This window comes from Bacillus sp. FSL M8-0071, from assembly GCF_037975455.1.
Lineage (GTDB): Bacteria > Bacillota > Bacilli > Bacillales > Bacillaceae > Bacillus > Bacillus subtilis.
The window spans coordinates 1,977,469-2,092,811 of sequence record NZ_CP150256.1 but is presented as its reverse complement, the minus strand read 5'-3'; the positions used below and the strand labels follow the sequence as shown (position 1 = coordinate 2,092,811).

General features: G+C 40.7%; 101 protein-coding genes, 1 tRNA gene, 1 other RNA gene, 11 pseudogenes and 1 riboswitch (2 of these 115 only partly in view). Of the genes and pseudogenes, 74 read left to right on the top strand and 40 right to left on the bottom strand.

The annotated features are described in order from the left end of the window. Window positions 1-27 carry the 3' end of a PH domain-containing protein gene (locus tag MKX71_RS10430; protein ID WP_003220141.1) on the top strand. The gene continues 318 nt to the left of window position 1, outside the view, so the window shows 27 of its 345 coding nt (coding positions 319-345); its start codon lies off the left edge, out of view; its stop codon occupies window positions 25-27. 83 nt (window positions 28-110) lie between these two features. Here the strand turns inward: MKX71_RS10430 and MKX71_RS10425 are convergent, their stop codons facing one another. Together MKX71_RS10425 and MKX71_RS10420 are read right to left on the bottom strand one after the other, a co-directional pair. Beyond that, window positions 111-344: a hypothetical protein gene (locus tag MKX71_RS10425; RefSeq protein WP_003231251.1), complete on the bottom strand. Its 234-nt coding sequence runs from the start codon at window positions 342-344 to the stop codon at window positions 111-113. A gap of 4 nt (window positions 345-348) precedes the next feature. Beyond that, window positions 349-612, bottom strand: coding sequence for a hypothetical protein (locus MKX71_RS10420; RefSeq protein ID WP_004399338.1), 264 nt, complete (start codon window positions 610-612; stop codon window positions 349-351). A 66-nt stretch (window positions 613-678) separates the two neighbouring features. On the opposite strand from MKX71_RS10420, the gene yocM reads away from it, so the two are divergent. Next, window positions 679-1,155 (top strand): salt stress-responsive protein YocM, encoded by a 477-nt coding sequence (gene yocM, locus MKX71_RS10415; RefSeq protein ID WP_003231255.1) that lies wholly within the window; start codon window positions 679-681, stop codon window positions 1,153-1,155. Here the strand turns inward: yocM and MKX71_RS10410 are convergent. Next, window positions 1,142-1,369: a hypothetical protein gene (locus MKX71_RS10410; RefSeq protein ID WP_015383862.1), complete on the bottom strand. Its 228-nt coding sequence runs from the start codon at window positions 1,367-1,369 to the stop codon at window positions 1,142-1,144. The genes yocM and MKX71_RS10410 overlap by 14 nt on opposite strands. Before the next feature lie 77 nt (window positions 1,370-1,446). On the opposite strand from MKX71_RS10410, the gene MKX71_RS10405 reads away from it, so the two are divergent. The 6 genes from MKX71_RS10405 (at window position 1,447) to MKX71_RS10380 (ending at window position 6,573) form a co-directional block, all read left to right on the top strand. Next, window positions 1,447-1,779: a hypothetical protein gene (locus MKX71_RS10405; protein WP_003231257.1), complete on the top strand. Its 333-nt coding sequence runs from the start codon at window positions 1,447-1,449 to the stop codon at window positions 1,777-1,779. Window positions 1,780-1,853: 74 nt separating this feature from the next. Continuing rightward, window positions 1,854-2,345: a TraR/DksA family transcriptional regulator gene (locus tag MKX71_RS10400; protein WP_003231259.1), complete on the top strand. Its 492-nt coding sequence runs from the start codon at window positions 1,854-1,856 to the stop codon at window positions 2,343-2,345. Between the two features lie 150 nt (window positions 2,346-2,495). After that, window positions 2,496-3,122, top strand: a complete 627-nt coding sequence (gene azoJ, locus MKX71_RS10395; RefSeq protein WP_003231260.1) for an FMN-dependent NADH-azoreductase AzoJ — start codon at window positions 2,496-2,498, stop codon at window positions 3,120-3,122. Between the two features lie 236 nt (window positions 3,123-3,358). Next, window positions 3,359-3,545: non-coding RNA, 6S RNA (gene ssrS / locus MKX71_RS10390), on the top strand. Window positions 3,546-3,686: 141 nt separating this feature from the next. Next, window positions 3,687-5,462: a DNA helicase RecQ gene (recQ, locus tag MKX71_RS10385; protein WP_041351145.1), complete on the top strand. Its 1,776-nt coding sequence runs from the start codon at window positions 3,687-3,689 to the stop codon at window positions 5,460-5,462. Between the two features lie 247 nt (window positions 5,463-5,709). Further along, window positions 5,710-6,573: a 3D domain-containing protein gene (locus tag MKX71_RS10380; protein ID WP_003231267.1), complete on the top strand. Its 864-nt coding sequence runs from the start codon at window positions 5,710-5,712 to the stop codon at window positions 6,571-6,573. 609 nt (window positions 6,574-7,182) lie between these two features. On the opposite strand, the gene desR is transcribed toward MKX71_RS10380, so the two are convergent. The 5 genes from desR to MKX71_RS10355 all read right to left on the bottom strand — a co-directional run bounded on the left by desR (window position 7,183) and on the right by MKX71_RS10355 (window position 11,790). Then, on the bottom strand, window positions 7,183-7,782 hold the full coding sequence (gene desR, locus MKX71_RS10375; protein ID WP_004399356.1) for a two-component system response regulator DesR: 600 nt from the start codon (window positions 7,780-7,782) through the stop codon (window positions 7,183-7,185). Between the two features lie 18 nt (window positions 7,783-7,800). Beyond that, entirely contained in the window at window positions 7,801-8,913 is a 1,113-nt protein-coding gene (gene desK / locus MKX71_RS10370) for a two-component sensor histidine kinase DesK (RefSeq protein WP_015251908.1), read from the bottom strand. Between the two features lie 118 nt (window positions 8,914-9,031). Beyond that, entirely contained in the window at window positions 9,032-10,090 is a 1,059-nt protein-coding gene (gene desE, locus MKX71_RS10365) for a fatty acid desaturase DesE (protein ID WP_015251909.1), read from the bottom strand. Between the two features lie 161 nt (window positions 10,091-10,251). Then, window positions 10,252-11,229 carry an LD-carboxypeptidase gene (locus MKX71_RS10360; protein WP_038429120.1) on the bottom strand — a complete coding sequence of 326 codons (978 nt, stop codon included), beginning with the start codon at window positions 11,227-11,229 and terminating at the stop codon, window positions 10,252-10,254. A 63-nt stretch (window positions 11,230-11,292) separates the two neighbouring features. After that, entirely contained in the window at window positions 11,293-11,790 is a 498-nt protein-coding gene (locus MKX71_RS10355) for an N-acetyltransferase (protein ID WP_015251911.1), read from the bottom strand. A gap of 170 nt (window positions 11,791-11,960) precedes the next feature. Here MKX71_RS10355 and MKX71_RS10350 point away from each other — a divergent pair, with 170 nt between their 5' ends. After that, complete coding sequence (locus tag MKX71_RS10350) at window positions 11,961-12,743, top strand: VLRF1 family aeRF1-type release factor (RefSeq protein WP_015251912.1); 783 nt, start codon at window positions 11,961-11,963, stop codon at window positions 12,741-12,743. A 136-nt stretch (window positions 12,744-12,879) separates the two neighbouring features. Further along, window positions 12,880-13,416, top strand: coding sequence for a DUF420 domain-containing protein (locus MKX71_RS10345; RefSeq protein ID WP_003231280.1), 537 nt, complete (start codon window positions 12,880-12,882; stop codon window positions 13,414-13,416). Between the two features lie 88 nt (window positions 13,417-13,504). Here MKX71_RS10345 and MKX71_RS10340 read toward each other — a convergent pair whose 3' ends face one another. Next, entirely contained in the window at window positions 13,505-14,182 is a 678-nt protein-coding gene (locus tag MKX71_RS10340; protein ID WP_032730399.1) for a lysozyme family protein, read from the bottom strand. A gap of 193 nt (window positions 14,183-14,375) precedes the next feature. On the opposite strand from MKX71_RS10340, the gene czrA reads away from it, so the two are divergent. Further along, window positions 14,376-14,699 carry a Zn(II)-responsive metalloregulatory transcriptional repressor CzrA gene (gene czrA / locus MKX71_RS10335; RefSeq protein WP_003231284.1) on the top strand — a complete coding sequence of 108 codons (324 nt, stop codon included), beginning with the start codon at window positions 14,376-14,378 and terminating at the stop codon, window positions 14,697-14,699. Window positions 14,700-14,725: 26 nt separating this feature from the next. Here czrA and csk22 read toward each other — a convergent pair whose 3' ends face one another. Further along, entirely contained in the window at window positions 14,726-15,271 is a 546-nt protein-coding gene (gene csk22, locus MKX71_RS10330; RefSeq protein ID WP_113712922.1) for a mother cell-specific sporulation protein Csk22, read from the bottom strand. A gap of 205 nt (window positions 15,272-15,476) precedes the next feature. Here csk22 and MKX71_RS10325 point away from each other — a divergent pair, with 205 nt between their 5' ends. From MKX71_RS10325 to csaA, 7 genes are all read left to right on the top strand, one after another. Further along, window positions 15,477-16,418 (top strand): YafY family protein, encoded by a 942-nt coding sequence (locus tag MKX71_RS10325; RefSeq protein WP_113712923.1) that lies wholly within the window; start codon window positions 15,477-15,479, stop codon window positions 16,416-16,418. 53 nt (window positions 16,419-16,471) lie between these two features. Next, complete coding sequence (locus MKX71_RS10320) at window positions 16,472-16,954, top strand: GyrI-like domain-containing protein (RefSeq protein WP_339230991.1); 483 nt, start codon at window positions 16,472-16,474, stop codon at window positions 16,952-16,954. 76 nt (window positions 16,955-17,030) lie between these two features. After that, window positions 17,031-17,732 carry an MBL fold metallo-hydrolase gene (locus MKX71_RS10315; protein ID WP_017697554.1) on the top strand — a complete coding sequence of 234 codons (702 nt, stop codon included), beginning with the start codon at window positions 17,031-17,033 and terminating at the stop codon, window positions 17,730-17,732. A gap of 5 nt (window positions 17,733-17,737) precedes the next feature. After that, the gene (locus MKX71_RS10310; RefSeq protein WP_015251917.1) at window positions 17,738-18,313 is read left to right on the top strand and encodes a TetR/AcrR family transcriptional regulator; all 576 of its coding nucleotides are present in this window, start codon (window positions 17,738-17,740) and stop codon (window positions 18,311-18,313) included. 77 nt (window positions 18,314-18,390) lie between these two features. Next, window positions 18,391-19,134: a GNAT family N-acetyltransferase gene (locus MKX71_RS10305; RefSeq protein ID WP_015251918.1), complete on the top strand. Its 744-nt coding sequence runs from the start codon at window positions 18,391-18,393 to the stop codon at window positions 19,132-19,134. A 14-nt stretch (window positions 19,135-19,148) separates the two neighbouring features. Next, window positions 19,149-19,874: a helix-turn-helix domain-containing protein gene (locus tag MKX71_RS10300; protein ID WP_015251919.1), complete on the top strand. Its 726-nt coding sequence runs from the start codon at window positions 19,149-19,151 to the stop codon at window positions 19,872-19,874. Window positions 19,875-19,938: 64 nt separating this feature from the next. Further along, on the top strand, window positions 19,939-20,271 hold the full coding sequence (gene csaA, locus MKX71_RS10295; RefSeq protein ID WP_217018426.1) for a chaperone CsaA: 333 nt from the start codon (window positions 19,939-19,941) through the stop codon (window positions 20,269-20,271). A 248-nt stretch (window positions 20,272-20,519) separates the two neighbouring features. Here csaA and MKX71_RS10290 read toward each other — a convergent pair whose 3' ends face one another. Further along, window positions 20,520-21,956: a flavin monoamine oxidase family protein gene (locus MKX71_RS10290; RefSeq protein WP_129010207.1), complete on the bottom strand. Its 1,437-nt coding sequence runs from the start codon at window positions 21,954-21,956 to the stop codon at window positions 20,520-20,522. 127 nt (window positions 21,957-22,083) lie between these two features. Here MKX71_RS10290 and MKX71_RS10285 point away from each other — a divergent pair, with 127 nt between their 5' ends. The 3 genes and pseudogenes from MKX71_RS10285 to yobK all read left to right on the top strand — a co-directional run bounded on the left by MKX71_RS10285 (window position 22,084) and on the right by yobK (window position 25,003). After that, window positions 22,084-22,641 (top strand): SMI1/KNR4 family protein, encoded by a 558-nt coding sequence (locus tag MKX71_RS10285; protein WP_339230987.1) that lies wholly within the window; start codon window positions 22,084-22,086, stop codon window positions 22,639-22,641. Window positions 22,642-22,741: 100 nt separating this feature from the next. Further along, a pseudogene (yobL, locus tag MKX71_RS10280) lies at window positions 22,742-24,544 on the top strand (LXG family T7SS effector ribonuclease toxin YobL). Window positions 24,545-24,553: 9 nt separating this feature from the next. After that, entirely contained in the window at window positions 24,554-25,003 is a 450-nt protein-coding gene (gene yobK / locus MKX71_RS10275; RefSeq protein WP_339230985.1) for a type VII secretion system immunity protein YobK, read from the top strand. 290 nt (window positions 25,004-25,293) lie between these two features. Here the strand turns inward: yobK and MKX71_RS10270 are convergent, their stop codons facing one another. The 3 genes from MKX71_RS10270 to MKX71_RS10260 form a co-directional block, all read right to left on the bottom strand. Further along, window positions 25,294-25,368 (bottom strand): putative holin-like toxin, encoded by a 75-nt coding sequence (locus tag MKX71_RS10270; protein ID WP_256683490.1) that lies wholly within the window; start codon window positions 25,366-25,368, stop codon window positions 25,294-25,296. 569 nt (window positions 25,369-25,937) lie between these two features. Next, a complete protein-coding gene (locus MKX71_RS10265) occupies window positions 25,938-26,906 on the bottom strand; it encodes an ROK family protein (RefSeq protein ID WP_101172405.1) in 969 nt (322 codons plus the stop codon). A 14-nt stretch (window positions 26,907-26,920) separates the two neighbouring features. After that, complete coding sequence (locus MKX71_RS10260; protein ID WP_339230982.1) at window positions 26,921-29,161, bottom strand: alpha-galactosidase; 2,241 nt, start codon at window positions 29,159-29,161, stop codon at window positions 26,921-26,923. A 536-nt stretch (window positions 29,162-29,697) separates the two neighbouring features. Between MKX71_RS10260 and MKX71_RS10255 the strand changes: the two genes are divergently transcribed. From MKX71_RS10255 to MKX71_RS10230, 6 genes are all read left to right on the top strand, one after another. After that, on the top strand, window positions 29,698-30,582 hold the full coding sequence (locus MKX71_RS10255) for a sugar ABC transporter permease (protein WP_339230980.1): 885 nt from the start codon (window positions 29,698-29,700) through the stop codon (window positions 30,580-30,582). Between the two features lie 19 nt (window positions 30,583-30,601). Beyond that, window positions 30,602-31,483, top strand: a complete 882-nt coding sequence (locus MKX71_RS10250) for a carbohydrate ABC transporter permease (RefSeq protein WP_236833390.1) — start codon at window positions 30,602-30,604, stop codon at window positions 31,481-31,483. 104 nt (window positions 31,484-31,587) lie between these two features. Continuing rightward, complete coding sequence (locus MKX71_RS10245; protein WP_038429103.1) at window positions 31,588-32,856, top strand: sugar ABC transporter substrate-binding protein; 1,269 nt, start codon at window positions 31,588-31,590, stop codon at window positions 32,854-32,856. A gap of 53 nt (window positions 32,857-32,909) precedes the next feature. Beyond that, window positions 32,910-33,527 carry a hypothetical protein gene (locus MKX71_RS10240; RefSeq protein ID WP_339232028.1) on the top strand — a complete coding sequence of 206 codons (618 nt, stop codon included), beginning with the start codon at window positions 32,910-32,912 and terminating at the stop codon, window positions 33,525-33,527. Between the two features lie 300 nt (window positions 33,528-33,827). Continuing rightward, window positions 33,828-35,192 (top strand): glycoside hydrolase family 1 protein, encoded by a 1,365-nt coding sequence (locus tag MKX71_RS10235; protein ID WP_015251931.1) that lies wholly within the window; start codon window positions 33,828-33,830, stop codon window positions 35,190-35,192. A gap of 262 nt (window positions 35,193-35,454) precedes the next feature. Continuing rightward, window positions 35,455-36,474 carry a substrate-binding domain-containing protein gene (locus MKX71_RS10230; protein WP_015251932.1) on the top strand — a complete coding sequence of 340 codons (1,020 nt, stop codon included), beginning with the start codon at window positions 35,455-35,457 and terminating at the stop codon, window positions 36,472-36,474. 294 nt (window positions 36,475-36,768) lie between these two features. On the opposite strand, the gene MKX71_RS10225 is transcribed toward MKX71_RS10230, so the two are convergent. Further along, window positions 36,769-38,832, bottom strand: a complete 2,064-nt coding sequence (locus tag MKX71_RS10225) for a glycosyl hydrolase (RefSeq protein ID WP_339232026.1) — start codon at window positions 38,830-38,832, stop codon at window positions 36,769-36,771. 355 nt (window positions 38,833-39,187) lie between these two features. Here MKX71_RS10225 and MKX71_RS10220 point away from each other — a divergent pair. Together MKX71_RS10220 and MKX71_RS10215 are read left to right on the top strand one after the other, a co-directional pair. After that, window positions 39,188-39,547: pseudogene (locus MKX71_RS10220) on the top strand (UV damage repair protein UvrX); the annotation flags it as partial. Continuing rightward, window positions 39,543-39,791: pseudogene (locus MKX71_RS10215) on the top strand (YolD-like family protein); the annotation flags it as partial. The pseudogenes MKX71_RS10220 and MKX71_RS10215, both read left to right, overlap by 5 nt. Here MKX71_RS10215 and MKX71_RS10210 read toward each other — a convergent pair. The 3 genes and pseudogenes from MKX71_RS10210 to MKX71_RS10200 all read right to left on the bottom strand — a co-directional run. Continuing rightward, a pseudogene (locus MKX71_RS10210) lies at window positions 39,719-39,990 on the bottom strand (SOS response-associated peptidase family protein); the annotation flags it as partial. The pseudogenes MKX71_RS10215 and MKX71_RS10210 overlap by 73 nt on opposite strands. A 221-nt stretch (window positions 39,991-40,211) precedes the next feature. Continuing rightward, on the bottom strand, window positions 40,212-40,577 hold the full coding sequence (locus tag MKX71_RS10205) for a hypothetical protein (protein WP_038429099.1): 366 nt from the start codon (window positions 40,575-40,577) through the stop codon (window positions 40,212-40,214). 29 nt (window positions 40,578-40,606) lie between these two features. Then, a pseudogene (locus MKX71_RS10200) lies at window positions 40,607-40,738 on the bottom strand (SAR2788 family putative toxin); the annotation flags it as partial. 46 nt (window positions 40,739-40,784) lie between these two features. On the opposite strand from MKX71_RS10200, the pseudogene MKX71_RS10195 reads away from it, so the two are divergent. Beyond that, window positions 40,785-41,130, top strand: a pseudogene (locus tag MKX71_RS10195) (hypothetical protein). Between the two features lie 34 nt (window positions 41,131-41,164). Here MKX71_RS10195 and MKX71_RS10190 read toward each other — a convergent pair. After that, window positions 41,165-41,494 (bottom strand): annotated as a pseudogene (locus MKX71_RS10190) (helix-turn-helix transcriptional regulator). A 170-nt stretch (window positions 41,495-41,664) separates the two neighbouring features. Between MKX71_RS10190 and MKX71_RS10185 the strand changes: the two are divergent. The 3 genes and pseudogenes from MKX71_RS10185 (at window position 41,665) to ppsA (MKX71_RS10175) (ending at window position 46,436) form a co-directional block, all read left to right on the top strand. Next, complete coding sequence (locus tag MKX71_RS10185) at window positions 41,665-41,904, top strand: TM2 domain-containing protein (RefSeq protein WP_014477028.1); 240 nt, start codon at window positions 41,665-41,667, stop codon at window positions 41,902-41,904. Window positions 41,905-42,526: 622 nt separating this feature from the next. After that, window positions 42,527-43,168: an endo-1,4-beta-xylanase XynA gene (gene xynA, locus MKX71_RS10180; RefSeq protein ID WP_015251938.1), complete on the top strand. Its 642-nt coding sequence runs from the start codon at window positions 42,527-42,529 to the stop codon at window positions 43,166-43,168. A 669-nt stretch (window positions 43,169-43,837) separates the two neighbouring features. After that, a pseudogene (gene ppsA / locus MKX71_RS10175) lies at window positions 43,838-46,436 on the top strand (phosphoenolpyruvate synthase). Between the two features lie 299 nt (window positions 46,437-46,735). Here ppsA (MKX71_RS10175) and MKX71_RS10170 read toward each other — a convergent pair. Continuing rightward, entirely contained in the window at window positions 46,736-46,999 is a 264-nt protein-coding gene (locus MKX71_RS10170) for a hypothetical protein (protein ID WP_015251940.1), read from the bottom strand. 113 nt (window positions 47,000-47,112) lie between these two features. Between MKX71_RS10170 and MKX71_RS10165 the strand changes: the two are divergent. The 3 genes and pseudogenes from MKX71_RS10165 to MKX71_RS10155 form a co-directional block, all read left to right on the top strand. Continuing rightward, window positions 47,113-47,265 (top strand): annotated as a pseudogene (locus tag MKX71_RS10165) (hypothetical protein); the annotation flags it as partial. A 418-nt stretch (window positions 47,266-47,683) separates the two neighbouring features. Then, a complete protein-coding gene (locus MKX71_RS10160) occupies window positions 47,684-48,037 on the top strand; it encodes a DUF3221 domain-containing protein (protein WP_230488193.1) in 354 nt (117 codons plus the stop codon). 107 nt (window positions 48,038-48,144) lie between these two features. Beyond that, window positions 48,145-48,234: pseudogene (locus MKX71_RS10155) on the top strand (SMI1/KNR4 family protein); the annotation flags it as partial. Between the two features lie 262 nt (window positions 48,235-48,496). Here the strand turns inward: MKX71_RS10155 and bla are convergent. Continuing rightward, window positions 48,497-49,417, bottom strand: coding sequence for a class A beta-lactamase (gene bla / locus MKX71_RS10150; RefSeq protein WP_033883975.1), 921 nt, complete (start codon window positions 49,415-49,417; stop codon window positions 48,497-48,499). 255 nt (window positions 49,418-49,672) lie between these two features. Here bla and MKX71_RS10145 point away from each other — a divergent pair, with 255 nt between their 5' ends. Both MKX71_RS10145 and MKX71_RS10140 read left to right on the top strand, forming a co-directional pair. Continuing rightward, window positions 49,673-50,305: a type 1 glutamine amidotransferase family protein gene (locus tag MKX71_RS10145; RefSeq protein ID WP_101172412.1), complete on the top strand. Its 633-nt coding sequence runs from the start codon at window positions 49,673-49,675 to the stop codon at window positions 50,303-50,305. A gap of 263 nt (window positions 50,306-50,568) precedes the next feature. Further along, complete coding sequence (locus tag MKX71_RS10140; protein ID WP_038429093.1) at window positions 50,569-51,000, top strand: hypothetical protein; 432 nt, start codon at window positions 50,569-50,571, stop codon at window positions 50,998-51,000. Between the two features lie 172 nt (window positions 51,001-51,172). On the opposite strand, the gene MKX71_RS10135 is transcribed toward MKX71_RS10140, so the two are convergent. Beyond that, on the bottom strand, window positions 51,173-52,051 hold the full coding sequence (locus MKX71_RS10135; protein WP_339232025.1) for a DMT family transporter: 879 nt from the start codon (window positions 52,049-52,051) through the stop codon (window positions 51,173-51,175). Between the two features lie 100 nt (window positions 52,052-52,151). Here MKX71_RS10135 and MKX71_RS10130 point away from each other — a divergent pair, with 100 nt between their 5' ends. Beyond that, a complete protein-coding gene (locus tag MKX71_RS10130) occupies window positions 52,152-53,024 on the top strand; it encodes a LysR family transcriptional regulator (RefSeq protein ID WP_021481419.1) in 873 nt (290 codons plus the stop codon). Between the two features lie 116 nt (window positions 53,025-53,140). Here MKX71_RS10130 and MKX71_RS10125 read toward each other — a convergent pair whose 3' ends face one another. From MKX71_RS10125 to MKX71_RS10115, 3 genes are all read right to left on the bottom strand, one after another. Beyond that, complete coding sequence (locus MKX71_RS10125) at window positions 53,141-53,935, bottom strand: DUF817 domain-containing protein (RefSeq protein WP_339232024.1); 795 nt, start codon at window positions 53,933-53,935, stop codon at window positions 53,141-53,143. Between the two features lie 105 nt (window positions 53,936-54,040). Then, the gene (locus MKX71_RS10120) at window positions 54,041-54,295 is read right to left on the bottom strand and encodes a helix-turn-helix transcriptional regulator (RefSeq protein WP_033883967.1); all 255 of its coding nucleotides are present in this window, start codon (window positions 54,293-54,295) and stop codon (window positions 54,041-54,043) included. Window positions 54,296-54,304: 9 nt separating this feature from the next. Continuing rightward, entirely contained in the window at window positions 54,305-54,787 is a 483-nt protein-coding gene (locus MKX71_RS10115; protein WP_015251949.1) for a DUF2975 domain-containing protein, read from the bottom strand. Window positions 54,788-55,132: 345 nt separating this feature from the next. Here MKX71_RS10115 and MKX71_RS10110 point away from each other — a divergent pair, with 345 nt between their 5' ends. The 3 genes from MKX71_RS10110 (at window position 55,133) to MKX71_RS10100 (ending at window position 56,983) form a co-directional block, all read left to right on the top strand. Beyond that, complete coding sequence (locus MKX71_RS10110) at window positions 55,133-56,044, top strand: VanW family protein (RefSeq protein ID WP_015714063.1); 912 nt, start codon at window positions 55,133-55,135, stop codon at window positions 56,042-56,044. Window positions 56,045-56,144: 100 nt separating this feature from the next. Continuing rightward, window positions 56,145-56,642, top strand: a complete 498-nt coding sequence (locus MKX71_RS10105; protein ID WP_101172414.1) for a hypothetical protein — start codon at window positions 56,145-56,147, stop codon at window positions 56,640-56,642. 104 nt (window positions 56,643-56,746) lie between these two features. Next, window positions 56,747-56,983, top strand: a complete 237-nt coding sequence (locus tag MKX71_RS10100; RefSeq protein ID WP_080265383.1) for a hypothetical protein — start codon at window positions 56,747-56,749, stop codon at window positions 56,981-56,983. Here MKX71_RS10100 and MKX71_RS10095 read toward each other — a convergent pair. Continuing rightward, window positions 56,942-57,298 (bottom strand): hypothetical protein, encoded by a 357-nt coding sequence (locus tag MKX71_RS10095; RefSeq protein WP_080265378.1) that lies wholly within the window; start codon window positions 57,296-57,298, stop codon window positions 56,942-56,944. The two genes, MKX71_RS10100 and MKX71_RS10095, sit on opposite strands and share 42 nt — an antisense overlap. Before the next feature lie 313 nt (window positions 57,299-57,611). Between MKX71_RS10095 and MKX71_RS10090 the strand changes: the two genes are divergently transcribed. From MKX71_RS10090 to MKX71_RS10070, 5 genes are all read left to right on the top strand, one after another. Then, entirely contained in the window at window positions 57,612-58,367 is a 756-nt protein-coding gene (locus MKX71_RS10090; RefSeq protein ID WP_029318075.1) for an N-acetyltransferase, read from the top strand. Window positions 58,368-58,406: 39 nt separating this feature from the next. After that, window positions 58,407-58,562, top strand: a complete 156-nt coding sequence (locus tag MKX71_RS10085; RefSeq protein ID WP_128484048.1) for a hypothetical protein — start codon at window positions 58,407-58,409, stop codon at window positions 58,560-58,562. Between the two features lie 24 nt (window positions 58,563-58,586). Further along, window positions 58,587-59,069 (top strand): DUF4944 domain-containing protein, encoded by a 483-nt coding sequence (locus tag MKX71_RS10080; RefSeq protein ID WP_029318076.1) that lies wholly within the window; start codon window positions 58,587-58,589, stop codon window positions 59,067-59,069. Window positions 59,070-59,191: 122 nt separating this feature from the next. Further along, window positions 59,192-60,370: an oxalate decarboxylase gene (gene oxdD, locus MKX71_RS10075; RefSeq protein ID WP_080529392.1), complete on the top strand. Its 1,179-nt coding sequence runs from the start codon at window positions 59,192-59,194 to the stop codon at window positions 60,368-60,370. A 222-nt stretch (window positions 60,371-60,592) separates the two neighbouring features. Continuing rightward, on the top strand, window positions 60,593-60,898 hold the full coding sequence (locus MKX71_RS10070; protein WP_004399414.1) for a membrane protein: 306 nt from the start codon (window positions 60,593-60,595) through the stop codon (window positions 60,896-60,898). A gap of 337 nt (window positions 60,899-61,235) precedes the next feature. Here the strand turns inward: MKX71_RS10070 and MKX71_RS10065 are convergent, their stop codons facing one another. Further along, window positions 61,236-61,919 carry an SOS response-associated peptidase gene (locus MKX71_RS10065; RefSeq protein ID WP_339232023.1) on the bottom strand — a complete coding sequence of 228 codons (684 nt, stop codon included), beginning with the start codon at window positions 61,917-61,919 and terminating at the stop codon, window positions 61,236-61,238. A 256-nt stretch (window positions 61,920-62,175) separates the two neighbouring features. Next, the gene (locus tag MKX71_RS10060; RefSeq protein ID WP_339232021.1) at window positions 62,176-63,213 is read right to left on the bottom strand and encodes a polysaccharide lyase family 1 protein; all 1,038 of its coding nucleotides are present in this window, start codon (window positions 63,211-63,213) and stop codon (window positions 62,176-62,178) included. Between the two features lie 172 nt (window positions 63,214-63,385). On the opposite strand from MKX71_RS10060, the gene MKX71_RS10055 reads away from it, so the two are divergent. Both MKX71_RS10055 and exlX read left to right on the top strand, forming a co-directional pair. Further along, complete coding sequence (locus MKX71_RS10055) at window positions 63,386-64,063, top strand: YoaK family protein (RefSeq protein ID WP_038429085.1); 678 nt, start codon at window positions 63,386-63,388, stop codon at window positions 64,061-64,063. Window positions 64,064-64,332: 269 nt separating this feature from the next. Continuing rightward, a complete protein-coding gene (gene exlX, locus MKX71_RS10050) occupies window positions 64,333-65,031 on the top strand; it encodes an expansin ExlX (RefSeq protein ID WP_003231419.1) in 699 nt (232 codons plus the stop codon). A 36-nt stretch (window positions 65,032-65,067) separates the two neighbouring features. Here exlX and hpaB read toward each other — a convergent pair whose 3' ends face one another. Next, window positions 65,068-66,519 carry a 4-hydroxyphenylacetate 3-monooxygenase, oxygenase component gene (gene hpaB / locus MKX71_RS10045; protein WP_070549124.1) on the bottom strand — a complete coding sequence of 484 codons (1,452 nt, stop codon included), beginning with the start codon at window positions 66,517-66,519 and terminating at the stop codon, window positions 65,068-65,070. Between the two features lie 333 nt (window positions 66,520-66,852). Here hpaB and MKX71_RS10040 point away from each other — a divergent pair, with 333 nt between their 5' ends. Then, window positions 66,853-68,538 (top strand): methyl-accepting chemotaxis protein, encoded by a 1,686-nt coding sequence (locus tag MKX71_RS10040; RefSeq protein WP_339232020.1) that lies wholly within the window; start codon window positions 66,853-66,855, stop codon window positions 68,536-68,538. A 114-nt stretch (window positions 68,539-68,652) separates the two neighbouring features. On the opposite strand, the gene MKX71_RS10035 is transcribed toward MKX71_RS10040, so the two are convergent. Continuing rightward, the gene (locus MKX71_RS10035; protein WP_003231427.1) at window positions 68,653-68,946 is read right to left on the bottom strand and encodes a YozQ family protein; all 294 of its coding nucleotides are present in this window, start codon (window positions 68,944-68,946) and stop codon (window positions 68,653-68,655) included. Window positions 68,947-68,989: 43 nt separating this feature from the next. Then, a complete protein-coding gene (locus MKX71_RS10030) occupies window positions 68,990-69,112 on the bottom strand; it encodes a hypothetical protein (protein ID WP_014477000.1) in 123 nt (40 codons plus the stop codon). A gap of 68 nt (window positions 69,113-69,180) precedes the next feature. Between MKX71_RS10030 and MKX71_RS10025 the strand changes: the two are divergent. Beyond that, window positions 69,181-69,244, top strand: a pseudogene (locus MKX71_RS10025) (hypothetical protein); the annotation flags it as partial. A gap of 108 nt (window positions 69,245-69,352) precedes the next feature. After that, window positions 69,353-69,757 (top strand): UPF0715 family protein, encoded by a 405-nt coding sequence (locus tag MKX71_RS10020; RefSeq protein ID WP_004399396.1) that lies wholly within the window; start codon window positions 69,353-69,355, stop codon window positions 69,755-69,757. Between the two features lie 374 nt (window positions 69,758-70,131). Here the strand turns inward: MKX71_RS10020 and MKX71_RS10015 are convergent, their stop codons facing one another. Together MKX71_RS10015 and MKX71_RS10010 are read right to left on the bottom strand one after the other, a co-directional pair. Beyond that, window positions 70,132-70,425, bottom strand: a complete 294-nt coding sequence (locus MKX71_RS10015) for a hypothetical protein (protein WP_003231432.1) — start codon at window positions 70,423-70,425, stop codon at window positions 70,132-70,134. Window positions 70,426-70,491: 66 nt separating this feature from the next. Then, window positions 70,492-72,534 carry a molybdopterin oxidoreductase family protein gene (locus tag MKX71_RS10010; RefSeq protein ID WP_339232019.1) on the bottom strand — a complete coding sequence of 681 codons (2,043 nt, stop codon included), beginning with the start codon at window positions 72,532-72,534 and terminating at the stop codon, window positions 70,492-70,494. Window positions 72,535-72,681: 147 nt separating this feature from the next. Then, a riboswitch (SAM riboswitch) is annotated at window positions 72,682-72,773 on the top strand. A gap of 83 nt (window positions 72,774-72,856) precedes the next feature. Between MKX71_RS10010 and MKX71_RS10005 the strand changes: the two genes are divergently transcribed. The 7 genes from MKX71_RS10005 (at window position 72,857) to MKX71_RS09975 (ending at window position 80,363) form a co-directional block, all read left to right on the top strand. After that, window positions 72,857-73,891: a 2-hydroxyacid dehydrogenase gene (locus MKX71_RS10005; protein WP_339232018.1), complete on the top strand. Its 1,035-nt coding sequence runs from the start codon at window positions 72,857-72,859 to the stop codon at window positions 73,889-73,891. A 17-nt stretch (window positions 73,892-73,908) separates the two neighbouring features. Then, window positions 73,909-75,372, top strand: a complete 1,464-nt coding sequence (locus MKX71_RS10000) for an FGGY-family carbohydrate kinase (RefSeq protein ID WP_339232017.1) — start codon at window positions 73,909-73,911, stop codon at window positions 75,370-75,372. Window positions 75,373-75,465: 93 nt separating this feature from the next. After that, entirely contained in the window at window positions 75,466-76,710 is a 1,245-nt protein-coding gene (locus MKX71_RS09995) for an MFS transporter (protein ID WP_339232015.1), read from the top strand. Window positions 76,711-77,115: 405 nt separating this feature from the next. Then, window positions 77,116-77,667 (top strand): MarR family transcriptional regulator, encoded by a 552-nt coding sequence (locus MKX71_RS09990; protein WP_015251964.1) that lies wholly within the window; start codon window positions 77,116-77,118, stop codon window positions 77,665-77,667. Between the two features lie 15 nt (window positions 77,668-77,682). Next, window positions 77,683-78,621 (top strand): ABC transporter ATP-binding protein, encoded by a 939-nt coding sequence (locus MKX71_RS09985; RefSeq protein WP_014479987.1) that lies wholly within the window; start codon window positions 77,683-77,685, stop codon window positions 78,619-78,621. Between the two features lie 9 nt (window positions 78,622-78,630). Then, entirely contained in the window at window positions 78,631-79,377 is a 747-nt protein-coding gene (locus tag MKX71_RS09980) for an ABC transporter permease (protein WP_015251965.1), read from the top strand. Next, entirely contained in the window at window positions 79,371-80,363 is a 993-nt protein-coding gene (locus MKX71_RS09975; protein ID WP_015251966.1) for an ABC transporter permease, read from the top strand. Before MKX71_RS09980 ends, MKX71_RS09975 begins: the two co-directional genes overlap by 7 nt. A gap of 140 nt (window positions 80,364-80,503) precedes the next feature. Here the strand turns inward: MKX71_RS09975 and MKX71_RS09970 are convergent, their stop codons facing one another. The 3 genes from MKX71_RS09970 to MKX71_RS09960 form a co-directional block, all read right to left on the bottom strand. Continuing rightward, the gene (locus MKX71_RS09970) at window positions 80,504-81,037 is read right to left on the bottom strand and encodes a GNAT family protein (RefSeq protein WP_015251967.1); all 534 of its coding nucleotides are present in this window, start codon (window positions 81,035-81,037) and stop codon (window positions 80,504-80,506) included. Between the two features lie 43 nt (window positions 81,038-81,080). Beyond that, window positions 81,081-81,851: a hypothetical protein gene (locus tag MKX71_RS09965; protein ID WP_339232014.1), complete on the bottom strand. Its 771-nt coding sequence runs from the start codon at window positions 81,849-81,851 to the stop codon at window positions 81,081-81,083. A gap of 69 nt (window positions 81,852-81,920) precedes the next feature. Beyond that, window positions 81,921-82,226 carry a DUF948 domain-containing protein gene (locus tag MKX71_RS09960; RefSeq protein ID WP_167408211.1) on the bottom strand — a complete coding sequence of 102 codons (306 nt, stop codon included), beginning with the start codon at window positions 82,224-82,226 and terminating at the stop codon, window positions 81,921-81,923. Window positions 82,227-82,376: 150 nt separating this feature from the next. Between MKX71_RS09960 and MKX71_RS09955 the strand changes: the two genes are divergently transcribed. The 4 genes from MKX71_RS09955 (at window position 82,377) to proB (ending at window position 85,914) form a co-directional block, all read left to right on the top strand. After that, window positions 82,377-83,093 (top strand): 3-ketoacyl-ACP reductase, encoded by a 717-nt coding sequence (locus MKX71_RS09955; RefSeq protein ID WP_038429073.1) that lies wholly within the window; start codon window positions 82,377-82,379, stop codon window positions 83,091-83,093. 299 nt (window positions 83,094-83,392) lie between these two features. Then, window positions 83,393-83,761 carry a replication termination protein gene (gene rtp / locus MKX71_RS09950; protein WP_003220337.1) on the top strand — a complete coding sequence of 123 codons (369 nt, stop codon included), beginning with the start codon at window positions 83,393-83,395 and terminating at the stop codon, window positions 83,759-83,761. A 147-nt stretch (window positions 83,762-83,908) separates the two neighbouring features. Beyond that, window positions 83,909-84,802, top strand: coding sequence for a pyrroline-5-carboxylate reductase (gene proC / locus MKX71_RS09945; RefSeq protein ID WP_101172420.1), 894 nt, complete (start codon window positions 83,909-83,911; stop codon window positions 84,800-84,802). Further along, complete coding sequence (gene proB / locus MKX71_RS09940; RefSeq protein ID WP_003231456.1) at window positions 84,799-85,914, top strand: glutamate 5-kinase; 1,116 nt, start codon at window positions 84,799-84,801, stop codon at window positions 85,912-85,914. The genes proC and proB overlap by 4 nt, the downstream gene beginning before the upstream one ends. 51 nt (window positions 85,915-85,965) lie before the next feature. On the opposite strand, the gene gltC is transcribed toward proB, so the two are convergent. After that, the gene (gltC, locus tag MKX71_RS09935) at window positions 85,966-86,868 is read right to left on the bottom strand and encodes a glutamate biosynthesis transcriptional regulator GltC (protein WP_004399246.1); all 903 of its coding nucleotides are present in this window, start codon (window positions 86,866-86,868) and stop codon (window positions 85,966-85,968) included. Between the two features lie 146 nt (window positions 86,869-87,014). On the opposite strand from gltC, the gene gltB reads away from it, so the two are divergent. After that, window positions 87,015-91,577 carry a glutamate synthase large subunit gene (gene gltB / locus MKX71_RS09930; protein WP_076457966.1) on the top strand — a complete coding sequence of 1,521 codons (4,563 nt, stop codon included), beginning with the start codon at window positions 87,015-87,017 and terminating at the stop codon, window positions 91,575-91,577. Between the two features lie 16 nt (window positions 91,578-91,593). Then, window positions 91,594-93,075: a glutamate synthase small subunit gene (gene gltD / locus MKX71_RS09925; protein WP_014479972.1), complete on the top strand. Its 1,482-nt coding sequence runs from the start codon at window positions 91,594-91,596 to the stop codon at window positions 93,073-93,075. Between the two features lie 56 nt (window positions 93,076-93,131). Here gltD and MKX71_RS09920 read toward each other — a convergent pair whose 3' ends face one another. Further along, window positions 93,132-94,121: a zinc-binding dehydrogenase gene (locus tag MKX71_RS09920; protein ID WP_014479971.1), complete on the bottom strand. Its 990-nt coding sequence runs from the start codon at window positions 94,119-94,121 to the stop codon at window positions 93,132-93,134. Window positions 94,122-94,248: 127 nt separating this feature from the next. On the opposite strand from MKX71_RS09920, the gene yofA reads away from it, so the two are divergent. After that, on the top strand, window positions 94,249-95,106 hold the full coding sequence (yofA, locus tag MKX71_RS09915; RefSeq protein ID WP_003231468.1) for a LysR family transcriptional regulator YofA: 858 nt from the start codon (window positions 94,249-94,251) through the stop codon (window positions 95,104-95,106). A gap of 100 nt (window positions 95,107-95,206) precedes the next feature. Here yofA and ggt read toward each other — a convergent pair whose 3' ends face one another. Further along, window positions 95,207-96,970: a gamma-glutamyltransferase gene (ggt, locus tag MKX71_RS09910; RefSeq protein ID WP_003231470.1), complete on the bottom strand. Its 1,764-nt coding sequence runs from the start codon at window positions 96,968-96,970 to the stop codon at window positions 95,207-95,209. A gap of 184 nt (window positions 96,971-97,154) precedes the next feature. Here ggt and MKX71_RS09905 point away from each other — a divergent pair, with 184 nt between their 5' ends. The 3 genes from MKX71_RS09905 to MKX71_RS09895 all read left to right on the top strand — a co-directional run bounded on the left by MKX71_RS09905 (window position 97,155) and on the right by MKX71_RS09895 (window position 98,371). Beyond that, window positions 97,155-97,385: an excisionase family DNA-binding protein gene (locus MKX71_RS09905; RefSeq protein WP_003231472.1), complete on the top strand. Its 231-nt coding sequence runs from the start codon at window positions 97,155-97,157 to the stop codon at window positions 97,383-97,385. Between the two features lie 315 nt (window positions 97,386-97,700). After that, on the top strand, window positions 97,701-98,246 hold the full coding sequence (locus tag MKX71_RS09900) for a site-specific integrase (RefSeq protein WP_003231473.1): 546 nt from the start codon (window positions 97,701-97,703) through the stop codon (window positions 98,244-98,246). A 52-nt stretch (window positions 98,247-98,298) separates the two neighbouring features. Beyond that, a tRNA-Arg gene (locus tag MKX71_RS09895) sits at window positions 98,299-98,371 on the top strand. 93 nt (window positions 98,372-98,464) lie between these two features. Here MKX71_RS09895 and iseA read toward each other — a convergent pair. Next, entirely contained in the window at window positions 98,465-99,010 is a 546-nt protein-coding gene (gene iseA, locus MKX71_RS09890; protein WP_339232012.1) for a DL-endopeptidase inhibitor IseA, read from the bottom strand. Window positions 99,011-99,294: 284 nt separating this feature from the next. Between iseA and MKX71_RS09885 the strand changes: the two genes are divergently transcribed. The 5 genes from MKX71_RS09885 to ppsB form a co-directional block, all read left to right on the top strand. Continuing rightward, entirely contained in the window at window positions 99,295-100,686 is a 1,392-nt protein-coding gene (locus MKX71_RS09885; protein ID WP_004399508.1) for an MATE family efflux transporter, read from the top strand. 133 nt (window positions 100,687-100,819) lie between these two features. Then, on the top strand, window positions 100,820-101,797 hold the full coding sequence (gene galM / locus MKX71_RS09880) for an aldose 1-epimerase (protein WP_339232011.1): 978 nt from the start codon (window positions 100,820-100,822) through the stop codon (window positions 101,795-101,797). A 33-nt stretch (window positions 101,798-101,830) separates the two neighbouring features. Next, complete coding sequence (dacB, locus tag MKX71_RS09875; protein ID WP_339232010.1) at window positions 101,831-103,306, top strand: D-alanyl-D-alanine carboxypeptidase/D-alanyl-D-alanine-endopeptidase; 1,476 nt, start codon at window positions 101,831-101,833, stop codon at window positions 103,304-103,306. Between the two features lie 382 nt (window positions 103,307-103,688). Continuing rightward, complete coding sequence (ppsA, locus tag MKX71_RS09870) at window positions 103,689-111,374, top strand: plipastatin non-ribosomal peptide synthetase PpsA (RefSeq protein WP_339232008.1); 7,686 nt, start codon at window positions 103,689-103,691, stop codon at window positions 111,372-111,374. Window positions 111,375-111,398: 24 nt separating this feature from the next. Then, window positions 111,399-115,343: the 5' portion of a plipastatin non-ribosomal peptide synthetase PpsB gene (gene ppsB / locus MKX71_RS09865; RefSeq protein WP_339232007.1), read on the top strand. It continues 3,738 nt past the right edge of the window; only the first 3,945 of its 7,683 coding nucleotides appear in the window; its start codon is at window positions 111,399-111,401; the stop codon falls past the right edge of the window.

The window sequence follows — 115,343 nt, the reverse complement described above, 5'->3', positions numbered from 1 at the left end:
GTGCTGACAAAGCATTTGTGCAGCTGAATATTTGATGAGCCAGCCGTTCAAAAAATGGTTAGGCTTTTTTTATATAAAAACAAGAACAGGGCATGTGCGCCCTGTTCTTATTACACCACACTGTTTTTCGCTGAGTTCGAATCAACAAGATCTGCATCTAATACATTTGAAATCGGTACGACAAGAGGAGTAAAGTCGCCATTTTCTTCTCCAAACCCTTGATTAATTTTAGCTGATAAAAAGTAATCGACCTGCTGATACGGACCGAGTGTTAAAGAGGAACCACGGTCCATCGTATTGATTTTAAATCCGCCGACATTCACGACGGAGGGAGAAAAGAACATCTCATCACTTCCTTTTGATTGAGGAGTTAACCGCTTCACTTTCAAAAGAGGCCGGAGAATCAATTTGGTCTCTGTCATCCACATGGCTTCTCGTGCCCATAAATCCGCTCGCATCTCCAAAATTCTGTCCGTAGCCTTGATTTTTTTTATCTGAATTTTGCCATTCTGCCAATAAATTTTGTCCTACGTTAACCGCTGAAGCATTTTCAAAGGAATTAATTTTCAGCATGAAAATATTAATATTGATATACGGAGTTGGTTGAACCACAGGCAAACCTCCTTTCTATAGTTGTATGCTGGCGGTTATAAAGTATGTTAAGACAGGGGGCTTCAAATGGATTTCGAAAAGATGAAGCAGTGGATGGAATTCGCACAGCAGATGTACGGCGGTGACTTTTGGAAACAGGTATTTGATGAAGACCAAAAAACCCCTTTTATGACAAATGGCCAATCTCCGTTTCCGTTTGCGCAGCAAGATCAGCGAGGGAAAGGAGATGCTTCATTTCCGAGCATGGATATTGTAGATACCGTTGCGGAAGTGCAGTTTTTAATTTATCTTCCAGGCTACCGTAAACAAGACGTTCACATATTATCGTACGGAGATTATTTAGTGGTGAAGGGGCAGCGCTTTTCCTATTTTAATGAACAGGACTTTCGCCAAAAAGAAGGGAAATACGGAAGTTTTGAAAAGAAAATTCCGCTTTCCGATCATCTTCATGGAAAGATGAATGCCATTTTTAAAGACGGAATCCTATACATCACCATTCAAAAAGACGAAGGTCAAGCGAAAACCATTGTTATTGATGATTGATTTTCATACTGAGTGCATCTGCCCCATCACGGTCATCAATTGATTCAATCGGAATGACCATAACAATAACATCTGCATTTTGTTCCCCAAAACCGTTATTTCTTTTGATAGCAGAGCACCTGTTCCTTAACTCCGCAGAACCAAAGGTAAGGGATGAGCCGGTGCCTATCGAGTTAGTCTTGAGATGAGAAATATTGATGTTAGTTGGAAGCATGAAAACCTCTCCTTTCTATGGGATATACCTCATTATATATGTAGACGAAAGAGGAGTATGCAAAGGGTCGTGATGTCATGAAAAAAATGTTCCGGTCGCTGATCAGGCATTGCTTGAAACCAGAACTTGACAAACTGCGTGAATGTGAAGAAAGACTCTCAGTGATTGAGAAACAAAAACAAAGCAGCAAACAAGAGTCTGAAGAAACCTATATACATATTGAAACGCTGAATGTCGAAAAGGTTGACTATCATCTTGAATTCGGCGAGCTGACCATTGATGAACTGAGCGGCAGATTAAATATAGGCGCAACCTATTATATACCGCCAGAAGAGAAGGACAAAAAGTGCCAACGAAAACCCGAAGCACCATCGACGCCAGCGGTCACGATCCGTTCAAAAAGGCAGTAGCTCATCTTTCCATCGATGTTTCCATGTTTGACAGAAGGCAAAACGGGAAACAGGATAGAAAGGAGAGGATATACATGGCACTGACAAAAGAACAAACACAGCATCTCTATCATAAATTGCTCGATATGCAAAAAGAATTGTCTGGCGAGAAAAAGGAAACAGAATCAATGACGGAAGAAGTGGGGGAGCTTTCCAACGGGGTTGACAACCATATGGCAGACCACGGGACGCTCGTCACAGACCGGATGACAGACCAAACAGTGAAAGAGATTGACCGGGAGCTGTTAGAGGAGGTCAACCGTGCATTACAAAAGATGAAAGACGGAACTTACGGCGTGTGTGAAAAAACCGGCCAAGAGATTCCTTACGAAAGACTTGAAGCTGTTCCTTATGCAAGAATGACAGTTGAGGCCCAAGCTGATGTGGAGGATGATCTGGAGACAGATGCTCCTTCTTATGAAAGAGAGTTTCATGAACAGGTAAAAGACTTATCCAACAAAGAAACAATTGATCAAAAAAGCTCGCAGACGTATGAAATCTTGGATCGTGAACAAGATTCGAAGTAAAAATGGCAAGCAAGTACACCGATATTAGATGTACTTGCTTTTTTTTGAAAAAAAATCTCATATTCAAAATAAAGTGATTGACTTTGCGTAAAAAAGAAAGTAACATACTATTTGTAAGTAAATATAAAAAGTTTACCGGGAGGAATACAAATGTCTACAGTTTTATTTGTAAAATCAAGCGACCGTACAGCTGAAGAAGGCGTTTCAACTAAACTTTACGAAGCTTTCTTAGCTGCTTATAAAGAAAACAACCCTAATGATGAAGTGGTTGAATTAGATCTTCATAAGGAAAACCTTCCTTACCTTGGCAGAGATATGATTAACGGAACATTTAAAGCAGGTCAAGGAATGGAAATGACAGAAGATGAGAAAAAACAAGCAGCAATTGCTGACAAATATCTGAACCAGTTTGTAAAAGCTGACAAAGTTGTTTTCGCATTCCCGCTTTGGAACTTCACAGTGCCAGCAGTGCTTCATACTTATGTTGATTATCTGTCTCGCGCAGGCGTTACATTCAAATACACACAAGAAGGACCAGTCGGTTTAATGGGCGGCAAAAAAGTTGCGCTTCTTAACGCTCGCGGCGGTGTCTACTCAGAAGGACCAATGGCTGCACTTGAAATGTCATTAAACTTCATGAAAACAGTTCTTGGTTTCTGGGGTGTTCAAGACTTGCACACAGTTGTCATCGAAGGACATAACGCAGCACCTGATCAAGCGCAAGAAATCGTTGAAAAAGGTTTACAAGAAGCAAAAGATCTTGCTGCAAAATTCTAATAAAGCCAAGACTCCTATCGTTACAAATAGGAGTCTTTTTGTATATACACATTAATATAGAAGAAAATAATCATTCGCTTTTAGCAATAAAGGCTATTTTTTTTATTGTAATATATTTTTTGTTTGTCGAATTGTCAGGTATTTTGGAGAAAAAACAGTTTTATTCACTGGAAAAAGTTTTTCTAAACAATTGTTCTGACCTCTTGATTAAAAGCGCCTGATGGTGTACTATATTAAAGAAGCTACTTTGTGCGTATTGTTAATTAAGTTTTAACCTTTAAGCTGTAATAGGGAGTTTTATATCGAAGCCGGAATGTCATGCCTCCATTGCAGAGGACGACAGGAACGTTTCTGCAAACACCCACTTTGAGGAGTGGTGGTTTAAAACTTTCTTACTTGCATACGGCAAGACGTAGCGAAAGCCATTTCCTTTTCGGAAATGGCTTTTTATTTTATCTAAAAAGGTTTGGTATAGTGAATATTCCATTTTTGTGTGAAAGAAATGAAGGCCGCTTTTTTATGATATGATGGGAGAAATTCAAGGAAAAGCGAGGTTTACACGTTATGTTACATAGAGCCCAATCCCTTCTGGCTCATTATTTTGGTTATGAGAAGTTTCGGAGCGGCCAAGATGAAGCGATCCGCTTGGTGACGGAAGCGAGGCAAAATACGGCCTGCATTATGCCGACGGGAGGCGGCAAATCGATTTGCTATCAAATTCCGGCATTAATGTTTGAAGGGACGACGATCGTCATATCACCGTTGATTTCCTTGATGAAGGATCAAGTTGATGCGTTAGAAGAAGCGGGGATTAACGCCGCCTACATTAACAGCACACAATCCAATCAGGAAATATATGAGAGGCTGAACGGACTCAAAGAAGGGGCTTATAAGCTTTTTTACATTACACCAGAGCGACTAACGTCCACAGAGTTTATCCGGATTTTGCAGGGCATAGATGTTCCTTTGGTCGCAATAGACGAGGCGCACTGTATTTCTCAATGGGGCCATGATTTCAGGCCAAGCTACAGGAATATTGAAATCTTGTTCCGTGAATTACACGACAAGCCTGTCATCATGGCGTTAACAGCAACAGCCACACCCGAGGTTCATGATGATATTTGCAAACAGCTGCATATTCAAAAAGAAAACACGGTATATACCGGATTTTCCCGAGAGAATTTAACCTTTAAAGTAGTAAAAGGAGAAAATAAAGATCGGTTTATAGACGAATATGTGCAAAACAACAGGCATGAAGCAGGAATTGTCTATACCGCGACCAGAAAAGAAGCTGATCGGATATATGAGAGATTGAAACGAAATCAAGTCAGGGCAGGTCGGTATCACGGAGGTTTGGCTGATGATGTGAGAAAAGAGCAGCAGGAAAGGTTTCTTAATGATGAGCTTCAAGTGATGGTGGCAACCTCTGCTTTTGGAATGGGTATTGATAAATCAAATATCAGATTTGTTCTGCATGCACAAATTCCGAAAGATATGGAAAGCTATTATCAAGAGGCAGGACGAGCTGGACGGGACGGTCTTGCCAGTGAATGTGTTCTCCTGTTTTCACCGCAGGATATTATGGTACAGCGCTTCTTAATTGAGCAATCAGAACATGAAGAGAAACAAAAGCAGGATTTAAAAAAGCTGAGACAAATGGTCGACTACTGCCATACGGAAGATTGTCTGCAGCGTTTTATCCTTATGTATTTCGGAGAAAAGGAGCCTGATGCGTGCGGACAGTGCGGAAACTGTACCGATACAAGAGCGGCCCATGACGTGACGCGGGAGGCGCAAATGGTCTTATCTTGTATCATTCGCATGAAAGAACGGTTTGGCAAGACGATGGTTGCCCAGGTGCTTGCCGGCTCCAAAAATAAAAAAGTTCTTGAAAATGGCTTTTCAGACCTTTCAACATACGGGATATTAAAACACCAATCCGTTGGCGAAATCAGTGATTTTATCGAATTTCTTATTTCTGACGACTTCATCAGGATGTCAGACGGAACGTTTCCGACTCTTTTTGTCAGCAGTAAAGGAAGAAATGTGCTGAAAGGAGAATTATCAGTAGCGAGAAAAGAAGCGTTAAAAGCGGCAGCGATTACTGAAAATGACGAGCTATTTGAACGATTGCGCATGGTTCGGAAAGAAATTGCGGCTGAGCAGGGTGTTCCGCCATTTGTTGTTTTCTCTGACCAAACGTTAAAAGAAATGTCAGGAAAACAGCCCGTAAATGATGATGAACTTTTGTCTATAAAAGGAGTCGGAGAACAAAAAAGAGCAAAATACGGCCGGCTTTTTTTACAAGAAATACAAGCTTATGCAAGGATGACAGACTAAAAAAACAGAAAAACAATCTTTTTTTCTATAAAAAACACATTTTATTTTCTCTGTTTCGCCTCAAAATAAAAAGACCTGCGAAGCCTATTATATCAAGGGTTCAGCAAGTCTTTCCATCAGAGAGAAATCCTTCATGTAAAGGAACTGTAATCTAAATCATATCTTTTTGTTATTGATTTGACATTTACGTGTGTTACGATATCACCTGTTAGCCGCCAATAAAAAGCTAACAAGGGAGGATTTACTTATGAAGAAGACGATTATGTCCTTTGTGGCAGTTGCTGCACTTTCAACAACTGCATTCGGAGCTCACGCTTCTGCAAAAGAAATTACGGTGCAAAAGGGTGATACGCTCTGGGGAATCTCTCAGAAAAATGGAGTGAACCTAAAGGACTTAAAAGAATGGAACAAGTTAACTTCTGATAAAATCATTGCAGGAGAAAAACTGACCATTTCTTCAGAAGAAACAACCACGACTGGGCAATATACAATTAAAGCGGGAGATACGCTTTCTAAGATTGCTCAAAAATTCGGCACGACAGTCAACAACCTGAAAGTTTGGAATAACTTAAGCTCTGACATGATCTATGCTGGATCAACTCTTTCAGTAAAAGGTCAGGCAACAGCAGCAAACACAGCTACTGAGAATGCGCAAACAAACGCACCTCAAGCTGCGCCAAAACAAGAGGCTGTGCAAAAAGAGCAACCTAAACAAGAAGCTGTACAACAGCAACCTAAACAAGAAACAAAGGCTGAGGCAGAAACTTCTGTTAACACAGAGGAGAAGGCTGTTCAATCAAATACAAATAATCAAGAAGCTTCAAAAGAACTAACAGTTACTGCTACTGCTTACACTGCTAACGACGGCGGCATTTCCGGCGTTACAGCTACAGGCATTGACTTAAATAAGAACCCGAATGCGAAAGTTATTGCGGTTGATCCTAATGTAATTCCGCTAGGTTCTAAAGTCTATGTTGAAGGCTACGGGGAAGCAACAGCAGCAGACACTGGCGGCGCTATTAAAGGAAATAAAATCGACGTATTTGTACCAAGTAAAAGTGATGCTTCTAATTGGGGCGTCAAAACTGTAAGTGTTAAAGTCTTAAACTAATAATATAGATTGTGATAAAAGACATGAGCTTTTGGCTTGTGTCTTTTTTTGTTCTGCTTAGAGCTGTTTATATCATATGCTGATAAAAGAAAGTGGTCCCGTTTTTCTCTTTATGTGCGATTCAGGGGATCTCGGGTTAAAAGATTGGTTCCACATTACAGAGACATTCGGCATCATGACATTTATAGCTGGTTGTTACTATCTTTGATCAGCGAAACGAGCTGGTGTTGTATCTTTTTTGGCAGATAATAAGCAGTTGGATGTAGCAGATGCCATTTACGGAACGGAATCGGATTGATTTCAGACGGTTTTTTATTGTGATATTAGGCTCTTGCAGTTGGGCATGGCAGCTTCGGGAGCGAAGTGGCACAACTTTGTCATACTGAAAATACAAAATAATCAATATCAGAAATTCTGCTGATGTGCAATGGCCGACCATTTTAACAGGGATATCATTCAATCCAGTCTTTTATTGGGCTGTTAACCAAGCAATCGTTCAGCGGGCGTAGGAGCGAGGATATGGATCAATTTAATTCTGGTTGCGACGAGGTTCTCAAACGGGAATTTCAGGTTAACAAAAAGGATCCTGGCAGATGCCAAGATCCTTTTTTATTTAAACCAGCCTTTTTCTTTTGACCGGGTAATGGCTTCAATTCGATTTTTCACTTCAAGCTTTTCTAGAATCATTGAGATATAATTCCGCACCGTCCCGCTTTTGATGCTGAGTTCCTGAGCGATTTCTTTTGTGTTTTTACCGTCAGCCACAAGTTCGAGCACTTCTTTTTCTCTATCTGTAAGAGGGTTAGCTTCGCTGTATAAGTCCTCCATCAGCTCAGGTGCATAGATGCGTTTTCCGTTCATGACGCTACGGATGGCGTTGGCCAGCTCTTCACTCGGACTGTCTTTTAACAAATAGCCTTTAACGCCAGCTTTAATAGCTCTCTGAAAGTAACCGGGTCTGGCGAAGGTGGTTAAGATGATAATTTTGCAGCCTGTATCTTTTAGCTCCTCAGCAGCTTCAAGCCCTGTTTTTCCGGGCATTTCAATGTCCATAATACATACATCAGGCTGGCGTTTTTTGACAAAATCAACAGCATCTTGGCCGGTTGTACCTTTGCCTACGACTTCCATATCGTCTTCGAGGTTTAGAAGTGATCCTAAAGCGCCCAGCAGCATTTGCTGATCTTCTGCAATAAATATACTAATCATATAAGCCATCCTTTATGTTTATTTTGAATTATTAGGAATTGCCATGGTAAGCTTGGTCCCGTTTTCGGTATCGATGTGAAGGCTTCCGTTTGCAAACTCAAGCCGTTCTCTCATCCCGAGTAAGCCATGTCCTTTTGAAAAGGAATTTTCTTCTCCTTTGAATGTTCCATCGTCAGACACTGTTATCACAACTTCCTTCCAGAGCTGCTGAATGTCAACTCGGCAAGTTTTAGCCTGGCTGTGTTTGACGACATTTGTGACAGCTTCCTTTAAGCACATGCTCAAAATGTTTTCATTCAGCAATGAGATATTTTCGGGCCATTTCTCTTCTTCATAGATAAACATAATGTCAGCTGCTTCGAGAATTTGTTTGATGTTGATCAATTCATCCTTGAGCCGTATGCCCTTCATAGAGGAAACGATTTTTCTTACTTCATTTAAAGAAGTTCGCGCTGTTTGCTGAACACTTTTCAGTTCACGAGCTGCTTGTTCGGGATCTTTGTATATCAATTTTCTTGCTAAGTCGCTTTTTAAACCGATAAGAGAAAGCTTTTGCCCAAGCGTATCATGGAGATCGCGGGCAATTCGCTGACGTTCTTCTAATTTTACCAGTTCTGCAATCCGTTCATTTGCATCCTCGAGCTTTTCTTCAAGCCGTTCGCGCTCCTTGCGGCTTCTTATACTAAAGGGCAATAAAATTGCGCTGATGAGGGTTATGACGACAAAAGGAATTTGTGTCAGAAAGAATTCCTTCTTTAATACGAGACTGAAATTGGCTGCGACGGCTGCGCTTATTAAATGGACATAATATAAAATATGAAAAGGGACGCGTTCCTTAATGTTTCCTATAAAATACGCGATAAAAAAAGCAAAATAAATATAACTGAACAGAGTAATGGAGGCGGTTGAAATGCCAATTAATAAAAATCCCCACAAATAAATGGTCCAGCCTTTTGAGACAAAAGCAAATCGATATACCGAAAAAAATAAAAGCGTCAAAATGATGCCGACAATAATAACAAATGTAGATGATGATTTCCATATAAAGTAGAAGGGGAGGATGAAAAATATCGTCCATATATAGGGCGTAATCCCGTTTAGTTTTTGAAATGTAAAATGATTTTTAATCATGATCTTACCTCATTTTCAGCTTTTCATCTTACTTGTAACTTTATCATTGTGAAAGCCAGAATGCACCCTCAAACAATAAAAGGAAGCCTTCTAGTATATTAGAAGACCTCCTTTATCATCAGGCATTCTTCCGCAGCTTCTGTTTTTCTGGTGAATCAGGCGGAAGGCTTACAGCTATATGTTTTATAGCCCGAAATGACACAAACTGTTTGTTATCTTCATCCCATAGACGGAACGCAAGTGATTGCAGGCTTGTTTTTAAGGTGATTGTCGGTACGTTTTTTAATGGTTCGTGATGTTCATGAGCAACTTCAAGCTTATAGTTAGGCACCTTTGGACTCAAATGATGAACGTGGTGGTAACCAATATTGCCTGTTAGCCATTGAAGCAGTTTCGGGAGTTTATAAAATGAACTGCCTTCAACAGCAGCCTGAACGTAGCTCCAGTTTTCATCCGCTTCAAAATAAGAATCTTCAAAGGTATGCTGCACATAAAACAGCCAAACACCGATTGAACCTGAAATCAGAAATATCGGGCCTTGCACCAGTAAAAACGATTGCCAGCCAAAGATCAGACAGCAAGCAGCAGCCAACGCGACAATTGCCAGATTCGTAAGGTATGTGTTTACACGTTCCTTGCGTCTTGCGCCTTTTTTGTTAAAACGGTTCGTGATCAGAAAAACATAAATCGGTCCGAGAATAAACATGATAAACGGGTTTCTATAAAGTCTGTATGCAAGCTTTGTTCGTCTGGATGCAGCTTTATATTCGTTTACTGTTAACATCCAGATGTCTCCTGTTCCGCGTTTATCCAGATTGCTGCTAGTTGCATGATGAATCGAATGGCTGTGCTGCCATTGAAGATACGGGAATAAAGTCAGGACACCTGTCAGAAAACCGAGAATGTGGTTATAGCGTTTTTGTTTGAAAAAAGATTGATGGCAGCAGTCATGGAAGATGATAAAAATTCTTGTCAGAAAACCTGCGGCAATCACCGTTAATGCTAACGTAAGAAGATAGGAGACATCGAGGCTGAGATAAGCAAGAAACCATAGGCCGAAGAATGGGATAAACGTGTTTAAAAGCTGAATCAGGCTGTTTTTTGTTTCAGGCTGAGCAAATGCAGCGACTTGCTTTGTCAGCTGTTTTTGTTTATGTGCAATGGTTTGTTCAGTCATAGTAAGTATCCTCTCATTGTGTGTCTCGGTTCAGTATACGCTAATGAGAGAAGTCTTTTGTAGTAGCACACATCATGCCTCCTATATGACATTTGTCATGTCTCGTGCGGCATGCATAACCGATTGCGCTAAAAAAGCTTGTAAAAAAATTTACAAGCTGATTAATGTTTATCAATCCATATTCGTGATGTACCCGAAATAGCTTCAATCCTGCATGTTCCTCCTATAGGGAACGTGGCAATTGGCGAGGTATGTCCGGCATTTATATTTGCGATGATCGGGATGCCGGATAATTCTTTTTTTGTTTCGATCATGGCTTTTACAAGATCCATTGATACGTTTGATGCTTTCTGAAATCTGCCGATCAAAATCGCCTTTACATGTGAAAAAGCGGGGAGGTGGATGAGTGATTGCAGATCGCGGTCAAACATATGGATGTCTGACATATAATCATCTTCAATCAATAAAATAGTATGTTCTGTTTCGGGAAAATACTCCGTTCCCTGCAGCAAATTAAGCGTGCATAAGTTTCCGCCAATTAAAGTACCTTCCGCATAACCTTCTTGGATTACAACAGGGCCGTTATTAGGATAAAAACGCCTGTTTTCTTGATCCAAAAACCAGCGGTCATCGCTCCACTCACTTGAAGGAAGAATTTCAAACGGGTCGTCCGAAGCGCAGCAAGAAAGAAAATACTCTTGTGTATAATCAAGCCCTTTTTTCATTGCAAATGTTGAGAAGTGGGGGCCTGAATACGTAACAAGACCCGTTTTTCGATAAATTGCGTTGCAAAGAGCGGTTATATCGGAATAGCCGCACAGAATTTTTGGATGTCGTTTGATTTTCTCGTAATCAAGATAACGCAGCAGCTGATTTGAATTAAACCCTCCGAGTGTCGTTAAAATCGCTTTGACGCCTGGATCAAAAAAGGCAGCGTGCAGATCATGGACTCTTGACTCGATAGAGGATGAATCAAATTCATTACATTCATTTGCGTGTTCAGCGATGGTTACCCGATAACCTAAGCGTTCTAACGCCGTTTTTGCTTGGATTTTTGCTTCATTTGATAATATAGACATGCTGGTCGCGGGAGACACGATCCGGATTTCGTCTCCCTTTTTCAGTTTTGAGGCGTACATAGAACCCTCCATCAATGGTTTTTTACCATTACAGCATATATTGGCTCTTTCTTCCAGACTTTTTTACAAATCAACCCACTTAATGCTGCCGGATTGGGTATCATTATCGATACATACTTTGAATTGATGTTTTTCATAAAAGTGAATCAGCCGGTCTACATGATTCCAATCCCGTTTGGCGATGTCTCCGGTGACTTTCGGTATATTGTGGTCTCTTGCTATATCTTTTAAATATTTCATGCAAATGGAACCAAACCCGTGATTCGGAGGGCCTTTTATATCGCCTATATGAATGGCATCGTCCTTGTAAGACGCTACAAGTGAAAAACAGCCTTTTCCTCGGTAAGCCGTTTTACAATCAGTTAGCATAATTTTGCATGTTTGGCCATCATCAATCGAGGAAACAATCATCCACTCATCATGTTTCGATTGATCAATACCAAGCACTTTGGCATCTTTAGATAAATCCTTCATATTCTCCTGCATGCGATAAATTTGAAATTCTAAATCATTTAATTCTTCTTCAAGCTCTTGACGATTTTTTTCTTTAATAGTAAACAAGATCAAACTCCTTTCAAAAATCAGCTTAGAAACACAGTTACCAATTGTATTAGAAGAGAGGCGTATTGTAAACAACAATTCCATTATTACTAGAAATTAGCGGAAAGTCAGGTTTGATCGTTTTTAAGAGAGGAAAAAGAAAACTAACCTGTGAAAAAGGAGGAATCGGAATGGCGATTGATTCATTGATTAACAAATTACAGTATGTCCAATTGGAACCGCCGGATAAAATTCTCTCTCTGTATCTCAATACAGACATGAGAGATCCAGAGCAGCAGGGGGGAGAATGGAAGATTGCCCTAAAGTCAGGATTCAGCCGATTAAAAGAGTATTTGGCAGCTAGTGATCCAGAGGAGGAAAAGTGTCTGGATGGAATCAGGGCTAAAATGAATCAATACTTGAATGCAATGGGAAAAGACATGCCCCGCAGTCTCGTGTTTTTTGTTTCCGACAGCGGCATATGGGAACCTATTAAGCTTCAAGTCCCTGTAGATACAAGATTTTACTGGGAAGAAACAGCTGTCCTGGATCAGCTAAAGGGTTTGCGCCAGGCATACCCAAGTACGGCGTTTATTTTAACTCAGCAGCATGAAGTGAAAATTATTGAAACTGTTTTAGGAAAAATTGAGGCGGTGGAGCGTTATGAGTATGATATGATCAATGAGTCTTGGAAGAATAGCCATTCCGCTGTAGACAAAGCGCCACCATTTGAAGAGAACCGGATGAGGGAACATGTAACAGAGAACCAATCGAGACTGTATAAGCGGCTGGCTGCCAGCCTTGATCAAAAAGCTGCCGCGAAAAGATGGGAACGAATGGTTATTGCCGGGGATAAAGAAACGGCCGATATCTTGGATCAGCATATGAATAAACCCATTCATTCGAAAATTCAAAAGAACCTGCTGAATGAAAATGAACATAAGGTCATTGAACATTTGATAAAAGAGGCGTAAACCTAACAGGCCGGGGCTAATAGCCTCCGGCCTTTGAAGTGTGTCTAATTTCTGACGAAGCAATCGAAACCGTTGACATCTTCTTTGAATTTGCATACGATTTGGATAGCCAGTACAAATTAGGAGAGGTCACCAAATGAACCAAACAGAAAATAAACCGAAAAATTACACGGGGATTGTCCTTACGCTGACAGTTCTGATTAACGGTTTAATCGCAGTGCTGTTTTTTATGCCTAAATTAGATCAGTTCAGCCATGCGAATATTCACATTTTGCCAATGCTGAATGCGATATTCAACAGCTTTACGTTTATCTTCTTATTGGCCGCGCTGATTATGATTAAACAGAAAAATATCAAAGCTCACAAACGCTTTATTTTGGCTGCGTTCACAACAACATTACTATTTTTGATTTGCTATGTGACGTACCACTCGATTGCGGAAAACACGCTCTATGGCGGAGAAGGTATTATGCGCCCGATTTATTTCTTTATTTTAATTACACATATCTGCCTTTCTGCAATTATTGTGCCGCTTGCGCTGTTTACGCTGATCAGAGGCTTCAGCATGCAGGTAGAGCGCCACAAAAAAATTGCGAGATGGACAATGCCTCTATGGCTGTATGTAAGCCTTACAGGCGTTATTGTATATTTGATGATTTCACCGTATTATTAAAAGCCATACTCAGTATGGCTTTTTTACGTGTAAACATGGCAAAAGCCCAAATTCATTTTTGGGCTTTTGTCAGTAAATTGATAGACTCTTATTCATGAGCCTTGGATTCCATGGTTTCAAGTGTTGCAACCTGCAAAGATTCTTCAACAGTTTTTGTTTTTTCTTTTACTTTTTCTGCATACGTATAATCACCGTAGCAATACGGATAGCGGAAATTTTTCGCATTTCCCCCGCAAGTATACAGATCAGGATTTTTTTTGACTTGCTGCTCGGAGTATTGTTTTGCCAATTCCTCAGTATGCGTTCCTCCATGTTCAGCTACAAAATCAATGTAACCTGCCCCCATGTTGTAGCTTTGAATAATGGTATCCAAATCCACGCCTTTTTCCTTACCGGTCTTGTACATGAGGGTAAATTGCTTGATGCCTTGTTTAACACTGAGTTGAGGGTCTGTTATCTCATTGCGTTTTAACCCCAGAGATTCAGAGGACTGCATGGGATCATTGCCTTTTCCTTTTGACTCCTGATACATCATGCCTAATATGAGTGATGTATAATTAGAGAGTCCTTGGCTTTCAAGCTCTTCTTCCACCAAAGGTTTGTAATCGGTTAAACGTTCCAAAACAATCGTTTTCGTATCGATCGGAAGTACTTTGATTAAATCCCGGTTGAAAAAAAGCAGGACCAATAAAAAAGAGGCGATGACAAAGACAAAAATCATCATAAAACCCGCAGCAGCGAAACAGCCTTTTCTCTTTTTCTTCACTGTGTTTCACCCTCAATGTTTGGAGCAGTATGACCTTTTTTATTATGACATAAGACGGTATATCAGACCAAGTAAAAACCTGATTTGAAACATAAATTTAAACTATGAGATTGAAATGGAATACAAGCAGGCTGGTTTGCACTCAAGCGCATTTGTTATAAGATAAAACTATGAATAAAGAAAGGTGATACATATGACTGAATTTAGAGAAACGGAACAATCGGCTGCTGATCTGGACGAGGAGACGCTGTTTCTAGTCGCGCAAACATTCAAAGCGCTTTCTGATCCAACCCGAATCAGGATTCTCCATTTATTGTCCCAGGGTGAGCATGCTGTAAACGGAATTGCAGAAAAGCTGAATTTACTGCAATCCACCGTGTCCCACCAGCTTAGATTTTTGAAAAATCTTCGGCTTGTCAAATCGCGCAGAGAAGGAACATCGATTTATTACTCTCCGGAGGATGAACATGTTTTAGATGTTCTTCAGCAAATGATCCATCATACACAGCATGATTGAAAAAGACATCCTTGCTTAACTCGCTGTTAGCGGGCAAGGATGTCTTTTTCTTTATTGTATTCGTGCTGTTCGAGTTCGTTTCTGCTGAGCTTGATGACAAAAGAAGAAAAACCGATATAATAAACGGCTATCAGAAAACAGACGCCAATTGTCAGAGGGTCCGTTCCGATTGACTGACTGTATGATCCAAGGCTGTTTAGATCAGGTGAGGTAAGATAAAGCTCCGTCACTCGATACAGAAATCTTGATAGAAATAAAGTTAAGAGAATCACCTCTACCCAAATATGAGTCCGAAAATAGATCTTTCCTCTGCGTTTTTCAAAGGAGATGTTTTTCTTAGCGAAAAAGACAAGGAGCCATCCGCCAAGAATGCCCAAAATGAGATATCCATATAAAAAAGGGTGAATGGCGCTGAAGATTGAAAGGCCAAAAGCAAACAGCGAGAAAAGAATGGTACGGGTGAACAGCCAGCGGGGCTTCAGCGGCTGGTATCCGATGGACCTTTTAATTTTTTTATACAGAAAAAAGATGATGATCATGGCAGGATAAACGCTCTGAAGTGTAAGATGCATGATGTGAAATCCCCTCCGTTGAGAAGTGTATGCTTATCCGGTCAGAAATAGTAGCTGAAATAAATACTGAACACAAAAAAGAAGGGGAAACCCCTGTTTTCATAGCATATGCGAGGTGTATTCCGCCGCATAATAGATATGCCCAAGCTTTATCAAAATGTTATGATTGTTTTGTTGGAAAATACAAGAAGAAAAGGTGCGCAGAATGAAACTGGAACGTTTGTTAGCGATGGTTGTGTTATTGATCAGCAAAAAACAAGTGCAGGCTGCAGAGCTTGCTGAGCTGTTTGAAGTATCTGTCAGAACAATTTACCGTGATATTGAGACGATCAATAGGGCTGGTATTCCGATTGTGACCTCACAGGGTTCCGGGGGCGGAATTGGCATTATGGAAACGTATCGGCTTGAAAGAGAGTGGCTGAAGGAGGAGGAATTGTTTGCAATTGCTTCCGCTTTGCAAAGCGTTTCATCTATGTATGAACCCGTTTCTCACAGCACAGCCTATCAAAAAATCAAACACCTTATACCTGAGCAATCTGCTCAAGCATTTAAGCACCAAACAGAAAAATGGTTTATTGACATGACGGCATGGGGCCATACCGAGGATCAAAAGACGCTTCGTGAGAAAATCAGCGCCGCCATCGATCGGTTGTCAACGATATCTTTTACATATACAAGCGCAAGCGGGGAAACTCTTCTTCGTGAAACTGAACCTTATACATTGGTTTGCAAGGCGGGGCACTGGTATTTATACGCTTATTGCTTGGTGAGAAATGATTTTCGTTTTTTTAAACTAAACCGGATGAAAGATCTGGCCATCTTACATCAGACCTTTATCAGAAAAGACATTCAGCTGGACACTTTGCCATGGGATAAGAGTTGGTACCAAAAGGACCGTTTAACTGAATTGGTTATTCTTGTTCAGCCGGCAGCACGTCAGCGCATAGGTGAATGGTTCGGATATGATGTCCTTCACTGTTGTGAGGAAGATAAAATCTGCCAGGCGGTGATTTCACTTCCAGAAGATCAATGGCTGATCGGTTTTTTGCTCCAGTTCGGAAAGGATATTGAGGTTCTGCAGCCTCTTCATATACGGGATAAAGTAAAAGAAACCATTCATCACATGCAAAAAATATATGAAACCTGACACACTGCTGTCAGGTTTCTTTGTCTATAATCTTAAAAAAAGGAGGAGATCGTATGGGCTTTTCACATATAACACACTTAGACCGGAAACGATTTGCCGGACTGTCACAACGGACAAGCAACGCACTGGAAATGACGGAAGAAAGGAGGATTCCGGCACTGTGGGATCAATTCTGGAAGCAGGATATGAGCGCTCTTTTATCACAGGCTGAAAAAGACCAGAGCATTATTGCCTTATATTCGAATTATGAACAAGAGACGAATGGGTTTTATACGTTTTCAGTCGGAACGTTTCAGGAATACGACAACATTCTTCGGGGACCATATGAAAACATTGATTTGCCGGCTTCCGCTTACGCCGTTTTCACTTCCAGAATCGGCCCTATTGAAGAGATTGTGCTTGAAACGTGGAAGGAAATTTGGACTTGGGATAAGCGGCATCTGCGCACGTTTACAGGTGACTTTGAGATGTATGATCAAAATGCCGCAGTGCCACAGCGAGCACAAGTTAACATTTATGTAGCGATAAAAAAATAATAAACTCTTGAAAAACTAATGGTGTTAGTTAATAATAAAACTAACACCATTAGTTTTTGTTAGGAGGAATAAAAAGATGAGAATGACTCAGTACCAAACGGTTTGGCAGCTGACTTTTTTTCCAGCATTGTTTCCGGTTAATTGCTATTTAGTAGAGGAAGAAAACGAAGTCACCCTTATTGATGCCGCACTGCCAGGCAGCTATAAAGGGATTATTCAAGCTGTGAATCAACTTGGAAAACCGCTTCAGCATATTTTACTGACTCATGCACATGGGGACCATGTCGGATCACTGGATACATTGGCACAAACATTTCCGCATGCAAAGGTCATGATCTCGGAACGGGATTCATTCTTGCTCCAAGGTGACACATCCTTGCGGCAAGATGAGCCGCAGACGCCTATAAAAGGAGGTATTCCGAAACACATACAAACAAAGCCTCACCAACTGCTGACGGGCGGTGAAACAATTGGTTCTCTGCTTGCCATTCCAACACCGGGCCATACACCGGGCAGCATGTCATTTCTTGATACAAGAAACGGCACTTTAATAGCAGGAGATGCGTTTCAGTTGCGCGGAGGAATCGCTGTATCAGGTCAGATAAAATGGACGTTTCCTTTTCCCGCTTTCGCCACATGGAATAAGGAGGAGGCCATCAAAAGTGCACAATTGCTCGCAGATAAGGCGCCTTCCTGTCTCGCTGTCGGACATGGAAAATTCCTGCGATCACCTTCAGAGCGGATGAGACAGGCGATCCAAAAAGCAAAGAAAGGATGATGAGCATGTCACCGAGAATAGGTTTGACCCAAAAAATGATTGTAGACGCTGCAGCAGAGATTGCCGATCAGGAAGGATTGAATAGTGTCACTCTTGCCGCTCTGTCTAAAAAAATGAATGTGCGCTCTCCGTCGCTGTATAATCATATCAACGGGCTGCAAGCGATCAGAACAGAACTTGCTGTCAGAGGACTGACAAAGCTTTTTGATCAAATGGCGGACTCCGTAACCGAACGAAAGGGAGATTCCGCTATGCTTTCTTTAGCACATGCATATGTTGATTTTGCAATTGAAAATCCCGGATATTATGAAGCGGCTCTTCTTAAGGTTCAGGACAAACGGACGGAAATCGTCTCTGACCAAATTGTCTGTCTTGTGACGAAGCTGCTCATTGAAAACGGCTATGCAAGTGAAAAGACTGCCATTCATGCGACAAGGGGGCTCAGAAGCCTGCTGCATGGCTTTACTGTTTTAATCGCAAAAGAAGCATTTGAACGTGAGGAGGACATTTTAGAAAGCCTGTCATTTTCAATTCGGACATTTTTGTCAGGATTATTAGTAAACAATAAAAATATTATGTAAACAAATAAATAGATGTCTTATATTTCTGAATATTGTATAATATCAAGGGAGTATACATAGGGGAGAGGCATTATGCAATGGATGACATTCACAAGATTGAACGGTTAGCGGCAGCTTCATGGCCGGCTTATTTTCAAAAAAGCGTAGGGCAATGGCTTCTCAGAGCGAATTTTGGCGTAACCAAAAGGGCAAATAGCGTATGGACTTCTGCGGATATGCCTGAAGGGAATTTTCAGCTAGAGGCCGAACTTTTTTATCAAAGTTTAGGCTTACCTGTTTGTTTTCATATTAGCAACGCATCACCGAAAGGGCTTGATGACGCTTTGGCAGACAGCCGTTATGAAAAGGTAGACGAGTGCTTCCAGATGACAGCATTGTGCCGGTCAATTATGAGCCGAACAAATGACAACAGCCGATTTACATACAAGTGGGAACAAGAGCCATCATCTGTTTGGATAGATGAATTTATTCAATTAGAAGGGTTTTCACCCGAGCGTCACAAAGGTTACAAACACATTTTCGAACGCATGCCGCCGTGTAAAACTTTTTTCAAGATGTATGACAAAGAAAGCCTGACAGCGCTTGGCACGGTTTCTGTCATTGATGGTTATGGCGGACTTAGTAATATCGTTGTAGCTGAGGAGCACAGAGGAAAAGGGGCAGGAACCCAAGTGATCAGGGTGTTGACTGAATGGGCAAAAAACAACGGAGCGGAACGCATGTTTTTACAAGTGATGAAAGAAAATCTGGCGGCAGTTTCTTTATATGAAAAAATCGGATTTTCGCCTATATCGGAACACCATTACCGGATTAAAAGATGACCAAAGGAAGGGGTTTGCTGATGGACTCGCTTCAAGAGATGATTTGCGAAAAACGGACATACACACACCTTTATCATTCACATAAGCACGCATACAGCCAATTTCTTTTTCCGCTTGAAGGGAGTATTGATCTTGAGACTGAAGAGCGCCAGGTGAAATTAAAGCCAGATCATTTTTTATATATTCCGCCGGAGTGTGAGCATCGTTTCCGTTCTATCGGAAGAAATGAATGTCTTGTACTGGATGTTCCGCTTCATGCAATGAAAATTGATGAGTATCGTGCAGGATCAGGAATTGAAGCTGCCCTCGATCCTTTCTGGTCTTCGATCAGGTATTTGCTGACAGAGGAAGCAAAGGCCGGAACAGCCAACTCGCTTCATATGCTAGTACAATACATAAAAGAAAAGCTTCAATCCCATAGCTATGCCTCAATTGCATACATTCACAGCCATTTATTTGAGCGGCTGACGATTAAGAAGCTGGCAGAAATCGAGCATTATCACCCAGCTTACTATTCAAGCTGGTTCAAAAAACAGACAGGGAAGTCCCCGCAGAACTATATTGCCGACCTTCGCCTTGAGGAAGCAAAACGAATGCTGATGGAGAGAAATGAAACCCTTACCGTCGTGAGCGAGGCGCTGGGCTTTCAAAACCTTTCTTCTTTTACAAGATGGTTCACGAAAAGCACAGGAATGCCGCCCCGCCTGTATCGAAACACCTTATATTCGGATAAAAAATGATGGCTCTTTAGTTAAAAGAATATTGTATATCTCCTTTACAATAGGAGAAAAAGGAGTTATTGATATGGCAGTTATTGAAGACTTTGAGAAATTGGATATCAGAACGGGAACAATTGTAAAAGCGGAAGAATTTTCTGAAGCAAGAGTACCGGCAATCAAGCTTGTGATAGATTTTGGGACTGAAATCGGCTTAAAACAATCGAGCGCACAAATCACGAAGCGTTACAAGCCGGAAGATCTCGTCAACAAGCGAGTCATAGCAGTCGTGAACTTTCCGCCCCGCCGGATCGCCGGATTTAAATCGGAAGTCTTGGTCCTCGGCGGCATACCCGGCCAGGGCGACGTCGTCCTTTTGCAGCCGGATCAGCCTGTTCCAAACGGCACAAAAATCGGATAACGCAAAAAAAGACGTTTGCCTAGGGCAAACGTCTTTTGCGTATTGAGGCGATGCACCACACGCCACATTCGTGTGTGCCGTAAGGCATGTACATCGGCTTACACAATTCAGCTCATCGCTATATGAATATAGCATGGAGGGCGAAGGAATGCAAGGATTACTTTGTTATTGTGATTGAATTTGTCCGTCTAATCAAGATCTTATTATATGAAATGTAATAATCTTTTAGTACAGAAGGTGAGCATGAACTAAGGTAAGCGATTGACCTCATAAGCAACACGTATTCCAGATTCAATCGCGCCTTGCATCCACGCATGAGTGAGTGAGGCGTGTTCTCCGGCGAAATGAATTCTGCCCTCAGGGACAGGAATATAGGGATACAGCTCTAATTCTTGTCCTGGTTCGAAAGCTGTAAAACCTCCCGCAGAATACGGGTACTGGCTCCAGCTAAAAGAAGTGCCAGACACAAATTCAGACCACACAATATCACCATAGATTTCAGATAAATCCAGTAAAGTATACTGGATACGCTCTCCTTCTGAAAGACTGTCCCATATTAGTGCCTCATCAGCCCAAGTATAACTCGCCAGAATGACGGCATGTCCATTTGCTCCAATATTTCTGCTTGGATAATATGAAAAACGAATCGGAAGATCAGTAATAGATTTGCCGCCGCGCTGACCGGCTTTTTCCCAAAATCGGCTTTTAAACTCTATGCCGATTTTTGTTGCACTGATATAGTTTAGCTCACGGATGGCCCTCCGTTTATAGTAAGAGAATGAATGGTATGGTTCGACTTTTACAAATCGCAATGTTGAAAAAGGAATGGTTACAATAGCGAGATCTGCTGTGAACGATGCAAATTCTGCCGTTTGTTGATGCTGACAATGGATCGTAACACTATTTTCACCCTGAGACATTTTCATCATTTTTTGATGGTATAGAATGTTTGTTTTTAATTGAGGAAGAAACGCGTGAGGCAGCAGATCCATACCGCCAGTTATCTCATAGAAGTGAGCGGGCGATGAAAAAAAGATAGATTCCCGCAATACTTCAACAAGGGACATCCCCATATACGCTTCCATATCCAAAAGTACACCGATCATATCGATCGCGCCATATGAAAAATACGTGTTTAAAAAAGAGCTTAACGAATGATTTTTGTATTGTTCTTCGACAATCCGCCAATTTCTCGCTGGATTTTGATTGATAAAATTTAGAATAGGCTGCAGTAAAGAAAGCAACAGCTCTTCAGACGTTTTCCCTTGTTCATTTGGTGCAACTGGATATCTCAATATTCCAGGAGCTCGTTCAAAAACTTGGAGACGTGTTTTGATTCCATTTGCATAAATGATGTCCATCGGGGTTCTGTTGATAAATACATTTGTTGGCAATTTGAATTTTTTGATATATTCTAAGGTTAACGAATGGTTATTCGGTATGCGCATCGGGCCAGCGTTGAAATACAAATCATCACTAAAGGGAGATCTCAAAGTGCAGACACGGCCGCCCGCTCTGCCGCTCGCTTCGAGAATTGTTACTCTGTGACCGGCATTTTTCAACAAAGATGCTGATACAAGCCCGGACAATCCAGCTCCTATAACAAGAATGTGCTTTGGATGCTGCGATGCGCTAAGGCCATTTCTAATGATCTTTACCATGTCATCATTCATTAGAGAATTCAATTTTTGGAGGCACCTCTTTTTAGAATTTATTGCATTATATTCACTGAAAAGAGCACCTATCACGATCTGTTCACATCTTTTGGAATTTGAAAGGTTATTGTTAAAAGGAAATAAAGGGGTGATGTATGTGACTAACTTTGTTCATAAGACGGTAAATGGCTTGAAAAGTCTTTTAGATGAAAAAGGAGCCATTCAATTGTTTTGTTCTGAAGGAGATATCATGGAGTTCCTTGTTACATTTTCACAGGACAAAGCAACCCTTAACGACATTCAAAGTTTTGAAGCTAAACATCAGATTACCCTTCCAGAGGATTATCAGAAGTTCATGACACTACATAACGGTGCGAAAATTTTTGAAATTCTTTCTGATGGGGAGAATATAGGTGGAGGACTTCAGCTATTTAGCCTTGAAGAGATTGAAGAGGAGTTAAAATATGAGGATTTGTTTGAAGATATCAATGGTATTCCAATTGGCTACTTATTGGAAGAATGCCATTTAATGATCGATAAAGATAAAGTGAACGAAGGTGATCCCAACTATCTCTATATATTTGAAAGTGGTTTAGAATATAATCCATTAAATGTAAACTTTGAAATATTTTTAGACCGGTATATATTGGCCAATGGAGAACCTTTTTGGGATTGGCGCTACTATACCGCAGAAAATTATTATAGAACAAGATAGTGTGTGATGTTTAAGACAGTCATTTTGGCTGTCTTTTTCTGTTATTCAATTAGATTACTGTGGTAAAATTTACATAGAGTAGTCTGGGAAGGAGAATGATATGAAGGTATTTGAGGCTGATTCATTACTCTTTGAAGCGGATAAAAGAACCAAAGAGTATAAGGAACTAAGGTCGCAAATGGTAAAGCTCAAAAAAGCGTTTAAGGAAGTAGCTGACCTAGATGACAGTGAGTTTTCAGGCAAGGGTGCTGACAACATTAAAACATTTTATCATGGTCATGTTGGTGTTACAGATCAATAGATTGATTTAATTGACATGAAAATTGCTTTCTTAAGCAGCATGTCTGCAAAACTTGAAGATGCGAAGATGTCTGATGCTTACATAGAAGAATCTTTTTTAGAACATGAACTTGTAAATGCATACACAAAATCAAAATCCATTATGTCTGAACAAAAGAAAGCGATGAAAGACATTCTGAATGACATCAATGATATTCTTCCAATTGAAATATTCTCAACAGAAGACTTCAAAGACAAACTTTCTTCTGCAGATGACAAACGTGAAAAAACAATCGATAAGCTAAACAAGCTTGATGAGGATTTAAAAACAGAATACGCTGAAACAGAACCAAACGAACAATTTATTCAGCAAGACTTTAAAAAGCTGCAGGAATCAACAGGCAAAGGAAAAAACGCTACACCAATTCACTATAACGCTAAAGCGTACAGAGAAAGTGACATACATAAGAAAAAAGGCGATATTGAAAAGCATTCTGAAGCTTACTTAAGTGTGAAGAAAGAAGAAGCAAAGGAACGTGAAATCAAGGAATTAAAGAAAAAACTTAATGACGGTGTATCTGACCCCGATGAATATTTAGAGATTGCTAAGAAAGTAGGGTACGAGAATCTGGAGCCAACTCAAGTGCAGCTTGCAGTGCAAATTGAACAAGCAAAGCAGCTAGAAGGAGCAGGAGAAATCACCTGGGACATCGTAAAAGGTGTAGGAGTAGGCTTATATGATGTTGGCAAAGACACTGAAACTGGCATATGGGATTTCATCACCGATCCGGGAGAAACACTCTCAGCACTGGGGAATGCAGTTATTCATCCAGTGAAAACATATGACGCTATTTCAGCAGCAATAGAAGAGTCATATCAAAAAGATATGGTGAATGTGGATGCCTATTCTAGATCAAGGTGGGTAACCTATGCTGTTGGTTCAGTGGCTGTAGCTGTTTTTGGAACCAAAGGTGCAGGAGCCATTAACAAAGCAGATGCAGCGGGCAAGGTAATAAATAAAGCAAGTCAAGCAGGAAAGAAAATTAAGGATGTCAACATTTCAGATTTGTTGCCTTACAACCCTAAGTATAAGCTTGCTCTAGCTGATAACATACCATACAATGTGGTTGATAGCCAAAACCTTAAGAATGAACTTTTGACTAATGCGAAGAAAATACCGGATGGAACAAGAAAACCGTTTACTGGCCAAAAGATAAGCCCCCCTTGGCTAAATAAAGAAAAGTATGATGCATATGAAATAGAGGGGAAGGTAAAGGCGAAGGGGAAAGTTAAAGATGTAAGCCGTAGAGTGTATACTATGAAAGATATTGATATTAATCAAAAAACAGAATTCGGTGTTACAAATCTTCAGCTAATGAAAAACGGGAATGCCCCTTATGCAAAAGACGGTACACAGATTAATTTACATCACTTGATTCAAGAAGAACCTGGCCCAATGCTTGAAATCCCGAACAGCTTACATACAAAATATAGTGATGTCATTCATCAGCTTAAGTCTGATGGTGAAAGTTTTAGAAATGATAAGGTTTTAAAAGCACAATACGAGAGCTTTAGAAAGAGATATTGGAAATGGAGAGCGAAACAATTTGAAAATGAGAATTGAGGTGTTTATATGATTTATTCGAAGGTTGAGAACTTTATTAATGAAAATAAACAAAATGCTATATTTACAGAAGGTGCAAGTCATGAAAACATTGGTCGCATTGAAGAAAACCTCCAATGCGATCTCCCCAACAGTTATAAATGGTTTTTAGAAAAATACGGTGCTGGTGGTTTATTCGGCGTTTTGGTTTTAGGCTACAACTTTGATCATGCATCAGTTGTAAATAGAACTAATGAATATAAAGAACACTATGGCCTTACTGATGGACTTGTGGTTATTGAAGATGTTGATTACTTTGCTTACTGTCTAGATACAAATAAAATGAAAGACGGAGAATGCCCTGTAGTTGAATGGGATAGGGTAGTTGGTTATCAAGATACTGTTGCAGAAAGCTTTATTGAATTTTTTTATAATAAGATTCAGGAAGCGAAAGATGATTGGGGAGAGGATGAAGACTAGGACGATTAAGTAAAAATATTGCAATTGCTCAATAGATACACTTGAGTTGCACATCCTCAATCTAAATAAAATAATGGTTTTATCCATAAAGCAATTGTATTCAAATAACATTTCGATATGGTTATAATTAGGATAAGGATTATGCTTTTTAAGGTATAAAAAATGCATAAAATAAAAAGACTAGGGTGCTATCAACACCCCGTCTCTGTACTAAAGCTACCCACTAAAGGGCTTGCTCGATGTGATTTCTTGGTAGACCTATCCCTTCAGGTTCTTAGGCTCAAGGAGGTCTATTTTTTATTTATATATGTCAACAGAGCAATTACAAATGACCCGAATGCAAGCATTAGCATTAATGCCTGGATGTTGACATAGCCTCACCCTCTTTCATAGGGGATGAGCAAGACTCCCTTGAGTGAGAAAATTAATGTACAGGAAAAAATATACTATACATAAATGTTCTTGTCGTTATAATTCCATAATAAATTACCAATGTGAAATGGACGTGCTTTAATGCAAGTTCTTCTTTATTTCTAATCCTAAAAAACTCATCCAACAGTATAAAAATAAGCCAAAAAATCAGCTTTTAATAAAATCAGAGATTTTGGCCATTAAAATTGGACAAGGAATCTTTTTTATAAATCCTAAATATTAATTATATTTTAATAAATAATTTGGTCCTTGAGTTGCTTAAAATATTCATCTGCTGCTTCTTTTGATTCAAGAAGTTCCATACTTAATAACACATTCACCTCGTTCTACACCTTCAAAATATGACGTCTCGTGACCTGATTCTTGAGCAAATTTTTTTCTGACTGGGTAATATTAGGGATGATTTGTAAGGAATATAAAGATTTAAAAGAATAGTTTTTATCCCAATTGTCTTGGGGACAGCCATTGGCTTGTAACTAATTTCGTAAAAGAAGCTCTGCATTTATGCAGGACTTCTGTCGTAAGTTTCATGGTCAGTATCAGGCATTGTTCTTTTCCAGTCTATATCTCGACACTGAAAGTAATGGAATAAAGCACCGAGAAGATTAGCATCATTTCCAAATTTGCATGCTTCTATTATTGGACGTACTTTTGCACCCTGCAATGAATTCATTATGATATCAATTTTTTTATTTATTTGTTTGATAAGATTTTCATTGCTGCTGACTGCGCCGCCAATAATAATTTTCTCCGGATCATAAACATACTGGAGGTTGAAAATACCCTTAGCTAAAGATAAATGAAAATCATCGATGGCTTTCATGCACTCCCGATCACCTGCTTCAGCTGCTGCAAATACTTGTTTTCCATCTAAATTCGATACATCGATTCCTTTAATTTCTGCAACCCGACGAACGAGAGCACCTATTGCAGCTAATTCACTCCATGTCCGGAAAGAAATATTGTTTATATCATCAACAGTATCCATGATCATATTGCCGAATTCTCCGCTGTGCAAGTTAGCTCCTTTATGAACTTTTCGGTCTATTACAACTGCACCGCCGATTCCAGAACCGATTACTACAAATAAAACATCATTGTTACCTACAGCTGTACCTTTCCAAACCTCACATAAAGCCGCACAGTTTGCATCATTTTCGATTTCAACTGGCAAACCGCTTTTGTTTTGAATTATTTCTTTTATATTAGGGCCGTGTATACAAGGAAGGGCACTGGTTCCCCCTATAATGCCGGTGTCGCTATTAACTCCCCCAGGACTGCTGAGAGCAATCCCGGAAATCTGGTACTTATCTTGATTTTTTCTCGTTACTTGTAACAATTCAGAGATGAACTTTTCAAAATCAAGGGGTGAAGAAGGAAATGAACCCCTGGTAAGAAAATCACCATTTTCATTAATAACAGCATATTTAATCGCACTGCCGCCTATATCAAAAACCATGTAATTATTCATAGGTATCCCCCTTTTTACAACGCAGTTTCTACTTCCTTCAGTACAAATATCTCGGAAGAGAAGTCACCTGGCAACTCCCTTTGCCAATATTCATAAGCGCGGTCTGTGTAGTCCTCAGCTAAAATAATTCCTATATTCATTAATTCATCACCGTAATGATTGCTGCCCCGCTCTTTAATATGATAAAGTTTCTCAGGGTTTAGGCCTTTTAATTTAATACGGTAGTATTTATCGTTTGGTTTTGCGAGGATCTTATAATATCCCACGATTGCTTCTCTTTGATCTTCTGATACAATCATCCAAGACACTTCGTTGGATTCAAAAGGGTTTTGCAGCCGGTAAAACTGTCCGTTACGAATTAGATTGCGTTTTTCTTTAAAGAAGGAAACCTGTTCTTTCACTTTTCTTTTTTCTTCATCATTTAGTTTTGTTACATCAAGTTCGTAGCCAAATGTGCCGAAATAGGCAACATTTGCCCGAGATTCAATCGGTGTGGTCCTGCCGACCTGATGGTTCGGAACAGCCGAAACGTGGCTTCCTATAGAATTTAGTGGATAAACCATAGAAGTCCCATATTGAATTTTTAATCGTTCAACTGCATCTGTGTCATCACTGGCCCAAGCTTGGGGAGCATAATATAGCATCCCCGGATCAAAACGAGCTCCTCCTCCTGCACAAGATTCAAACAAAATTTGTGGATGTTTTTGGATTAAACGCTCGTAAAGACTATAGACTCCTAGAATATACCGATGATAAACCTCCCCTTGTTGATCTGCAGCCAGGCTCATTGAATAAGCTTCTGTAATATACCGGTTCATATCCCATTTGATGTAGCTTATTTTTGTACCCGTGATAATCTCATCCATGAGCGAGAAGATATGATCGACCACTTCTTCTCTTGTAAAATCCAAAATAAACTGGTTGCGGCCATGTGAAGGCGAGCGGCCAGGAGTGGCGATAATCCAATTCGGATGTTCATTTAATAGCTTTGTACCTTTGCATACCATCTCTGGCTCAAACCACAAGCCGAATTTTAACCCTAATACATCTATTTTTTCAGATAAGCCTTTAATGCCAGTTGGCAATTTTTCTTTGTTTGTGAACCAGTCCCCAAGTGAACTTGTATCATCATGTCTTTCTCCAAACCAGCCATCATCCAAAACGAATAGCTCAATTCCTAAGTCCTTGGCCGCCTTGGCAATTGTTAAGATTTTTTCTTCATTGAAATTAAAATACGTGGCTTCCCAGTTGTTAATTAAGATAGGGCGGTCTTTATCACGCCAATTTCCCCTAACCAACCTTGTACGGTAAAGCTCATGAAATGTTTGACTCATTCCGTTTAATCCTTGGTCAGAAAACACCATAACACATTCAGGGGTTTGGAAGAATTCTTTTGAATTTAATTTCCACTTAAAACAGAAAGGATTAATTCCCATCATTACCCGGGTTACACTATATGCGTCTACTTCAACCTGGGCTAAAAAGTTACCGCTGTATACCAGGCTGAATCCATATACATCACCGGTGTGTTCAGTGGTATCCGGCCGCTTCAAAGCAAGAAAAGGATTGTGGACATGGCTGCTGGCACCTCTCGTGCTATAGACAGATTGGATTCCTTTTGATATTTTTTGCACTTCCATGTGAGCTTCACGGGCCCAAGCTCCTGCTAGATGAACCATTTCATAGTTGTCGTCTGGGAAATCAACATTCATGCTCATAGCATTATTAAGATAAAATGCTTCCTCACCGGTATTGATAAATCTAGAATTTCGGCAAATAACACTTCTATCCGCATAAATAGAATAACTTAAAATTAATTTGCTCTTTAAAGTATGATCCACTAATGTGATTTCGATGGTCTCCGCTTCACTCTCATTTTCTACATAAGTCGCAGGCAATTGATTGAGTAGGGGCTTTCCTTGAATAATTTCATAGCTTTCAAACTGAAAATTTGTAACATGGCTGCCTGCATCATTTGTTATCATATGGGCGGGATATCGATAGTCTGTAGTTCCAAAACTTGGGTATTCTTGTTTTATATGTTCTAATGATGAAGTGTGATCGCCTTCAAACATATTGCAAGAAGGTCTTATTTCGCGCTCAATAAGATGCTTAAATGACTCCCGGTGTTTTATTTTTTTCCCATAATACAGGTGCTCTAGTTGCTTGCTTTTTTCTAACACCCTAAAAATATAACTAATATTTCGGTTGAAAAGATGAAATTCTTTCGTTTCCTCATTGACCTTAATCGGCATTACTATTCACCACTCCTTACTAATAATAAACCCTTGTTTTAGAAAGCACTTACAAAATAATAGAGAAAATAAAAAGAAAGTTGCAAGCGACTTAAATTATAACAAAAATTATCAAAATAAACTATTTATTTTTTGAGAATATAAACTTAAATTAAAACTAAACCATTACTTAACAAACGAACTCATCACAAATCATGTGTCTAATCTTAGTTATTTCTTGATAGTTAGGAACAAATTAGAATTAAATCAAGATTTGTAAGCGTTTTCTGTTTTATTTTTGAAAATTTCAAAAAAGTATAGACATTTAATTCTGGTGAATATATAATTATTTTATTAAGTTAGCGATTAACGATTGTTTAAGTTAAGTTAATAATTAAGTTAACTGATTAGTGATTTAATTTTTTTAAAAGGGAGTGAAAAACAAAGAATTTTTTGAAAACTGATCTAAAGGGTTTGAAGGTTTTCGAGAATTCCCAGGATATTTGATAAAGTCATGTGGAGTTCCTTATTAAAAATTAGATAAGGCGGGGTGGAAAATGCATAAATCGAAAACATTTTTGTTCTACATGTTCATCTTACCTTGGTTGATTGGGTTCTTTGTTTTTACAGCGGGGCCCATGGTGTATTCGTTATATATGTCCTTTACTGACTATTCAGGTCTTGGAACAGCAAATTGGGTAGGATTTGAAAATTATCAAAAGATATTTACAGAAGATCCTTTGTTTTGGCAATCATTATGGAATACACTTTTTTATACCGTTTTTGCAGTACCGCTTGGATTGATAGTTGGTTATCTGTTAGCGGTCCTTTTAAACGCAAAAGTAAAGTTTATGGGGTTTTTTAGAACTGTATTCTATTTACCGTCTCTTGTTCCCACTGTTGCCAGCTCTTTATTATGGATCTTGATTTTTCAGCCGGATTTTGGCATTGCGAATGTGATCCTTTCATTTTTTCATCTGCCAACCTCGAATTGGTTGCTGAGTGAGGCAATGGTTAAACCTTCTTTAATAATTATGAGTCTATGGGGAGCAGGTGGAGGAATGGTTATCTACCTGGCCGGCCTTCAAAATGTGCCTGCCTCTCTCTATGAAGCTGCTGAGCTTGATGGAGCAGGGAAGTTATCGAAGTTTTGGAATATAACAATACCTATGACATCAAACGTTATTTTTTTTAATTTAATCATGGGACTCATCGGCGCTTTTCAAATTTTTACACAAGCGTATGTTGTAAGCAGTGGAAACGGTGGACCAAATTATAAATCTCTATTTTATGTTTTCTACTTGTATCAAGATGCATTCAAGTTTTTTAAGATGGGGTATGCATCCGCTCTTGCTTGGATTCTATTTCTCATCATTTTAGTTTTCACACTGATTCAATTTAAGGTATTTGGAAAAAAAGTCTACTATGAATATGACGAATAAGTGAGGGAGGGAAAGTGGAGTGGAAATCGCAAAAGTAAAAACCAAAGCAGTGAGGATAAAAAAAGAGAGCAGCATAAAAAAAGGTAAACTTTTTGAAAGAATTCTGACATACGGACTTCTTGTCAGTTTATCTATCGTTTTCATCTTTCCATTTTTATGGTTGGTTGGGACATCACTAAAGCCTGAAAATGAAGCCATTTCTTTTCCACCTAGTTTGCTGCCGAAGGTATGGGATTTTGCGAATTATATAGACGTATTCACTATCGTGGACTTTGGTCAATATTATTTAAACTCCATCATTGTTACTGTAGCAACGGTAATTGGGACGGTTTTATCCTCGACATTGGTAGCTTACGGTTTTGCACGAATTAAGGGAAAAGGACGGGATGTTTGGTTTATCTTGTTGTTGGCAACTATGATGCTCCCTCCGCAAGTCACCATGATTCCTGTATACATGATTTTTGCGAAACTTGGTTGGACAAATACTTTTTTGCCGCTAATTGTTCCTGCTTTTTTTGGTAACGCTTACTTTATTTTCTTGCTTCGACAGTTTTTTAAAACCATCCCAAAAGAGCTTGAAGAATCAGCTTATTTGGATGGGTGCAGCACTCTGGGAATCTTCTGGCGGATTGTCCTTCCGTTATCCACTCCGGCAGTCATTACTGTTGCCTTGCTGAGCTTCATGTGGACTTGGAACGATTTCTTGGGACCGTTAATTTATCTCAATGACGATTCTAAATTCACGCTAGCTTTAGGGATTCTCCAATTCAAGGGTGCATTATTGATAGAATGGGGACCAATGATGGCAGCAAGTGTGCTTATTATTCTGCCTTTGATAATCATGTTTTTTGTTGGGCAGAAGTATTTCATAGAAGGTATCGCTACTACTGGTGGAAAGTAATAGCTAGGTTTGATTAGTAAGGGTCAGGCTAGATAATGACCTTTTCTGGAACCTTATCTATTCCTTATCTATATTTTACTAAATAAATAGGGGGGAGTAATTCGATGTTTAAGAAGAAAGGATTAGGTGTTTTCCTTTTAACCCTTGTGCTGGCTTTATCAGCCTTTTTGTCGGGATGTTCTGGATCTGATACGTCAAGTGGGGACTCAAAGAATGGCGTGACGCTCCGTATATTAGTTTGGAATAACAATCCAGAAGGTACAAAACTGGAAAATGAAATCTTTAAAGCATTTGAGAAAGAAAATCCTGGTGTCAATGTTGAAATGGTTTATGCTCCATACGATAAGTTTAACGACAAGTTCCTAACAATGTCTGCCGGCGGTGACCAGCCAGACTTAGTTTGGATCCAACCATCTGCCTTTGGACAGTTAGTATCTAAAAATGTATTGATGGATCTATCTGATAAAGAGATCAATAAAGATGAATACTTGCCTAACATTCTTGAAATGGGTAAGGTTGATGGCAAGCAATACGCGCTGATTCGTGATGCAGCGACATTCCAGATGGGCTATAACAAAGATATGTTTGATGAAGCAGGAGTGCCATATCCTTCAGATGATTGGACTTGGGATGACTTCCTTAATGCAGCGAAGAAATTAACAAAAGTTGAAGGTGGAAAAACAGTACAGTTTGGAATTGAAAACTACTATACTGGGGAAATTTTGGTTCAAAACGGGGGATCATACATAAGTCAAGATGGCAAGACAGTGACAGTGGACTCGCCGGAAACAATTGAAGCAATCCAGTTTGGATCCGATCTTATCAACAAATATAAAGTTCAACCAACTTCAGCTCAAGCACAGGGCATGTCTAATTTGTTCCTAACTGGAAAAGCGGGCATGAAATTAATGGGCCCATGGGACTGGGCAGATACAGAGAAAAACGTTTCCTTTGAGTGGGATGTGGCACCAATGCCAGCAGGAAAAGCCGGCAATGTATCTGCAGCTTCTTATCTGCCAATCGGTATTGGAAAAGGGACAAAACATCCTGAAGAAGCATTTGAGTTGCTGAAGTTCCTATCAACCGGTAAAGGGCAGGATATCCAGATTGATACAATTAACGCAATTCCAGTGGTAAAGCGTCATGCAGATAAAATAACTACTATGAAAAACGCGCCGGAGAATGCAGCTTCATTAGGAACGCTTCTTCAAGAAGGCAAAACTGTTATGAATGCACCGTATACACCTGATTATGCCGAGATTGCAAATAAAATCCAGCCGGTCATTGACAATATTAATTTGAAGGATCTCGATGCGGAAAAAGAATTGAAAAAAATTGCGGATCAGATTCGCAAAGAATATAACCTGAAATAATAACGAAAAGGTACTTGTTAAATCAAGTACCTTATTTCAAGAAGGTGAAACGGATGAATAAAAGTACGTATTTAGACAGCAAGGTTTTCTGGATAATGGATTTGGTCTTTAGCCTGGCTAAAACGAGTGTATTCTTTTGGGTAGCGTTGATAAAAGAGTTCTTTATATTTGGTCTTGTTGCTTCTTTCTGTACATTGGTTGAAATGATGGATGAAGTTCTTTTGGGGAACGGGGGTTCTATTAGGGAAGGACTTCGAGAGAGAAGCCAAAAATACAAAGGTTATAAAAAAATTTCATTGTTTACTTTTTGTTTTTTTATTTATACAGGGCTGTTTATCATATTTCCATTACCTGAATCCGTACCGGCAGATATAGGAGTTTTTACAAAGTTTGCGTTTGTTTATTTGTATTTATTGGGAGTGGTGCTATTCACATATGTATCGTGGAACTTGGTTAAGTTGAATTTAAGTGTAAAGAAAGCTTTATTTTATGGTTTTTATTTAATGTTTAAAAGGTTTGTACGATCTATTTTATTATTTGCTGTATTTTTAGTCATAGTTTTATTAAGTCAGATGAATTTAATTTTTCTTATATTCATTGCTCCTTCTCTCTATGTTATGTGTGGGACTATGATATTGAGAAAAATCTACAAAAGTGAAGTTTTGAACTAAGAATACTAGATCTGACTTAGACCGTTATTTGTTTGCAGGATGCACCTAAGGTTTATCAAATGTAGCCTGCTTCCGCTTTTTATGTTCCTGCTCTATAGTGGTGCGTAATAGATGTGTTTGTGCGGAAGACTCAGCAAAAGCAGTAAAACTATTCTGGAGAGAACTCTACCAGAATGGCGGAGAGCGATAATTATAAGGTAATACAACATAAGATTTCTTTTTTCGCTTAAACATACGCCTTGAAAGAATGTTCTTGAGGTAAGCCTGCAATGTTATTTCACAATTAAGGAGTGCAAAGAAATGAATAATAAGAATATTATCCCCGAGGGTTTTTTCTGGGGAGGAGCGGTAACATCTTTTCAAACTGAAGGTGCTTGGAATGAGGGGGGAAAGGGCCCGTCTATAGTAGATGCAAGGCCGGTAAAGAATAATCATTCAAATTGGAAGGTAGCAGTGGATTTTTATCATCGCTATAAAGAGGATATTGCGCTTTTTAAAGAAATGGGATTTAATGCCTACCGCACAAGCATTTCATGGTCAAGGGTTTTTCCAGATGGAGAAGGAGAACCTAATGAAGAAGGTTTAAAGTTTTATGATGAATTATTTGATGAGATGCTGACAAACGGAATCCAGCCTGTTATCACTCTTTATCATTTTGATTTACCTTTGGCGTTGGCAGAAAAATATAACGGTTTTGCTTCCAGAAAAGTCGTAGAGTTATTTGATAAATATGCAAGGACAGTATTTAAACGATTTGGAGGAAAAGTTAAATATTGGCTTACTTTTAATGAGCAAAATCTTGTTTTAACAAACCCGCAATATTGGGGAGTTACATTGGCTGATAATGAATCAGTTGAGGCTTTAAGATATCAGGTGTGCCACAATGCTTTTATTGCACATGCTAAGGCGGTAAAAGCTCTGCATGAGTTAGTGCCAAATGGACAAATGGCAGGAATGGTAACCTACCTAACAACGTATCCAGCGACCTGTGATCCAAAAGATGCTATAGCAAATATGAAAGCAAAAGAGTTATTGACAGACTTTTATTTTGATGTATTTGTGCACGGCGAGTATCCATCTTATGTTACCAGTCATCTTGAGCAGAACAACATAATGCCGGTGTTTGAAGAGGGAGATGCTGAATTACTTAAGGATAACACAGTTGATTACTTAAGCCTCAGCTATTATCAGAGTCAAACGGTTAAGCACCTGCCGGAAACGGATGGACACATTATTTCAGGTGTATGTCCGAATCCAAAACTAGATACCAATGAGTGGGGATGGGCAATTGATCCAATTGGCTTAAGAGTGGCTTTAAAAGATATGTATGCCCGTTATCGGCTGCCTATTTTCATAACAGAGAATGGGATTGGTGTAAGAGAAGAGCTGGACGAAAACCAAACAGTGGAAGATCAGTATCGTATTGATTATCTAAGGGAACATATTGAACAAATGAAACTGGCCATGAAAGAAGGTGTAGATGTTATCGGATACCTTTCGTGGGGATCAACGGATATTTTAAGCTCTCAAGGTGAGATGAAGAAGCGTTATGGTTTTGTTTTCGTAAACAGAGATGAAACAAATTTAAGAGATTTGAATAGATATAAGAAGAAAAGCTTCGATTGGTTTAAGGGAGTAATTTCTTCAAACGGGGTTAAGTTATAAACAAATAATAGTTTTGTGCTAGATTTAAAACGTTGATAATTAATGATTTGCCATACTCCGCCTATATCCATTGTTTATATTAAAAACAGTGAATATAGGCTTTAATTGTTCCGCTCATACTATTCGCTGCTGTTGTATTAAAATTTACGTACCAATCTGTGCACGCTCTCGGGGTGGATTTCAGTAAGCCTCATTGACAAAAGATTTTATTAGCCATAAAATTAAGTTATCGATTAACAATAATTCAGAGAGGAGCGAGGATTTGAAAACTAATATTACCATGCGAGATATTGCAGAAAAGCTTGGTGTAAGCAGCGTAACAGTATCGAAAGCTCTAAATGATAAAGAAGGAGTCAGTGCTGATCTCAAATTAAAAATCAAACAAGTAGCTGATGAAATGGGTTATCGCTACAACACATCAGCCCGTGCCATGAAAGACGGGCGTTCTTATAATATTGGTGTTACTATTCCAGAACGATTTACGGGCATGACGCAGTCATTTTATTTAAACATCTATCAGTCTCTGTCTAAATCGCTGGAGCAAAAAGGTTATTACGGCATCCTTCACATTTTAAGTTCAAATGATGAAAAAACTTTAGTGCCGCCACGTATTTACTCGGAACAAAAAGTAGATGGTCTGATTATATTGGGGCAGGTCAGTAAAGAATACATTGAGATGATGCAGTCCGTAAATATTCCAGTAGTATTTATGGATTTTTATGATGAGAAAACAGATATGGATGCGGTTATTACGGATAACTTTTATGGCGCCTACGATTTAACAAACTACTTGATCAGCAAAGGACACAAGGAAATCGGATACGTCGGTAATTTATACGCGACAAGCAGTATTCAAGACCGCTTTTTGGGTTATTATAAATCGCTCCTTGAACACAGGTTAGAAAGAAACGACAATTATATTTTAAATGACCGGAATGAAGAGGGGAAATTTGTAGATATTCAATTGCCAGACCAAATGCCAACTGCCTTTGTTTGTAACTGTGACCAGGTAGCACGCCTCTTGATTAATAAGCTCGTCTTACACGGATATCAGGTACCGGAAGATGTATCAGTAGTTGGTTTCGACAATGATGCTTATGCAACAATCGGGTTTCCTGAATTAACAACTGTAGCTGTCGATGTGGAAGAAATGGCACGTACCGCTGTTCAATTTATGTATGAAAAAGTAAACGATCCTTCTAAAAAATTTGGTCGGGTCCAAGTAAAGGGTCGTATCATTTACCGCGATTCTGTCAGTTCTCCAACTGCCTCTCCCCAATGAGTATAGACCTCTTGTCTATGCTTTTTTATATTCAAATTATTACAATCATAGTTTTAATAAAAATTAGTAAGTTAATAAGCTTTGCACAAAGTAATTTTAATGTTTTCTAATCAAAGAGAAGCTATACGAAGTCGTTGTAGCGGAGAGCATTTGACACCTATTAAGTGAAGCTGTTGGGCTTTTCCAACAGCTTCACTATATATTCTGAATTATAAAGGAAAGATGTTAATTGAAACAGATCCGTTTTTCCATTCATAGGCCCGAATCAGAATAGTAGCCATTATATATATGTGCTCAGTGGCTGGCCGGTATATCGGTAAAGTCTGTTTTTCCAGAAGATGATACACGAATATTATCAAGGTAAATCGTGCCGTTAACAGGTTCTGATCCCGTAGCATTTACATAAATAGAAAACGCCCTTACACTTTTCAAGTGTTCAGCTGTTAATGTTTCTTTTTGCCGTTCGGCAGATTCCCATGGGGCCGGTTTAAATTCGGAAAATGGGATTGATACCTCGCTGGCTGTTTTAGAAGCAAGTGACGGATACGCCTCGAAGGCGATTCCTCCGGCATTGAGTTGAACAACCATTTTTTGATTTCCACCGTCTGCTTTCAGCCAGAAATCAATTGAATCTGCTTCAGCCCAGTCAACACTATCTAGAGATTTGGTCATGCCAGTATAACCTGCTCCAGCTAGTGAATAGTCATATTTTAATGCATAGGAACCTTCCGTTTTTACGATACTGGTTAACGATAGCTTTAAGGGATCACCTTGAGTAGCAAAGGCAGCCTGCAGCTGTTCATCATCGCCATAATATGTCTCAAATGTATCAACAACTGTTGGTGGCTGTTTTTCTGGCTCTTTTAAATACACCTTAATCGTTTGTTTTTGAGAGGTTCCATCAGCAAATTCGGCTGTTACATGAATAGTTGCTTTGTCACCTTTTAAAGCAGCAGACCCTTCATAATAATAACCATCACCTTTGACAAGAGGGTACTTCTTCGCTTTGTCATTCACGGTATAATAAATATCTTTGGGTTTACCCTGAATCACACTAACGCTGATTGGTGTAACTTTTTGGAGCGAAAGACTACGGTCAATTGGCGAAACAATATGCATAAACGGCTTTTCTGCAACTGTTTCCGGTACTGCTCCTCCGTATATATTCCCAACATCTTTCGAGAAAGCAGAATAGGGGTCTTTATAAAAATTGATAAAGTCAGGAAGTAACTCGTGATCTCCGAGCCCATTTGGTGCATTTTTGTATGGAACAAACAAGTTGCCATTAAGCCCGAAGTTAGCCCAGGTCTGCATATAAGAAATTTTTCTTGCATAGGGATCTGCTTTGATGGCATCAAGCACTCTCGTGAACCATTGTGTGTCAAGGTTTCCGTTTGTTTTTAATCCAAGTCCATATTCAGTTAAAGCAGCTATTTTCCCTTTCGAGTCTGCTAATTTTGAGAGCATGCCAAGATCTACTACGAGAGTATTTAAAAACCCTTCAGACCCCGGATTGTTTGGATTATCATACTGATCAAATCCTAAAACATCAACATAATCATCTCCAGGATAGGTTTTTAGGTATTTCTCTTCATCTCCGTTAAAAGATGCACCTGGTGAAAAAGCGTATAAAAAGTTATCGACGCCTTTTACATCACGCAAGTATTCTACAGTATATCGGTAAAGTTCTTTGTATTCTGCAGCCGAAGTTGTTTGAGCTCCCCACCAGAACCAGCCGCCGGTTTGCTCGTGGAACGGGCGGAAAATCACAGGAATATCTTTGCCTTCGTTGTCTTTCAAATCATTTGCAAAAGCAGCAATGTTGTCAAGCCATTCATTGAATCTAGCATTATAGCTTCCGCCCGGCAGGATATTTTTGACTACACGGCCGCTTGTGTCATAAAAGCCGCCGCCGGTTACAAAGTTATGCGGATGAGTACTAAGCGTTAAGATGCCACCAAGTTCATGTGCGGTTTTCATCGATTTGATCAGATTGGCTCGATTTTCGGCGGCAGATTGTTCACGTGATCCCGGCTTTTCATAGCCATCAAGACTGAGCGTATCCCAGCCAAAGAGGGCGGGATAGTCACCGACCGAGTTTTTCACTTCAGATTCGGTAGAACCTGTCCGCAGACCGGGTCCGGTAACGGTAATTCCCTCATCCGTTGCGTGCTGCTGGCCGAACAAAACTTTTTCGCCGCTAATACTTTGCAAGTAAGAAAACAGCTGTTTTGTCGACGTTGATGCTTCAGCATCTACAAGATTAATAATCTGCTCCTGGGCTTGTGCGGAAGGCATAAGAAGAGAAGAAGATAAAACGAAAGCACCCGTAAAAGAAATCCATCCTTTTTTCAGCAAACCAGTTCCTCCTTTTAATCATTTAATGTTGAAAGCGCTTCAATTTTATATTATATATTTAGTTACTTAATAAATAAAGTAAAAAATTAATTTTTAAGGTTTTCGATAAATTAAAAAGGTGTGTTTTCTGTAAATAAACTAAATTTCTTGTTTGAACAGAAGGCCGGTTGTAAAAATTCTACACACAGAATGTCGCGAGCAAGAGTGTCCTTGGCTGTTTAATGAGATAAAGCACGTTTATGAAAATATGATCAGTGTAGCAAAGATAAGCATTTCTTTCCCGAGCTTTTAGATAGGCCTTTTTTAAAAAAAGACAAATTGACGAAAAGGCCATTCACTGCATCTAACAGCTTTCAGCATATGGAGAGAATTTGGTTTGATGTGCACAGTAGGCATTGGAGATAATATGTTGCTGAGTAAGCTTGCGCTTGACCTGGAAAGTAAGAAAACAAAGAATGGCATTGCACGTTGGAGATAAGAGGATGTGCCAAATAAACTCTGGAAGGTTCACCCGTTGTCTAAAATGTGGGGGATAGGAGGGAGGATGGAAAGAAACCTAAATCGGATGGCAATATCGACTGTAGATCAGTTAGCCAAATTTCCTTTAGAGCTGCTTGAAAAGAAGTTCGGAATAATGGGAAACCAGTTGTATTATCATGCTCATGGAATCGATTTATCAGAAATAGGAGCTCCTTTGATGCAAGGGCAGATTAGTTGTCTCTGAGGTACTTGAATTTAATAAAGAGTTGAAATTCAAACTCTTTAACAATGGATTCGTTGAAAATGTCACCGGCAGAGTCCATTACATTAATCTTGAACAACACAGGCTTCATGTAAAAGACCAGAATGACAATACAATGTCTTTGGATCAAGGCGTTTCCATTCGTTTACTTACGAGCGGCTTTCGAAAACTTGGTTTCTCGGCCAATGTTTCAGCTCGAGCATTAATCATTTTATAACTGATTTTTTCGTCTTTAGCCCAAGGAGGGATAAGACCCATCTAAGTTTATTGGATCCATCGTTGATAATTGTCAGGATGTTTTGTGAAGGAGCGACATTATAGCTAGGGTGATATTCACCTTCAGGTAAGAATTGATCTATGTTGAATTGCTCAATGATGTCATCAAACTCAGAAAATAAAGTGAACTTGCCACACATGTTCATCATCCTTTAGGGTTTTTGAATATTGTACAGGCTTGATACACAAAAATCAAAAAGGAGGAATGTGATGCAGCAGCAAACAGTTGAGGGTTAAGGAAGTTGAATGGAGAAAGAAAAGGTCAGTGATATTTATACAATACATTAAATAGTTTTTCTATAAATAGTTCTGATAGACTGTACAATAATAAGAACGCCCCCATATGGGGGCTTGGATCTGCTTAATAACCATTAAATCCCTTGATTTCAAAGTTTTCTGTATCGAGATTTAGGCTATTCAATTGGTTTAACAACACCTCAAATTTTAAGCAGTCACCGTTTCTAAATTCATCTGGAATATATTTAGGATTTGCAATTTTCATGCCATTCTCAATCCACTGTTTTCGGTATAACTGAATTGCAGCTTCAATTAAGTAATCTGGCGTTACAATAAAACCTAAGCTTACGTCATGATCTTCACTGTAGCCGTATTCAAAATCACAACAAGGGCAGATATCAAATGTTTTTTGATACTCACCATCATTGTTTAATGGGTTTTGAATTAATCCTTTATATCCGCAAATTAAACATGTATATAATTTTGGCATAGCAATCCCTCTTTATATATTTATAGTTCCTATTGATTTTTATAATAATTATAACCAGCCTTTTTATTTGGATGTTTTGGTTTAAAGTAAGTTATTATAGTGTCCTTATTACCTGAGCGTTCCACAGATAAAAATTCATTTGTCTTTTTATTATACTTATACAAAGGGATTGAGACAGTTGCAAGGAATGGTGAACCGTACACAGTTTTGAACGATTTGCTGTTTGCTGCAGGCAATTTACATATTGGTCTGGGGTATGATTATATAAAGTGCGTTACCTTACTAATCAATGTCAAAAGATTTTTTAGTGTAACAGAGTCATATGGAAATATTTCTGATAAATTAGCTGTTTTTGCTATGAAGGGTGTGCAATTTGATCAGTTTGAGGAAGCTTACAAAGCTTATAAAGAAACAGTTACTATAAATCAAAATAGCTTAGTGGACTTTTTAAGTGCTGATAAAAGCAGGTGAGAAGCCACAAAAAGCTGGTGAAAGTTTAGCTATCATCATGAATAAACTTATTGAAAATGAGGCGGAAAATTCAATGATATAATTGTTTTAGGCAAAAGCCCTTATGCGGGCTCTTTTTAATTGTTGTTTGCAGTAACCAATTTTAAAATTTTCCGTATAGGATCTAACATCGCAGGTGTAAGTTTATATCCATCCCAGTGGATATAAGGTTTTTCTATTTAGGTTTTTCTTTCCACTTTAGGATCAAGATCATCCGTTAACCCAAGTATGTAATCAACTGTAACATCATATAGCCTAGCTAAAATAATCAACTTGTCCAATGGTGGTTTTTTCTTTCAGTTTTATACCGCGCCGTAACTTGATTTTGCAATTCCAATTTTCTCACCTAACTGTTCCATTGTTAATTTGTGTGCCTTTCGTAATTGACGTAATCTTTGGCCATACATTTTGAATAAACGCCTCCCAAAACCATCTAGTTCAATTATATGAGCTTTCATTTCTCCATAAAATAAAAAATCTCAAAAAAATTTCAAAACTTTCACGATTTCTGGTGGAAAATGCATTATAATGTGAAAGCATTACTTTAAAAATGGTAGCAATGAACTAGGAGGAAGTCATGGTAAGCAAGAAGAACAAAATTGTAGCGGCATTATTAGCATTTTTCTTCGGGGGTCTGGGAATACATAAGTTTTATTTGGGAAGAGTAGGACAAGGTATTTTATATATTTTGTTTTGCTGGACTGGTATTCCGTCTATTATCGCATTTATTGAATTCATTATTTTTCTTTGTGGAAGCGAAGAAGCGTTTGATCAAAAGTACAATTTTTATTACTTCCAGCAGCAATCTAAAGCTTAATTTTAAAGAGGGATATACAGTCCCTCTTTAAATAAAATAAGAATTTTAAAGATATTTATTTTGAATTGGAGGCTCGGTTACATCCCACAGTTACCCTGATTGTCAATTCTTTTTCAGAGCCCTTTCAAATAAAAATCTTGCAACTTCTTTGTAAAACTGATCTAAGCTATCATCCTCAAATTTTTGGTCAATAATTCTAATTGAGCAGTTCTTTCTTAGTATAACCTTAATTGTTTTCTTCTTCAGTTCTTCATATTCTTCATAAATTTGCTTCCCTTCATTAGACAAGCGGCAGCTACAATAATTTCACAATCTCTAATGTGTATCTCCTTTATTTGAAATGATTCAATGGGAATTCATTACAGATATTACTCCATCTGAATTAGAAACAAGAATTGTGATCCTACGAAAAAAGGATCAGGATATGGTGGAAGAAGACCACTTATAATGTGTTTCTAGGTATTTGTAATTAAATTACAAATACTTTTAATATTCGCTCGTGAATTCGTGTTATTATACTGAAGAGGACGATCAAAAGCTTTGGCGTTAGTAATTAAGAATGTTTTAAATATATTACGAGTGCTACCTCAAAGTCGGAAAAAAATTTTATAGGAGGTAACATATGTTTAAGTTTAAAAAGAATTTCTTAGTTGGATTATCGGCAGCTTTAATGAGTATTAGCTTGTTTTCGGCAACCGCCTCCGCAGCTAGCACAGACTACTGGCAAAATTGGACTGATGGGGGCGGTATAGTAAACGCTGTCAATGGGTCTGGCGGGAATTACAGTGTTAATTGGTCTAATACCGGAAATTTTGTTGTTGGTAAAGGTTGGACTACAGGTTCGCCATTTAGGACGATAAACTATAATGCCGGAGTTTGGGCGCCGAATGGCAATGGATATTTAACTTTATATGGTTGGACGAGATCACCTCTCATAGAATATTATGTAGTGGATTCATGGGGTACTTATAGACCTACTGGAACGTATAAAGGTACTGTAAAAAGTGATGGGGGTACATATGACATATATACAACTACACGTTATAACGCACCTTCCATTGATGGCGATCGCACTACTTTTACGCAGTACTGGAGTGTTCGCCAGACGAAGAGACCAACTGGAAGCAACGCTACAATCACTTTCAGCAATCATGTGAACGCATGGAAGAGCCATGGAATGAATCTGGGCAGTAATTGGGCTTACCAAGTCATGGCGACAGAAGGATATCAAAGTAGTGGAAGTTCTAACGTAACAGTGTGGTAGCAGATCATCTTTAATTAGGGGTAGCTAACGGGCTGCTGATCGTTCCTTGAGAAGTTTTATAATCAATGATTATTAAAATCGTTAGTAATGCTTAAAGGTTGTTTTCTACTAGGTGAACGGCCTTGGAATTGCTGGAGGTAGGGTATTCTCCATCTGGTTTTATAACTTTTCCTATAGGTTAATAGAATGGTATTTAAATGAGAATGCTATCAATTTTTTGTAGTCAGCGCTTGCTCACAACAGACACCTTTACATAACCCTTCTTTATAAAACATAAGCCTTACTCAAAATAAAAATATCTCAGTAGTTAACCAGAATCCTCATAACTTTATACTAGTTAACGGTGGGACTGTTAAGAACAAAAAGTCTAATTTATAAATGGGGACTCTACGAACAAAGCAAGTAAATTCAAAAAGAACCCAACTTTAGGATTTCCTTAGAGGATTGAATCAGCTCGAACCAAGTTTTTTAATGCGACTAGCTATGGAAATTAAGAAAAGAACCTGGTGAAATTGCCCAGGTTCTTTTTATATTGCACAAAAACAGACACGGTGATATAATCATACTACGTGCGCTTTCTAGTTAAAAAGTTATAGATATCCATCTTATAATTTTATTATATCCTGCTAGGAAGCTCTTGTCAATATTTTTTTGAAGGGGAGATGTAGAATGAGTTCTTTGGTTCTCGGTTTACATGAAATTGAAAAAACACAGCTTTCGCTCGTTGGAGGAAAAGGGTTACATTTAGGGGAATTATCAAAAATTCAAGGTATACAAGTACCAGAAGGATTTTGTGTCACAACAGTAGGATATAAAAGCCATCGAACAAAACGAAACGTTACAAGTGTTGTTGGATCAGTTGGCGATGCTAAAAGTTGAGGACCGAGATCAGATTGGTAACATCAGCCGGAAGATTCGGCAAATCATTATGGAAGTAGACATTCCTTCCGATGTTGTGAAAGCAGTGGCTCACTATCTCTCCCAGTTCGGCGAGGAACATGCCTATGCCGTGCGTTCTAGTGCAACTGCTGAAGATTTACCACATGCTTCATTTGCCGGTCAACAAGACACCTATTTAAATATTATCGGCGTCGATGCAATCTTGCAGCATATCAGTAAATGCTGGGCGTCCCTATTTACGGATCGCGCGGTTATTTACCGTATGCAAAATGGATTTGGCCACAGCCAAGTCTATTTATCCGTTATCGTTCAAAGGATGGTTTTCCCTCAGGCTTCGGGAATTTTATTTACCGCTGATCCGATTACCTCAAGCCGAAAGGTGTTATCCATCGATGCCGGTTTTGGACTTGGTGAAGCACTGGTTTCCGGATTGGTGTCTGCCGATTGTTATAAAGTACAGGATGGGCAAATCATCGATAAGAGAATAGCAACTAAAAAATTGGCTATCTACGGACGAAAAGAAGGCGGAACAGAAACACAGCAGATCGATTCTGATCAGCAAAAGGCTCAAACACTGACTGATGAACAAATTTTACAGCTGGAACGCATTGGAAGACAGATCGAAGCTCATTTCGGCCAGCCGCAAGATATCGAATGGTGTTTGGCCCGCGATACTTTTTATATTGTACAGAGTCGTCCAATCACTACTTTATTCCCCATCCCTGAAGCGAGTGACCAAGAAAATCACGTCTATATTTCTGTTGGTCATCAACAAATGATGACGGATCCCATAAAACCACTGGGGTTGTCTTTTTTTCTGTTGACGACTGCTGCACCCATGCGTAAAGCCGGTGGAAGGCTATTTGTTGATGTCACACATCATCTAGCATCCCCTGACAGCAGAGAAGTTTTCTTAAAAGGCATGGGGCAGCACGATCAGCTCTTAAAAGACGCACTTATGACTATAATAAAGCGACGAGATTTCATAAAGTCGATACCAAATGATAAAACAGCACCAAATCCCAGCAGAGGCAATGCAGATATGCCGGCTCAAGTTGAAAACGATCCGACAATCGTGTCTGATTTGATTGAGAGCAGTCAAACATCGATAGAAGAGTTAAAACAAAACATCCAAACGAAATCAGGATCAGATTTATTTCGTTTTATTCTGGAAGATATCCAGGAATTAAAGAAGATTTTATTTAACCCAGAAAGTTCGGTTGTGATTCGAACTGCTATGAATGCTTCATTATGGATTAACGAAAAAATGAACGAGTGGTTAGGTGAAAAAAACGCAGCAGATACACTCTCTCAATCTGTACCCCATAATATTACTTCAGAAATGGGTCTTGCGTTATTAGACGTCGCAGATGTGATTCGTCCTTATCCAGAGGTAATTGATTACTTACAACATGTAAAAGATGATAACTTTTTGGATGAACTGGCTAAGTTTGATGGCGGAAGCAAAACCCGAGACGCGATCTATGATTATCTCAGCAAATACGGAATGCGATGTACCGGAGAAATTGATATTACAAGAACTCGATGGAGCGAAAAACCAACTACACTTATCCCAATGATTCTTAATAATATCAATAACAGTGGGCCTAATGCCAGCCATCGGAAATTTGAGCAAGGGCGACAGGAAGCTTTGAAGAAAGAGCAAGAGTTATTAGATCGATTGAAGCAATTACCGGATGGTGAACAAAAAGCCAAAGAAACAAAACGAATGATAGATATCATCCGGAATTTCAGCGGGTTTAGGGAATATCCAAAATACGGCATGGTTAATCGATACTTCGTTTATAAGCAGGCTTTACTGAAAGAAGCCGAACAACTCATAGAAGCGGGCGTTATTCATGAAAAAGAAGATATATACTATCTCACTTTTGAAGAACTTCACGAAGTCGTACGCACACATAAACTGGATTATCAAATCATCAGCGCACGAAAAGACGAGTACACATTATATGAAAAACTATCTCCACCACGTGTTATCACGTCTGATGGTGAAATCGTTACAGGTGAGTATAAACGAGAAAATCTCCCAGCCGGAGCGATTGTAGGTCTACCTGTTTCCTCCGGAGTGATAGAGGGGCGAGCGCGTGTCATTTTAAACATGGAAGATGCTGATTTAGAAGATGGAGATATATTAGTTACCTCCTTTACCGATCCAAGCTGGACACCATTGTTTGTATCCATAAAAGGCTTAGTCACCGAAGTTGGTGGACTGATGACCCATGGAGCTGTTATAGCGCGTGAATATGGCTTACCTGCAGTTGTTGGCGTTGAAAATGCTGCCAAGCTGATAAAAGATGGGCAACGAATTCGCGTTCATGGTACAGAAGGCTACATTGAAATTTTATAATGTCTGATGTGTGTAGAGAGCCATCAGATATTCCGCCATCAGCCCTAACTAGAAGTTGGGAGGCTGCAATTGTACCGAATGATAAAGTTCCCGTTGAACTAACGAAGATCGATAGCACATTAAGAAAAGCTGGAACCTCTTGGAGGAGGTCTGGCTTTTCTATATAAAATTGGCGTAGTGTGCAAAAGCCTCATTTTGCGGGCGGCGCTTCTTTAAAGTGAATTTTTTATTACCAGCATTTAAACTTGTATTTGTGCTTAAAACAAGAGAAAAAGGAGCTAAAAAGCTCCTTTATAAATTTAAACAACTTTTGTATAAATAGCCGTGTAAAACCCGATTGAGTAATCAAAATAATGTCGTGTAAGCGTATAAGTATAACCGTTGTATTCTATTGTTGGCTGGAAGTCCATTGGCAGAGGACTAATGCGGTATATAGTGTCATAATCATATTCATCACTTTTTACTGCAACCTCAGACGAAGTGCCAGCAGCCAATGCGGGAATCGCGGATATGAGCATGCCAAAGGATAAAGCAGAACTCATTAAGATTTTCCTAATCTTCAATTACATCAACTCCATTTACAATTTATACATATATTATGTTGTAATTGGAAGTTATTTTGAAAGTGAATAATGGATCATAAAAAGTAAAAATCTCGATTTTAAAGGGAGCAAATATATGTATAGTAGACGACAGTAATGATAAGTATATTTATGCTGGAACCCAAAAAGAAGCAGCATACAATAATGAGTTTGAAAGCGGAATAAGAGTAAGGGTATGGTTCGAAGGCAACCACATACGAACATTTGAGAAAGAACAAAAAGAAGTAGATCCGTTTGGTGAATGTCCCTTACATATTAACTAAAGTGTAAGTCAATGAAACAATGAATAAAAAATACGAAATATAAGATATTGCTTTTGAAGAACTTGTTTTATGTTTTTCGAATGTATAGATAAGTGCAAAACCCAAGAAGAAAACTGTTACAAACCAAGAAGTGTATTGTGGAAAGATGGCGACCGCCAATACCATGATTGTTGAAAAAATAAATGAAGAGTAATGAGTTACTTTATGATCATCATTCAATGAAATCACCTCTACGAATTTTTACCCGATTTAGTTTGTGTATTACCAGCTTGTAAAAGATTCAATATGAGAAAATGAAGAAGTTTCTGGATAGATTTACACTACAGTTTATTGATATGTAGTTATGGAGTGAGATTGTTAAACATGACGGGAGGGAGAAAGGTTGCCGAAAATCGGAGTAAGCTTGATAGTGCTCATTATTTTCCTTGCAGGCTGCAATAAAAATGAACAAAACGGAGACGAAACAAAGATGCAGAGCCTAGTAGGCTATGTCGTGCTTAAAGACAATAATAGGGCAATTCTCATTACCACTACAGAAACTCCAGTAAAAGAAGATTACGATCTTTCTGAAGGACAACTTATGAACAAGTTTAAAAATAACATAGTAATTGTAGGATTAAGTGAGATTGATAACACAGATGATCTCAAAAGAGGTGAAAAAATAAAAGTGTGGTTCCATACACGAAAAGAGTCAAATCCACCAAGTGCAACGATACAAAAATATGAATTATTATAAAAAAAATTGTTGAATTCTCATATAGATAACCTCTGAGACAACAAATGTTGTTCTATTGCATTGAAACTGCCAGTGACCAATATCAAGTTCAGTTATGTTAATTCAAGTGGTTTGATATGTTAGTGTCTTCGAACGAGACGAAATATTGGGAAGAGAGTCCGAATATCAATGAGTATTACAAATTGGTCACAGAATAAGAGACTTAAGAGAGTTGTCTGCATTGTATGTTTACTTGAAGGAGAAGAAAACGGATTTTAGGGTGCTTAGTCTTAATTCTTGTCAGGTCAAACTTTACTTGTTCCATAAAATGAAAACTTGCCGTTAATTATAATAACGTTTAATTTTGTGGCGTTTAAATATATGATTCTAGAGGTCTTATGAAAGAACCGTTCATCAAAAAATGAACGGTAGGAGTTAAAAAAGTAATGTCTTTTCCTTTGTGGCAAAAGGCTAAACATATTATTTGAGATCGTTAAGGACGATTTTTGCAGCCTCAGCGATAAGAGCATTATCATAATTAGCATCTTTCGTAAAGCGGTTTGACAGAATTGCCAAAACAATAGGAGCTCTGTTAGGCGGCCAAACGATAGCAATGTCGTTACGTGTCCCGTAGCTTCCGGCTCCAGATTTATCGCCGACTTCCCATCCTATTGGAGCGCCTGCCCGAATCAGTTCGTCACCAGTAGCATTGCCTCGCATCCAATCGGTTAAGATCGTGCGTTTGTCAGTCGTGAGAGTGTTATCTAAAGTGAAAGCTTTAAGATCGGTTGCCAGTGCTTTTGCGGTGCTGGTGTCACGAATATCACCAGGAATCGCAGAGTTTAGATCCGTCTCGAATCGTTTAGCTTTCGTTACATGATCCCCAATCTGTTTCAGTGACTTTTCAAAACCTTTAGGGCCGCCAAGCTGTTGCAGCAAGATGTTCCCAGCGGTATTATCGCTGTAACGGATAGCCGCTTCCGAGATTTCTTTTAGGCTCATGCCTGTATCTAGGTGTTTCTCTGTGATTGGAGAATATGTAACAAGATCGTCCTTGCTGTAGTGGATGACTTCATTAAGTTTTTCAATTGAGTTTTTCTTCAGGACAGCAGCTGCGGCTAGAACTTTATAGGTTGATGCGTAAGCAAATCGCTCATTCGGCCGATAGGCGATTGTCTTGTTTGAACCTGTATCAATTGCATAAACACCAAGCCTGGCATCAAATTTTTTCTCAAGTTGAACAAATTTTTTATTCGTTATACAGCTTGCCATGTTTGTGTCTTCTATGGATTTTGCTTCGGCATGCGTTGAGCTGTAAAAAGGTGTGAAACCAGTAATGCTTAAACATAAAAGCCCAACACATATTCCGAATTTTATTGACGCTTTATTTTTCAACTTCATCAAGCCTCCTCATTCAAATGATTTTGTATTACCTTTGAAATGTTTCCCATGACAGTTAGTGTAACAAACCCCTTTGCGCTAGTAAACATAGAATCAATTGATCTTATATTTTTAATAAGTTGGGAGAACAAGGGCAATTGCCCACCTACATGGTATTATATAAGAATAGGCAAATCAGAATACATATGCTGACAATGGCTGTCAGCAAAGTCATCTATTAGAAAGCTTTATCAATTGTGATTGGAGTGTTATTGGATGCAAACGAGAAAAGTTTATCTCTACGTATTTCACACAATGTCAGACTGGGAATATGGATATTTAATTGCGGAACTAAACTCAGGGAGATACTTTAAACAAGATGCAGCATCTTTAAAAGTAGTTACAGTAGGGGTTAATAAAGAAATGATAACTACGTTGGGAGGATTAAGCATAAAACCAGATATTTCTCTTGATGAGTGTACTCTTGAGAGTCAAGATCTTATCATTTTACCCGGAGGAAACACTTGGGGAGAAGATATTCATCAGCCGATCTTGAAAAAAATTGGCGACGCTTTAAAGCTCGGCACGACTATTGCTGCAATTTGTGGGGCAACCTTAGGCCTCGCGAATGAAGGATACTTAAATTCGAGAAAGCACACAAGCAATGACCTAGACTATATGAATATGGTCTGCCCTAATTACAAAGGAGAAACATTATATGAAAAGGGGCCTGCAGTATCTGATGAAAATTTGGTTACTGCATCAGGAATTGCTCCTCTGGAATTTGCGGTAGAAGTATTGAAAAAATTAGATGTATTTGCACCAGATACATTGCGTTCATGGTATAAGCTATATAAGACTCAAAAGCCTGAATACTTTTTTGAGCTAATGAATACAATAAATCGATAGAAAACACTTTAGCAGTTTTTTGTAGTGCTCCTGAACTTATGGGAGCATTTTTTATATGTGTCTAGGAGCTATATAAAGAAATGCAGAAACTTTTAAAAAGAATATAGATTGGTAGGCCTTATTTCGAATAGAGTTTGATTTGGGTTAAAACTGTTCTTATTAAGGCTCATTTCATGGTGCTATAGATTCATTTGGAGAAGACTGTCTTGATCAGAAAAGACCCTTCCAATATATTGAAGTAAAAGATATCGGGAGGAACTCTTTTGAAAAAGATGATGATGTTAGCTTTTACATTTCTTTTGGCTTTGACTATCCATGTAGGGGAAGCTTCGGCCGTTATCGTGAAAGATGAGGAGAAAGTGAGTTTTACAATGACAGAGAATGAAAAATGGTTTATGAAGTCTGATGACCTAAATTCAAACCATTGGACATCTCACTTTGGGTACAGATTCACCATTTTCGATACTGAAGGATGTACAATTAACGCAAGAATCATGCGAATGACTTTGTCAGGATATGAAATAACCGTTAGTGAAAAAAACTTCTCGGGGGATCATTTTGATTTTAGTGCAACTGATCGAGTTGAGACGATGCCTTATAAGACTCATTATTTGATTTTGACAAAAGATCCAGATTGCGGAGATGTTAAAGTAAAAGGTCTATACGGTTTTCAGTTTGATCAGCCAGAATGGTAATAAAAAAGTATCTGGATTCTCACCAGCCTAAACGCCAGCCAAGCTAATGTCTACATGCAGACATTAGCTTTTTTCATTGTTTAATAGGCTGTCGTCACGATTCTAGAAGACTATCTCGTAATAGTCGTCTCCTGTCACATGAAGCCCAAATGACAGGGGAAATGTATATCATTCACACTTTCCGTCGTGATAATGTAAATGTATTCATAAAAATCCCGCAACATATCAGCAGTGCGCCGAGGATAATATTGATGGTGATCTGTTCGTGCAATTGCAGCCATCCAAAGAATAGGGCCAATACGGGAACAAACATTAATGCCATGGATGCTTTTGACGCTTGGATTTGATTGAGCACCCAAAACCATACGACAAAGGTAAAGCCGGTGGAAAGCAAGCCATTAAACAGCAATGACCACACCGCTTGATATGTCCACTCGGCTGAAGGGACCGGCTCAAATATAAAGGAAAACACCAATAACATGACGGCTCCCATCATAAGGTGCCAGGCATTCATGTGAATAATATCGATATGCTTGAATTGTAGCTTGCTGAACACATTCGCGATTCCCCAGCTAAGCGCTGCTGCAAGGACGCACAGCTCCCCAAATAAAGCGCTTTGATCGATATTGAGCATTTCCTTTCCAAATATAAATAACAGTCCGAAGAGGCCGCAGACCAGTCCCAGCGTTTTATACACATTCATGTTCTCGTTTAATGTAAAATGGCTGATCACCGTAACAAATATAGGCATTGTATATACCAAAACAGAGGTTTTCCCTGAATCGACAAACTGCATTCCATACGTCAAGATCCCCATATAGCCCAGCCCCATCAACAGGCTCATGATGATATAGCTTTTAAGATGTTCTTTTTTAATTGAAAACTTTTTTCTTTGGATGAAGAGAATGAGAAATAAAGGAACCGCTCCGATGAACAGGCGCAAACCCGAAAATAAAAGCGGGGGGATGTCATGAATTCCTACTTTCATCGCAACCCAAGTATAACCCCAAATAAGTGTGACAGATATGATTCCCAGCATAACTTTTACCATAATGAAGCCGCCTTTCTTGTTTAAATATCGTGCTGGTTTCTATCATATGTTACATTTATGTATAACTGAAATACATTTTTATTATTGGGGGTATAACCAAATGGTTATGAATATGAACCATCTTCACATATTTGTAAAAGTCGGGGAGAAATTGAATATTACAGAAGCGGCAAAAGAATTGTTCATCTCTCAGCCGGCGGTAAGCAAAGCGATAAAAAACCTGGAGAGCTCGCTGCAGCTCAAATTATTGATCAGGGATAAACATCATGGTTTAATGCTGACTGACATCGGAAAAGAAATATTGCTGCTTGCGAGGCAAATGAAGGGAATTGAAAGCAAAATATATCAAGTAGCCAACCGGGAAAACAAGCTGTTAAACGGGAAGGTGAAAATCGGTTCATTTCCTGCAGTTTCAACAAATATCATGCCACAGGCGATTGCTGCATTCAGATCAAACTACCCGCTGATCCGCATAGAATTGATCGAAGGAACCTCTGACCAAATAAAAGGATGGGTTGAGGATCGGACGGTTGATATCGGGATCGCAGCATCTCCATTTGAACCGTTTGAAAATCAGCTATTGTGTAACGACTATATGGTGGCTGTCATCCCGCCGCAGCGTGACGAGTTAAAACTTGAAAAGCATGTCGACCTTGAAACATATCAAGATGACCTCATTTTTTGTAAAGGCGGTCATGAAATCGCGATGTCAAACGCATTTTCGCAATACAACATCGAATTAAAGGAAAACTTAACTGTGCAAAATGCCGAAACCTTGATTAATATGGTCAAAAATAACTTGGGTATCGGCATCATTTCAAACTTTACACTTTCATCCGTCCCGCATCAATTGATTAAAAAGGACATCTTTCCTAGGGTCACACGCGATATTGGCGTCATCGTACATTCATTTGAAGAGATAACGCCGGCGGCGCATGAGTTTGTCAAAGTGTTGAAAGCAGTTGTAATCTGAATCAGTTATCGTGTTGCGATGAAATTGAAGAAGATGAATACTCACCGGCAGAGTTACATAAAAGAAAAAAGCAACCATTTGAACGTTGCTTTTCACTCTATTTGGGACCTTGTATGCTAAGAAAAAGATTCCTCCATCTCTGCCTTTGTGGGACTCTGCTCCTTAACTTGTTTTAATGATGTTACTATAAGAAAGCTAACAATCACTAGCAAGAGCCATGAACTTACCTTTCCAAGGTGTACAAGACTCCATGTATCGATTTGGTTTGGATATTTCCAAGCTCCAAAAAACGTAGCGATATTTTCCGCTATCCATATAAAAAATCCGATGAGTACAAAAGAAAGTGCGAGCGGCATACGGTAACGAGCTCCATTCACCTCGTATGTAACCCATGTTTGCCAAAAGACAATGATGACAAGCCCAGATAGCCACCATCGAATGTCTATAGAAAAATGGTGGGTGAAAAAATTCAAATAAATCGCTGCGGCAAGCGGAACAACTGCAAAAAAAGGCGGCCACTTAACCAGTTCAACATTAAGCCTTCTCCATGCCTGGCACAAATAACTGGCTACACTTGCGTACATAAAGCCGCTATACAAAGGTACTCCAAATATTTTGGAGTATCCTTCTTCTGGATAAGACCAGGAGCCCATATGGACTTTAAAAAGTTCCAGAGCAAGCCCAATAAGGTGGAATAATGTGATCACTTTTAATTCATCCCGTGTCTCAAGACCGGAACGCACCATCCACAATTGCATGAGAACGCAGATAATGAGCAGCCAGTCATACCGCGGCAAGAAGGGCAGTGGGATGATTTGCGTAATAGCCAAAGAGGCAAAAATAACGGCAGGAAACAAACATGAAAGGGCTTGTTCCCAGCCAAAATGGACGATTTGTTTTATGGCTCTCATGATGTATGCCTCCTCCATAGTTGTGTTCTTCGTGTATGAAAGGGACGCTTAGTATAGCAGCTAGATGGATATAAGTTTATGTCCATAAGCTCACCGCCAATCACTTTATTTTTCTGTTGATCCTTCATATTTTTTCTTTGCGAATCCTGTGTCTTCATCACTTCGGTATTCCAATATATCCCCGGGCTGACATTCTAAAGCCTTGCAAATCGCTTCTAAAGTTGATAATCGAATAGCCTTTGCTTTTCCGTTTTTCAATATCGAAAGATTAGCCATGGTGATGCCAACTCTCTCTGAAAGCTCTGTTACGCTCATTTTCCTCTTAGCAAGCATCACATCAATGTTGATAATAATCGCCATGTCATCACCTCAGACCGTTAAGTCATTTTCTGATTTTATATCTATCGCTTCTTTTAACAGTTTTTGAAGAACAGCAGCAAAGACCGCAATCACCATTGAAGCAAAAATAATAACCAATCCGATCACAATGATACCCGGGGCGTCGTCTATCTCGGCCATCAGATAAAAGACAGGCATGCCTGCTGCGTAAAAGATACTGATAGTGACTGCGCAATATTTTATATTCTTCAAAGCTCTTACAGACAAACCCGAGAAAGCTTTGTTTTTGTCAATATAGCTTAAAAGTTTGAACGCTTGATAAAGAGCAAAGTAAAAAGGTATCGCCGTTACATACAAATAGATGAAAACGAGATATTTTATATAAGCGATATTTGGAAATAATTCTGCTGAATAGTTGGCAATCTTAGGCACTAAAAAAATGCATAAAGCAAGAATTGGAATTCCAATAAGAACCAAAGCTATCTTTAAAAAAATTGTCGACATTCGATTCATAACAAGCACCTCATTTATTTGTTGTCTAATTGAATGTAACAAAAAATTTATCGTTTCTCAATAAAAAAATATTGAAATGTATTGATTTGTTATTGTTATAGGAGACCCTTTTCATTTTTGACAAGACAAAAAAGCATCCCTCATCATTGGGAGATGCTGAACTACTTCAAACTTGCCGACTGAATGAACCGTGTCCCTCAGTGAGCTCAGGGATCGGTGTGAACATAAAGCTAAGCTCTTTTATGAAGGTTTTTATCAACGTCAAAGATTCAAACAAACGATGGGAAGAAATACATCAAAGGATAAGCGGCTGTTCATACTAATGATCGGGAGGTAAAACGACTTATGATACAAATTTTGATCACTGGTCTTTTTTTATTGGCTCAGCCGAGTGAGCCGCAGGACAGTTTAACGGTCACACAGCAAGGACGGACGATTGCCACTGTTAACCGTGAAGACTTTACAATGCCTCTTCCCGGCACTCCAATGGTTGACTATGAAAAATACAGTAAATTCATCAAACAGCTTGATCAGAAAGTGTACCGTGAGCCGATAAATGCTGTCCTTAACGATCATGGAAGCATCGTCCCGGGCAGGGTTGGCTACAAACTGTATCAACAGGCGTTTATGGAAAAGTTTTATGCGTATTTTTATGGGCAAGGTCCCTCCAAGATAGAAGTGCCGGAAATGAACATTTATCCGAAAGTTGACAGCGAGCTGTTAGCTCACATCAGTACGCAGCAGCTTGGTCAGTACGTGACGTATTTTAACTCAAGCAATAAAAGCCGTTCACACAATATTTCTCTTTCTGCAAAAGCAATCGACAATCACGTTGTTTTCCCTAATGAGACGTTTTCGTTTAACCAAGTTGTGGGAATGAGAACTCGGAACAAAGGATATAAAAGTGCACCCATTATTGTAAAAGGGGAGCTGTCTGAAGGTGTAGGAGGAGGAATTTGTCAGGTGTCCTCAACTCTATTTAATGCAGTCGATCGTGCAGGACTGCAGATCGTTCAGCGCTATTCTCATACTAGAAGTGTACCATATGTACCGCCCGGACGGGATGCGACGGTAAGCTGGGGAGGTCCTGACTTTCGCTTTCAAAACCAATATAACCAACCAATCTTAATTCGGGCAAAAAGGTATGGGGGAAGTATGATTATTACGCTATACTCTTCTGATGTGATTAACAGTAAATTGAGAAAAATCCCCAAAGCTCCATCTCGGATACCGAAAGAAATAAATGCAGAGCAGTAAAGACAAAACCTCAGGTAAGGTTTTGGTTAAGAGAGCTTGTAGATTGCTCAAAATCAATTCTTTAAGGAGCGGCCAGTGAAAGGAAGGAGGGATAAATGAAGTGAAAAGGGTATTATTTTCTGTAATTGTTTTTACAGCAGTTGGATTTACGTTTGGCCAATCAAAAGCGCATGCCCTGACTTTTACGGTGTTGCCTATTACACAAAAAACAGACCAGTGGTCAGTAAAAGTAAGTGAAGCAAAAAATGCAAAGGAATTTGCGAGACCTCAAAAAGGAGAATATCAAGTATATTCCTTGGAAGTCAAAAATATAGGGGAAAAAGCAGCTACAGTGGATGTGCAATTGTATAGAAATGACCCTAATTCAATCACAAGGTTTTCGCTTTTTGGATGTCCCGATGCAAATTGTGTCAAACCAAAAGAAGATTCTAAAATGTTAGCTGAAAGTTTAAATGATGGCTCACTGCTGAAGTTCAATCATTTTATGCTGGCAGATAAGGCCTCTGAATTAGAGGTTGTTATAATTTGGACACAGAAGGGGCAAGAAGGACGCAATTTAAAACAGACCTTTAAATTCACTGAAGATGGCGTTAATTAGACAGTAAAGATGGAATGGCTTTGGTGATTCGATCTCTTACTTTGCCTGAGGAAAAAATGAAAATAATTGTTGGAAAACCAATCATAGCTGAGTCAAATGTTAAAGTGACTGTGATTTATGACTATAGAGAAGAACCAGAGGCCTTTTGGATACATTATCCGATGGGAGTGAAATGTTTGTTGATGATCACAAAGTCTTTATTGAATACGAATAGAGACTTTGTGACTGACTGCGCATTTCAACTTAACATTTTACTGATAATGACAGTGAAACCTAAACAAGTGCAACCTGTTTCATCATTAAAAACCGCTAATTTCAAAATTTTCTATGTCAAGATTTAGTTTTTTCAATTGTTTCAACAAAACTTCAAATTTTAAGCAATTGCCATTTTTCAATTCTTCTGGAATATCTTCCGGATGAGCAATTACCATCCCGCTCTCAATCCATTGTTTACGATACAATTGAAATGCAGCCTCAATTAAATGATCAGGAGTTACAATAAAACCTAACCTCACATCATGATCCTCACTGTAGCCAAATTCAAAACCGCAACATGGACAAATGTCAAACGTTTTTTGATACTCGCCTTTATACAAAGGATTTTGAATTAATCCTTTGTATCCGCAAATTAAACAAGAATAACATTTTTCCACCAAGTTTAATTCCCCTTTTATCACTTATTTACTATTGCTGTCCCGTAACAAATATTACTTCAAATATAAACTTCGTGTACTGTATTTATAGCATAAGCAGTGCATCTAATCCTCAAAGATGAACACACTTTGGATTTGAAATGGGTGATATAGGAATCAAGATAATATCTGAATAAAAGAAGGGTTTTACAGTTAATTGGCAAAATGGAAAAGAAAAAGTATTTAAGTTGGAACGGGTATTTATTCTATTAGGCATGTAAAGTGTGCCAGCGAAAGTTGAATTCCATGAAATTATGTTAAAGGGGGAAAAGAGGAGATGTGCTACATTGAAATCACAAAGGACAATATTGAAGACAATCATATTTGCTGTGCATTAGGCGCGAAACAATATGAGCATGCAGTTAATGAAAAGAAGAGATGGCTCAAAGCTCGAATGGATGAAGGATTGGTGTTCTATCGCTTACATGAACGGGCAAAAGTCTTTATTGAATATCTACCTGCGAATGAGGCATGGGTGCCTGTCAATGCGCCTAATTTTATGTACATTAATTGTCTGTGGGTGTCTGGCAGATATAAAAATAACGGTCATGCGAAACGATTGTTGGACAAATGTATAGCAGATGCGAAAGCGTGCGGCATGGATGGCATTATCCATATCGCAGGCAAGAAAAAACTGCCCTATTTAAGTGATAAGCATTTCTTTGAGCATATGGGGTTTACTCTACAAGATGAAGCTGCCCCTTATTTTCAATTAATGGCTTTGACTTGGAATGGCCTTGCAGCTTCTCCTGCATTTAAGAGCCAGGTGAAAAGTGATTCTATCAATGAAAAGGGGATTACGATATACTATACAGCTCAGTGTCCGTTTGCAGTGGGCATGATAAATGATTTGCGGGAATTGACTGAAAAGAAAGGGGTTCAATTTCAGTCAATTCAGTTATCATCGAAAGAAGAGGCACAAAAGTCACCAGCTATTTGGACAACTTTTAGCGTTTTTTTTGATGGGAGATTTGTGACTCACGAGATCATGAGTGTAAATAAATTTGAAAAGTTACTTAATACACTAGCTTGATTTTTAATAATAAAAATCCATTTTAAGGTTCTTGACTCAATGAAACAAAAAATGCATTTAAGAGCTGTTATACGTTTTAATCTTGTCTTTAGAGAGCACTTTAATTTAAGTCAAAAGTTTAGACAGTCATCAGTTAGATCATTAGCCCTTTTTTATTTTCTTTTCGGTAACATTTTGATCATATTTTCCTACTAAAAAGTTAGGAAAGTGGGGAAAAACATGAGAAAAAAGAACAATATTAAGAAATGGCTATTGATCATTGCTGGATTCTTGATCATCTGCATCACCACATTATTTGTAATGGTGTCAGGAAACGAAGTGAAATATGAGGGCAGCGGGAAAAGCGGACTGTGGATGTCTAACCTTGAAAAATCAGGAAAAACTTCAATTGGACCCAATTATTTTCTAAATCTGTATTGGCAGGGGAGTAAGAAGGACGAAAAGAGGACTGTCATAGAAAAAATCACCTTATACATAGATGGTAAAATGTATGATGACAGGGAAAATTATGATTTGTCAGAATACACAGGTGATGAAATGCCAGGTGGGGGACGCATGGAGGACCATATTGCCACCTTTGATTATATGCCTGAAGATGAAGTGATAGGACATGATGTATTAGTAAAAGTGGAGTGGAGGACAGGCCAGAAAAAACAGACAGAAGAAATCAAATTACATAAGAAGCTATGGTATAAAAAATAGCTTATTTGATGTATTTGTGATCACATTGGTGGTCACTTTTTTATTTGCGGATTCCTAGGCACAGCAATCTAAGATTCTGCATAGGCTGAAATAAAATCTTGTTCATTTCTAAAACGAGGTGCATGCTGTTGGAACAACAACCAATCAATCATGAAGACAGAAACGTGCCGCAGCCTATTCGAAGTGATGGAGCTGGAGCTATTGATGCAGGCCCGCGAAATATGATGCGGGATATTCAAAATCCGAATATACTTGTTCCGCCTGTTACAGATGAAGGTATGATTCCTAACTTGAGATTTTCATTCTCAGACGCTCCCATGAAATTAGATCATGGCGGCTGGTCAAGAGAAATCACCGTCAGACAGCTTCCGATTTCGACTGCGATTGCAGGTGTAAACATGAGCTTAACTGCGGGAGGTGTCCGTGAGCTTCATTGGCATAAGCAAGCGGAGTGGGCTTATATGCTTTTGGGACGGGCACGCATCACCGCTGTTGACCAAGACGGACGAAATTTTATTGCTGATGTTGGCCCCGGTGACCTTTGGTACTTCCCGGCAGGAATTCCACATTCCATACAGGGATTAGAACACTGCGAGTTTCTGCTCGTATTCGATGATGGAAACTTTTCTGAGTTTTCAACGTTATCCATTTCTGATTGGCTTGCGCACACACCAAAAGATGTTCTCTCTGCGAATTTTGGTGTCCCGGAGAGTGCTTTCAACTCTCTTCCGTCTGAGCAAGTCTATATCTACCAAGGGAATGTACCGGGATCAGTCGACAGTGAAGACATTCAGTCACCATATGGAAAAGTACCCAAGACCTTTAAACATGAGTTGCTAAATCAACCCCCAATTCAGATGCCAGGGGGGAGCGTACGAATTGTGGATTCATCTAACTTCCCAATTTCAAAAACGATAGCCGCTGCACTTGTTCAGATTGAGCCTGGCGCGATGAGAGAGCTTCATTGGCATCCCAATAGCGATGAGTGGCAATATTATCTAACAGGACAGGGACGAATGACGGTATTTATCGGAAATGGGACTGCCCGCACATTTGATTATAGAGCAGGCGACGTTGGATACGTGCCTTCTAATGCCGGACACTATATACAAAACACTGGTACAGAAACATTATGGTTTTTAGAAATGTTCAAAAGTAACCGCTATGCAGATGTGTCACTCAATCAGTGGATGGCATTGACGCCTAAAGAATTAGTGCAAAGCAACTTGAATGCTGGATCAGTCATGCTTGATTCTCTGCGTAAGAAGAAAGTGCCTGTTGTGAAATATCCCGGTACGTAAAGACGTAACAGATCACACACCTTCATATCTTTTTAAAGTAGATAGAGCTGAATTTTGGCCTGTGTTTTATTAAATCCCTATATATACGTTATGTAGGGTTTTTCTGCTTGAATCGTATTGTAATGAGCTTTAAGATGTTAATGTGGAAATGGTAACCATTCAATAATGGGAATTCAATGGCCGATTTCTACCAGTTTGATTGGCTTTAAAGGAGGAGAAGAAATGAAAGCACTCATATTTTTATCCAGTTTGACTGCCATTGGGAGCTCTATATTGGGGCGATGGTTAGGGATGCTGGATGATTCTTATGCTGTTGGCGATGCTTGGTTTATAGGTGTTTTAGCTGGATTGATTTCACTTCTAATATTGATTGACAGTCAAACGATGACAAAGAATTACATAGTAAGTTTAAGTACGATACTAGGCATTCTGGGAGTGGGATTTATATATTTTCCAGCTGCATTCATCAACATATTATTAAGTATTACACTGGATAAACAAAAGAAAGAAGACCTTCATGTAAGATGAAAGAAATTTCATTTAATTCTTAGGAGGGAAAGTGTATGGATTTACCTATATGGGCTTATATCATATTTGCAATCACAGGTGCGGCAGGTTTCATAAGTTTAATGTGGTTCAGTTTTTTTGCTGACAAAATAGAAAAGTGAAGCGATTTTATAAGAAATGTAAACTATTTTATATGAAAGGGATAACATTGCTTATTTTAGTTTACATAATAAAATTATTTCAAACTGATATTGAAAATAACTAATTGATCTATGTACTAAATATTCATAATTACTAGAGGGATTGGCACCTAAGGAACAAAGCTATTTGACAAGTTCTTGCTAGAGAATTTCAATCACTACATATGATTTTCTGCATCAAGAAGCTCAGCTGAATTATTTTTAGGTGAATTTACTAATGATGAAACCTGGTATGCTTCCATGTCATCAGCATCATAAGGCAGCAGCAAACTTTGCAGATAATCAGGGCTTGTATTTTGGGGGTTAAGCCACTCCTTTTCATGATCATGGGCCAATATAACCGGCATTCGGTCGTGTATATCTTTCATGAACTCATTAGGCTCAGTTGTTATGATGGTGCAGGTATAAAGAGGGTATCCTTGATGTGTGCTCCACTTTTCATATAAGCCAGCAAACGCAAAAAGAGCAGATGATTTCAATTTGATCCGCATTGGGATTTTGGTTTTGGAATCAAGCCGTTTCCATTCATAAAAACTGTCTGCTGGTATGATGCAGCGTTTGCTGACAAGCGGTCTTCGAAAGGCCGGTTTCACGGTAATTGTTTCGGCTCGAGCATTGATCATTTTATAACCGATCTTTTCATCTTTTGCCCAAGGTGGAATAAGTCCCCATCTAAGCTTGCCTAAGCGATTATTTGATCCATCATTGATGATTGCAAGGATGTTTTGTGATGGTGCGGCATTATAGCTTGGCTGGTATTCACCTTTAGGAAAAAATTGATCGATGTCAAACTGGTCAATAATATCATCAAATGCAGAGTACAAAGTAAACCTGCCGCACATATCCATCATCCTTTTTAGGGGTTTTTGAATAGTTTGTGGGACGAACGTTCATTTAATACAGGTCCAGAACAATGATTTCTTTTCACTTGCGATAAACTGGTATAATAAGAAAGCCAGTTAAGAAGTTATTGTGGAAAAGAACATATGCTTTTTAGTTTGACCGACGCTGGATCTTGATGGAATTACAAGGATCGCTTAAAAATAGCCTATAGTATAAAAAGAGGCACAGCGTTTTTAACGCAGGGCCTCTTTTATATCAGTAGCCAAATACCAGAGTTGTACTTTGTGATCCGGCATATTTCGTGACAAATTCTTTTGTATATTCAGGCGTTTGGACACGATAGCTATAGTTTGACCCGGGATTCCAAGAAGTCAGCGGAGAGGTTTGCTTGTTGAGTGATGGATAGCTGCCTATGTCTTTGAAATAACCAGTGCCCTTGTCGTCAAGGATGCCGCCTTTTTCACTGCCTTTCCCAAAGTAATTATATTCGGAATATATTTTTGCTTTTGTAGCAATTGTAATCGCCTGGTTAAAATTATTGCTGTAATTGTTTTTAACATGAAAGTAACCGTATCTCATCAGACCTGGGCCTCTAACATACAAGTTCTCAAAATAATTATTGGCGATTGTCATGTGGGGGTAGCCGTCATATTGATGCTGAGAATCATCCGGGTATCCTAAAATCAAACCGTATTTATGATTCGCAAATTTTGAGTTGCTGATCGTGATATAATCTGCGGATTTTCCGATATACACGAGTTTGTCCAAATCGCTTCCGCTTGTATTATAGCTATGACCTGAGAATGTGACGTGATCAATCCAATAGTTCATACCGGAATCTAAATAAAGCTGGATATCATTATTTCCGTTAATCTGCGGACTGTGTTCAAACGTTAAATTTTGAAAAATGACATTTCCAGAAGCTGATGAAGTTGTTAAATAAATATTTTTCAGCGTTTTTTTCACGTAAGAGCCCACGAGTGTTTTATTTGAGCCAATGGTAACTGTTGTTTTCGCAGATGCGGAAAGATCATTTTGAAGCACTAAAATTTTCGGAGTGGATCCTCCTAGATGGGTTTTTAAATCATTTACGCTTTGAATGTAAACAATCTGCCCGTTTTTTCCACCCGTTGTGCCCGTTTTAGAGATGCCTTTTTCATTTTTGGCATTTCCGGCAAAACCTAAAAGGCCATTTGTTGAGGTATTCGGAAAATCGACTGCACCTAATGCTTTTCCAGGCAAGAGAACCAAAAACAAGCTAAAGACGGTGAACCATAAACAAAGTCGTTTCATCACAATATGCTTCCTTTCAATTTTAATCATTTCCTTGCGGGGATTATTATTACAGTTAATGGAAAGGAATGATAGGTTCTATCTTCCTAATTAATGTTGGGTTACTTAAAAAATAGAGATTGCGCCAAAAGACATACTAACAATTGAAATAGAAGAAAGGATTGATACACCGTTGACTGCAGCAGCTTATCGAAACACCTTGCTATCACTTTTATGTTTAACAGCTGGAATCGTGGATGTAATCGGGTATTTAAGCCTGGGACATGTGTTCACAGCTAATATGACTGGAAACATTGTATTATTGGGGTTAGCTATCGGCAAATCCATTCAGGTCACTGTTTTTAATTCCTTGACTGCGCTAATCGGATTTATATGCGGCGTGATCATTGCTACATTGATGGTCGGAAAGGCGGAAAATACCCTTTGGCCTTCTGCTGTGACAAAAGCCCTCGCACTTGAAGCATTCATTTTGTTTGTCTTTGCTTGTCTTTCTTTTTATCGGGCATTTGTTCCTGTGCACATTCTGATTATACTCATGAGCATTTCTATGGGGATTCAAACTACAGCAGCAAAAAAACTGGGGATCGCAGGTATTTCTTCAACTGTGTTGACCGGCACTTTGGCTTCTCTTTTAGAGGATATATCCGGCCGTTTGTTTTTTAAGAAGCAAAAGAAGACTTTCTTAAGAGATACTGTGTTAAGAGCACTGGCTATTATTTTATATTGTGTGGGGGCTATTATTGTTGCTCTGGCTGAGCCTGATTTTTATCACTTCATTATTTGGGTTCCGATTGTACTGATCTTTGGCATCATGATGACAGCTAAGTTGAAACTGAGCCGGGAAAAATAGCTTTTCCTGTATAGCTGTTATCAGGCCAACAGCCTGTTTCATTTCGTTATTGAAATGCGAATTTTGAGAGGGGAAAATAAGACATTCGGCTGAAGTGCACATTCGTTCATTTGTATTGGCTTTTTCATAACTACCTACATTTGATATATGAATGATAGTGAATTTGCCTTAAAATCATCTATGAATCTATTTCCTCTTTCAAACCAGATGGATTGAGTCTTATAATGATAATGATTCTCATTTGAAGTCTGGTTTGAGGAGGACCAAATATGAAAAAGATCATGAGTGCATTTGTTGGTATGGTTTTGTTGACGATCTTCTGTTTTTCCCCGCAAGCTTCGGCAGCATATGACGACCTGCATGAAGGTTATGCAACGTATACAGGGTCAGGTTATTCAGGAGGAGCTTTCCTGCTGGATCCCATTCCTTCCGATATGGAGATTACTGCAATAAATCCGGCGGATCTCAATTACGGAGGAGTAAAAGCGGCACTTGCCGGCTCTTATTTGGAAGTTGAAGGGCCAAAAGGGAAAACAACCGTATATGTTACTGATCTTTATCCCGAAGGCGCTCGGGGAGCTCTTGATCTGTCACCTAATGCCTTCCGTAAAATCGGCAATATGAAAGACGGAAAAATCAATATTAAATGGCGTGTTGTCAAAGCCCCAATCACCGGCAATTTCACGTACCGGATCAAAGAAGGCAGCAGCAGGTGGTGGGCAGCAATCCAAGTCAGAAATCACAAGTATCCTGTTATGAAAATGGAATATGAAAAGGATGGTAAGTGGATCAACATGGAGAAAATGGACTATAACCATTTTGTGAGTACGAATTTAGGTACTGGCTCTCTCAAAGTCAGAATGACTGACATCCGCGGAAAAGTTGTGAAAGACACCATTCCAAAGCTGCCTGAAAGCGGAACGTCCAAAGCCTATACAGTACCGGGCCATGTTCAGTTTCCTGAATAAAAAATACGAAACAGCGGATCTTTTCCCGCTGTTTTTTCATTGTTCTGCATCTGCATGTAAAAATGTTTTAATCATGTTCAACTGCTCCTGCTTTGGATAACTGGTATACAGCCTGCTTGAAATCCGAATAGGATCTCCGAAAAAATATCTTTCGTAGTGAGTTTGTCTAGTTCCGAATGAACTCATTGTTAAATCCCATGCCAAACGGAAAATTTTCACACGTTCTTCAGCATTTGTATTGGTTGCTTGAAGATATTGGTCAAGATCTTCCCGTATCTCTGAGTCAAATGCATTTTCGGTAGGCAATGTCACCATTCCGCTAGCTCCAATTAATTGTATGACTTCAGTAAATCGAGGATATAACTTAGGAATGATCGTACTGATGACTTGAAGAGGAATTAAAGAGGGGCGCATATAGCCGAATTCATCTAACTGAGCATCATTTTCCGATTTGTCAATGAGCGCTTTGATTGTTTCCAATCCCACAATGATTTCTGAGAGTTTTTCTTGGATGTGCTGGTATTCGGAAACATTAATGGTGTCGACAAGAAGCTGTGCAACACCTAATAGAAATTCAATTTTTATCATTTGCCTAATGACAACCTGGTGAAAGGTAAAGGCATGAAAAGAGCTTTTTGTCATAAAATCTTTAGCTGCTTCCACATTATCGTAAAAAAACACACGATTCCACGGCACTAACACATGATCAAAAACCACAATTGAATCCATTTCTTCATACCTGGAGCTTAAGGGATGATTAAAGGAAGAGTCGCTTAATACAAATGATTCTCTTGTGATGAATTTTACGCCTTTTGTATTAGAAGGGATTGAAAAAGCATAAGCTTCATCTGTTTCAAAGAAAAATTTAGGCGCTGAAAAAACCAAGATTTCATCGGTCAACCCGCCTTGTGTTGCAAGCAGTCGTGCGCCATGGATCATTAAACCTTTTTCGGTTCTATCAATGACTTTAGCAGATATCGGTTTTTCACTTAGCCCAAAATAGGACTGTGACCGGTTCACTTGCGGAGTAATGAATGTATGGGTAAAGGAAAGGTCATGCTTAGCAGCTTGTTCATACATATCTAGTATATGTTCAGGAAAGCAATTCTCTTTATCTTTTAGAAGCTCCGCTGACGAAGCAAAGCTCATCATAACCGTATTCATGTAATCCGGACTTCTCCCCATCATTCCATGAGTATGTCTAGCCCAATGTTCAATCATGGTCCTTCTTTTTTTCAAATCATTTTTGGTTTTAGGCTGGAGATAGGAAAGGCCGATTCGGTTATGATCTCCAGGAAGGCAATAAGTCATTTCATGTATTAACTCATCCTTTGTTTGCAATTCATAAAGTGAGCTTTTTGTTTTGATTATTCCTTTAAATGCAGGATGCTCAGAAATGTTACCCTTTATTTTTTCGCCATCATACCATATTTCGTTTTCTAGTTTATTCAATCGGTCAATGAATTCTTTACCATTGATGATCCCCATTTAAGTTTCGCTCCTTCATATTATGCTGCGTATTGTATTATATTTTCGAGAAAACAGCCGGTTCAGCCAATTTGAGGTGGGAAAAGCCTTTTTTGTATGCCTAATAGAAAATGAGAATAAGAGTGACTTATACGACAAAAGACAGCCAATTTTTCTTGAAGCCTTTCTGAAGATTTAGAGCCGTAAAGAATTTGCTTATTCATATGAAAATAGCACTATAAAACTTGAAACCCGTGTCGATATTATGGACATGGGCGTAAGCGAATTGGATTCAAACGCGCTTGAACATATTTTATTTCAGCCATTACATTGTGCGGAAAGGGAAAACGACACATGAAAGTGAAAACAAAATTGCTGGGGATTATATCAATATTAGTTGTTTCAATTATTGGAATTGGAGGCTCCTCAGTATTTATGATTTCTTCTACTGTGAAAAAGAATGAAGAACTTAAAGACAAAATGGAATTCCAAAAAGAGATAAAACACATCCAATATGAATTGACCGGGTTATCAAATGATGAAAGAGGCTTCTTGATTACCGGAGACAAAGAATACGACGAGGGTATGAAGGAAAAAGCAGACGATGTCTTAAAGGGTCTTGACCGGGTTAATGACTTGATTGATGAAGAGAGATATCAATCAAATATCGAAGACATTAAGACAAGTTTTACTCAGTATAGAGCTTTGAATCAGCAAGTAGTAACAGCCTACTCTTCAAATCCGAAAAAAGCAGAAACCATCCATTTTGGAGAAGAAAGAACACTAAGAAAAGAAGGCGTAGATCCGGCTGTCAATAAGCTGTCTGATCGCCTGGATCAAGAGGTGGAGGATCTAAAAGATGAAATACGAGGCAATGGGAAAATGAGTCAATGGCTCATCATCATTGTCACCGGGATATCAGTTATATTAGGCGTTGTTTTAAGCATAATGCTGTTAAAGTCTATAATGGTGCCCCTAAGAAGCATAAATAAGCAGCTGGAGGAAATTGCACACGGCGACGCTGATTTAACCAAAAAAGTCATTGTGAAAAATAAAGATGAATTTGGCCAGCTTGCCCAATCGTTTAATTCTTTTACTCATTCATTAACTCAAATTGTGAAGCAGATCAGCAGCTCATCTGAACAAGTCGCCGCTTCCTCCGAAGAATTATCGGCAAGCGCGGAAGAATCGAAATCAACATCTGAACATATTTCCCGAGCCATGCAGATGGCTGCCGACAGCAATGTGAAGCAAAGCTCAATGACAAAAAAGAGCGCAGAATCCATCACTGAATTATTAGACAGTATATCATCAGTCGCTTCAAATACAGGGAACATAGCGGATCTTTCTTCTTCGATGAGAGACAAGGCTGAAATAGGCTCTAAGTCCGTCAATAAGATGTTAGATCAGATGAAATTCATTGATAAATCTGTAGATTCAGCCGGCAATGGATTGCAAACATTGGTAGCGAGCACAGCAGAAATCAGCGATATCTCTTCGCTTATCACGACGATTTCAGAGCAGACAAATTTGTTGGCACTAAATGCAGCGATCGAGGCGGCCAGAGCCGGAGAGCAAGGAAAAGGATTTGCTGTGGTGGCAGAAGAAGTTCGGAAGTTGGCGGATGAAACAAATAAATCTGCAAACCACATCCAATCGGTGGTAGCGACCATCCAAAATGAATCGATAGAAACGGTAAATAATATTAAGGTTGTTCAAGAAAATGTGAGCTCAGGTATTGTTCTTTCTCAAGAGGCAACAGGAAATTTCAATGAAATACTGAACCTCGTGGAACAGGTCACTTCTCAAATACAAGAAGTCGCAGCGGCAACTCAACAGCTTACATCAGGCGTTGAAGTGATTCAGCACACAGTTCATACATTGGCCGCTGGAACAAAAGAAACGTCTGCTAATACAGAAGCGGTTGCAAATTCATCACAGGAACAGCTACATTCAATGGAGGAAATCTCCTATGCCGCAGAATCTCTATCTCAGTTGGCAGAAGAGCTTCAAACCGTCATTAATCGTTTTAACTATTAAACAGGCTACTTACGTGCAACCCCCATCTTATTCGGTGGGGGTTTGCTACTTTACTGTGGTTGTTTCTACAAATAGAGCTAACTGACTTCTTTTAAGTTAGCTCCGTTTGTATGGCTAGTCCAAATTTTGATCGATTGTCCCTTCAAAATAGTCATCGCTGACCTGTTCATGAGTTTCAGCCAATCCTTTTTCTAATTGCGTGCTTCCTTTATAATCTGAGGGCTCAAAGTATTTCCCGGCAACATCTGTTGTGTCATTTTTGTTTTCTTTGTTATGAGTTTGTGTTTCAGTGTTTACACTTTCTGTCTCAGTATTGCTGCGTATAGATTGCTGAAAATCATATTCCTTGTCTAATGAAGAAAATCTTTTATAATCATCAGGTCTGTCTGCACCGTTTTTTTGAGTCACTTTACTTCCTCCAGATTATTGATATTTTAGTGGGGGTAAGAACTTATTTCGTTCTTTTAGGATCAGAACCATGTTTTTTAGGATCATCTGCTTTAAAAGCTGTTTCAGTCTCATGGTCATTTCTCATTTGTTCAATACTTGAATTTTGAATTCCCTTTTTACTCATTGGTTTCACTCCTTTACGAAAAGTGTTGAATATCAACTCTTCTTATTTTGTCTGTTGATCAGGTATTCATTCACTTTTTTCATTCGCGCTTTGGCTAATCAGGAGAGGCATTTTCATGCCAGTCGTATTATTTAATAAAAAGTCGTATTTTTGAAACCTTTTATCATCGCATTGTTAATACAAAGGTTGTGAATTTATACTAACAGCACTGTGAATAAATCAAACAAGGGGGGTGAAAAAATGAAAAAAATCGCATCATATTATTTAATGACATTAGGGCTATCCAGCCTTACATTTGGTTTGTTATTAGGGTTTTATTCTTTCGTTATGTATGGCGATATGATAATTGCATTGTTTACGGCAGCAATTGCTTTATTATACGGTTTTGTGGTGTATGGCCTTTTTGCTGTTCCGCTCCAAATGAAGTTGCAGAAAAAAGCGAGAACATTCAATGTCATGTACCTATTGATTTACAGTGTGGTTGCTTTTATCGCAGCTTTCCTGTTTTTTGTTATCAATGAACCTGCGTCAATAGCATGGACATTGCAATCGTACTTTTATTATATGTTAAGTATTGCGGCTGCAGTGATTTACTGGTTATGGGATTCTCTGATCCTTTATAAACGTACAGCTTCCGGTGTATAGGCTAATTTTTACCAATCGGAGAAATATGGAGGTTCAATAAAAATTCAGGATCTAAAAGCTTTAGGTTTCATATTTTTTTAAAAAAATCCTCCGCGGATAAAGGCGCAGTATGGGGGCATAATGAGAGCACACATTCAAACCGAATAGGTTTTCTAAGTGTTTTACGATACATACGTTCATCAAGAACATCACGTCATCAAAGGAATATAAAAACTATTGTTGTGGAACGGGCATCTTGAGTTGTTTGAGGAAAGAACATAGATGGTGGTTTATCGTTTTATCAGCGCTTATAGAACAAAGTTTTGGTGGCGGTCAATCCATACAGCTAAACAGAGGAGAGCGTGACAATGAATCTCGCTCTCCTCAGATTTGTTTTATTCACCCTGATGTTTTTCAACTAATGTGAATGTCCAATCTTTTAACATATGTTTCTGGACATATTTTTTTCCGTTTATTTCGATGTAAGGCAGGTCTGCCATGTCTCCAGCTAACTGTTTTGCTTCAGTCGTTGTTATTCCTAAAAAAAGTCCAATGTAAAAGTAAATATCCCGTTCTTTTATTAGGAAGATATCATTTTGTTCATTACCTTTGGTTTGGTTCCTCTGCTTTAAGCCTTCACCGATAAAATATCCAGCCAAAGCAATACCAATTCCTAAAAAAACGTCCATGTGTATGCCTCCATTATGTCGATGTTATGTTATACGGGCTTGGCATACTCCGGGTTTCATTATTTTTCAAACCTTTTCAATCTGTACACGGCCTGAAAAAAAGGTGGCGCCGCCGCCCATATCGGACAAGCGATCTGGGGTTAGCGCGTTTACAAGCTGTTTTTTTCCTTGTTCATCCGCCCATAATCCTTGGCTGACAACGACACCTGGCAGCACTTGTTCTCCAACTGCAGCGGTCAGCTCGCATTCTCCCCGGCTGTTCCAAATTCGTACAGGTGCCCTATCAACGATTCCGTGTTCTTCAGCATCCTTTGTGTTGATAAAGAGCTTTGGCGTCTTCTCAAGCTTGATGTGTTTTTCATTATTGGAAAATGTTGAGTTTAAGAAATTATGGTTTGGCCCCGGAACATACATAAACGGATGTTCATTATCGGTTACAAGAGGTGTATATGTCGGTAAAGCCGGGAAGCCGTCTTGTTTCATTTTTTCTGAATATAATTCTATTTTTCCGCTTGGCGTTGGAAGTTCGCCCGAAAACAGCGGCTTTTCGCGTTTTGCTTTCATAAATGAATGCTTAGTGAGTGCATCGTAATCAATCTCTGCCAAATGCGGATTATCTGGATGGTCAAGCGCCTGGCGGATTAATACTTCATCTGAATCTTTAAGCTCCTGGTCTGTGAATCCCATGGCTTCAGCCAGTAATCGGAACACCTCAGTGTTAGACTTGCTTTCCCCATATCTCTCAATCACCGGCTGCTGAAGCTGAATGTAATGGTGCCAGTAGGAGGTGTAAAAATCAGTATTTTCAAAAGCGGATGTTGCAGGCAGTACAATGTCCGCATATGCAGCCGTTTCCGTTAAAAACAAATCATGAACCACAGTAAACAAGTCTTCCCGCAGCAAGCCCTGTCTGACTTTGTTTGCTTCGGGTGCGACGACGGCAGGGTTCGTTCCGTAAATAAATAGAGAGCGAATCGGCGGGTCTGTTTCCAAAAGCACCTTGCCAAGCTGATTCATATTAAACGACCTCGGGGTGCGCCCTTTCAATAAGTCGGGCCGCTGCAAGGCATTTGTGTTATATTCTAAAATTCCGCTGTTATGCTTAATTGCGCCGCCCCCTGTGTGCAGCCATTGGCCGGTGATCGCCGGAAGACAGGCAATCGTCCTGACAATCATCCCGCCGTTATCGTGATGCTGGGGTCCGTTTCCGATTCTGATAAAAGAAGGGGAGGTTTCCCCGTACATTTTTGCCAGTCGGTAAATATCTTCGGTACTGACACCGGTGATCGTCGATACCTTTTTAGGATCATATTGTTTCACGTGTTCACGGAGCTCTTCATAGCCAACCGTGTACTCAGACAGAAATGCTTCATCATGAAGGTTTTCTTTAAATAAAATGTGCATGATGCCAAGAGCAAGTGCACTGTCGGTTCCCGGCTTTATCGGAATAAACCAATCTGCGAGACGTCCTGTTTGATTTTTATGCACATCGATCACGACAATTTTGGCACCTTGTTTTCGCGCTTTTTGGGCGATCGTAATTTGGTGCATATTTGTGCTGACCGCGTTGATTCCCCAAAAAATAAATAGTTTTGTATGAATGGTTTCCTCAGGATCGATTCCCGCGCTTATGCCCATTGTATATTTATAGCCTTCAGATCCCGCTTTGCTGCAAATCGTCCGTTCAAGCTGGCTTGACCCCATGCGGTAAAAAAAGCGGCGGTCCATTCCTTCAGCTGTCAATTTCCCCATATTTCCGTAAAAGCTGTAAGGAAGTATGCTTTCAGCTCCCTCTTCATCAATCAGCTGTTTCCAGCGGGAGGTGATCGTATCGATTGCCTCTTCCCAAGAAATCGGTTCAAATATCGCTTGGCCTTTCGCACCTGTTCGTTTGAGCGGTGTAGTCAGCCGCTTTTCATCATAGATGCGCTCCGTCATATTCCGGACTTTGTTGCATATGTTTCCGGCTGTGACAGGATGATCAGGGTCTCCTTGCACTTTTACGATTTTCCCGTCTTTTTTATGTATTAACAATCCGCACTGATCCGGGCAGTCCAGCGAGCAAACGGATTTGAAAATGCCGTTTTGTTGTGTGGCAAAAGATTTCATGGCCCAGTTCCTCTCTCTAGTTAGATATTTTGTAAGAATTATAACATTTCGGATCATAACGTCAATTCTGAAAAAAGAGATTGACATCAATCTGAGACTTCTTTATGATAAACGTATTCTTTATTCTGAAAATTACATACTCAACATTTTCTATCCAGAGAGGTGGAGGGACTGGCCCTATGAAACCTCGGCAACATTATTGTGCCAATTCCAGCAAGCGTCAGCTTGAAAGATAGGAAAGCAAGGTTTATACCGGCGTCTGCCTGTAACAGAGCGCGCCTATATATGAATCTCTTTCCATCTTCGGAAAGAGATTTTTTTTATGAAAAATACGATGAAAAGGATGTTTTGCACCATGACGGTTTTGGTTACAGCACCGTACAACGAAGAAGGACGAAAAGAGCTAGAAAACTTGTTTGGCTCAGTTGCTTATCAATCTTGGAAGGAACAAGGCCGGGCATATCGGGAAGATGAACTCATTCAGCTGCTAAAAGCAACAAATGCGACAGGCTTGATTACTGAGCTTGATCAGGTAACAGACAGCGTATTTGCTTCTGTTCCCGAACTTTCATTTGTCGGTGTTTGCAGGGGAATGCCCTCCAATGTGGATGTGGCAGCTGCCTCAAAAAGAGGCATACCTGTTTTTTATACACCAGGGCGGAATGCACAAGCCGTTGCTGAAATGTTTATTGGAAATGTGATTTCCTTTCTGCGCCATACCAGCGCCTCGAATCAATGGCTGAAGGATGGAAAGTGGGACAGTGATTACCTGCAGGCTTATGTCAAATTTAAAGGAAATGAATTATCAGGAAAAACGGTTGGCATGATTGGGTTCGGCGCCGTTGGTCAAAGGATTGCAAAACTGCTGACTGCGTTTGACTGTAAAATAAAGTATTACGATCCATACATTCAAGACGATCATCCGCTGTATGAAAAAGTATCTCTTAAAACGGTGTTTTCAGACAGTGATATCGTTTCTGTCCATCTGCCTCGTACTGAGGAAACACTTGGACTTATTGATCGGAAGTATTTTGATCTGATGAAACAGAGTGCGATTTTCGTCAATACTTCAAGAGCAGTTGTTGTAAACCGTGAAGATCTTTTATCTGTATTAAAAGAACATAAAATCAGAGGTGCGATATTAGACGTTTTTTATCATGAACCTCCAGAGGAATCAGATTATGAATTGATTTCATTGCCTAATGTTCTGGCAACACCGCATCTCGCTGGAGCAACATTTGAAGTGGAGGATCATCACGTGACGATACTGAATAAAGCCCTCAAAAAGTGGAAGGGCGAAAAAACTCTTAATATTCTGACAATTTATAACAAGGACGCACTGAAAACAGGGGGATAAGAAAGGAGGCTAACAGAATGAAAAAACAAAAAGGCTATCTCGTTTTTGATATTGGCACAGGCAATGCGAGGGTAGCGGTCGTGAGTGTAACTGGCAGTGTTCTAACAGTTGAACGGGAGGACATCGTGTATTCCACAGAGACGCTTTACCCGGACAGCCGTTTTTTTTCTCCTCAGGTGCTGTGGAAGCAGGTGATGAATTTGGCAAAACGTGCGCTATCCCGTTCGCATGATATTGACATCATTGGTTTGACATCGACGAGCCAAAGACAGGGGATTGTTTTGATTGATCAAAACGGCGATCCTTTTCTCGGGCTGCCGAACATCGATAACCGCGGCCGAGAGTGGGAGGCGAGCATTCCCGATCGGGAAGAGATATACAGCCGCACAGGCCGCCTGCCAACCGCACTTTTTTCCGCGCTCAAGCTTTATGGATTAAAACAGCGCCAGCCCTCTTTATGGGAAAAGACTGCAAGCTTTACAAGCATCAGTGATTGGGTGACGTACCAACTGAGCGGAATATTAACATATGAACCATCACAGGCAACAGAAACCCTGCTGTTTGATGTGAAGCAAAACACTTGGTCAGAAGAGATGTGCGACATTTTCGGCTTTTCTCCATCTATCCTTCCGCCTCTTGTAAGAGCGGGAACAGCAATTGGAACGATAGCAAATGAATATGCATCCGAATTAGGCCTTTCAATAAATGCTAAGGTTATAGCAGGGGGCGGGGATACACAGCTGGCTGTCAAAAGCACCGGAGCTGGACTTGAGGACATTGTCATTGTATCAGGGACAACAACGCCAATAACCAAAATTACTGAGGATCATGGCGACACAAAACATAAAGCCTGGCTGAACTGTCATGCAGATCAAGGGCATTGGCTTGTGGAAACGAATCCGGGAATTACCGGATTGAATTATCAAAAATTAAAACAGATTTTTTATCCGAATGAAACGTACGAAGTAATGGAGGAGGAGATTTCTGCACTTGCAAAAGAAGACCATGCATGTGTAGCGGCTCTCGGCTCTTATTTATCGGCTGAAAAGAATGCGTTAACGAGAGGCGGTTTTCTTTTTGATGCCCCGCTGTCAGCACATTTAAAGAGGGCACATTTTGTACGTGCAGCGCTAGAAGAGATCGCATTTTCAATCAAATGGAACTTTGACATTTTAACAGAGGTTACTCCGTTTGAACGTGACTATGTTTGGGTGTGCGGAGGGGGATTCCAAAGCAAAGCGCTCACTCAATATATCGCGGATCTTCTTCAAAAAAAGGTCTATGTCCAAGAGGGATATCATCAGGCATCTGTCGTCGGTGCTGCAGTCATTTGCAATGAAACCTTTCAATTAACGGAGGAGATGTCAGCAAATGTCCGGGTGATCGAACCGAAGGACTGTCAGATAGAATTGGCTTTATATGAGGAATGGAAGCAAACACAGCGCTTTTTTTCAGGATCAGAAAGCAAAGTATTAATTTAAGGCGGCATTTCTGCTGTTTTGAGGAATCATTTAATTTTCAACTTTAATAAGGTAATACGGTAATGTATATTAGCATCTAAGGAGGAGACAGATATGTTGGATAAAATAGGAATACCGAAGCGGCTTGCCTGGGGATTTTTAGGGGTTGTTTTGTTTATGATGGGAGATGGCCTTGAACAAGGCTGGCTCAGTCCTTTTTTGATCGAAAACGGGCTCACCGTTCAGCAGTCCGCTTCCATTTTTAGTATATACGGAATTGCGCTTGCCATAGCTTCCTGGTTTTCGGGTGTATGTCTCGAAGCATTTGGCGCAAAACGGACGATGTTTATGGGGCTGTTGTTTTATGTGATCGGTACAGCTGCTTTTATCGTATTTGGATTTGAACAGCTGAACCTGCCAGTGATGTATGTGACTTACTTCGTAAAAGGGTTAGGTTACCCGCTTTTTGCTTATTCTTTCTTGACATGGGTCATTTACAGAACACCGCAAAGCAAACTGAGCACTGCTGTCGGCTGGTTTTGGATAGCATATTGCCTCGGCATGTTTGTGTTCGGCGCTTGGTACTCAAGCTACGCGATCAAAGCGTTCGGTTATTTGAATACGCTTTGGAGCTCTATTTTCTGGGTATGTCTCGGTGCATTCTTTGCATTGTTTATCAATAAAGACCGTTTTGAAAAGAAGAAAAGAAAAAGATCAGAAACAGCCGAGGAGCTTTTAAAAGGGGTTACGATTTTATTTACAAATCCGCGCGTGCTTACAGGCGGAATCATCAGAATCATCAACAGCATTGGTACATATGGTTTTCCAGTCTTTTTGCCGATGCACATGGCCCAGCATGGAATTTCAACCAATGTGTGGCTGCAAATTTGGGGAACGATTTTTCTGGGGAACATTGTGTTTAACCTTATCTTTGGTATTGTCGGCGATAAATTCGGCTGGAAAAATACTGTTATTTGGTTCGGCGGAGTCGGCTGCGGCATTTTCACCGTCTTATTATACTACGCACCTGTTTTCTCCAGCGGAAGTTTAGTGGTTGTCAGCGTGATCGGCTTTATTTGGGGCGGTTTGCTGGCAGGCTATGTGCCGATTGGTGCAATTGTGCCGACGGTGGCAGGAAAAGATAAAGGGGCAGCCATGTCTGTATTGAATTTGGCTGCAGGTTTATCAGCGTTTGTCGGTCCCGCGCTTGCTTGGTTGTTCATCGGTCTCGTCGGTGCGCAAGGCGTCGTCTGGATCTTTGCGGTCCTTTACGTTGCGAGTGCAATCATGACGAAATGCATTCATATACCTGAGGAAAAAGCAGTTAAGGAGGAATCATCTCCTCAATATGCATCTTAATTAGAAAGCGCCCATTTTCCGGGGCGCTTTTTATCATTTGTTCAGCAATGTAAGGATTTCCGATACGGAATGACGCAAAAATGATTGATCTGGACGGGATTTCACCATAACAGTCAGCTGATAAGAAACAGAATATAAGTCTGAGCCGTTTGTTCCACGTTAATTTCACGTCTTAGCTCGCCCGAATGTTCTCTCAAAACAAATTCATAACGGTCTCCAATGCTTTATTCTTCATTGAATTCTCGATGACGAGCCATCAACATTACCTCTTTCTGAATCGATCAGTATATAACTATTCTATAAATTATCGAGGGAGTCTAAAGAAAAATAGACAACATATTGACAATGTAATGAGAAGTGTTAAGATGTATAGACAATAAGTTGTCCATTCAAGGAGGGAACATCGTGGATTATTCTAAGGAACTGAAAGATTTATTTTTAATGCAACAGTCTTACGCTACATTTTTTTCCACTTTAAACAAAATCCAATCACGCGGAGACGATTATTATGAAAGCTTAACGTCGAGGCAATTTATGACGATGGTTGCCATACTGCATTTACCGGAAGAGGAAACGACATTCAACAACATTGCAAAAAAATTAGGCACTTCAAAACAAAACATCAACAGACTTGTCAGCGGTATTGAAAAAAGAGGTTATGTCATCACTGTACCAAGTAAACGCGACAAGCGTGCAGTTAATGTGAAGATTACTGATTCAGGAAAGCGTGTCATGGAGGAATGCGGTGAAAAAGCGGTGTATTTTATGGCCGATCTATTTAAAGGCTTTTCGACGGAAGAGCTGGAAACATTATGGGTTTTATTGAAGAAACTGTACAGTTTTGACGGAGAAGAACAGGATGGTTTTGAAGAAGACGCTGCTGATTTTGACATTGAACAAAATCGAGACAATTTGAAAACAAATTTATTGCAGGAATTCGCAAAACGGAGAAAGTAAAAAGGAGAACCAACTATGAACAACGTAGCAACAGTAGAAAACTTGAAAATGCAGTATGAAAACAAAACGGCAGTAGATGGGATTTCGTTCGAAGTGAGAGAGGGGGAAGTGCTTGGCTTACTAGGTCCAAATGGTGCTGGGAAAAGCACAACCATTCATATTTTATCAGGAGTATTGTCGGCCAGTTCCGGAAATGTTTCGATATTGGGCCATAGTGTGAAAAAAGGGTCCAAGGAAATGAAGAAAGGCATCGGGATTGTGCCTCAAGATATCGCGATTTATGAGGAGATTTCCGCTGAGAAAAATGTTCGTTTTTTTGCCAGTCTTTATTCTCTTAAAGGAGAAGAACTGAAAGCCCGAGTCAAAGAGGCTTTGGAGCTCGTACAGCTATATGACCGGAAAGATGACAAGCCAAAGACGTTTTCAGGCGGGATGAAAAGAAGATTAAACATTGCGTGCGCCATTGCCCATCAGCCGAAACTGATTATCATGGATGAGCCCACGGTAGGAATCGATCCGCAATCCCGGCATCACATTTTGGAATCGATAAAAGAGCTGAAAACAAAAGGCGCAAGCATCATTTACTCTACACACTATATGGAAGAAGTCGAGGCAATTTCAGATCGTATTATGATCATGAATGAAGGAAGAATTATTGCCAATGGAACAAAAGAAGAGCTGTACAGAGAAGTCAATAAAGAAATAACATACGCTTTTCAACTGGCGCATGTTCAGCGATTAAATAAAAACTCGATTAGAGAAATCATAGGAGTGACAGGAGTTGATTTCTCTGACCATCAACTAAATGTTACCGTTCAAAAGAACCAAGATCACCTGAGTGAAATCATATTAGAATTGAGTGCCCAAGGCTGCAGTATCCTAAACATGAACAAAAAAGAGGCATCGTTAGAAACGGTATTTTTAGAGCTGACGGGAAGAAATTTAAGAGATTAGGAGAGCAAAATGAGTTTGTTAAAATTAATAACATTTGATTTTATGAATATTTTAAGGAATCCGGTTCTTGTAATAGCCAATACGGTCTTTCCTTTTGTTCTGATTCTGGTCATGGGCTTTGTTACGAAAAGCAGCTTTGGAGCAGGCGGGGTCAGTTCTTATGATTATTACGGAGTGAATATGATGATTTTCACTGCAGCTCTGATTGCTATGACGACCTCTAATACGTTTATGGAGGAAAAGGTGAAGAAGGCGAACCTTCGTATTGTGTATGCGCCGGTTTCGACAACTAGTATTTATCTTTCTAAATTACTATCAACCTTTATATTCAGTGTCATTATGTACAGCATGAATGTGTTGATAGCCCAAACGATTTTTCATTTGAACTTTGGAGGACAATATCTTACGTATTTCATGCTTTTATTGTATGTATTTTTATTTTTCGGTTGCTGTTTTGGCACAATGTTCTGCAGTTTGTTCAAGAATGAAGAACAGGCGAATGGGATTATGCAAATTCCGATAGCTTTTTTTGTTTTCTTTGGTGGCGTATTTTTCGGAATTCATAGATTTGGAGATACCGTCAATCAGATATCGATTCTTTCTCCGATTAAATGGGTAACAGAATGTTCATTTCGTCTCATTTATGATCATGATTTCAGTATGCTGCAGCCTGTTATGTCAGGACTAATATTGGCTTCAATCATTTGTATTGCCGTTTCTCATGTTGTATTTAAGCCGGAGGGATATATATGCTGAGTTTATTCCAAAACAGGTGGGAGCGAATCCTGACCAAAAAAGCCATTATTATCATTGCATTAATCATTATCCCTCTGATGATTGGCGTTGCGATTATGTTTTCCGGGAAGCCGGTTTTCAAAGAAACAATCGCTTTTGTTACAGAACTGGACGAAGTTCATCATTTGCCGAGTGATTCTGCATTTAGGGTGGTAACGGTAGATCAGAAGCCGAAGTTTTCTGATCTGATGTTAGGGAAATATGCAGCCATTGTAGAAAAAAATCAACTTGATTACAGCGTAACCACGTTGAAAAGTAAAGCGGATCAAAAAATGATTCAGCAATTTTTTGAGACTGGAGAAATGCCAGGCAGCTACCGGGGAGAGGATGAATTAAGGATGGAACGGGGAACGGGAACGAATATATTAGGCTTTATCATGATGCTTGTATTGATGCAAGGTGTGGCATTAGCTGCGTTATATCCAGAAGACCGGATGCTCAAAACCTTCAAAAGGATTTTAGTGTCTCCCGTGCATGTGGGGAAATATTTGTTGGTTCAGTTTATCTTTACTTTTTTATGTTTATACATACCCACTTACTTGGCCATCCTAATTACAAATGTACTCTTTCATGCTGAAATTGGTTTCCGTTTAAATATTCTTGCTGGGTTACTGGGTGTTCTTACAGTGCTTGCAACAGCATTCGCTATCTTTATGGCTTCTGTGATGGATCGAAACATCAGTTTGATGACGAGTGGTATCAGTGTGATCACGTGTGTATTGTCAGGCTGTTTTATTTCTTTTGCTCCACATCATCCAATATTAAATGCCCTTTGTGCGATACTGCCACAAAAAGCGTATATGACTTTCATTCACGGGGTAGAAATGGGGGATTCAATGTGGGAATACAAAACTCAGGTTATTTATATTTTGATGTGGTCGGCTACGTTTTGTTTCCTTGGGGATTTTATCACAAGAAGAAGAACCAATAAAGGGATTTATGAGTAGGGGAAAAAAGTTATTAGCATTGTTTTAAGAGATGAAAATCTTGTAGGGATTGATCAAGAATCAAAACGTCATAGCTGATGCAGGTCATGAATCGGACATTTTAAAGGAAAAGGGATGTGGCACAGACCAAGAGAATACCGTCATTCTCTTGGTTTCACAATAGAATACACATTTGTATCATATGGAGTACCATTTTGATACATGTACTGTCTTAAAACACCTTCTTTTTGAAACCCCATTTTTAGGAGCAGACGATTTGATGCATCATTAGCAGTAAATACAACTGCGCCAATACGCGACAGTCCAAGGGCAGAAAATCCGTAAGATACGACCTTTGAAATGACTTCTGATGCAAAACCGTTTCGCCAATGCTCCGGGATGATTTCATAACCGATTTCCGCGCGCCTATGCTTTTGGGCCAGAGCGTGAAAGCCTATTGTTCCGATCAGTTCTTTAGTGTCCCGTCTTTCAATTCCCCACCGTATACCGCGTTTTTCTTGATAGAGGGCAGCAAACGTTTGAATCATTGAAATGGCCTGTTCTATAGATTCCATGTTTTCAAGCCCATAATAGCGTGTCACCTCATCGTTTGAGAAACAAGCAAAAATGGCTTCCGCGTCCTGATCTGTGATTTGCCTAAGTATAAGCCGATCCGTTTCTAATATAGGAAACATTCAACCACTCCCCACGTTTGTGTTTTTGTTTATCATATCCCTTTTATTTCCTCTTTTCTATAGCGAAATCAACCAATGCAGCAAAGGAACGAATTTGTGTTTCTAGTTGCTCTTTGTTTTTGCTGAATTGTTTCAAACGATGGCCGTTCGCGCCTGATGGATGGGGAAAGCCGTTAAGGCAAATCAAATTCTGGAGGCTGTGTTGTCTGATCAATGTTTCACATACTGTTTCGGCCGCTTTTCCTAACGGAATGAGAAGAGCTGGTCCCGTCACATGGTTAAGCTCCGCAGGGAAGTGCCCAAAAGCATAGGTGCTTAGGATAGGAGAATGAGTGATAGCCGGTTTGTATCCGGTATAGTTTTTTTGCTGGATAAAGACAGGATATTTAATAACGGAAGTTGTATGGAGCATATACCGTAATTCTCCAAAAAGCTTTGCGGCGCTTTGAATGCCGAAAGCTTGCGGCAGCCCGCATAAATCCAGCATGGTGATAAGGTTATGTCTCATCGACCCGGAGAAACCCGCTGCTATTTTTGTATCTACCGCCATTTGCTCAAGAGTGCGGCCTTGCCGCAGACTTTCGACTGCTGTTTCGTACGCTGTTTTCATCTGGGAAAAACCCGGCGTGATCCCGGCAATCACAAGCGAGGCATCCCGATTGATAAATTCATTATGAGGTGAATAGTAGATGCCAAGTTCGTTTTCTTGATGGAGACGAAATGGATCAGTAAGTAAATCGGACTTTGTAAGTGAAGAGGGAAGAGAATGTAGTTTTTCTGCGAACTCCTTTAAGCAACTGTGGTTTACAATCATGCGAAAGCCTCCTCAAAAAATGATATCCCATTGTCCATTCTGATCGTAACAACGGGATCTCATTCATCCTTATCTGCTATTAAAATGTCCTGCCTGCCACACCTCTTTGACTGCTTGGGGAACTTCTTTCACTTCAGCTGCTGTCTGCTGAAACGCGTATTTTTTCATTTGGACATCATGCTGAATCTTCTTTTGTTTTTGCGTCAGCAGCTCTGCTTCTGTTTTTAATCCCTCGATTTGTTTTTGCATAGCCTGTGTAACAGAAGTGAGCTCCTTTAGTGCGGGGTCTATTTTTTTCTTGTTTTGGATCACGGTAACTCCTAAGAAGATAATAGAAACTGCTAATACTGCAAGACTGATATAAACTATAATCATATGTTCACTCCTTTTCTTATGTCATTACCCTGTATCCGTTTTTTTAATCAGAAGAAATGATATTTACACAGTTCGTTTGATTTGCGTATTGGATGTATTGTACTTATAATGTGATATCGTACATATGTAAACAAAGAAAGGGTGCTTCAATTGCAAAGTTTACAACATAAAACTGCACTAATCACAGGCGGAGGCAGAGGAATTGGCCGCGCTACTGCTCTGGCGCTTGCCAAAGAAGGCGTGAATATCGGGTTAATTGGCCGGACTTCCGCTAATGTAGAAAAAGTGGCTGAAGAAGTCAAAGCGCTTGGTGTAAAAGCTGCATTTGCTGCTGCAGATGTAAAAGATGCTGATCAGGTTAACCAAGCTGTAGCTCAAGTGAAGGAACAGCTCGGTGATATCGATATCCTCATTAATAATGCCGGCATCAGCAAATTTGGCGGTTTCTTAGATCTGTCAGCTGATGAGTGGGAAAATATTATTCAAGTCAACCTAATGGGTGTGTACCATGTCACTCGCGCGGTGCTTCCGGAAATGATCGAACGCAAAGCCGGAGACATCATTAATATTTCATCTACAGCGGGCCAAAGAGGAGCTGCTGCAACAAGTGCTTACAGCGCTTCTAAATTTGCCGTTCTCGGGTTAACAGAGTCTCTTATGCAAGAAGTAAGAAAGCATAATATCAGAGTCAGCGCGTTAACGCCGAGCACTGTCGCTAGTGATATGTCTATCGAATTGAACTTAACAGACGGTAATCCTGAAAAAGTTATGCAGCCTGAGGATCTTGCTGAGTACATGGTGGCACAATTGAAATTAGATCCTCGTATTTTCATCAAAACAGCGGGATTATGGTCAACAAATCCTTAAAAATGAAAACCTGTCTTTCGACAGGTTTTTTTATTTGAATGAAATCCGTACCGGTAAAATGAGATATGTAAACCCTGGCAATCGTTTAAATTGAAGATAGCAGTAAATGCAGGCTATAATAGAACTAAGAAAACTATGTACCAAATGTTCAGTCGAAATTTATTTTTTCCGCTACACCTATAATCAGTAAATATGAAATGACTGGACTATCAGTCTTTAATATAAAGAAGGAAAACAATAAAAGAAAATTGAATATTTAGTACATAGTGTTGTCAGTGACAGAAGAAGGAGTGCATATGATGAAAGAAGAAAAAAGGAGTTCAACAGGCTTTTTAGTGAAACAGCGCGCATTTTTGAAGCTTTATATGATAACGATGACAGAGCAAGAGAGACTCTATGGGTTAAAGCTGCTTGAAGTACTTCGGTCTGAATTTAAAGAGATTGGTTTTAAACCAAATCATACAGAAGTATACCGGTCTTTGCATGAACTTCTTGATGACGGGATACTAAAACAAATTAAAGTAAAAAAAGAAGGGGCTAAGCTCCAGGAAGTCGTCCTCTATCAATTTAAAGATTACGAAGCCGCCAAGCTATATAAAAAACAGCTGAAGGTAGAGCTGGATCGCTGTAAAAAACTGATTGAAAAAGCTCTCTCAGATAATTTTTAATAGAAACAAACACCCGGCGCAGCAGTGTGAACCGGGTGTTTTCTGCTTTTCATTATACATATTTGTCGAAAAGAAACAATACAAATCAATAATGGCCTTCAAACTTGACATCATTTCCTCACGTGGTAACATTTTAAACGTGTGAAAATGCGAACGAAAAAGCGAACAAAGGAGATGTTACCGATCTTTGATCAAAAGAAAGTAGCCTTTATAGGAGCAGGATCTATGGCGGAAGGAATGATATCAGGTATCGTTCGAGCCAACAAAATCCCGAAACAAAACATCTGCGTTACAAACCGCAGCAATACAGAGCGATTAACTGAACTTGAACTTCAATATGGAATCAAAGGCGACTTGCCGAACCAACTATGTATTGAAGACATGGATGTGCTCATTTTGGCAATGAAGCCAAAAGACGCCGAAAACGCTCTGTCATCACTAAAATCACGTATTCAACCCCATCAATTAATATTGTCGGTCCTTGCCGGCATAACCACCTCTTTTATTGAACAATCATTGCTTAATGAACAGCCGGTTGTCAGAGTGATGCCCAACACTTCCAGTATGATTGGCGCTTCTGCAACAGCTATTGCCCTTGGCAAATATGTGTCGGAAGACCTGAAGAAGCTGGCCGAAGCATTGCTTGGATGCATGGGCGAAGTCTATACAATCCAAGAAAATCAAATGGATATATTCACCGGAATTGCAGGCAGCGGACCCGCGTATTTTTATTATTTAATGGAATTCATTGAAAAGACAGGCGAGGAAGCGGGCCTCGATAAACAGTTATCTCGAAGCATCGGCGCACAGACACTTTTAGGTGCCGCAAAAATGCTCATGGAAACAGGAGAACATCCTGAGATCTTAAGAGATAATATCACGTCACCGAACGGAACGACAGCAGCGGGGCTGCAAGCCTTGAAAAAGAGCGGCGGCGGAGAAGCGATTTCTCAAGCAATAAAGCATGCGGCTAAGCGTTCAAAGGAAATCAGCGAAGATATCGAAAAAACTGCAGCGCCGCTATCAGGAGTGATAAAGTGACGCCTGATACAAGCATGAAAAGAGTCGTTGTGAAGATTGGAAGCAGTTCATTAACAAGCCTTCATGGAGAAATCAGCATTCGAAAATTAGAAGCGTTGGTCGACCAGGTCGTCAAACTCAAAGACGCCGGTTATGAAGTGATTTTGGTTTCCTCAGGCGCAGTGGCGGCGGGATATCGGAAGCTCGGATTTATCCAAAGGCCCGAGAAGCTTCCAGAAAAACAAGCATCAGCTTCAATCGGCCAGGGATTGCTAATGGAGGCTTATTCAAAGCTGTTTTTGGCACACGGCTATGTCGCATCCCAAATTTTAATTACGAGAAGCGATTTTTCTGATGAATATCGATACAACAATGTCAGGAATACAATGAATGTACTGCTCGAGCGCGGCATCATCCCGATCATAAACGAAAATGACACAGTTACCGTCAATCGGCTCAAGTTTGGCGACAATGATACGCTCGCAGCAAAAGTCGCAGGATTGATTGATGCAGATATGCTTGTGATTTTATCAGATATAGACGGATTATATGACGGCAATCCGCGCACAAATCCAGAAGCGAAAAAGATACAGCGGGTGAGTGAAATAACACCTGACATCGAAGCATGCGCAGGTGACACTGGAAGCATCGTTGGCACCGGCGGCATGCGCTCTAAGCTTGATGCGTTTAAAATCGTAATGGCGTCTGGCATTAAAGGTTTCCTAGGTCAGGCAGATGCTGGCGATATTTTATACCACGCCGTTCATGAACAGGCGGAAGGCACCTATTTTGAAGCAGAAGGAACGCTTCCGTTGAATCAAAAGGAGCAATGGATCGCTTTTAATTCCGGTCCGGAAGGTGAAATGATTTTATCAGATGATTGTTCACGAAAAATAACAAACGGACAATCGAGTTTATACCTAGACGGTGTACAGAAGATTAAAGGGAAATTCAAAAGCGGTTCAGTTGTTCGGCTGATGGATTCAAAAGGGACGGAAATCGGCCTTGGAATCGTCAATTACTCTTCTGTACAGCTTCAAGAACCGGAAAAGAAAAAGGAACTGACAAATAGAGCTCTAATTGATCAAGAAGCATTTGTTTGCCATGTGGATTTTTCTTTACCTGTAAATTAATTTGCAGAAAAAAACCCGAAGCTTCTATATAGAAGCTCGGGTTCATTTTTTTTATTGATACTGCTCCAGCTTAGAGAAAAATTGAATGACAAACTCATAAAAATCATTCGCAGAAGGCGCAAGCTCTCTATTTTTCGGTTTAATGATTCCGACAGTCCGTTTTACTTGAGGGAACTCAATTGGAATTTTCACAGTAAAACGAGGTGTTGTTTCAGCAAAAGTACTTTCAGGCAGAAGGGTAACGCCCATTCCTGCGGACACTAACCCTTTGATCGCATCCAAATCCTCACCCTCAGTGGAAACGAGAGGAGCAAAGCCTGCTTGTTTGCAAGTATCGATTGCCATCTCTCTAAGTACAAATCCTTCCGGGAACAATACAAATTGGTCGTTGCGCAAATCAATTAAATGAACCGTTTTTTGTTTAGCAAGCGGATGATTTAATGGAACAAGCGCGTAAATTTTTTCAGTAAATAATATTTTTCCCGTTATGTCAGAGAAATTCGTCGGCACCGGTCCTAATAAGGCCAGATCAATATCGCGGTTTCTGACAGCTTCGATCAGAAACTTATAGGAGCCTTGGCGCAGCAAAAATTCGACGTGCGGATATTCTTCTTTAAACGCTGAAATGACAGTCGGCAAAAGCTGGCTGGCGAGGCTTGTAGGAAAGCCGATCTTTACCGTTCCGCGATGCGGGTCAAGATACTCATCAATTTGCTCTTTCGCATAATCAATGGCTTTCATCGCCGTTTTCACATGAATCAAAAATTCTTTTCCGATTGGCGTGAGTTTGATATTTCTCCCTTCACGCTCAAATAAGGTCACATTTAATTCTTCTTCAAGATTGGCAATTTGTCTGCTGATTGCTGATTGGGCCACATGCAAATGATCAGCGGCTTCTGAAACGTGTTCTCTTTCAGCCACCTCCATAAAATAACGCAGTTGGCGCAGCTCCATGTTTGTCTCACATCCATCTATCTCATTTTGAGATTCTTTTGATCTAAATTATATATTGTTTATATCGTTTTGAAAACCTACAATGATTATAGAGTTGTTAGATTTTATGACCGGTATTATCGGAAATTGATCGGGGGAGAGGAATTATGACGTACAATCAAATGCCAAAAGCTCAAGGTCTCTACCGTCCTGAATTTGAACATGATGCATGCGGAATCGGCCTATATGCACACTTAAAGGGCAAGCAGACTCACGACATTGTCAAACAAGGACTTAAGATGCTTTGCCAGCTAGACCATAGAGGAGGGCAAGGCAGTGATCCGGATACAGGAGACGGAGCCGGCTTACTGGTTCAAATCCCTGATGCTTTCTTTAGAAAAGAGTGCAAAGACATCAATCTGCCAGAAAAAGAACGTTATGGGGTAGGAATGGTCTTTTTCTCACAGAAAGAAGATGAAAGAAAAAAAATTGAAAAGCAAATCAATGCACTGATTGAACAAGAAGGCCAAGTCGTTCTTGGATGGAGAACTGTACCTGTAAATGTCGGAAAAATCGGAACAGTGGCGCAAAAAAGCTGTCCGTTTGTCCGTCAGGTATTTATCGGCGCAAGTTCTGATCTAAAGGACAATTTATCTTTTGAACGAAAATTGTATGTCATTCGTAAACAGGCTGAAAATTGGGGAGTAACGGAAGGTCTTGATTTTTATTTTGCCAGTCTTTCAAGCCAGACCATTGTTTACAAAGGCCTTTTAACACCTGAACAGGTTGATGCATTTTATTCTGATCTGCAAGACGAAGCATTCGTTTCTGCTTTTGCGCTCGTTCATTCACGCTTCAGTACCAATACATTCCCTACATGGGAAAGAGCGCATCCTAACCGCTATTTGGTTCACAACGGTGAAATTAACACCCTTCGTGGAAATATCAACTGGATGAGAGCACGTGAGCAGCAATTTGTATCTGAAAGCTTCGGTGAGGACTTAAATAAGATTTTGCCGATTCTTAATGCTGATGGCAGTGACTCTTCCATTTTGGATAACGCATTTGAGTTTTTTGTGATGGCTGGACGCAAACCGGCACATACGGCAATGATGCTCATTCCAGAGCCTTGGACGGAAAATACGCATATGTCCAAGGAAAAAAGGGCGTTCTACGAGTACCATAGCTCCCTGATGGAGCCTTGGGACGGACCAACAGCCATTTCTTTTACTGACGGTAAACAAATCGGGGCGATCCTTGATCGGAATGGTCTCCGTCCGGCCCGTTATTATGTCACAAAAGATGATTATATTATTTTCTCATCTGAAGTAGGCGTTATTGAAGTTGAACAGGAGAACGTTTTATATAAAAACCGCCTTGAGCCTGGGAAAATGCTTTTAATCGACCTGGAAGAAGGCCGTATTATCTCCGATGAAGAAGTCAAAACACAAATTGCAACTGAGTATCCGTATCAAAAATGGCTTGAAGAAGAGCTTGTACAAGTAAATCCTGATCCGGAGTCAAGAGAAGAAGAACAATTTAGTGATCTTCTTACTCGCCAGAAGGCATTCGGATACACATATGAGGATATCCAAAAGTATCTAATTCCTGTTATTAAAGAAGGCAAAGATCCCCTTGGTTCAATGGGGAATGACGCTCCGCTTGCTGTACTTTCTGACCGAGCGCAATCACTGTTTAACTACTTTAAACAGCTGTTTGCACAAGTAACGAACCCGCCAATCGACGCGATTCGTGAGCAGCTTGTCACTTCAACGATGACTTGGCTCGGTGCGGAAGGCGATCTTCTTCATCCAAGTGAACGAAATGTTCGCCGGATTAAACTGTATACACCTGTTTTATCCAATGAACAGTTTTACGCATTGAAAACGATTGTTCATCCTGATTTAAAAAGCCAAAAAATTGATGTGCTGTTTTCAGAGGATCTTGAACGCGGTTTAAAGGACATGTTCACACAAGCAGAGAAAGCCATCAGCCAAGGCGTAAGTTTGTTAATTTTATCAGACAAAAAGATGAACGAACGACTGACACCAATTCCGCCGCTTCTGGCAGTAAGCGCGCTGCACCAGCACTTAATCCGCAAAGGGCTGCGTACTAAGGTCAGCATTATTGTGGAATCGGGAGAAGCACGTGAAGTGCATCACTTTGCAGCGTTAATCGGTTATGGCGCAGATGCGATTAACCCTTATCTCGCTTATGCGACCTACAAGCAGGAAATTGATGAAGGCCGTTTGGATATCAGCTATGAAGAAGCGGTCAGCAAATATGGAAAAAGCATTACTGAGGGCGTCGTAAAAGTGATGTCCAAGATGGGAATTTCAACTGTGCAAAGCTACAGAGGCGCACAAATCTTTGAGGCGGTAGGAATCAGCCGCGATGTGATCGACCGCTATTTCACAGGTACTGCATCACAGCTAGGCGGCATCGATTTACAAACAATTGCAGAAGAGGCACAGCGCCGCCACCGGGAAGCGTATCAGGATGATTACAGCAAAACGCTTGAACCGGGAAGTGACTTCCAATGGAGAAATGGCGGAGAGCATCATGCGTTTAATCCGAAAACGATTCATACTTTGCAATGGGCGTGCCGCAGAAATGATTACAATCTGTTTAAACAGTATACAAAAGCGGCTGATGAAGAACGCATCGGATTTTTGCGGAACTTGTTCGCATTTGACGGAAACCGCAAGCCTTTGAAGTTGGAGGAGGTTGAATCCGCTGAATCGATTGTCAAACGTTTTAAAACGGGTGCGATGTCATTCGGGTCCTTGAGTAAGGAAGCGCACGAAGCTTTAGCAATCGCAATGAACCGTCTTGGAGGAAAAAGCAACAGCGGTGAAGGCGGAGAAGATCCCAAACGCTTTGTTCCAGATGAGAACGGCGATGATAGAAGAAGTGCGATCAAACAAATTGCATCCGGACGGTTTGGTGTCAAAAGCCATTACCTCGTCAATGCTGATGAGCTGCAGATTAAAATGGCTCAAGGTGCTAAGCCGGGTGAAGGCGGGCAGCTTCCTGGCAACAAGGTATATCCATGGGTTGCCGATGTCCGCGGGTCAACGCCAGGTGTCGGATTAATCTCACCTCCGCCACACCATGACATTTATTCGATTGAGGATTTAGCCCAGCTGATCCACGATTTGAAAAATGCCAACCGTGACGCAAGAATCAGCGTAAAGCTGGTGTCAAAAGCAGGTGTAGGAACAATCGCTGCAGGTGTTGCCAAAGCGACTGCAGATGTCATTGTGATCAGCGGCTATGACGGAGGTACAGGCGCTTCTCCGAAAACCAGTATTAAACATACAGGGCTTCCGTGGGAGCTTGGCCTTGCAGAAGCACATCAAACACTAATGCTGAACGGACTTCGTGACCGTGTTGTATTAGAAACAGACGGAAAGCTCATGACGGGCCGCGACGTTGTGATGGCTGCCTTGCTCGGCGCCGAAGAATTTGGTTTCGCAACGGCTCCGTTAGTTGTACTCGGCTGTGTCATGATGCGTGCCTGCCATTTGGATACATGCCCTGTCGGTGTAGCGACACAAAATCCAGAGCTTCGCAAAAAGTTCATGGGAGATCCTGACCATATTGTGAACTATATGCTGTTCATTGCCGAAGAAGTTCGTGAGTACATGGCTGCGTTAGGCTTCAAGACATTTGATGAAATGATCGGCCGCACTGATGTACTTCATGTAAGTGAACGGGCAAAGGAGCACTGGAAAGCAAGCCAGCTTGATTTGTCTACCCTTCTTTATCAGCCTGAAGGGGTGCGGACGTTCCAATCGCCGCAAAATCATAAAATTGATCAATCACTTGATATTACAACAATTCTCCCGGCCGTACAAGAAGCCATCGAATCTGGAAAAGAAGCTGATATTTCGATTGAAATCAATAATACAAATCGTGTAGCCGGAACGATAACCGGCAGTGAAATCTCAAAGCGTTACGGAGAAGAAGGTCTTCCTGAAGATACAATCAAGCTGCACTTTACCGGATCAGCCGGCCAAAGCTTTGGAGCTTTCGTTCCTAAAGGGATGACGCTTTATTTGGACGGAGACTCAAATGATTACGTCGGAAAAGGGCTTTCTGGCGGAAAAATCATCGTCAAGTCACCAGAAGGATTCAACTCTGCTTCGGATGACAATGTCATTATCGGCAACGTGGCTTTTTACGGTGCGACAAGCGGAGAAGCATATATTAACGGGCGTGCTGGTGAACGCTTTGCCGTTCGAAACAGCGGTGTGAACGTAGTTGTAGAAGGCATCGGCGACCACGGCTGTGAATACATGACTGGCGGCAGCGTTGTCGTTCTCGGTGATGTAGGCAAAAACTTTGCGGCAGGTATGTCCGGCGGAATCGCTTATGTACTGACCGAAGATGTCAAAGCGTTTAAACGCAAATGCAACCTTGAGATGATTTTATTTGAATCATTAGAGGATGAGAAAGAAATCCAGCAAATCAAAGCAATGCTTGAAAGACATACTGCGTATACAAACAGCCAAAAAGCAGAAGATCTGCTAGATCAATGGGAAGACAGTGTGAAAAAATTCGTCAAAGTCATTCCGAAAAACTATAAACAAATGCTCGCAAGCATCGAAGAGCAAAAAGCTGCAGGTTTATCAGATGAAGAAGCCATCATGTTCGCTTTTGAGGCCAACACGAAGCCAAAGCAGAATACAGCAGCATCGGGACAAAAACAAGCGGTAGTACAGTAAGGAAGGGGAGAGGAACATGGGGAAACCAACTGGATTTATGGAGATCAAACGAGAAAAACCTGCGGAGCGGGACCCTCTCACTCGCTTAAAGGATTGGAAAGAATATTCTGCTCCTTTTTCAGAAGAAGCATCGAAACGGCAAGGGGCGCGGTGTATGGATTGCGGTACACCGTTTTGCCAGATCGGTGCGGACATTAACGGATTTACATCCGGCTGTCCGATTTACAACTTAATTCCTGAATGGAATGATCTTGTCTACCGGGGCAGATGGAAGGAAGCATTGGAACGTCTGTTGAAAACAAACAACTTTCCTGAATTCACAGGGCGGGTATGTCCCGCTCCTTGTGAAGGATCATGCACTTTAGCGATTTCAGACCCGGCCGTATCAATTAAAAACATCGAGCGGACCATTATCGATAAAGGATTTGAGAACGGCTGGATTCAACCTAGAATTCCAAAAAAACGAACAGGCAAAAAAGTTGCTATCGTCGGGTCGGGCCCAGCCGGACTGGCGAGTGCTGACCAGCTGAATCAAGCGGGGCATTCTGTCACTGTTTTTGAGCGCTCAGACAGAGCGGGCGGCCTTTTAACATACGGCATTCCAAACATGAAGCTTGAGAAGGGCATTGTAGAACGCCGAATTAAATTGCTGACGCAAGAGGGAATTGATTTTGTCACGAACACAGAAATCGGTGTTGACATTACAGCTGATGAGCTAAAGGAGCAATTTGATGCTGTGATCTTATGCACAGGCGCTCAAAAACAGCGGGACCTCTTAATTGAAGGACGCGACTCAAAAGGAGTCCATTACGCAATGGACTACCTCACACTTGCAACAAAAAGCTATTTAGATTCTAATTTTAAAGACAAGCAATTCATTGATGCCAAAGGGAAAGATGTCATCGTAATCGGAGGCGGAGATACAGGAGCTGACTGTGTGGCTACCGCTCTGCGTCAAAAAGCCAAAAGCGTGCACCAATTCGGCAAACACCCGAAACTTCCGCCAGCCCGCACGAATGACAATATGTGGCCTGAACAGCCACACGTCTTTACACTTGAATATGCATACGAGGAAGCAGAAGCAAAATTCGGAAGAGATCCGAGAGAATACTCCATTCAAACGACAAAAATGGTCGCGGATAAAAACGGAAAGCTGAAAGAGCTTCATACCATCCAAATGGAAAAAGTGAAAAATGAGCATGGAAAATACGAGTTCCGCGAGCTGCCTGGAACGGAAAAAGTATGGCCTGCTCAGCTTGTCTTTATCGCTATCGGCTTTGAAGGCACAGAACAGCCGCTGTTGAAACAGTTCGGTGTTGATTCAGTAAATAACAAAATCAGTGCAGCATATGGGGATTATCAAACAAATATCGATGGTGTATTCGCCGCAGGGGATGCAAGAAGAGGGCAAAGCTTAATCGTATGGGCGATTAATGAAGGCCGTGAAGTGGCGCGTGAAGTGGATCGATATTTGATGGGGAGTTCAGTTCTTCCGTAAATAAAGGGGATTATCATATAAGAGAAACCGGTCTGGCTGCCAGCCGGTTTCTTTTTTTATTCCATTACGATCCCGATGTTTCCAAACTGTCTGCCTTCCTGCATTCTTTTATATGCTTCACATGCTTTTTCTAAAGGATATATCCGGTCAATTACAGGCCGCAGCTTATGTTTGTCAATGAAAGCGAGCATAGCTTGAAATTCCTCACCGCTTCCCATCGAGGTTCCCAAAACATTGACCTGAGGAAAGAATAGAGAACGCACCGGAAAACTGAGATTATCCCCTGAGCTTGCCCCAAAGCTGACAATACGGCCATTTGGTTTTACATGGCGGAAGTATTCCGAAAAGAGGGCAGGTCCTATGCTGTCAAGAACAACATCCGCCTTTTTTCCCTGCAACTGCTCATCCCAATTGCTGTAGCTGTCAAATGCGTAATCAGCACCTAATTTCAGCGCCTTTTTTCTTTTCTCCTCACTGCGGGAGGTCACGCTTACTGTTGCCCCAATCGCCTTAGCCATAAATAAAGCGTAGGTTGCTACACCGCTGCCGATGCCGGGTATCAATAGATGCTCGCCTTTTTTTAATTGCCCCTTTGTAAACAGAGCCCGATATGCAGTTAAAGCGGATAAAGGTAAAACGCCCGCTTCTTCCCAAGATAAATAAGCAGGTTTTTTGATTGCATTTTGTGAAGGAATGATCACATATTCAGCAAGTGTTCCGTCCGAAGGACCTCCCAGAATCTCAGGTACAGGTGGAACATTTTCTGTCAAATCCCAGTTCAATGTCGGGAAAATGACTACTTCTGTCTGAACAGTAACATTTTTCACGCCTTCACCAATCTCTTCGATGATACCCGCGCCGTCAGAACCCAGTATCATGTGAGGATCTTGTTCAGATTTGTTTTTCATAAGAAACAAGTCACGATGATTCAGGCCTGCAGATTTTAATTTAACCTTTACCTCTCCGTATCCAGGCTTTGTTGATGGAACGTCCTGAACTGATAACCCCAGAAGACCGGCTTTTCCGTTGTGAATTACAGCTTTCATGCTGTCTGCCTCCTCATTAATTGTATTTTCATATCTTTACATATTTTACATAGCGGTTTTCTTCGAGTAAAATGAACAAATATGATAGCCAATATCACTTTTCATCATAGCAAGCAGGTGAGAGCGCGTGGAAAGCGGAGATTTAAAGATTTTTCAGGCTGTTGCTCGCGAAGGAAGCATAACGAAAGCAGCCCAAATGCTGAATTATGTTCAGTCGAATGTGACAGCCAGAGTGCATAACCTTGAGGAAGATTTGAATATCAGGCTTTTTCATCGAACGAATCGGGGAATGAAGCTGACTGCTGCAGGAGAAAATCTTTTACAATATGCAGATCAAGTATTATCGCTGTTAGACCAAGCTGAAAAATCGACCCGAATGAGCAGGCAACCAAAAGGGCCTTTGCGGATCGGATCACTGGAAACAATGGCGGTAACGCATCTGCCTGAGCATGCAGCATCCTTCCTAAGGCGTTTTCCTGAAGTGGATTTATCAGTGAACACAGCTGATACGCATCATTTGATTCAACAGGTTCTTGATCATAAAGTTGATGGCGCTTTTGTATATGGGCCGGTTGAACACGCTGCAGTTAGACAACTCCATGTCTCCCATGATGAATTAGTTTTGATTTCATCACGAGAAGGGACGGCAGAAGACATGCTTCAGCAGCCGATGCTCTTTTTTGGGGCTGGCTGTTCTCATCGTGACAGGGTCAAAAGATTACTAGAGGAAGCAGGCATACACAATCAAAAAATCATAGAGTTTGGCACATTGGAGGCTATTATAAAAGGTGTTTCCGCCGGGATGGGTACGGCGCTGCTCCCAAAGTCCGCTGTTGACGGCTCCGAGCATCGTACAAATGTATGGATTCATCAGCTGCCACCATCATATCAAGACTTAGAGATCGTCTTTATATACAGGAAAGACTTTTTTATTACGAGTGCGTTTCAGACATTTCTTGATGAGATAAACGAAATGAAAAGATGAAGATAGACGTGCATTAGCAGAATAAAGACGTTTGTCAGTTTTTATTTTAAAGATCTGCATGAAAAAACTGTACTCATTTGAAGCGAGTACAGTTTTTTATTTATTTACGTTTTAAATTAATGCCGATCGCCGCGCCGTTTCTGCTTGAATCAGCTACACCTTTAAAGGTGCCGTTTTCATGGTCGATCGATATACTTTGCACGTTTCCGATATCCACCGGACTTGTGCCGAATTTGTGGCCCATGCCGTTTAGCTTGCTGAGGACATCTTTAGGAACTCCGTCTTCGTAACGGTAAGAGCTCATGCTGTTTGTGTAAATTCTCGGCTCTTCAACAGCTGCTTTTAATTCCATACCATATTCAATGTGGTAGAGAATGGTTTGCAAAACGGATGAAATAATTGTGGCCCCGCCAGGAGATCCAACCGTGAGGACAGGCTTGTCATCCTTAAATAAAATCGTCGGGGTCATGCTGCTTAAAGGCCGTTTGTTTGGCTGTACTTCGTTAGCTCCGCCTGGTATCGCATCAAAATCCGTTAATTCATTGTTTAAAATAACACCGTAATCAGGGACCATAATACCCGTTCCGAATAGCTGTTCGATTGTTGTTGTATAAGAAACAACATTTCCCCAACGGTCAGCAACTGTAAAGTGGGTTGTTTGGCCTTCTACTTTGTCTTTCGGCTGTTCAACTTGTTTATAGTTTGCTGATCCTTCTTGGTATTTCCAAGGGTCACCGGCTTTCGGTTTTTTATTCACTTGATCTAGGTTGATTAATTGCTGGCGTTCTTTAATATAATCGGGGTGAAGCAGGCCTTTGAGAGGAACATTTACAAATTCGGGATCACCTGCGTAAGACGCACGGTCGGCATATGACAAATGCATCGTTTCAGCAAGCAGCTGATATTTTTCCCATGAGCGGACATCGTATTGTGAAAGGTTAAAATGATCAAGGATTTTCAGCATTTGCAATAAGAAAATACCGCCGGAGCTTGGAGGAGGAGTAGTAGCGATTTGATAGCCTTGATAATCTCCCCAAATCGGTTCATCAATTGTAATGTCGTAATTTTCTAAATCTTTTTCTGTCATTGATCCGCCGAAATCCTGGACAGTGTCAGAAAGCGTCTTGGCGAATTTTCCTTTATAAAAAGCGTCAGTGCCTTTGGAGCGAATAAGCTTAAATGTTTTAGCCAAATCCTTTTGAATAAGGGTATCTCCTTCTTTAAGCGGTTCGCCATTTGGTAAAAATACATCTTTTGCGGCAGTCCGTGAAAGCTTTTCCTGATAATCAGAAATGGCCTCTGCCAACACCGAATCAATCGGAAAGCCTTTTTCAGCGAGTTTAATAGAAGGGGTAATTAATTGCTTCATCGAACGGGTTCCCCATTTATCCAAGGCTTCTTCCAGCCCTTTCAGAGTGCCTGGAACACCAACGGCAGTACCTTTTGTTACACGTTCAGAGAAAGGAATTGCTTTGCCGTTTTCGTCCAGAAACATATCAGGAGTTGCGCCTGCTGGAGCACGCTCACGGCTGTCGATTATCGTTGTATCCTTCGTTTTTCCGTCATACACCATCATAAAACCGCCGCCGCCAATACCTGACATCATCGGCTCTGTTACATTGAGTGCAAATTGAATGGCAACCGCTGCGTCAATAGCATTTCCTCCTTTTTTCAGCACATCAGCACCGATTTCAGAAGCAAGAGGATGTGCGGTCGCAACCATGCCGTCTTTTCCAACATCTACTTGTTTGTACTCATCGTAGCTTTTGGGCGGTTTTTTAGCTTCCGCGTGAAAAGGGACACTTCCAGCGACTAACAGAACACTAAGCAGAGCTGTTAAACAGACGTTCCACGTTCTTTTCATGTTCTCCCTCCTATATGAAGCTGTATTGTTACAATCTTAGCGTAAAAAAATTACAGCGTTTTCACAAGTGACAAATGGTATATTATATAGTGCATAATGCCGTTTTTCTGTGCAAAATTGATTATATTGATATGAGCCATGTGCTATATTAGAATCAGCATACGGATTAAGAAGGGACTGCTATATGTATTTAACGATTGAAGAAACAGCAGAATATACAAATCTTTCAGAGGATTATATTAAAAGCTTGGTGCTCGAAGGGAAAATCAGAGCCGTTCATGACGGGGAGCAATTTTTGATTTATAAGGAACAGTTCAAAACGCATCTCGAACAGCTGGAGAATTACAAAGCACTTGTGCAGGAAATATTAAATGAACCGATCCCGGAAGATATTGATGTAAAGGATGAGGATTAGGACACAATTTGAAATTGTGTCTTTTTTTGTATATTTTTGCGGAAGCTCCAGAAAATTGGGAGTGTCAGATTTCATTTTAAGAGGTTTTTTGATGATTAGTAGGGGGATAAGTATCCAAGAGGTTAAAAGCTTTATAAGAGGCTTTAAAGCTTATTTTATAGGGTGAAGGTTGGAAGAAGCTTTTTTAAAAGCTTATGTAACACTATGTATATTATGTTACATAAATGCCGCTGCACTTTGACATTCAACGTTTTTCAGATATAATAGTAACATAGACCTCAAAACGTTACATAACGGTTTTTAAGGAGTTTTTTGATGCATATTGTACAGCCAATTCGCAGTCTAGAGAAAATCCAAGAAGTCAAACAGTATTTGCTTAACAAAAACAAGCGGGATTATTTTCTGTTTATTTTCGGCATCAACAGCGCGCTCCGCATTTCTGATATTCTGCCGCTGCAAGTGAAGGACGTTCAAAATAAAGATCATTTATGGGCGACTGAAAGCAAAACGAAAAAGAAAAGAAAGATTCTTATTTTAGAATCGCTGAAACAGGAAATATACGAGTATACAAAAGACATGAAGGAAAACGAATATCTTTTTAAATCAGTGCGGACCAGGAAGCCGATTTCCCGCATTCAGGCCTACAGAATTTTAAGAGAGGCTGCTGCGGCGTGCGGACTTGAGGAGATAGGGACGCATACACTCCGGAAAACGTTTGGCTATCATTTTTATCAGCGAACGAAAGACATCGCCGAGCTGCAGAGAATACTGAATCATTCATCACCATCAATTACAATGCGGTATATCGGTATTGATGAAGATACGACAAGAGCCGCATATAAGGTTTTTGGAGGGCTTTAATACAAATCGCTTGAAAATATTGATCATCAGAGCTACTATATAAATACCAAAAGCTCTAGTAGCACAGCGGATAGTGCAGCAGTTTCCTAAACTGCAGGTCGGGAGTTCGAATCTCTCCTAGAGCGTTATATTCACAAAAAGACAACAGGCACTTTTCGCCTGTTGTCTTTCTTTATGCAAACCAAATAAAAAACGCCCGCTTATACCGGGCGTTTTTCTTATATAACTGCGTCAAATTGATTGACTTTCCATTTTTTATTTTCTTTCACGAATGTCACTTTCCGTTTTGCAGAAGGGGATCCGTCTAATGTAGGGACGGTAAATTCGTATGTGATTGTGCCGCCTTTTTTAGAGACCAGTTTAGCAGTTGATTTTTTCCAATTCAAAAGATTGTCTCCGTCACCGATTGGAACAGCAAGCTTTCCTTTTGAAACAGTGAAATGATAATCTATAAAGCCTTTTTCGATTGCTGTTTTTGTAAAAATAGGAGTTAAGTAATTCACCGCTTTTGCTTTAGTGCCTAGATCGCTGCACATGTATACATATTGAAGATTTTGATACTCGAATGTGCCTGATGGGCAAACTGCTTTTTTCACCTTCGGATTGTGGCCGCTCATGGTGTTCCAAAAATGTTCTCTAGCGGATAATGCCAACTGTAATGCTTGTTTTTGTGATAAATCGCCTGATGTATTTTTCGCAAATGCATTTGTGCTTAATGACAGAATAAGTGCAATGGTTGTTAGAAATAGAAGACATTTTTTCATTATCGCTCTCTCCTTCAAAATCTCTTTCTCTTATGTTACAAATGTTACAATAATTACGGATAGATTACAATACTTTTGCATAAATTATTTTTTTATTCTTTTACTCACAAAAAATACGCCATTACTTGCTAGTTTATTCTTCATAAGCTAAAAAGATGTGTAAAATTAGAAGAATCGGGAAGGGTTTCATATGTGCAGTGATGAATAATAACATGTTACATATCCTGTTTTTGTCAAAAAGAGGGCATGTTTAAAAACGATTTCAAATAAAGGAGTCCTTTAATATGGAAACATCACAAGAACCTCTTGTAACTCAAAAGAAAAGCAAACCATCAGTTTGGCGGTCGATGTCACTCTTTTTAGTGCCGCTTCTGCTGAGCAATGTGCTGCAATCAGTCGGCCAGCTAGTCGGGATGATGGCTGTAGGCAGATGGCTCGGTGTTGATGCAGTGGCAGCTGTATCATCCTTTTTCCCGTTATTTTTTCTTTTAATCTCATTTACAATTGGGATCGGTTCAGGAAGTTCGATTCTGATCGGACAAGCTTACGGAGCGAAAAATGAGGAACGGCTAAAGGCTGTTGTCGGGACGACGCTCACGTTTACATTTTTATTAGGCGTAGTGTTAGCCGTTATCGGCAGTATTTTCACCCTGGATATCCTTCGTTTAATGGGAACACCTGAAAATGTCATTCATGTCAGCGCTAACTATGCACGTATTTTATTTTATGCTATGCCGTTTATGTTTTTATATTTTGCATATACTACCTTTTTGCGCGGAACAGGAGATTCCAAGACACCGTTTTATACGCTGATTGTGAGCACGGTCATCAACATCGCGCTTTTGCCTGTTTTAATCCTTGGCATGTTTGGTTTTCCGAAACTGGGCATATACGGCTCGGCATATGCAACTGTCATTTCCACGATTGCGACTTTTCTCGTGTTAATGGTGTATTTACGAAAGCGAAAACACCCGCTGCAATTTGATAAAACAGTGCGTCGTTATTTGAAAATGGATAAGGAACTGCTGGTTCTCCTGCTGCGTCTTGGGGTCCCAGCAAGCATCAATATGATTCTTGTCTCATTATCAGAGATAGCGGTTATTTCATTCGTCAATCATTACGGCTCTAATGCAACAGCTGCATACGGAGTGGTCAACCAGGTGGCCAGCTATGTACAGATGCCGGCCGTCAGCCTTGGTATTGCGGTTTCTATTTTCGCTGCGCAATCGATCGGAGCAAACGAGTTTGACCGCTTAAAGCAGGTCATTCGCGTTGGGATTTGGCTGAATTATATCATTGGCGGCGTACTGATCATTCTGATCTATGTTTTTTCACATCAGATTTTATCGTTATTTTTAACCGAGCAAGAGACGCTTTACATTGCGCACCGTCTTTTGATGATTACACTGTGGAGCTATTTGCTGTTTGGAAATGCCCAAATTATTTCTGCAACGATGCGGGCAAGCGGAACGGTTTTATGGCCGACCGTCATCAGTATTTTTGCAATCTGGGGAGTAGAGGTGCCTGTTGCTTTCGTCCTTTCTCACTATACAAAGCTTGAAATACTCGGCGTCTGGGTTGGTTATCCAGCTGCGTTTGCCGTCAGCTTGCTGTTGATTTATGGGTATTATCAATTCGTCTGGAAAAAGAAACAAATCACACGTCTCATCCAATAGCCTCCGAATCACACCGTTCATAAGTTTGAACGGTGTTTTTTTATTTGATAGGGGAAAATATAAAATGGAGGAAATATGGTACAGTACATTGAATTCTTATACTAGCAATGAATCAAGGAGAGGTTGAGTAAACATGGCAAACTTTATTGAAAAAATGACTTATTTGGGAACACCGGCCATCAAAGCGGGCAACGAACATCTAGAAATGATTGTTGTCCCTGAGTGGGGGAGCAAAGTCATTTCTCTCGTGGACAAAACAACAAATGTCCAGCTTTTGCGTGAACCGGAAACAGCAGAAAGTTTTCACGACACACCAACATTGTATGGCATTCCAATCCTGTTCCCGCCTAACCGCATAAGTGACGGTACATTCAGTTTCCGGGGCAGAACGTATCATTTTGATATCAACGAGAAGGATAAACACAACCATCTTCACGGGTTTCTTTACCATGAAAAGTGGAATGTCGTGACCACGAAGCAAACTGATGAAGAAGTGATTGTTGAAACAGAAATTGATCTTTCTGAGCTTCCCCATGTGCAGAAGCAATTTCCTCATCATGCCGTCGTTCGGATGACATACACAATCAAGGAGAATACCCTATTTAAACATGCGACGGTCATGAACAAAGGAAAGGAAGCGTTTCCTTGGGGAATTGGTTATCATACTACATTTATATTTCCGGCAGAAAGCTCGTTATTCTCCCTGACAGCAGATCAGCAATGGGAGTTGGATGAACGCCTGCTGCCGACCGGGAAACTGATGGGTGTACCGAATAAAGAAGCTTTGCATGAAGGAATGGATTTGCGCCACAAGCAGCTGGATGATGTCTTTTTATCTTCTTATCAGAAGAGGGGCGGAGAAAACCAGGCAGTCATTTATCATCAGCATGCACATATCAGCATTATTTATAAGGCAGATGAACAGTTTAAACATTGGGTTGTATACAATGCGGACGGAAAACAAGGGTATTTATGCCCTGAACCTTACACATGGGTGACAAACGCAGTGAATCTTGATTTACCTTCGTCACTCACTGGTTTTCAAGTGCTGGAGCCGGGAGAAGAAACGACAGCTAAAAGCAGTATCACCATTGAACTGAATCATCAATAGCCAATGATGAAGCGCAGAGAGGCGGGGAAATTAATGAAAAAAAGCATAAAGCTTTATGTTGCTGTTTTACTGCTTTTCGTCGTTGCTTCGGTGCCTTATATGCATCAGGCTGCGCTTGCCGCTGAAAAACAAGATGCACTTTCCGGGCAGATCGATAAGATTTTAGCTGATCATCCTGCCCTCGAAGGCGCAATGGCCGGCATCACCGTTCGCTCTGCGGAAACAGGTGCTGTTCTATATGAACATTCAGGAGACACCCGAATGAGGCCTGCCTCTTCTCTAAAGCTTTTGACAGCGGCCGCGGCACTTTCTGTCCTTGGCGAGAACTATTCTTTTACAACCGAGGTCCGGACGGATGGAACACTGAAAGGGAAAAAGCTGAATGGTAACCTTTATTTGAAAGGGAAAGGCGATCCGACACTTTTACCATCTGATTTTGACAAAATGGCTGAGAAATTGAAACATTCCGACGTAAAAGTAATTAAAGGCAATCTGATCGGTGATGATACGTGGCATGATGACATGCGATTATCACCTGATATGCCTTGGAGCGATGAATACACATATTATGGCGCGCCAATCTCCGCTCTAACAGCGTCTCCAAACGAAGACTATGATGCAGGCACTGTGATTGTTGAGGTAACCCCAAATCAAAAAGAAGGGGAAGAGCCTGCCGTGTCTGTCTCTCCGAAAACCGATTATATAACGATAAAGAACGATGCTAAAACGACTGCTGCCGGTTCAGAGAAAGACCTCACAATCGAAAGAGAGCATGGAACAAACACGATTACAATTGAAGGGAGCGTACCGGTTGACGCAAACAAGACAAAGGAATGGATTTCTGTCTGGGAGCCTGCCGGATATGCCTTAGATTTATTTAAGCAGTCACTAAAAAAACAAGGTATTACTGTGAAAGGGGACATCAAGACGGGTGAAGCACCTAGTTCTTCAGATGTGCTGCTCTCTCATCGCTCAATGCCTTTATGGAAACTTTTTGTGCCGTTCATGAAATTAAGTAATAACGGACATGCCGAAGTGCTCGTAAAAGAGATGGGGAAAGTGAAAAAAGGAGAAGGGAGCTGGGAAAAGGGGCTCGAAGTGTTAAACAGTACGCTTCCGGAATTTGGTGTTGATTCTAAATCACTCGTCTTAAGAGACGGATCAGGAATCTCACATATTGATGCTGTATCCTCAGATCAACTTTCACAGCTGTTATATGACATTCAGGATCAGAGTTGGTTCTCGGCTTATCTAAATTCTTTACCTGTTGCGGGCAATCCTGACAGAATGGTGGGCGGAACGCTGAGAAACCGCATGAAAGACACTCCTGCACAAGGAAAAGTAAGAGCAAAAACCGGATCGCTCAGTACGGTAAGCTCTCTATCGGGGTACGCAGAAACAAAGAGCGGAAAAAAACTTGTTTTCTCTATTCTTCTAAATGGATTGATTGATGAAGAGGATGGAAAAGATATTGAGGATCAAATCGCTGTCATTTTGGCAAATCAATAATAGCGGCAGACCTGTTTTCCAAGAGAAAACAGGTTTTTTTTATGTCTGTAATAACGCTTTGTCGAACCTTCCAACAATTAGAAGAATCATGCACAAAAGAAAATTAGTCCGATTAAAAAGTAGTGTATAAGACCTTATGTAAAACAATACTTTTATCACTTTATATCCGGAAATTTGATAAAAAAAGAAACGAAAAATAAAGAAATAATACTATATTCAAAAAAATGTTATAAAAATTTAATGTTTTTTATTGTACTTTAAAAAATATCCGTTAATATAGTGCATATATGGATTATATAGTCATATAATTTCTTTTATTGACATTTTTCTGCTTTTTTCTACTTTTTCTTATCCTCTTATTATGAGAACTGGAGGGAATCCGTTGAGCGAACATACTTATTCTTTAACCCATGCCCAAAGGAGAGTGTGGTTTACTGAACTGCTGGAGCCAGATACCAGCATTTGCAATCTCACAGCTTGTGTGAAATTCAAAGGCAATATTGAGCTTGATACTCTAGAGGGAGCGCTGAATCATTCCATCTCCCGCAACGACGCCATCAGATTTCAGCTGTTAGAAGGAGAAGAGCTTGAGCCGCGATTGCACCTTACTGAATATAAATATTATCCACTTAGAATAATTGATTTTTCAAATGTTGAAATGATAGAAATAGAGCAATGGATTCAGGATCAAGCGAGCATTCCATTTAAACTGTTCAACTCGCCTCTTTTTCAATTTTACCTCCTTAGAATTGACTCTCATGAAGTTTGGCTATTTGCGAAATTCCATCATATCATAATGGATGGAATCTCTTTAAATGTGATGGGAAATCAAATTATAGATCTTTATCAAAAAATGAAAAAGAAAGATCCTTTACCTGATCAGCCGGAACCTTCTTACTTGAGCTACATCGAAAAAGAGAGTCAATATCTACAATCTCCGCGGTTTGCAAAGGACCGTTTATTTTGGACGCAAACCTTTGAGCACCCGTTGGAATACCACTCGTTAGCCGACCAGACGTCCTTACAAAAACAGAGCACATCTGCATCCAGAGACACCATCATTCTTTCACCTGATCTAGAGCAAACGATTCGAATCTTCTGCGAAGAACACAAGATCAATATCATTTCCTTATTTATGGCTTCATTTTACATATGCATCAGCCGAATCACTTCTAAAAAAGATCTTGCCATTGGCACCTACTATGGCAACAGAGGGTCAAAGGCTGAAAAAGAAATGCTCGGCATGTTCGTTAGTTCTCTTCCAATCAGAATAACGGTTGATCCTGACACAGATTTTCTTTCCTTTGTCCGCACAATAGGCAGGGAACAGCTTTCTGTTATGCGTCATCAACGGTTTCCTTATAATTTGCTTGTAAATGAATTAAGAAATGAACAGAAGGATTTACACAACCTTATCGGTATATCTATGCAGTATCAGCCACTTCAGTGGCATAATGCAGATGATTTTGACTATGAAACAGCGCTTTACTTCAGCGGATACACCGCGAACGAGCTTTCAGTTCAAATACAAGAACGGATAGACAATGGAACCATTCAATTAAATTTCGACTATCAAAATACCTTGTTTTCTCTTGAGGATATTAAACGAATACAATCTCATCTGCTTACCATACTGGAAAACGCCCTTCAACATCCGCACAGCTTTATAAGAGAATTAGATATGACGAATACAAGAGAAAAGCAAAAATTGTTGTATGAGTTTAACAAGACGGAAGCTGTTTCGCCTAAAGCTTTCACCCTGCATGGGCTGTTTGAGCGACAGGCAGCTTTCACACCGGAGCGGCTGGCCATTCGCTTTTCAGGCGGTTCGCTGACATACGCTGAGCTTGACATGTATGCCAGCCGGCTGGCTGCGCACCTTGCGGCACGCGGCGTCACAAACGAAAGTATCGTCGGTGTCCTGTCTGAACGCTCACCTGACATGCTGATCGCTGTCCTTGCTGTATTGAAGGCCGGAGGGGCCTATTTGCCGCTTGATCCTGCGTATCCAAAGGAGCGGCTGAGCTACATGCTGAAAGACAGCGGGGCATCACTCTTGCTGACGCAGCCGAAATGTTCCGTACCGAACTTTTCCGGAGAGACGCTTGAAGTGGACATGACATCTCTTGCAGGCGAAAAAGCAGAGAACCATGAGTTTACTCCTGCTGATGGCGGTTCTCTCGCCTATGTCATCTATACATCGGGCTCTACCGGGCAGCCGAAAGGAGTGGCCGTTGAGCACCGCCAGGCTGTTTCCTTTCTGACCGGCATGCAGCACCAGTTTCCGCTTTCAGAAGATGACATTGTCATGGTGAAAACCTCTTTTTCCTTTGATGCGTCTGTGTGGCAGCTGTTTTGGTGGGCTCTTTCCGGTGCTTCGGCGTATCTGCTTCCGCCCGGCTGGGAAAAAGACCCCGCGTTGATCGTACAAGCCATTCATCAGGAAAACGTGACAACGGCTCATTTTATTCCGGCTATGCTGAACAGCTTTCTGGATCAAGCAGAAATGTTAGCGCTTGGTGACGGGACAAACCTAAAGCGTGTATTCGCCGGAGGTGAACCGCTTGCGCCGCGTACGGCAGCCCGTTTTGCTTCTGTATTGCCGCAGGTATCATTAATCCATGGTTACGGGCCGACAGAAGCAACGGTAGACGCGGCATTTTACGTATTGGATCCAGAACGGGACAGAGACCGTTTGCGGATTCCGATTGGGAAGCCCGTACCCGGTGCGCGTTTGTATGTTTTAGATCCGTATTTAGCCGTACAGCCTTCCGGTGTCGCCGGCGAACTATACATTGCCGGAGCGGGTGTTGCCAGAGGTTATTTGAATCGGCCGGCATTAACGGAGGAGCGTTTTCTTGAAGACCCGTTTTACCTGGGGGAACGCATGTACAAAACCGGGGATGTGGCGCGCTGGCTCCCTGACGGGAATGTTGAATTCCTCGGGCGTACGGATGATCAGGTGAAAATCCGCGGCTACCGGATTGAGCCGGGAGAGATTGAAGCGGCACTAAGAAGCATAGAAGGCGTAAGGGAGGCGGCCGTTACCGTACGGACAGACAGCGGCGAGCCGGAATTATGCGCTTATGTAGAAGGGCTCCAAAGAAACGAAGTGCGTGCACAGCTTCAGAGACTGTTGCCGGGCTACATGGTCCCAGCCTATATGATAGAAATGGAACAGTGGCCGGTTACACCAAGCGGAAAGCTCGACCGAAACGCCCTGCCAGCTCCTGGCGGAGCGGCAGATGCGGAGACCTACACGGCGCCGAGAAACGTGACTGAGATGAAGCTTTCTCAGCTGTGGGAGGACGTGCTGAAAAATGGCCCTGTCGGGATTCACGACAACTTTTTTGACCGCGGGGGACATTCCTTAAAAGCAACGGCGCTTGTCTCACGGATCGCCAAAGAATTCGATGTACAGGTGCCGCTAAAAGATGTGTTTGCCCATCCGACGGTAGAAGGACTGGCTACCGTTATCCGTGAAGGAACGGACAGTCCATATGAAGCGATTAAGCCCGCTGAAAAACAGGAAACCTATCCGGTTTCCTCTGCCCAAAAGCGGATTTATGTCCTTCAGCAGCTGGAGGACGGAGGGACAGGCTACAATATGCCGGCTGTGTTAGAGCTCGAAGGGAAGCTCAACCTTGAAAGGATGGACAGAGCTTTCAAAGAGCTGATCAAGCGCCACGAGTCGCTTCGGACCGCCTTCGAACAGGACGCAGGAGGCGACCCGGTGCAGCGCATCCATGACGAGGTGCCGTTTACGTTACAGACTACAGTTCTCGGCGAACGAACCGAACAGGAGGCCGCAGCCGCATTTATCAAACCGTTTGATCTCAGCCAAGCGCCGCTGTTCCGTGCCCAAATCGTAAAGGTATCAGATGAGCGGCACCTGTTGCTGGTTGATATGCATCACATCATTTCAGACGGTGTTTCCGTCAACATTCTGATTCGGGAATTCGGCGAGCTGTACAATAATCGGAAGCTTCCGGCACTGCGCATTCAATATAAAGATTATGCCGTATGGCAAGAAGGATTTAAAACAGGAGATGCGTACAAAACGCAAGAGGCGTACTGGCTGAAGCAGCTCGAGGACGAGCTGCCTGTGCTGGATCTTCCGGCTGATCATGCCCGCCCGCCGGTGCGAAGCTTCGCGGGTGACAAGGTCTCATTTACGCTGGATCAAGAGGTTGCATCAGGCCTTCACAAGCTGGCACGAGAAAACGGAAGCACACTGTACATGGTGCTCCTTGCGGCTTACACCGCGTTCTTGTCACGCTTAAGCGGACAGGAAGATATCATCGTCGGCTCGCCAATCGCCGGCCGGCCGCACAAGGATCTTGAGCCGATACTCGGCATGTTTGTGAACACGCTGGCGCTTCGGACGCGCCCGGAGGGCAGGAAGCCATTCGTACAGTATTTGCAGGAAGTGCGTGAGACAGCATTGGAAGCCTTTGAGCACCAAGATTACCCGTTCGAAGAGCTTGTTGATAAGCTTGAATTGACACGGGATATGAGCCGGAATCCAGTGTTTGATGCGATGTTTATCCTTCAAAATGTGGAAAAACAGGACATAGATCTGAGAGAAATAAAAGCCCGGCCTGCCAATTTCGCACATCACATTTCTTTATTTGATATCACATTAATAGCTACTGAAATAAATGGATCTATTTGCTGCGAAATGGAATTTAGTACAGAAGTATTCCTGAAAGCTACGATTGAACGCTGGGCCGATCATTTTACCGAATTTCTGCATGCGGCACTTTCAACCCCTGAAACAAGCCTTGCACAAATAAACATACTTAGTGATAAAGAAAAACAAAAAATAGTCTTTGAATTTAACAAAACTCAAGTTGAATTTGCTCAAAAAGATATTCCTTTTCATCGCATATTTGAAGCGAAAGCTGAAGAAAATCCAGAACATATAGCTGTTATTGATAACGAAACAGAGATTAGCTATCGGCTTCTAAATGAAAGAGCCAATCGTCTGGCACGAACATTGCAAAACAGAAAAGGACCGAAGCCAACTGTGGCTGTTTTAGCCAAGCGGTCCATCGATGCAATTGTTGGCGTGCTGGCAGTGATGAAAGCTGGCGGAGTGTATATCCCAATCGATTCACATTATCCAAAAGCTCGTATTGAATACATTCTTCGTGATAGCGGGGCAGATATTCTTCTTTTACAGAGAGAGTTGAAGCATTTGATTTCGAACTCGCCTGAGTCTGAAATGTCTCACATCTTCCTTGACGATGAGGGCTCTTTTGAAGAAAGTAACTGCAACCTTAACTTATCTCCTGCTCCTGAAGAGCCGGTATATATCATTTATACGTCAGGAACGACGGGTGCGCCTAAAGGTGTTATTGTCACCTATCAGAACTTTACTCATGCTGCTCTTGCTTGGCGTCAAATTTATGAACTGGATCGGAAGCCTGTCAGACTGCTTCAAATCGCGAGCTTTTCATTCGATGTCTTCTCAGGAGATTTGGCGAGAACATTGACCAACGGCGGGACTCTAATCGTTTGCCCAGATGAAACACGGCTGGAACCTGCTGAAATATATAAAATCATGAACTCTCGGAGAATCACGGTGATGGAGTCGACACCGGCTCTCATTATCCCGGTGATGGAGTATGTATACCGTAATCAGTTCAAGCTTCCTGACTTAGACATACTGATTCTTGGTTCCGACATGGTGAAAGCTCAAGATTTCAAAACATTGACAGATCGCTTTGGTCAAAGCATGCGCATCATTAATAGCTATGGTGTCACAGAGGCAACCATTGATTCGAGCTGCTATGAAACCAGTATGGGTGGAGAGTGTATGGGAGATAACGTACCAATCGGCAGCCCGCTGCCGAATGTACACATGTACGTACTCAGCCAGACTGATCAAATTCAGCCGATCGGTGTTGCCGGCGAGCTGTGCATCGGCGGGGCAGGTGTTGCGAAAGGCTATCATCATAAACCTGACTTAACGCAAATGAAATTTACAGAAAATCCATTTGTCTCTGGAGAAAGGCTGTACAGAACCGGTGATCGAGCATGCTGGCTTCCAAACGGAACGATCAGGCTTCTTGGCCGAATGGATTATCAAGTAAAGATAAATGGATACAGAATTGAAACAGGAGAAATTGAAAGTGTTCTGCTTCAAACGGGGCTTGTCAGAGAAGCTGCTGTTGCCGTTCAGCATGATAAAAATGGACAGGCTGGTTTAGCAGCATATATTGTGCCTTCAGACGTCAATACGAATGCTCTCCGTGCTGCTTTAACAAAGGAGCTGCCAGCGTATATGATTCCTGCACATCTGATTCCTTTAGAAAACATGCCGCTAACCCTAAACGGAAAGCTGGACAGAAATGCCTTGCCGGCTCCAAATAATGTGTTATCGCGTCCATATACCGCACCAGTTAACGACATGCAAAAAACGATGGCGTATATATGGGAAGATGTACTGAGCATGTCACGAGTCGGCATTCACGATTCCTTTTTTGAGCTTGGCGGAGACTCAATTAAAGCATTACAAGTGGCAGCACGTCTGGCAGCTGAAGGCTGGAGCATGACAATACGCGACTTATTCCGTTATTCAACGATTCAGGAACTATGCGGACATATCACACCATTGGCATCTCAAGCGGACCAGGGACCTGCGGAAGGTGAAGCTGAACTCACCCCGATTCAGCGAAGATTTTTCGGACAGGTACATGCTTTTCACTATCATTACAACCAGTCCGTCATGCTTTTCAGTGAAAAAGGATTCAATGCTAACGCGCTTCATCTAGCGCTGCGTAAAATAACCGAGCATCATGATGCCATTCGCATGATTTTCCAACGTGACCAAAACGGCCATGTCATTCAGTTTAATCGCGGAATCAATCACAAGGATCATGAACTGTTTGGCCTTTATATTTCAGATTGGACAAAAGCATCGCTGGAAAGGGCTCACCTTGATGAAAAACTTGCCGCTGAGGAAACCGTCATTCAAAGCAAAATGAATGTAGAAAAAGGGCCTTTGCTGCAAGCAGGTTTGTTTAAAACGGCAGAAGGGGATCATTTGCTGATTGCACTTCATCATCTTGTGATAGATGGCGTTTCTTGGAGAATTCTGCTTGAGGATTTAGCTGCAGCATATCAACAGGCTTTAGAAAAGAAAGAAATCCAATTACCGCCAAAAACGGATTCTTATTTATCCTACGCCGATGGTCTTACCCAAATAGCTGAAAGTAAACAATTGCATTCAGAGAAAACGTATTGGCAAACGATTTTAGACGCTCACACTGCTTTTCTTCCTAAGGACATAGAAAATGTGCCGGACAGACTCCAAAAGAACAGCGACGCAGCAGCGTTTGTACTATCCGGGGACTGGACTGAAAAATTGCAGTTTGAAACCCAGCAAGCCTATGGTACTGATGCCAACGAACTTTTGCTTACGGCTTTAGGAATGGCGCTTTCTGAATGGACTGGGCATGACCAAATCGTGATCAGCACTGAGGGACACGGTAGAGAAGGGCATGTGCCAAACATTGATATTTCAAGGACAGTTGGATGGTTTACTTCCATTTATCCTATTCTGCTAGACATGGGTATTCCCGAGCCTTTCGAGGATCAGCTCGCATACCGAATTAAGACGACAAAAGATATGCTGAGAAGAGTACCGAACAAAGGAACTGGATACGGATTGTTAACACACATAGGAGAACTGCGGCATAAAGAGCCTGAGGTCAGCTTTAATTATCTCGGTCAATTTAGCGAAGAGAAGGAAGCTGAAACGTTTCAATTATCATATTACAAGCCCCGTTACGAAATAGCGGGTGAAAGAGAACGAGAGTATGAGCTGGACATCAACGCTCTCATTACGGACGGACGGCTTCAAGTAAAAGCGGTATACACCCAGGTGTTCAGCAAACACTCAATTGAGTGCTTTATGGATCGTTTTCACAGGCATCTTATCGAGACGATTGAGCATTGTACGCAGAAAAAAGCACGCGAAAAAACATTGAGCGATTTCAGCAATAAGGAATTAACGTTGTCTGCATTATCTAGCATCGAAGATCTCGTGAAAGATCTTTAACTTTTGAAAAGGTGTGTGGAATTGATGGCACAATCGGCACAAATTCAAGATATTTATCCGTTATCGCACATGCAGGAAGGAATGCTGTTTCATTCACTAATGGATTTCAGCTCGAAAGCATATATCGAACAGACCTCGTTTACGATCACAGGGAATCTATGCGTCGACTCGTTTCAAAAGAGCTTAAACCTTCTTGTTTCTAGATATGATATTTTCAGAACGATTTTCATTAAAGAAGTACCAGATCTTACAGGTCCGCAGCAGGTAGTCTTATCAAACCGGGAATTGACAGTATATAGAGAAGATATTTCTCGCCTGGCTGATCAAGAACAGCAGGCGCTGATTGATGCTTTTATGACTAAGGATCGGGAAAAAGGATTTGATTTGCAAAAAGATCCTTTAATGCGTCTTGCCCTTTTTGATAGAGGAGACAGCCAATATACATGTGTCTGGACACATCACCATATCATCATGGATGGGTGGTGTCTCGGCATTATTCTTAAAGAGTTTTTCAGCATGTATGATTCGCTCAAAAATAACTCACCTGTACAGCTTGGCAGCACGGTGCCGTACAGCCGTTATATTGAATGGCTCGGAGAACAAGATCAAGAAGAGACTGCTGCCTACTGGAGCGAATATTTGAAGGAGTACGGCAATACTGCTTCTATTCCCCGAATAAGGCGCCGCACGGCAGAGGGGGATTATAAAGCCGCCCAGGTCAGCTTTTCATTAGCGCCGGATATGGTTGAGAAACTGACAGAGGCTGCCCAAAACTGGGGAGTGACATTAAACACGCTGTTTATGAGTATTTGGGGCGTGCTGCTCCATCGATATAATGCTGCAGATGATGCCGTTTTTGGCTCCGTCATTTCGGGACGCCCGTCAGCGATTGACGGGATTGAATCAATGGTCGGCTTGTTTATCAATACTGTTCCAGTGCGAATCCGATCTGCGGAAGGCATAACGTTTTCTTCGCTGGTCAAAGCCGTGCAGGAGGATATTTTATCATCTGAACAGCATGGGTATTATCCGCTTTATGAAATTCAAAACCATAGTCCATTGAAGCAAGGGTTGATCGATCATATTTTTGTTTTTGAAAATTACCCTGTACAGCTTCATCAGGCATTAAGCGTGGAGAGTGCAAATGACGAAGGCGCTCTGAAGCTGAGTGACATTTCAATGTCGGAACAAACCAATTACGACTTTAATATCGTTATCGTTCCGGGAGAATCATTTTATATCAAATTCAGCTACAACGCAGACGTTTACGAGCGGGAGGAGATGCTGAGGATTCAGGGGCATCTAAAGCAAGCACTGGATTGCATTTTGACAAATCCCGATGTTGCCATCAGTGACATCAATATCGTCCCGCCGGAGGAGCAACAGGTTATCCAATTGTTTAACGAAACTGAGCGTCCTTATGTGAACAAAACGATATCCCAATTGTTCGAGGAACAAGCCCGCAAAACACCTGAAGCGGCTGCATTAAAAATGGGAGACGATTGCTGGACCTATCGCCAATTAAATATAAGAGCTAATCAGATTGCGCACGCCCTGATAGAAAAAGGCGTTGGATCTGGAGATATCGTGGCTGTGATGATGAACCGGTCAATGGAAATGCCTGCAGCTCTACTTGGGATTTGGAAAGCAGGCGGCGCTTATATGCCGCTTGATCCAAATTTCCCAGAAGAACGTCTTTCTTTCCTGCTGAAGGACAGTCAAGCAGCTCAATTGCTGATAGAAGAAAACCTTATGTCATTCATCCCGTCGCACTATGAAGGAAATATGATACCGATAGAACGTACAGAAAGGCACCAAACAGCGGCTCCAGATGTACCGCCTGGTGATCTTGCCTACTTAATCTATACGTCGGGAACGACGGGGCGCCCTAAAGGGGTTTTAGTTGATCATCACGGTATTGCCAATACATTGCAATGGAGACGGGAAGAGTATGGCATGACCGAACAGAATATATCCCTCCATTTGTTTTCGTACGTGTTTGACGGCTGTGTAACGAGCTTATTTACCCCGCTTTTATCTGGTGCGTGCGTACTGCTGACAACAGATGACGAAGCGAAGGATGTGCTGGCCCTTAAGCGAAAAATAGCTCGTTATAAGGTCAGCCACATGATCATTGTTCCTTCCCTGTACAGGGTGTTATTGGAAGTGATGACTGCTGACGATGCAAAAAGTCTTCGTATTGTGACATTTGCGGGTGAAGCGGTCACGCCTGATCTGCTTGAGTTGAGTCAAATGATTTGTCCTTCTGCAGAACTGGCAAATGAATACGGGCCCACAGAAAACAGTGTGGCAACAACAATATTGCGGCATCTGAATGAAAAAGAGAGGATCACGATCGGACACCCGATCAGAAACACAAAAGTATTTGTTTTGCACGGAAATCAAATGCAGCCGATCGGCGCGGCGGGTGAACTGTGTATTTCCGGCGCGGGTCTTGCGAGAGGATACTACAAACAGCAAGAGCTGACACAGAAAGCATTCTCTGATCATCCATTCCTTGAAGGGGAGCGTTTATACCGAACAGGTGATGCAGGCCGCTTTTTGCCTGATGGAACGATTGAATATATTGGGCGTTTTGATGATCAAGTAAAAATTAGGGGTTACCGTATTGAACTGAGAGAGATTGAAACAGTTCTTCGACAAGCACCGGGGGTAAAGGAAGCCGCGGTACTGGCCCGTGATGTTTCTGCTGAGGAAAAGGAGCTCATTGCTTATATCGTTCCCGAAAAGGGAAACAGCCTCCCAGATTTGTATCAGCATCTTGCCGGGACATTGCCGTCCTATATGATCCCAGCAAGTATTATCAACATCAGCAGGATGCCATTAACATCCAGCGGCAAGCTTGACAGGTTTGCGCTTCCTGAACCAGAAAACAATACGAGTGTCACATATATGGCGCCCCGAACCTTAATCGAAGCTGATCTCGCACATATTTGGGAAGATGTGCTGAATAAACAGCACATCGGCATTCGTGATGATTTCTTTCAGTTAGGCGGACAGTCCTTAAAAGCGGCCGCACTGGTATCAAGAATACATAAAAAGCTTAATGTCGAGCTGCCGCTCAGTGAGGTGTTTTCTTATCCGACGGTTGAAAGCATGGCGGTCAAATTGATGAGCTTAAAAGAACACGCTTTTACACAGATTGAACCTGCGGATCAAAGAGATGTCTATCCGCTGTCTTTCTCGCAAAAACGATTATATGCTCTTCATCAGCTGGCAGATGACAGCACAGGCTACAACATGCCAGCTGTACTTGAATTACGCGGTAATCTGAATCGCCAGCGGTTGAGAAGCGTTCTCACAGAACTAGTGAATCGGCATGAAGCATTACGGACTGTTTTTGTGCTTGACAGAGACGAGCCTGTGCAGATCATTTATCCAGAGATAGCTTTTGATCTAAAAGAGCTTGGAATGGAATCAGAACAAATGCTTGAGTCTGCAATCGAGACCTTTATCAAACCGTTTGATCTATCATCCGGTCCGCTTTTTAGAGCATGTGTCATTACAATGGGCAATAATCGCGGCTTTTTGCTGCTCGATATGCACCATATTATTGCCGACGGTGTCTCGATGAGCACTCTTGTCCAAGAATTTACTGACTTATATTGCGGAAAAGAGTTGCCAGCTTTAAACCTGCATTATAAGGATTTTGCTGTTTGGCAGCAAGAGAAGTACCCGAAAGAGCTATACAAAAAACAGGAGGCCTACTGGCTCGGTCAGCTTGGCGGGAGTCTTCCTACACTAGAATTACCGCTTGATAAAACAAGGCCGCGTCTCCCTGATTTCAGCGGTGGAACAATTGAAGTCAACATTGATAAAGACATGACTGATGAGCTGCACCGTTTAATGGCTGAAACGGGAACAACATTGTATATGATTCTTCTGGCTGTCTATTCTATTTTGTTATCTAAGCTAAGCGGGCAAGAGGATATTGTTGTCGGTTCGCCT

Excerpts from the sequence above, each read along its gene's own strand:
- MKX71_RS10425 (WP_003231251.1), bottom strand. The coding sequence starts at position 344 with ATGTTCTTTTCTCCCTCCGTCGTGAATGTCGGCGGATTTAAAATCAAT.
- yocM (WP_003231255.1), top strand. The coding sequence starts at position 679 with ATGGATTTCGAAAAGATGAAGCAGTGGATGGAATTCGCACAGCAGATG.
- MKX71_RS10410 (WP_015383862.1), bottom strand. The coding sequence starts at position 1,369 with ATGCTTCCAACTAACATCAATATTTCTCATCTCAAGACTAACTCGATA.
- MKX71_RS10405 (WP_003231257.1), top strand. The coding sequence starts at position 1,447 with ATGAAAAAAATGTTCCGGTCGCTGATCAGGCATTGCTTGAAACCAGAA.
- MKX71_RS10400 (WP_003231259.1), top strand. The coding sequence starts at position 1,854 with ATGGCACTGACAAAAGAACAAACACAGCATCTCTATCATAAATTGCTC.
- azoJ (WP_003231260.1), top strand. The coding sequence starts at position 2,496 with ATGTCTACAGTTTTATTTGTAAAATCAAGCGACCGTACAGCTGAAGAA.
- recQ (WP_041351145.1), top strand. The coding sequence starts at position 3,687 with ATGTTACATAGAGCCCAATCCCTTCTGGCTCATTATTTTGGTTATGAG.
- MKX71_RS10380 (WP_003231267.1), top strand. The coding sequence starts at position 5,710 with ATGAAGAAGACGATTATGTCCTTTGTGGCAGTTGCTGCACTTTCAACA.
- desR (WP_004399356.1), bottom strand. The coding sequence starts at position 7,782 with ATGATTAGTATATTTATTGCAGAAGATCAGCAAATGCTGCTGGGCGCT.
- desK (WP_015251908.1), bottom strand. The coding sequence starts at position 8,913 with ATGATTAAAAATCATTTTACATTTCAAAAACTAAACGGGATTACGCCC.
- desE (WP_015251909.1), bottom strand. The coding sequence starts at position 10,090 with ATGACTGAACAAACCATTGCACATAAACAAAAACAGCTGACAAAGCAA.
- MKX71_RS10360 (WP_038429120.1), bottom strand. The coding sequence starts at position 11,229 with ATGTACGCCTCAAAACTGAAAAAGGGAGACGAAATCCGGATCGTGTCT.
- MKX71_RS10350 (WP_015251912.1), top strand. The coding sequence starts at position 11,961 with ATGGCGATTGATTCATTGATTAACAAATTACAGTATGTCCAATTGGAA.
- MKX71_RS10345 (WP_003231280.1), top strand. The coding sequence starts at position 12,880 with ATGAACCAAACAGAAAATAAACCGAAAAATTACACGGGGATTGTCCTT.
- czrA (WP_003231284.1), top strand. The coding sequence starts at position 14,376 with ATGACTGAATTTAGAGAAACGGAACAATCGGCTGCTGATCTGGACGAG.
- csk22 (WP_113712922.1), bottom strand. The coding sequence starts at position 15,271 with ATGCATCTTACACTTCAGAGCGTTTATCCTGCCATGATCATCATCTTT.
- MKX71_RS10325 (WP_113712923.1), top strand. The coding sequence starts at position 15,477 with ATGAAACTGGAACGTTTGTTAGCGATGGTTGTGTTATTGATCAGCAAA.
- MKX71_RS10320 (WP_339230991.1), top strand. The coding sequence starts at position 16,472 with ATGGGCTTTTCACATATAACACACTTAGACCGGAAACGATTTGCCGGA.
- MKX71_RS10315 (WP_017697554.1), top strand. The coding sequence starts at position 17,031 with ATGAGAATGACTCAGTACCAAACGGTTTGGCAGCTGACTTTTTTTCCA.
- MKX71_RS10310 (WP_015251917.1), top strand. The coding sequence starts at position 17,738 with ATGTCACCGAGAATAGGTTTGACCCAAAAAATGATTGTAGACGCTGCA.
- MKX71_RS10305 (WP_015251918.1), top strand. The coding sequence starts at position 18,391 with ATGGATGACATTCACAAGATTGAACGGTTAGCGGCAGCTTCATGGCCG.
- csaA (WP_217018426.1), top strand. The coding sequence starts at position 19,939 with ATGGCAGTTATTGAAGACTTTGAGAAATTGGATATCAGAACGGGAACA.
- yobK (WP_339230985.1), top strand. The coding sequence starts at position 24,554 with ATGATTTATTCGAAGGTTGAGAACTTTATTAATGAAAATAAACAAAAT.
- MKX71_RS10265 (WP_101172405.1), bottom strand. The coding sequence starts at position 26,906 with ATGAATAATTACATGGTTTTTGATATAGGCGGCAGTGCGATTAAATAT.
- MKX71_RS10260 (WP_339230982.1), bottom strand. The coding sequence starts at position 29,161 with ATGCCGATTAAGGTCAATGAGGAAACGAAAGAATTTCATCTTTTCAAC.
- MKX71_RS10255 (WP_339230980.1), top strand. The coding sequence starts at position 29,698 with ATGCATAAATCGAAAACATTTTTGTTCTACATGTTCATCTTACCTTGG.
- MKX71_RS10245 (WP_038429103.1), top strand. The coding sequence starts at position 31,588 with ATGTTTAAGAAGAAAGGATTAGGTGTTTTCCTTTTAACCCTTGTGCTG.
- MKX71_RS10240 (WP_339232028.1), top strand. The coding sequence starts at position 32,910 with ATGAATAAAAGTACGTATTTAGACAGCAAGGTTTTCTGGATAATGGAT.
- MKX71_RS10235 (WP_015251931.1), top strand. The coding sequence starts at position 33,828 with ATGAATAATAAGAATATTATCCCCGAGGGTTTTTTCTGGGGAGGAGCG.
- MKX71_RS10205 (WP_038429099.1), bottom strand. The coding sequence starts at position 40,577 with ATGCCAAAATTATATACATGTTTAATTTGCGGATATAAAGGATTAATT.
- MKX71_RS10185 (WP_014477028.1), top strand. The coding sequence starts at position 41,665 with ATGGTAAGCAAGAAGAACAAAATTGTAGCGGCATTATTAGCATTTTTC.
- xynA (WP_015251938.1), top strand. The coding sequence starts at position 42,527 with ATGTTTAAGTTTAAAAAGAATTTCTTAGTTGGATTATCGGCAGCTTTA.
- bla (WP_033883975.1), bottom strand. The coding sequence starts at position 49,417 with ATGAAGTTGAAAAATAAAGCGTCAATAAAATTCGGAATATGTGTTGGG.
- MKX71_RS10145 (WP_101172412.1), top strand. The coding sequence starts at position 49,673 with ATGCAAACGAGAAAAGTTTATCTCTACGTATTTCACACAATGTCAGAC.
- MKX71_RS10135 (WP_339232025.1), bottom strand. The coding sequence starts at position 52,051 with ATGGTAAAAGTTATGCTGGGAATCATATCTGTCACACTTATTTGGGGT.
- MKX71_RS10130 (WP_021481419.1), top strand. The coding sequence starts at position 52,152 with ATGGTTATGAATATGAACCATCTTCACATATTTGTAAAAGTCGGGGAG.
- MKX71_RS10125 (WP_339232024.1), bottom strand. The coding sequence starts at position 53,935 with ATGAGAGCCATAAAACAAATCGTCCATTTTGGCTGGGAACAAGCCCTT.
- MKX71_RS10120 (WP_033883967.1), bottom strand. The coding sequence starts at position 54,295 with ATGGCGATTATTATCAACATTGATGTGATGCTTGCTAAGAGGAAAATG.
- MKX71_RS10115 (WP_015251949.1), bottom strand. The coding sequence starts at position 54,787 with ATGAATCGAATGTCGACAATTTTTTTAAAGATAGCTTTGGTTCTTATT.
- MKX71_RS10110 (WP_015714063.1), top strand. The coding sequence starts at position 55,133 with ATGATACAAATTTTGATCACTGGTCTTTTTTTATTGGCTCAGCCGAGT.
- MKX71_RS10090 (WP_029318075.1), top strand. The coding sequence starts at position 57,612 with ATGTGCTACATTGAAATCACAAAGGACAATATTGAAGACAATCATATT.
- MKX71_RS10085 (WP_128484048.1), top strand. The coding sequence starts at position 58,407 with ATGAAACAAAAAATGCATTTAAGAGCTGTTATACGTTTTAATCTTGTC.
- MKX71_RS10080 (WP_029318076.1), top strand. The coding sequence starts at position 58,587 with ATGAGAAAAAAGAACAATATTAAGAAATGGCTATTGATCATTGCTGGA.
- oxdD (WP_080529392.1), top strand. The coding sequence starts at position 59,192 with ATGCTGTTGGAACAACAACCAATCAATCATGAAGACAGAAACGTGCCG.
- MKX71_RS10070 (WP_004399414.1), top strand. The coding sequence starts at position 60,593 with ATGAAAGCACTCATATTTTTATCCAGTTTGACTGCCATTGGGAGCTCT.
- MKX71_RS10065 (WP_339232023.1), bottom strand. The coding sequence starts at position 61,919 with ATGTGCGGCAGGTTTACTTTGTACTCTGCATTTGATGATATTATTGAC.
- MKX71_RS10060 (WP_339232021.1), bottom strand. The coding sequence starts at position 63,213 with ATGAAACGACTTTGTTTATGGTTCACCGTCTTTAGCTTGTTTTTGGTT.
- exlX (WP_003231419.1), top strand. The coding sequence starts at position 64,333 with ATGAAAAAGATCATGAGTGCATTTGTTGGTATGGTTTTGTTGACGATC.
- hpaB (WP_070549124.1), bottom strand. The coding sequence starts at position 66,519 with ATGGGGATCATCAATGGTAAAGAATTCATTGACCGATTGAATAAACTA.
- MKX71_RS10040 (WP_339232020.1), top strand. The coding sequence starts at position 66,853 with ATGAAAGTGAAAACAAAATTGCTGGGGATTATATCAATATTAGTTGTT.
- MKX71_RS10030 (WP_014477000.1), bottom strand. The coding sequence starts at position 69,112 with ATGAGTAAAAAGGGAATTCAAAATTCAAGTATTGAACAAATGAGAAAT.
- MKX71_RS10020 (WP_004399396.1), top strand. The coding sequence starts at position 69,353 with ATGAAAAAAATCGCATCATATTATTTAATGACATTAGGGCTATCCAGC.
- MKX71_RS10015 (WP_003231432.1), bottom strand. The coding sequence starts at position 70,425 with ATGGACGTTTTTTTAGGAATTGGTATTGCTTTGGCTGGATATTTTATC.
- MKX71_RS10010 (WP_339232019.1), bottom strand. The coding sequence starts at position 72,534 with ATGAAATCTTTTGCCACACAACAAAACGGCATTTTCAAATCCGTTTGC.
- MKX71_RS10005 (WP_339232018.1), top strand. The coding sequence starts at position 72,857 with ATGAAAAATACGATGAAAAGGATGTTTTGCACCATGACGGTTTTGGTT.
- MKX71_RS10000 (WP_339232017.1), top strand. The coding sequence starts at position 73,909 with ATGAAAAAACAAAAAGGCTATCTCGTTTTTGATATTGGCACAGGCAAT.
- MKX71_RS09995 (WP_339232015.1), top strand. The coding sequence starts at position 75,466 with ATGTTGGATAAAATAGGAATACCGAAGCGGCTTGCCTGGGGATTTTTA.
- MKX71_RS09985 (WP_014479987.1), top strand. The coding sequence starts at position 77,683 with ATGAACAACGTAGCAACAGTAGAAAACTTGAAAATGCAGTATGAAAAC.
- MKX71_RS09980 (WP_015251965.1), top strand. The coding sequence starts at position 78,631 with ATGAGTTTGTTAAAATTAATAACATTTGATTTTATGAATATTTTAAGG.
- MKX71_RS09975 (WP_015251966.1), top strand. The coding sequence starts at position 79,371 with ATGCTGAGTTTATTCCAAAACAGGTGGGAGCGAATCCTGACCAAAAAA.
- MKX71_RS09970 (WP_015251967.1), bottom strand. The coding sequence starts at position 81,037 with ATGTTTCCTATATTAGAAACGGATCGGCTTATACTTAGGCAAATCACA.
- MKX71_RS09965 (WP_339232014.1), bottom strand. The coding sequence starts at position 81,851 with ATGATTGTAAACCACAGTTGCTTAAAGGAGTTCGCAGAAAAACTACAT.
- MKX71_RS09960 (WP_167408211.1), bottom strand. The coding sequence starts at position 82,226 with ATGATTATAGTTTATATCAGTCTTGCAGTATTAGCAGTTTCTATTATC.
- rtp (WP_003220337.1), top strand. The coding sequence starts at position 83,393 with ATGAAAGAAGAAAAAAGGAGTTCAACAGGCTTTTTAGTGAAACAGCGC.
- proC (WP_101172420.1), top strand. The coding sequence starts at position 83,909 with ATGCGAACGAAAAAGCGAACAAAGGAGATGTTACCGATCTTTGATCAA.
- gltC (WP_004399246.1), bottom strand. The coding sequence starts at position 86,868 with ATGGAGCTGCGCCAACTGCGTTATTTTATGGAGGTGGCTGAAAGAGAA.
- gltB (WP_076457966.1), top strand. The coding sequence starts at position 87,015 with ATGACGTACAATCAAATGCCAAAAGCTCAAGGTCTCTACCGTCCTGAA.
- gltD (WP_014479972.1), top strand. The coding sequence starts at position 91,594 with ATGGGGAAACCAACTGGATTTATGGAGATCAAACGAGAAAAACCTGCG.
- MKX71_RS09920 (WP_014479971.1), bottom strand. The coding sequence starts at position 94,121 with ATGAAAGCTGTAATTCACAACGGAAAAGCCGGTCTTCTGGGGTTATCA.
- ggt (WP_003231470.1), bottom strand. The coding sequence starts at position 96,970 with ATGAAAAGAACGTGGAACGTCTGTTTAACAGCTCTGCTTAGTGTTCTG.
- MKX71_RS09905 (WP_003231472.1), top strand. The coding sequence starts at position 97,155 with ATGTATTTAACGATTGAAGAAACAGCAGAATATACAAATCTTTCAGAG.
- MKX71_RS09900 (WP_003231473.1), top strand. The coding sequence starts at position 97,701 with ATGCATATTGTACAGCCAATTCGCAGTCTAGAGAAAATCCAAGAAGTC.
- iseA (WP_339232012.1), bottom strand. The coding sequence starts at position 99,010 with ATGAAAAAATGTCTTCTATTTCTAACAACCATTGCACTTATTCTGTCA.
- MKX71_RS09885 (WP_004399508.1), top strand. The coding sequence starts at position 99,295 with ATGGAAACATCACAAGAACCTCTTGTAACTCAAAAGAAAAGCAAACCA.
- galM (WP_339232011.1), top strand. The coding sequence starts at position 100,820 with ATGGCAAACTTTATTGAAAAAATGACTTATTTGGGAACACCGGCCATC.
- dacB (WP_339232010.1), top strand. The coding sequence starts at position 101,831 with ATGAAAAAAAGCATAAAGCTTTATGTTGCTGTTTTACTGCTTTTCGTC.